At 69.6% G+C, this 115,343-nt stretch carries 74 protein-coding genes and 1 pseudogene (2 of these 75 running past the window's edge); 24 read left to right on the top strand and 51 right to left on the bottom strand.

Annotated features, from left to right (window positions below):
- The 7 genes from AB8M46_RS36255 to AB8M46_RS36225 all read right to left on the bottom strand — a co-directional run.
- Positions 1-637 carry the 5' portion of an NAD-dependent epimerase/dehydratase family protein gene (locus AB8M46_RS36255; RefSeq protein ID WP_394363100.1) on the bottom strand. It extends 332 nt beyond the left edge of the window, so the window shows 637 of its 969 coding nt (coding positions 1-637); the start codon lies at positions 635-637; its stop codon lies off the left edge, out of view.
- A 1-nt stretch (position 638) separates the two neighbouring features.
- On the bottom strand, positions 639-2,048 hold the full coding sequence (locus AB8M46_RS36250; protein ID WP_394363099.1) for an NDP-hexose 2,3-dehydratase family protein: 1,410 nt from the start codon (positions 2,046-2,048) through the stop codon (positions 639-641).
- A gap of 71 nt (positions 2,049-2,119) precedes the next feature.
- The gene (locus AB8M46_RS36245; protein ID WP_394363098.1) at positions 2,120-3,193 is read right to left on the bottom strand and encodes an alpha-hydroxy acid oxidase; all 1,074 of its coding nucleotides are present in this window, start codon (positions 3,191-3,193) and stop codon (positions 2,120-2,122) included.
- Positions 3,190-4,242 (bottom strand): 4-hydroxyphenylpyruvate dioxygenase, encoded by a 1,053-nt coding sequence (hppD, locus tag AB8M46_RS36240; protein ID WP_378429291.1) that lies wholly within the window; start codon positions 4,240-4,242, stop codon positions 3,190-3,192. Before hppD ends, AB8M46_RS36245 begins: the two co-directional genes overlap by 4 nt.
- Positions 4,243-4,352: 110 nt before the next feature.
- Positions 4,353-5,543: a cytochrome P450 gene (locus tag AB8M46_RS36235; protein WP_394363097.1), complete on the bottom strand. Its 1,191-nt coding sequence runs from the start codon at positions 5,541-5,543 to the stop codon at positions 4,353-4,355.
- Positions 5,544-5,557: 14 nt separating this feature from the next.
- Positions 5,558-7,291 carry an amino acid adenylation domain-containing protein gene (locus AB8M46_RS36230; protein ID WP_037346419.1) on the bottom strand — a complete coding sequence of 578 codons (1,734 nt, stop codon included), beginning with the start codon at positions 7,289-7,291 and terminating at the stop codon, positions 5,558-5,560.
- Positions 7,288-8,118 (bottom strand): alpha/beta fold hydrolase, encoded by an 831-nt coding sequence (locus AB8M46_RS36225; protein ID WP_037346418.1) that lies wholly within the window; start codon positions 8,116-8,118, stop codon positions 7,288-7,290. The genes AB8M46_RS36230 and AB8M46_RS36225 overlap by 4 nt, the downstream gene beginning before the upstream one ends.
- Before the next feature lie 166 nt (positions 8,119-8,284).
- Here AB8M46_RS36225 and AB8M46_RS36220 point away from each other — a divergent pair, with 166 nt between their 5' ends.
- Positions 8,285-9,571, top strand: a complete 1,287-nt coding sequence (locus AB8M46_RS36220) for a PLP-dependent aminotransferase family protein (protein WP_394363096.1) — start codon at positions 8,285-8,287, stop codon at positions 9,569-9,571.
- A 299-nt stretch (positions 9,572-9,870) separates the two neighbouring features.
- On the opposite strand, the gene AB8M46_RS36215 is transcribed toward AB8M46_RS36220, so the two are convergent.
- The 24 genes from AB8M46_RS36215 to AB8M46_RS36100 all read right to left on the bottom strand — a co-directional run bounded on the left by AB8M46_RS36215 (position 9,871) and on the right by AB8M46_RS36100 (position 61,071).
- Complete coding sequence (locus AB8M46_RS36215) at positions 9,871-10,911, bottom strand: methyltransferase (protein ID WP_037346414.1); 1,041 nt, start codon at positions 10,909-10,911, stop codon at positions 9,871-9,873.
- Between the two features lie 63 nt (positions 10,912-10,974).
- The gene (locus tag AB8M46_RS36210) at positions 10,975-12,801 is read right to left on the bottom strand and encodes an ArnT family glycosyltransferase (protein WP_394363095.1); all 1,827 of its coding nucleotides are present in this window, start codon (positions 12,799-12,801) and stop codon (positions 10,975-10,977) included.
- Between the two features lie 13 nt (positions 12,802-12,814).
- Positions 12,815-13,624 carry a PIG-L deacetylase family protein gene (locus AB8M46_RS36205; protein ID WP_394363094.1) on the bottom strand — a complete coding sequence of 270 codons (810 nt, stop codon included), beginning with the start codon at positions 13,622-13,624 and terminating at the stop codon, positions 12,815-12,817.
- Between the two features lie 32 nt (positions 13,625-13,656).
- Entirely contained in the window at positions 13,657-14,781 is a 1,125-nt protein-coding gene (locus AB8M46_RS36200) for a glycosyltransferase (protein ID WP_394363093.1), read from the bottom strand.
- Between the two features lie 19 nt (positions 14,782-14,800).
- Positions 14,801-15,613 carry a class I SAM-dependent methyltransferase gene (locus AB8M46_RS36195; RefSeq protein ID WP_360082561.1) on the bottom strand — a complete coding sequence of 271 codons (813 nt, stop codon included), beginning with the start codon at positions 15,611-15,613 and terminating at the stop codon, positions 14,801-14,803.
- Between the two features lie 25 nt (positions 15,614-15,638).
- On the bottom strand, positions 15,639-16,853 hold the full coding sequence (locus AB8M46_RS36190; protein WP_394363092.1) for a glycosyltransferase: 1,215 nt from the start codon (positions 16,851-16,853) through the stop codon (positions 15,639-15,641).
- A 16-nt stretch (positions 16,854-16,869) separates the two neighbouring features.
- Positions 16,870-18,087: a glycosyltransferase gene (locus AB8M46_RS36185; protein ID WP_394363091.1), complete on the bottom strand. Its 1,218-nt coding sequence runs from the start codon at positions 18,085-18,087 to the stop codon at positions 16,870-16,872.
- Between the two features lie 22 nt (positions 18,088-18,109).
- A complete protein-coding gene (locus tag AB8M46_RS36180; protein ID WP_394363090.1) occupies positions 18,110-19,267 on the bottom strand; it encodes a glycosyltransferase in 1,158 nt (385 codons plus the stop codon).
- A gap of 12 nt (positions 19,268-19,279) precedes the next feature.
- Entirely contained in the window at positions 19,280-20,521 is a 1,242-nt protein-coding gene (locus AB8M46_RS36175; RefSeq protein WP_037346397.1) for a cytochrome P450, read from the bottom strand.
- A 206-nt stretch (positions 20,522-20,727) separates the two neighbouring features.
- Positions 20,728-21,924 (bottom strand): cytochrome P450, encoded by a 1,197-nt coding sequence (locus tag AB8M46_RS36170; RefSeq protein WP_394363089.1) that lies wholly within the window; start codon positions 21,922-21,924, stop codon positions 20,728-20,730.
- On the bottom strand, positions 21,914-23,071 hold the full coding sequence (locus tag AB8M46_RS36165; RefSeq protein WP_037346393.1) for a cytochrome P450: 1,158 nt from the start codon (positions 23,069-23,071) through the stop codon (positions 21,914-21,916). Before AB8M46_RS36165 ends, AB8M46_RS36170 begins: the two co-directional genes overlap by 11 nt.
- Before the next feature lie 22 nt (positions 23,072-23,093).
- Complete coding sequence (locus AB8M46_RS36160; protein WP_037346391.1) at positions 23,094-24,269, bottom strand: cytochrome P450; 1,176 nt, start codon at positions 24,267-24,269, stop codon at positions 23,094-23,096.
- Between the two features lie 118 nt (positions 24,270-24,387).
- A complete protein-coding gene (locus AB8M46_RS36155; RefSeq protein ID WP_037346390.1) occupies positions 24,388-24,597 on the bottom strand; it encodes an MbtH family protein in 210 nt (69 codons plus the stop codon).
- 11 nt (positions 24,598-24,608) lie between these two features.
- A complete protein-coding gene (locus AB8M46_RS36150) occupies positions 24,609-30,170 on the bottom strand; it encodes an amino acid adenylation domain-containing protein (protein ID WP_394363088.1) in 5,562 nt (1,853 codons plus the stop codon).
- A gap of 468 nt (positions 30,171-30,638) precedes the next feature.
- Positions 30,639-42,623, bottom strand: a complete 11,985-nt coding sequence (locus AB8M46_RS36145) for an amino acid adenylation domain-containing protein (RefSeq protein WP_394363087.1) — start codon at positions 42,621-42,623, stop codon at positions 30,639-30,641.
- 554 nt (positions 42,624-43,177) lie between these two features.
- Positions 43,178-46,330, bottom strand: a complete 3,153-nt coding sequence (locus AB8M46_RS36140; RefSeq protein ID WP_394363086.1) for an amino acid adenylation domain-containing protein — start codon at positions 46,328-46,330, stop codon at positions 43,178-43,180.
- Complete coding sequence (locus AB8M46_RS36135; RefSeq protein ID WP_394363085.1) at positions 46,327-52,506, bottom strand: amino acid adenylation domain-containing protein; 6,180 nt, start codon at positions 52,504-52,506, stop codon at positions 46,327-46,329. Before AB8M46_RS36135 ends, AB8M46_RS36140 begins: the two co-directional genes overlap by 4 nt.
- Before the next feature lie 2 nt (positions 52,507-52,508).
- The gene (locus tag AB8M46_RS36130) at positions 52,509-54,461 is read right to left on the bottom strand and encodes an ABC transporter ATP-binding protein (RefSeq protein WP_037346384.1); all 1,953 of its coding nucleotides are present in this window, start codon (positions 54,459-54,461) and stop codon (positions 52,509-52,511) included.
- A gap of 181 nt (positions 54,462-54,642) precedes the next feature.
- On the bottom strand, positions 54,643-55,473 hold the full coding sequence (locus AB8M46_RS36125; RefSeq protein WP_394363084.1) for a prephenate dehydrogenase: 831 nt from the start codon (positions 55,471-55,473) through the stop codon (positions 54,643-54,645).
- Between the two features lie 137 nt (positions 55,474-55,610).
- The gene (locus tag AB8M46_RS36120; RefSeq protein WP_037346381.1) at positions 55,611-56,408 is read right to left on the bottom strand and encodes a winged helix-turn-helix transcriptional regulator; all 798 of its coding nucleotides are present in this window, start codon (positions 56,406-56,408) and stop codon (positions 55,611-55,613) included.
- 1,138 nt (positions 56,409-57,546) lie between these two features.
- Positions 57,547-58,155 (bottom strand): D-Ala-D-Ala dipeptidase VanX, encoded by a 609-nt coding sequence (gene vanX, locus AB8M46_RS36115; RefSeq protein ID WP_378428454.1) that lies wholly within the window; start codon positions 58,153-58,155, stop codon positions 57,547-57,549.
- Positions 58,145-59,191, bottom strand: a complete 1,047-nt coding sequence (gene vanA-Ao2, locus AB8M46_RS36110; protein WP_037346376.1) for a D-alanine--(R)-lactate ligase VanA-Ao2 — start codon at positions 59,189-59,191, stop codon at positions 58,145-58,147. The genes vanX and vanA-Ao2 overlap by 11 nt, the downstream gene beginning before the upstream one ends.
- Before the next feature lies 1 nt (position 59,192).
- The gene (gene vanH, locus AB8M46_RS36105; protein WP_081976009.1) at positions 59,193-60,224 is read right to left on the bottom strand and encodes a VanH-AOV family D-lactate dehydrogenase; all 1,032 of its coding nucleotides are present in this window, start codon (positions 60,222-60,224) and stop codon (positions 59,193-59,195) included.
- Between the two features lie 121 nt (positions 60,225-60,345).
- Positions 60,346-61,071: an alpha/beta fold hydrolase gene (locus tag AB8M46_RS36100; RefSeq protein WP_394363083.1), complete on the bottom strand. Its 726-nt coding sequence runs from the start codon at positions 61,069-61,071 to the stop codon at positions 60,346-60,348.
- Between the two features lie 68 nt (positions 61,072-61,139).
- Here AB8M46_RS36100 and AB8M46_RS36095 point away from each other — a divergent pair, with 68 nt between their 5' ends.
- A complete protein-coding gene (locus AB8M46_RS36095) occupies positions 61,140-61,805 on the top strand; it encodes a TetR/AcrR family transcriptional regulator (protein WP_394363082.1) in 666 nt (221 codons plus the stop codon).
- Here AB8M46_RS36095 and AB8M46_RS36090 read toward each other — a convergent pair.
- A complete protein-coding gene (locus tag AB8M46_RS36090; RefSeq protein ID WP_350593662.1) occupies positions 61,726-62,190 on the bottom strand; it encodes a hypothetical protein in 465 nt (154 codons plus the stop codon). The genes AB8M46_RS36095 and AB8M46_RS36090 overlap by 80 nt on opposite strands.
- A gap of 273 nt (positions 62,191-62,463) precedes the next feature.
- Complete coding sequence (locus AB8M46_RS36085; RefSeq protein WP_125735627.1) at positions 62,464-63,816, bottom strand: hypothetical protein; 1,353 nt, start codon at positions 63,814-63,816, stop codon at positions 62,464-62,466.
- Positions 63,817-64,023: 207 nt separating this feature from the next.
- Here AB8M46_RS36085 and AB8M46_RS36080 point away from each other — a divergent pair, with 207 nt between their 5' ends.
- Positions 64,024-65,187: an AI-2E family transporter gene (locus AB8M46_RS36080; protein WP_394363081.1), complete on the top strand. Its 1,164-nt coding sequence runs from the start codon at positions 64,024-64,026 to the stop codon at positions 65,185-65,187.
- Positions 65,188-65,195: 8 nt separating this feature from the next.
- On the opposite strand, the gene AB8M46_RS36075 is transcribed toward AB8M46_RS36080, so the two are convergent.
- Both AB8M46_RS36075 and AB8M46_RS36070 read right to left on the bottom strand, forming a co-directional pair.
- Positions 65,196-67,676, bottom strand: a complete 2,481-nt coding sequence (locus AB8M46_RS36075) for a LuxR C-terminal-related transcriptional regulator (protein ID WP_394363080.1) — start codon at positions 67,674-67,676, stop codon at positions 65,196-65,198.
- Between the two features lie 113 nt (positions 67,677-67,789).
- Complete coding sequence (locus AB8M46_RS36070) at positions 67,790-68,251, bottom strand: hypothetical protein (RefSeq protein ID WP_037346360.1); 462 nt, start codon at positions 68,249-68,251, stop codon at positions 67,790-67,792.
- A gap of 199 nt (positions 68,252-68,450) precedes the next feature.
- On the opposite strand from AB8M46_RS36070, the gene AB8M46_RS36065 reads away from it, so the two are divergent.
- Positions 68,451-68,957: a DUF1269 domain-containing protein gene (locus tag AB8M46_RS36065; RefSeq protein ID WP_038518308.1), complete on the top strand. Its 507-nt coding sequence runs from the start codon at positions 68,451-68,453 to the stop codon at positions 68,955-68,957.
- A 23-nt stretch (positions 68,958-68,980) separates the two neighbouring features.
- Here AB8M46_RS36065 and AB8M46_RS36060 read toward each other — a convergent pair whose 3' ends face one another.
- On the bottom strand, positions 68,981-69,235 hold the full coding sequence (locus AB8M46_RS36060) for a hypothetical protein (RefSeq protein ID WP_233629808.1): 255 nt from the start codon (positions 69,233-69,235) through the stop codon (positions 68,981-68,983).
- The gene (locus tag AB8M46_RS36055) at positions 69,232-69,576 is read right to left on the bottom strand and encodes a hypothetical protein (protein ID WP_394363119.1); all 345 of its coding nucleotides are present in this window, start codon (positions 69,574-69,576) and stop codon (positions 69,232-69,234) included. The genes AB8M46_RS36060 and AB8M46_RS36055 overlap by 4 nt, the downstream gene beginning before the upstream one ends.
- 124 nt (positions 69,577-69,700) lie before the next feature.
- Here AB8M46_RS36055 and AB8M46_RS36050 point away from each other — a divergent pair, with 124 nt between their 5' ends.
- A complete protein-coding gene (locus tag AB8M46_RS36050; RefSeq protein WP_394363118.1) occupies positions 69,701-72,343 on the top strand; it encodes a LuxR C-terminal-related transcriptional regulator in 2,643 nt (880 codons plus the stop codon).
- Positions 72,344-72,352: 9 nt separating this feature from the next.
- Positions 72,353-72,769: pseudogene (locus AB8M46_RS36045) on the top strand (potassium channel family protein); the annotation flags it as partial.
- A gap of 87 nt (positions 72,770-72,856) precedes the next feature.
- Here AB8M46_RS36045 and AB8M46_RS36040 read toward each other — a convergent pair.
- Positions 72,857-74,164, bottom strand: coding sequence for an MFS transporter (locus AB8M46_RS36040; RefSeq protein WP_394363079.1), 1,308 nt, complete (start codon positions 74,162-74,164; stop codon positions 72,857-72,859).
- Positions 74,165-74,302: 138 nt separating this feature from the next.
- Between AB8M46_RS36040 and AB8M46_RS36035 the strand changes: the two genes are divergently transcribed.
- The 4 genes from AB8M46_RS36035 to AB8M46_RS36020 all read left to right on the top strand — a co-directional run bounded on the left by AB8M46_RS36035 (position 74,303) and on the right by AB8M46_RS36020 (position 80,176).
- Complete coding sequence (locus tag AB8M46_RS36035; protein ID WP_378427369.1) at positions 74,303-76,117, top strand: glycoside hydrolase family 15 protein; 1,815 nt, start codon at positions 74,303-74,305, stop codon at positions 76,115-76,117.
- 18 nt (positions 76,118-76,135) lie between these two features.
- Positions 76,136-77,014: an AraC family transcriptional regulator gene (locus AB8M46_RS36030; protein WP_073847858.1), complete on the top strand. Its 879-nt coding sequence runs from the start codon at positions 76,136-76,138 to the stop codon at positions 77,012-77,014.
- 160 nt (positions 77,015-77,174) lie between these two features.
- Positions 77,175-79,355 carry an RICIN domain-containing protein gene (locus AB8M46_RS36025; protein WP_394363078.1) on the top strand — a complete coding sequence of 727 codons (2,181 nt, stop codon included), beginning with the start codon at positions 77,175-77,177 and terminating at the stop codon, positions 79,353-79,355.
- A 152-nt stretch (positions 79,356-79,507) separates the two neighbouring features.
- Positions 79,508-80,176: a VCBS repeat-containing protein gene (locus AB8M46_RS36020; RefSeq protein ID WP_394363077.1), complete on the top strand. Its 669-nt coding sequence runs from the start codon at positions 79,508-79,510 to the stop codon at positions 80,174-80,176.
- 81 nt (positions 80,177-80,257) lie between these two features.
- Here the strand turns inward: AB8M46_RS36020 and AB8M46_RS36015 are convergent, their stop codons facing one another.
- Both AB8M46_RS36015 and AB8M46_RS36010 read right to left on the bottom strand, forming a co-directional pair.
- Positions 80,258-80,554, bottom strand: a complete 297-nt coding sequence (locus AB8M46_RS36015; protein WP_016331847.1) for a DUF1540 domain-containing protein — start codon at positions 80,552-80,554, stop codon at positions 80,258-80,260.
- Between the two features lie 87 nt (positions 80,555-80,641).
- The gene (locus AB8M46_RS36010) at positions 80,642-81,598 is read right to left on the bottom strand and encodes an alpha/beta hydrolase (protein ID WP_394363076.1); all 957 of its coding nucleotides are present in this window, start codon (positions 81,596-81,598) and stop codon (positions 80,642-80,644) included.
- Positions 81,599-81,678: 80 nt separating this feature from the next.
- Here AB8M46_RS36010 and AB8M46_RS36005 point away from each other — a divergent pair, with 80 nt between their 5' ends.
- Positions 81,679-82,824 carry a hypothetical protein gene (locus AB8M46_RS36005; RefSeq protein ID WP_394363075.1) on the top strand — a complete coding sequence of 382 codons (1,146 nt, stop codon included), beginning with the start codon at positions 81,679-81,681 and terminating at the stop codon, positions 82,822-82,824.
- Positions 82,825-82,837: 13 nt separating this feature from the next.
- Here the strand turns inward: AB8M46_RS36005 and AB8M46_RS36000 are convergent, their stop codons facing one another.
- Together AB8M46_RS36000 and AB8M46_RS35995 are read right to left on the bottom strand one after the other, a co-directional pair.
- Positions 82,838-83,734: a PDR/VanB family oxidoreductase gene (locus tag AB8M46_RS36000; protein ID WP_394363117.1), complete on the bottom strand. Its 897-nt coding sequence runs from the start codon at positions 83,732-83,734 to the stop codon at positions 82,838-82,840.
- Between the two features lie 4 nt (positions 83,735-83,738).
- Positions 83,739-84,368 carry an MSMEG_1061 family FMN-dependent PPOX-type flavoprotein gene (locus AB8M46_RS35995; RefSeq protein WP_394363074.1) on the bottom strand — a complete coding sequence of 210 codons (630 nt, stop codon included), beginning with the start codon at positions 84,366-84,368 and terminating at the stop codon, positions 83,739-83,741.
- Between the two features lie 67 nt (positions 84,369-84,435).
- Here AB8M46_RS35995 and AB8M46_RS35990 point away from each other — a divergent pair, with 67 nt between their 5' ends.
- A complete protein-coding gene (locus AB8M46_RS35990; RefSeq protein ID WP_394363073.1) occupies positions 84,436-85,053 on the top strand; it encodes a TetR/AcrR family transcriptional regulator in 618 nt (205 codons plus the stop codon).
- Positions 85,054-85,094: 41 nt separating this feature from the next.
- Complete coding sequence (locus AB8M46_RS35985) at positions 85,095-85,337, top strand: hypothetical protein (protein ID WP_394363072.1); 243 nt, start codon at positions 85,095-85,097, stop codon at positions 85,335-85,337.
- Between the two features lies 1 nt (position 85,338).
- Here the strand turns inward: AB8M46_RS35985 and AB8M46_RS35980 are convergent, their stop codons facing one another.
- Positions 85,339-86,154, bottom strand: a complete 816-nt coding sequence (locus tag AB8M46_RS35980; RefSeq protein ID WP_394363071.1) for an oxidoreductase — start codon at positions 86,152-86,154, stop codon at positions 85,339-85,341.
- A gap of 121 nt (positions 86,155-86,275) precedes the next feature.
- Here AB8M46_RS35980 and AB8M46_RS35975 point away from each other — a divergent pair, with 121 nt between their 5' ends.
- The gene (locus AB8M46_RS35975; protein WP_394363070.1) at positions 86,276-86,950 is read left to right on the top strand and encodes a helix-turn-helix domain-containing protein; all 675 of its coding nucleotides are present in this window, start codon (positions 86,276-86,278) and stop codon (positions 86,948-86,950) included.
- 47 nt (positions 86,951-86,997) lie between these two features.
- On the opposite strand, the gene AB8M46_RS35970 is transcribed toward AB8M46_RS35975, so the two are convergent.
- A complete protein-coding gene (locus AB8M46_RS35970; RefSeq protein ID WP_037346325.1) occupies positions 86,998-87,816 on the bottom strand; it encodes a peptidoglycan-binding protein in 819 nt (272 codons plus the stop codon).
- Between the two features lie 231 nt (positions 87,817-88,047).
- Here AB8M46_RS35970 and AB8M46_RS35965 point away from each other — a divergent pair, with 231 nt between their 5' ends.
- The 3 genes from AB8M46_RS35965 (at position 88,048) to AB8M46_RS35955 (ending at position 92,671) form a co-directional block, all read left to right on the top strand.
- Positions 88,048-88,833 carry an NBR1-Ig-like domain-containing protein gene (locus AB8M46_RS35965; RefSeq protein ID WP_394363069.1) on the top strand — a complete coding sequence of 262 codons (786 nt, stop codon included), beginning with the start codon at positions 88,048-88,050 and terminating at the stop codon, positions 88,831-88,833.
- 128 nt (positions 88,834-88,961) lie between these two features.
- Positions 88,962-89,513 carry a YbhB/YbcL family Raf kinase inhibitor-like protein gene (locus AB8M46_RS35960; RefSeq protein ID WP_394363116.1) on the top strand — a complete coding sequence of 184 codons (552 nt, stop codon included), beginning with the start codon at positions 88,962-88,964 and terminating at the stop codon, positions 89,511-89,513.
- Positions 89,514-89,545: 32 nt separating this feature from the next.
- Positions 89,546-92,671, top strand: coding sequence for a BTAD domain-containing putative transcriptional regulator (locus AB8M46_RS35955; protein ID WP_394363068.1), 3,126 nt, complete (start codon positions 89,546-89,548; stop codon positions 92,669-92,671).
- On the opposite strand, the gene AB8M46_RS35950 is transcribed toward AB8M46_RS35955, so the two are convergent.
- The gene (locus tag AB8M46_RS35950; protein WP_038518361.1) at positions 92,655-93,398 is read right to left on the bottom strand and encodes an ABC transporter permease; all 744 of its coding nucleotides are present in this window, start codon (positions 93,396-93,398) and stop codon (positions 92,655-92,657) included. The genes AB8M46_RS35955 and AB8M46_RS35950 overlap by 17 nt on opposite strands.
- The gene (locus tag AB8M46_RS35945) at positions 93,395-94,327 is read right to left on the bottom strand and encodes an ATP-binding cassette domain-containing protein (protein WP_394363067.1); all 933 of its coding nucleotides are present in this window, start codon (positions 94,325-94,327) and stop codon (positions 93,395-93,397) included. Before AB8M46_RS35945 ends, AB8M46_RS35950 begins: the two co-directional genes overlap by 4 nt.
- A gap of 133 nt (positions 94,328-94,460) precedes the next feature.
- Between AB8M46_RS35945 and AB8M46_RS35940 the strand changes: the two genes are divergently transcribed.
- From AB8M46_RS35940 to AB8M46_RS35930, 3 genes are all read left to right on the top strand, one after another.
- Entirely contained in the window at positions 94,461-95,675 is a 1,215-nt protein-coding gene (locus AB8M46_RS35940; RefSeq protein ID WP_394363066.1) for a cytochrome P450, read from the top strand.
- Positions 95,676-95,918: 243 nt separating this feature from the next.
- Positions 95,919-96,758, top strand: a complete 840-nt coding sequence (locus tag AB8M46_RS35935; protein ID WP_394363065.1) for an acetylxylan esterase — start codon at positions 95,919-95,921, stop codon at positions 96,756-96,758.
- 82 nt (positions 96,759-96,840) lie between these two features.
- Complete coding sequence (locus AB8M46_RS35930; RefSeq protein WP_394363064.1) at positions 96,841-103,134, top strand: SDR family NAD(P)-dependent oxidoreductase; 6,294 nt, start codon at positions 96,841-96,843, stop codon at positions 103,132-103,134.
- On the opposite strand, the gene AB8M46_RS35925 is transcribed toward AB8M46_RS35930, so the two are convergent.
- Positions 103,091-104,008, bottom strand: a complete 918-nt coding sequence (locus AB8M46_RS35925; protein WP_378429058.1) for an EamA family transporter — start codon at positions 104,006-104,008, stop codon at positions 103,091-103,093. The two genes, AB8M46_RS35930 and AB8M46_RS35925, sit on opposite strands and share 44 nt — an antisense overlap.
- A 93-nt stretch (positions 104,009-104,101) precedes the next feature.
- Between AB8M46_RS35925 and AB8M46_RS35920 the strand changes: the two genes are divergently transcribed.
- Positions 104,102-104,608, top strand: a complete 507-nt coding sequence (locus tag AB8M46_RS35920) for a MarR family winged helix-turn-helix transcriptional regulator (RefSeq protein WP_037346304.1) — start codon at positions 104,102-104,104, stop codon at positions 104,606-104,608.
- 10 nt (positions 104,609-104,618) lie between these two features.
- Here the strand turns inward: AB8M46_RS35920 and AB8M46_RS35915 are convergent, their stop codons facing one another.
- Both AB8M46_RS35915 and AB8M46_RS35910 read right to left on the bottom strand, forming a co-directional pair.
- Positions 104,619-107,150: a phosphocholine-specific phospholipase C gene (locus tag AB8M46_RS35915; protein WP_394363063.1), complete on the bottom strand. Its 2,532-nt coding sequence runs from the start codon at positions 107,148-107,150 to the stop codon at positions 104,619-104,621.
- Between the two features lie 306 nt (positions 107,151-107,456).
- On the bottom strand, positions 107,457-107,849 hold the full coding sequence (locus tag AB8M46_RS35910; protein WP_394363062.1) for a hypothetical protein: 393 nt from the start codon (positions 107,847-107,849) through the stop codon (positions 107,457-107,459).
- Between the two features lie 206 nt (positions 107,850-108,055).
- On the opposite strand from AB8M46_RS35910, the gene AB8M46_RS35905 reads away from it, so the two are divergent.
- The 3 genes from AB8M46_RS35905 to AB8M46_RS35895 are packed head-to-tail and all read left to right on the top strand — an operon-like array spanning position 108,056 to position 110,845.
- Positions 108,056-108,769 carry a Crp/Fnr family transcriptional regulator gene (locus AB8M46_RS35905; protein WP_037346295.1) on the top strand — a complete coding sequence of 238 codons (714 nt, stop codon included), beginning with the start codon at positions 108,056-108,058 and terminating at the stop codon, positions 108,767-108,769.
- A gap of 58 nt (positions 108,770-108,827) precedes the next feature.
- Entirely contained in the window at positions 108,828-109,043 is a 216-nt protein-coding gene (locus AB8M46_RS35900; RefSeq protein ID WP_378424554.1) for a hypothetical protein, read from the top strand.
- On the top strand, positions 109,043-110,845 hold the full coding sequence (locus AB8M46_RS35895) for an aKG-HExxH-type peptide beta-hydroxylase (protein WP_394363061.1): 1,803 nt from the start codon (positions 109,043-109,045) through the stop codon (positions 110,843-110,845). Before AB8M46_RS35900 ends, AB8M46_RS35895 begins: the two co-directional genes overlap by 1 nt.
- A 1-nt stretch (position 110,846) precedes the next feature.
- On the opposite strand, the gene fxsT is transcribed toward AB8M46_RS35895, so the two are convergent.
- Positions 110,847-115,223: an FxSxx-COOH system tetratricopeptide repeat protein gene (gene fxsT / locus AB8M46_RS35890; protein ID WP_394363060.1), complete on the bottom strand. Its 4,377-nt coding sequence runs from the start codon at positions 115,221-115,223 to the stop codon at positions 110,847-110,849.
- A gap of 1 nt (position 115,224) precedes the next feature.
- A protein-coding gene (locus tag AB8M46_RS35885) for a MoxR family ATPase (protein ID WP_037346290.1) crosses the window boundary here: on the bottom strand, positions 115,225-115,343 show its final stretch. 964 nt of this gene lie beyond the right edge of the window; 119 of the gene's 1,083 nt are visible here — the last part of the coding sequence; its start codon lies off the right edge, out of view; the stop codon is at positions 115,225-115,227.

Genomic DNA, 115,343 nt, shown 5'->3' with positions numbered 1-115,343 from the left:
CCTCGACGTGGACGAGGTCGCGGCGCACGGTGCCGTCGCCCCAGATGGTGAGGTCCTGGCCGTCGAGCGCCCGCCGCGCCATCGCGGACACGACACCGCGGTCGAGGTTCGCGCCCTCGGCCGGGTTCTCGCCGAACACCGTGGGCAGCCGCAGGCTGATCCCGCGCACGAGGCCGTCGGCCGTGGCCTTCTTGAGGACCTGTTCCGCCGCCAGTTTCTGCTTGTCGTACGGGGTTCCCGGCTCGTCGGGCTCGCTGCCGTCGATCGGTTCCCTGGGCGGCACACCGACCTGCGACGCGGCCCCGCCGTAGATCACCAGCGGAGGTTTTCCGCTCACGACCTCGACGAGATCGCGCATCACGCCCAGGTTCACGCGTTCGGCTTCCTCGGTCTCGGCAACCCGCCAGCCGCCGTCCGCCAGCAGCAGGTACACGATCGCATCCGAGCCCGCGACCGCTTCGGCCAAAGCGGCGCGGTCGGTGAGATCGGCGGTGACGACGGTCGTTTCGGCCGGGCCGGGCGGCGGCGTGACCGGTCTGCGCGCCACCGCTCGCAACCGGATCGGTTGCCGCGCCAGCGCGCGGGTGACGGCCGAGCCGACGAAACCCGACGCCCCGAGGACGGTGATCAGCTTCATGTCATGCCTTTCCTCGCGGCTGCGCCGCCGCGGCGTTGATACAGGCGAGCAGGGTGCGGGCTTCGACGTTGACGTAATGCCCGTGCCGGGTGAGCGCGGTGAGCTGGGCGGGCGTGACCCAGGCGTAACCGGGCGGGGCCACGATCGTGTCGTCCGCCTCGATCGCGAGATAGCGGGCCCTGACGTTGAGGAAACGACCACCCTCCTCGGAATGTACCGCCTCGTACCGGATCCGCGAGCGCGGCGCGTCGAGGACGAAGTCGAGGAAGGGCGGGCGGCTCTCCGGCGGCAGGTGCGCGTAGTTGTGGGGCGTGCACTGGACGGTCGGGGCGAGCTCGACGGTGTCCAGGAAACCGCCGTCGGCGCGGGCGTGCACCAGGACGTGCGGCACGCCGTCGATCTCGCGTACGAGGAACGCGACGACCCCGGTGCCGACGGATTCCAGCAGCGGCTGGGTCCAGCTGATCTTCTCTCGGTTGCTGCCCTTGACCGCGACCGCGAGGACCTTGAAGTACCGGCCGTCCTCGTGCTCGATCGCTTCGACGCCCTGTTTCCAGCCGTCGACGTCCGTGAGCGGGATGCGCCGCGCACGGACGTCATGGCGCGAACGCTCGTTCGTGAACCAGGACAGGAGCTGGACGTCGGAAAGCAGCGCGCCGGAAGCCGTGTCGTGGTAAGGAAGACACGACAACACGCTCCTGGCGTTCATGTTGATCGTCTCGTCCTCGTGCATCAGCTCCGCGATCTGGCCGAGGGTGAGCCAGCAGAAGTCGTCCCACATCGGCACGTCGTCGACGGTCTCGACGATCATGTTGCGATTGGACTTGCGGAAGAACCAAGAGCCTTGTTCGGCCTGGAGGACGTCGACGATGATCCCCTCCGGATCGGGCGGGGCGAAGTACTCGATCAGTTTGACGTTCGTGCCGCCGTGCGCCTTGGTGTAGTTGCTGCGGGTGGCCTGCACGGTCGGCGAGAGCTGCACGAGGTTCGGGTTCCCCGGCTCCATCTTGGCCTGCATGAGGAAATGCAGGACACCGTCGAACTCCTTGGCCAGGATGCCGAGGATGCCCACCTCGGGCTGTTTGATGACCGGCTGCCGCCATTCGCGGTACGGCCCGTCGCCGTGGGGGCCGTCGGCCTCGACCACGTGCAGGCCCTCGATGGCGAAGAACCGTCCGCTGCTGTGCACGAGATTCCCGGTCACGTCCTCGAACCACCACTGGTCGAGATCGGCGAAGGGGATGCGTTCGACGTGGAAGACGTTGGCCTCACGGCGTTCGGTGATCCAGGCGCGGACGTCCTCGGTCCGCATGTGCACGCCGTCGGTCGTCGCCGCCGACCGGGCGATGCGGTCGGCGTGATCGCGATCGGCACGAGGACGCACCGTCGCGGGTGGAAAAGGGGCCAGCATCTGGGACCTCACCTTTCGCGTGGGTCGGGTGGGTCGTGAGTGGCGATTCGGGTTCTAACCCGAATCGCCACTCACGACCCGCTGTACCGAGTGCTCAACCGCCGGGCCGCGCTCACCGAGTCGCAGCCCGCCAGGCCCAGTGCGTTCCGGAGTTCGACGGCGAGCAGGTCGAGGACCTGACGGGCGCCCGCCTGGCCGTCCACGGCCAGCCCCCACATGAAGGGCCGCCCGATCAGTACCCCCGACGCGCCGAGGGCGAGCGCCTTGAGCACGTCACCGCCGGTCCGGATCCCGCCGTCCAGCAACACCTCGCAGCCGCCGGAGACGGCGTCCGCGATCTCCTCCAGCATCGCGATCCCCGGAACGGCACCGTCCAACTGACGGCCTCCGTGGTTGGACACCACGATCCCGGTGGCCCCCGCGTCGACGGCGCGCACCGCGTCCTCGACCGCGAGGATCCCCTTGAGCACCACCGGAAGGTTCGTATGCGCACGGACCGCCTCGACGGATTCCCAAGTGGCCGGGGCGAATTCGCGCGCGGTGTGATCGGCGACGGCGGAAAGCCCTTCGGTACGGCGATGCGCGGCCGCACCGGCGTCGAAGTTGGCCGCCGTCACCGATTCCGGCAACGCGAAACCGTTCCGCATGTCCCGCAACCGCCGTCCCATCCACGGCACGTCGACGGTGAACACGATCGCCTCGCAGCCGGCGTCCTCCGCCCGGCGCACGAGCTCCAGTGACCGTTTTTCGTCGCGCAGCCAGTAAAGCTGGAACCACGTCCGTCCGCCGACGGCCGCGATCTCCTCCAGGCCGACACTGCTCAGGGTGCAGATGGTGTACGGCACCCCGGCGTCACGCGCCGCCCGAGCCGCCGCGAGCTCGCCTTCGGGATGGAACAACCGCTGGTACGCGACCGGCGCGACCGCCACAGGGAGCGAAGCGCGCCGGCCGAGCACCTCGGCCTCGATGGTGCCACCGGTCAGGTCGCGCAGCATCCGGGGGATCACGAAGATCCGCTCCAGCGCGGTGCGATTGGCCGCCAGCGACGCCTCGGCGCCGCTGCCCCCGGCGAGGAAGTCCCAGATCTCGCCGGGCAGCGCGGTCCGTGCGGCACGTTCGAGGTCGTCCAGGCAGAGGTGGGTCATCGCCGGGCGGGGCCGAGCTTGCTCTGCCCGGTGCGCTCCAGCTCCACGGCTTCGTACAGGGCCTTGATGTTGGAGCTGCCGAAGGTTCCGGCGCCCTGCCGCTCGATGATCTCGAAGAAGATCGTCTTACGCGGGTGCGTGGAGGCGGTGAAGATCTGGAACAGCTGGCCGCCGTGGTCCTCGTCGGCGAGCAGCTTCGTCTCGCGCAGGTCGTCCAGCGAGTGCGTCTCCAGCTCGATCCGCTCGCCGAGCAGGTCGTAGTAGGCGTCCGGGGTCTTCAGGAATTCCACGCCGCGCGCGGAAAGCTCCTTGACCGCGCGGACCGCGTCCGGGCTGGTGAAGGCGATGTGCTGGACACCGGATCCGTGGTGCTCCTTGATGAAGTCGTCGATCTGGCCGGGGTCGGCGGTCTTGTCCGGCTCGATCAGGGTGAGCGTGACCGCGCCCGACGTGCTCTGCACGACGGTCGAGTTCATCGCCTGCGCGCCGACCACGATGTGCTCTTCGAAGATCTGCTTGAACCCGAGCGCGCGCTCGTAGAACGCCACCGTGGGGCCGAGGTCACCGGCGTTCAGGCAGACCGCGAAGTGGTCGATCACGCCCAGCTCCACGCCGCCCTTGCCGCGCGGGGCCTCCTCGGCGCCGTCGCTCTGGATCAGGGTGTGCACGACATCGCCGAAACCGCTGACGGTGGCCGTGAGGACCGAGTCCGCGCCCTTCTCCGGCTCGCGGAGGGGTTGCGCGCCCGCCTTCACCGCGGCCTCGAAGGCGGCGGCCACGTCGGGGGTGCGCAGTGCGATGTCGGCCACCCCGTCACCGTGGGTCTGCAGGTAGGTGGCCCCGGGGTGGCGGTCCGACAGCGGCTCGGTCAGCACCAGCGCGATCGAGCTGTGCCGCAGCGTCACGCTCCGGTGGTCGGCCGACCGGTCGGTGGCCGTGACGGAGAAGTCGTACTTGTCCAGCCAGCCGGACGCGGCCACCTCGAGGTTGGCCACATACATTTCCACATAGTCGATCTCGAAATTCTGCGTGTTTTCGTGAGAAGACAAGACATTCCTCCGTGGAATAGATGTAATCCTCGATCACAGGATGGCGCGAAGCCATTTCCGCATCAATGGTGTCCGCTTGACACTTCCGTCCACATCGGACGGACGTCGGGTCAGCGACCGGTGAACCGCACCGGGAGTTCCCGGTATCCCTGCACGACGACCGCCCGCAACCAGGACGGGTCCTTCACCAGCTCCACCCGCGACACTCGTTCGGCCACCTCCCGCAGCACCACCGCCAGCTCGATCCGCGCGAGCGCGGACCCGAGGCAGTGATGCATGCCGTGCCCGAAAGCGATGTGCCGGTTGGGTTTCCGCCCCGGCCGGAACGTGTCCGGATCGTCGAACACGGCGGGATCCCGGTTCGCCGCGGGAAGCCACGCGACCACCGGCGTGCCGGCTTCGAGGTCGCGGCCGTTGATCGTGACGTCGCCGGTCGTCACCCGCAACACGTGCATCGCGGGCGAAGTCCAGCGCAAGACCTCGTCCGCGACGGTGTCGACGTCGGCGTCCCCGTCCCGCACCTGGGCCAGAAGTCCCGGCACGGTGGCGAAAGCGTGCACCGCGCCGGTGATCGCGTGCCGCGTGGTCTCGTTGCCGCCGATCAGCACGTTGTCGCAGTTGAGCAGGACGTCGTCGATCGAGAGCTCGTCGTCGGAAAGCAGGGTGCTGACGAGATCCTCACCGGGACTCGCCCGGCGAGCGGTGATCAGCTCGTCGAAGTAGACGAGGATTTCGGTGTGCGCCTGACGCGGGGTCATCCCGTCGAACAGTTCGTCCTCGCCGCCGAACGCGTGGTTCGTCAGGTCGATGAGCATGTCCTGGTCTTCGGCGGGCACACCGAGGATTTCGCAGACGACGGCGGCGGGGATCCGCGGGCCGATCGCCGCGGCCACGTCGCACACCTCGGCGTCGAGCACCCGGTCGAGGACGCCGGTCACCTCGGTCCGCACCCGTTCCGACAGTTTCCGCGCCGCCGCCCGCGAAAGCAGCGGCCCCACCAGTTTGCGCAGTTTCCGGTGCTGGTCCTGTTCGGAGACCACCATCATCTGCCCACCCGAGTTGTCGGGATGATCGCGGTCGAAGCCGATCATCATCCCGTACTCGGAGGTGAACGGCGCCGACGGCGCGAGCACCGCCGCACACGCCTGATGCGAGAACACGGACCAGAAACCACTGGGCGAGCTGCCCGGCCCGCTCCACACCATCGCGTCTTCCGCCGCGTACTCGCGCCACCGCTCGTGCCGGGCCAAGGTCGTGTACAGGTCGGGATCGCCGAGGTCGACGGCTGTCGTCGTCTGCATGAATGGTCTCCAGGTCAGGTGTGTGCGCCGTCGAGCACCTTGGCGAGCTGAGCGACTGTCGGGGCGTCGAAGAACGCCTGCACCCTCAGCCGGATCTTCAAGCGTTCGCGGACGCGGCTCACGAGCCGGGTCGCGAGCAGCGAATGGCCGCCGATCTCGAAGAAGCTGTCCTCCACCCCGACGGTGCTGACGCCGAGCACTTCGGCGAACAGCTCGGCCAGGATGATCTCCGTGGGGGTGAGCGGCGCCCGTCCGGCCGCGCGTCCGGCGTGCTCCTCTTCGGGAGTGGGCAGGGCGACCCGGTCGATCTTGCCGTTGGGCGAGACCGGCAGGCTGGGCAGACCGACGACCACGTCGGGCACCAGATATCCAGGCAGCTGTTCTCGAAGCGGTGTCAGGAGTTTTTCGGTGGGCACGCGTTCGCCTCCGGCACCGACCACATAGGCGACGAGCCTGTTCTCGTGCTCGGTCACCACCGCCTGGGCCACGCCGTCCACCGCCAGCAGGGCGGCTTCGACCTCGCCCGGTTCGATCCGGTGGCCGCGCACCTTCAGCTGGTCGTCGACCCGGCCGACGAAGACGTACTGACCGTCCGGACGCGTCCGCACCCGGTCTCCGGTGCGGTACATGCGCCCGCCCGGGCCGCCGAAGGGATCCGGCAGGAACCGTTCCGCGGTCGCGGCCGCTCTTCGGAGGTAGCCGCGGGCGAGACCGGGGCCGACCGCGTACAGCTCGCCGACGTCGCCGTCCTCGACGGGACGCAGCCGGTCGTCCAGGACATAGGTACGGACACCGGTGATCGGCCTGCCGATCGGCGGCGTCTCCTCCCCGGTCAGCGGCTCGCTCGCGGTGACCGCCACCGTGGTCTCGGTCGGACCGTAGGCGTTGATCATCACGCGGTCCACGGCCCAGCGTTTCGCGACCGGGGCCGGGCACGCCTCGCCGGCGACCAGGAGGGTCAGCCCGGCGGGCAGGCCGCCCGCCTCCTCCAGCGGCGCCAGCGCCGACGGCGGCAACGTGACGTGGGTGATCCGCTGGTCGCGCACCAGCCGGGAGAGCGGCTCACCGGGCACCAGATCCGGCGCGGAAGCCAGGACGAGACAGCCGCCCGCCTGCCAGATCGGCCAGAATTCGGCGACCGCGGCGTCGAAGCTGGGTGAGGCGAAGGCCAGCAACCTGCTGCCGGGCCCCAGTTCCTGACGGCGCACGTAGTCGTCGGCCAGGTTCGGGATCCCGCGGTGCGTGACCAGCACGCCCTTCGGACGGCCCGTCGAACCCGAGGTGTAGATGACGTACGCGGGGTGGTCGGGACGCAACGGGCCGATCCGGTCCTCGTCGCCCAGGTTCGGCTCTTCCCGGCCAGGCTCCCGCGCCACGCTCAGGATGACGGGAGCGCCGGTCACGTCCTGCCCCGGCAGGCACAGGAGGCAGTGTGCCGCCGCGTCGTCCAGCATCTGCCGCTTGCGTTCCTCCGGATAGTCCGGATCGACCGGCACGTATGCCGCGCCCGCCTTGTGCACGGCCAGAATCGCGATGACGAACTCGATCGACCTCGGCATCGCCAGCGCGACGAGCCGCTCCGGGCCGACGCCGTGCGCGACGAGCCGCCGGGCGAGCCGGTTGGCCTCGCCGTTCAGCTCGGCGTAGGTGAGGGTGGTGCTGTCCATCGCCACCGCGGGCCGATCCGGCAGCACCGCTGCGGTCGCCTCGAACAGGGCGGGGGTCGTGGCCGCCGAAAGGACGGTCATACGGTCTCTCCCAGTGTCTCGCGCGATTCGGTGCGGAGGAACCGGATCAGCTCGCGGTTCACCGCTTCCGGGTTCTCCAGGTAGCCGAAATGCCCGCACTCGGGAATCGTGCGGTAGGTCGCGCCGGGGATCGCGGAAGCCAGCTCCAGCCCGGCCGCCGGTGGCGCCACGAGGTCGTGCTCGAAGGAGACGACGTGACAGGGCACCTTGATCTCCTGGTAGAAAGCGAGGCGATCCGGCAACGCGCTCAGCAGCAACTGCGACCGGACACCCGGCCCCCAGGAGCCCGCCGCCGCGAACAGATCGAGCCAGTCTCCGGTGAGATCGTCGTCGGCGAGCGTCGCGGGCCCCAGGTTGTGCATGGCGCGGACCGCGGCGAGGAAACCCGGCGGCAGCTCGATGCCCTGCTCGATCAGCTTCGCCTCACCCTCGGCGAGCTCGCGCTGGACGAGACTGCTCTTGCCGCAGGCGGCCATCAGCACGACCGATTCCAGCAGTTCCGGATGGGCGAGCGCGACCTCTTGCGCGATATAGGAACCCATCGACGTACCGACGATCCGGCACGGCACCGCGTCCAGATAGTCGATCAGTGCGGCCACGTCCGCGACGAGGTCTTCGATGGTGAATCCGTCCGCGCCGTCGTCGCTCGGCGGGATCCCGCGATTGTCCATCGTGATCACCCGGAAACCGGCGGCGCGGAGCGCGGGCACCTGATGCAGGTCCCACACCGAACTCGGCGCACCGGTGCCGGTCAGCAGAAGGACCGGCGGACCGTCGCCACAATCGTTGTAGGACAACCGGATCCCGTTCTCGGTTGTCATCAGCATGATGCTCCTTGAGGGAAAAGGGCTGCTGCGCCGAGACGTGGCGCGAAGCCGACCGTACCTTCGGAGATCCGGTGTCCGAGAGCACCGGTGATGGACAATTCCCGGGAAATGGGGCGTCCACCGCCTCTTCTTGACACTCCGGCGGCCGGTGGAAATCCTAGTATTCATGGATTCAAACGGTCTGTCCACTCACTTGAACGTGGAAACGCTGCACGGATCGCTCACCGATCCGGCCATCTCGTCGATGAACCTGCTGAACGAACTGATCGACGAATACCCTGTGGCCATTTCCATGGCGGCAGGCCGGCCGTATGAAGAGTTCTTCGACATACGACTCATTCACACCTACCTCGACGCCTATTGCGACCATCTCCGGCGCGACCGGAAAATGGACGAGGCCGTGGTGACGCGCACGCTCTTCCAATACGGCACCACCAAGGGCGTCATCGCCGATCTCATCGCCAGGAACCTCGCCGAAGACGAGAACATCGACGCCGCCCCGGAATCCGTCGTCGTCACGGTGGGCGCGCAGGAGGCGATGTTCCTGGTCCTGCGCACGCTGCGGGCGGGCGAGCGCGACGTGCTGCTCGCCCCCGCCCCCACCTACGTCGGCCTGACCGGAGCGGCGCTGCTCACCGACACTCCCGTGTGGCCGGTGCGGTCGAACGAGAACGGCATCGATCCGGACGACCTCGTGCTCCAGTTGAAGCGCGCCGACGAGCAGGGCAAGCGGGTGCGCGCCTGCTACGTGACCCCCAACTTCGCCAATCCCACCGGCACCAGCATGGACGTGGCATCGCGCCACCGGCTCCTCGATGTCGCCGAGTCCCACGGAATCCTGCTCCTGGAGGACAACGCGTACGGCCTCTTCGGCTCCGAGCGGCTGCCCTCGCTGAAATCCCTCGACCGGTCGGGATCCGTGGTCTACCTCGGTTCCTTCGCCAAGACCGGGATGCCCGGCGCCCGGGTCGGTTTCGCGGTGGCCGACCAGCGGATGACCGACGGCGGCCTGTTCGCCGACCAGCTTTCGAAGCTCAAGGGCATGCTCACGGTGAACACCTCGCCCATCGCCCAAGCCGTGATCGCCGGGAAACTCCTGCTCAACGACTTCAGCCTCACCAAGGCCAACGCGCGGGAAATCGCTATCTACCAACGGAACCTGCGGCTGACGCTCGATGCGCTGGAGCGCGGGCTCGGCTCGTGCGAGGGCGTCAGCTGGAACACGCCGACGGGTGGTTTCTTCGTCACCGTCACGGTTCCGTTCGTCGTCGACGACGAACTGCTCGAAACCGCCGCCCGCGAACACGGCGTGCTGTTCACCCCGATGCACCACTTCTACGGCGGCAAGGGCGGATTCCACCAGCTCCGGCTGTCGATCAGCCTGCTCACGCCGGAACTGATCGAAGAGGGCGTCGCGCGGCTCGCGGCGTTGATCAAGCCGCGGCTTGCCTGAGCTCGGCTACGCGTGAAGGCCCCCATCCGTTGGTGAGGATGGGGGCCTTTTCGTGCGCCGGGTGCGGGTGGGTGACGCGAAAGCCACTTTCACAACGTTGAAGGTTGCGAAAGTGGCTTTCGCAACCCTTCCCGCACCCGCGACCGGCCTCTCGGAAGTACGTGAAGGCCCCCTTCACTGCGTCTAGCGCAATGAAGGGGGCCTTCACGTACCTCCAGCGAAATGAGGCATGTCGCGAAAGCCACTTTCGGGACGTCAGACGTCCCGAAAGTGGCTTTCGCGACACCAACCGCTGTCGGTCAGGGCTTCGTACCGGTCACCAGCGCGTGCTCGAACGGCAGCTCGACCGAGCGCACGTCGACGCAGCCGACCGACTTGAGCCACGCCGAAGCCTCGGCCTGCGGCCAGGCCATCCCCCGCCCGGTGGCGAGAATGTTGAGGTACAACGAAAGCCGCGCCGAAAGCGGGCCGCCGGTCTCGTCGTCCGCGGCCGCGAAGCCGTAGATCGAGATCTTCCCGCCGGACGGCAGCACCTCGTACGCCTTGGCCAGCAACATCACGCACTGCTCGGCCGTGAAGGTGTCGAGGACGTGACTGAACAAGGCGTGGTCGGTGCCGCCGGGGAACGGGTCCGTCAGCAGGTCGGCCGGGTGCAGGGTGAGCCGGTCGGTGACCTCGGCGGGCACCCGCTGTTCGGCGAGCGCCACGCTGCTGGCCAGGTCGAGCAGGGTGGCCTTGAGGCCGGGGTTGGCCTTCAGCAGGGCCGCCGCCGTCGTGCCGTCACCGCCGCCGACGTCGAGCAGATGCCGCGACGACTTCACGTCGATGTGCTCCAGCAGCCCCGGCATCGTCTGCAGCGAGAACGCCGACATCGCCGTGTAGAAGATCCGCGCCTTCTCCGGGTCGTTGCCGAGCCGCGCGTACAGCGTGTCGCCCGGGCCTTCGAGGGCGTCGAGGGCCTCGTTGGTGCCGGCGCGCAGCGCGGAGGTCATCCGCGCGAACGCCGGGTAGTAGATGGTCTTCCAGCTGAGCAGGATGTGCTGCCAGCTCTCCGGCCCGGTCGTGGCGAGCAGTTCGGTCGCGACCGGGTGGTTCACATAGTCGACGCCCCGCTTCTCGATCAGGCCCGAGGTGGTCAGCGCGAGCATCAGCACGCGGACCTTGTGCGGCTCCAGGCCGGTGAACTCACCGAGCGCCGCGGCGTCGGCACCGCCGCGCTCTTCCAGGAAGTCGAAGATGTCCAACTCGATGCCGGACACCACCGCGTTGAACAGCGCGGGGCCGTTGGCGATCAGCTGGAAACGACGGTGGACCTCGGTGGAGTCGAGCGATTCCTGCATCTGCAGATTTCCTTTCCGGCCGGCGGAGACTTCCGCAGACGTTGAGAACGACACCGGCCCGCCTCAGAAGGAGCCGGACGCCGGTCCGGCATTGGCGTCGAAAGAGCTGCCGGAGTAATCGGGATGGAGTACGGAGAAGGCATAGGTGGCGGGCGCGGCGATCATCGCCACGACCCCGAGTACGAGCGCCGCCGTGACCAGGGATTTCGACGCGCTTTCCCGCACTCGCGCCAGGATCAGCACGACGAGGGCGGCGACACCGAGCACGAGCGTGCCCCATTTCGCCCACGGCAGGAAGTTCGGGTAATGGGACCACAGCCAGGCGCCCCAGGCCAGTTCCGCGGCGATCGCGACCGGCAGGATCCAGCCCTGCCTGCCGCCGTTGCGGTACGCCCGCCAGAAGGTCACGATGCCGAGCCCGGAAAGGGCCGCGATCGCGGGAGCGAGTGAGGCGACGTACGCGGTGTGCGCGACGTCGCTCGCGCTGAAGACGAAGAGGAAGGTCACCAGCCAGACGCCCCACATCACCAGTCCGCCGCGCACCGGGTCGGTGCGTTCGGCGCGGCGCCACCACCAGAGCCCGCACAGCAGCGACAGCAGGGCGAGCGGGAACAGCCAGGCGATCGCGACACCGAGGTGACCGTCGAGGAGTTTGGTCGCCCCCATCGGATCCGCTCGTGTTTCCACTTTGGACTGATCCGGCTGCGGACCACCCGGACCGAGCGGCTGGTCGCCGTCGGCCTTCGGGCCGACGTTCCCGTTCTGCTCGTCTTGGTGCTTGGTCCCGAAGTTCCCGTTCTCGTCGAGACCCTGACCACCACCGGGACCTTGCGGATCCCCGGGGCCGCCTTCCGGCCCGCCGGGGCCGCCACCGGGGCCGTCACCAGGACCGCCCTCGGGGCCACCAGGACCACCAGGACCGCCAGGGCCACCGGGGAAGTCGCCTGGACCGCCGCCGGGGCCGCCCGGGCCGAGCGACGGCAGGCCGCCGCGGCCGTTGGGGTCTTCGGCGCCGGGCAGGTGGACGCCGATGCGGCCGAGACCGTTGTAGCCGAACACCATGGCGAACGCGCTGTTGTTCGTGGTGCCGCTGACATGCGGCCGCGCGCTGTCCGGGGTGAAGGTGTAAAGCGCGATCCACGACAGCGACACCGCCAGCGTCACCACACCGGCGATCCCCAGATGCGTCACCCGGCGGCGCAGCTCGACCGGGGCGGTGAGCAGATAGCCGATGGCCAGCGCGGGCAGGATCATCCACGCCTGCACCATCTTCGCCTGGAAGCCGATCCCGACCCAGACACCCGCCAGCACCAGCCACTTCAGCCGCGCCTCGAGCACGGCGCGCTGGTAGGCGTCGACGGCGAGGACCAGGCACATCGTGAGCAGGCCGTCCTGCATGCTGTGCCCGAACATCGACGCGAGGACCGGGGTGAGGGTGAAGACGCCGGCGGCGAGCAGGCCGGGCACCACTCCCGCCCAGCGCCGCACGACCCGGTACATCACCAGCACCGAGATCACGCCCTCGATCACCTGCGGCAGCGCCAGCGACCATTCGTGATAACCGAAGATCTTGGCCGAGATGGCCTGCGGCGCGAACGATCCGGCGAGTTTGTCGAGCGTGTACGTGGCCCCCGGGTCGACGGTTCCGTAGAAGAACGCCTTCCAGCTCTCGGACATGCTCTTGGCCGTGTCCGAGTACAGCGGCGCGAAGTCGACCCTCGGCAGGTTCCAGGCGTAGAGGACCAACGCCACGAACGCGATGCCCAGCAGTGCCGGACGCGCCCACGGCGGCTGATCGGCGGGCGAACGCCAGAACGCCCAGCGGCCGCGCCCGCCCTCGGGGGCGGCGTCCGATGATGGTGACGGCAGATGAGTGAGCGTTGCGGACACTCCGGTACCTCGCTTAACCGTTGTCTTCGTCGACGAGAACGGGCCAGATGGTTTCGCCGAATCCGCCCCGCGGTGAGTTCTTCCGCGCGTGCTCGTCCAGCCTCGCGAAGAGATTCTTGTTCCGGCCGTTGAGCATCGTCAGCTGGGAAGAATAGCACTCGACGGCTTCGTTCTTCCGTTTCCAATTCTCCGCTGTCGCGGGAAGGAATTCGGAATCACCGAGGCGGAAACCGGGTGGCAATTCGATCTTTCCCGGAGTGAACATCGAATACGGGAGGTCTTCCCACAGCCGTATCGGAACGTTCATCGCACGCGCGGCGGACAACGCGGCGTCACGGGTGGCCAGGTTGTCGGGATGGTCGACGACGGCCGCGCACGTGACGATCAGCGTCGGCTCGAATTCGGCGACGATCGCCTCGATGTCGTCCTCGATCTCGGCGACGAGACCGTCATCGCCCGGTGAATCCTGGGCCACCGCGAGCTTTTGCCCGCCCTCCACGTGATCCGTGAGCCATCGGCCGTCCGGCAGCCTCCGGTAGATGGAGTCGAGGAACCGGCCGTGCCGGTACGCCAGCCCGAGACGGGCGAGCGCGGCGATGTCCTCGGTCCGGCGATGGAGGGGCGCGTCGTCCTCCGGGGAAAGACCCCAGACCGCGTGCATGCGTTCCGCCGCCGCGGAATACGGAGGGGGCGCCGTTCCGGCGAAGACCGTGTTGACGAGCACCTCCGCGCCGTCCCCCGCCGCTCGGGCGAGACTCGCGCCGAGGGAAAGGACCGCGTCGTCCAAATGCGGGGAAATCGCCAGCAGCCGGCGTGGGGACATGGTGCTGATTTTGGTCACCGCCTTGTCGCGCTTCAACCGACGAGCCTGGACAGCGCCTGTGCGGCCACCGTCGTGCCGTCGGTGCGGATCGTGCCGGCGACGGCCTTCGCGCGGGCGCGGGTTTCCGGCGCCAGCGCGGTGACGAGCGCGGCGGACAACGAATCGACCGTCGGGTTCGGGCCGTCGTGCGCCACGCCGATACCCAATTCGGCCACCTTGGCGGCGAACTGCGGATGATCCGCGATCTGCGGGACCACGATCTGCGGAACGCCGGCCAGCGCGGCCACATGCGTCGTCCCGGTGCCGCCGTGATGGACGGCCGCGGCGACCCTGCCGAACAGCGCCTGCAGGTTCTCCTCACCGACGGCCAGGCAGTCGGCGCCGTCGTCGGGCAGCGTCAAACCGGCCCAGCCGGTGGAAAGCACGACCCGGCGGCCCTGCGCGCGGATCGCCTCGACGGCCACCTTGGCGATGTCGGCGGGGGCGGGCGAGCAGCCGAAGCCGACGTACACCGGCGCCTCGCCCGCGGCGAGAAATGCTTCCAGTTCCGCCGAAAGCGGCCGATCGTCGGGATGGATCCACGCACCGGTCCGGACACCGCCGCCGGCCGGGGCCAGGACGGGATCCGCCGCCAGGAAGGGATTGTCGGTGCTGCTGAAGTCGTACAGGTTCTTCACCGGCGGGAGGCCGATCGTGGCGCGCAGTTCGTTCAGCGCGCCGCCGAACATGCCGTCGGCGCCGTTGTTGTACATCCCCCGGTGTTCGGGCGACGGCACGAGCACCGGCGAAGGCACGACGTAGAAGTACGGGATGCCCAGTTTCTCGGCCACCGAACGGACACCGATCGCGCCCGACAGCAGCCCGGTCGCCACCACCGCGTCACAGCCCTCGGCGGCCGCCGGGATCTTCTCGAACTGCTCGGCGATCCCCGCGATCGCGGCCTCGGGCGATTCGGGCGGTCCGCCCAGCGCGCCCGCCTCTTCGAGCACCGGCTTGCCGACGACGACGTGCGGCACGCCGGCCTCGGCCAGCCGCGCGGTGTAGTCCGGCGGGGCGCACATCCGCACCTCGTCGCCCCGCTCGCGCAACCGGAGTGCCAGTGCCACCAGCGGTTCGATCTCGCCGCGGGTTCCGTACGACCAAAACAGCACGCGCATTTCGTATCCCCTGGATGCTTCAGCGCCGGACCGCGGCGATGCCGACCGTGGCGTAGTTGATGGTGAACGAGCCGCCGATCTCGTCGATCGCCGAGCCGAGGTACGCCAGGAACCGGGCACGCGCGTCTTCCGCGAGGTGGTTGAGCCCGCCCTGGGTCGGGATCTGGTCGAGCCATTCGTCCCGGGTGCAGACGCGCGACCACTCGAAGCGCAGTTCCTCCGGCTGAGTGAACGCGCCGGTCCGGAGGATGCCTTCGGCCGCCTTCACGTACTGCTTGGCGTAGATCTGCTCGACGTACTCTTCGACGTCTTCGTCCTTTTTGGACGGTGGCTCGAACTTCACGTCCGGCATCGCGTGCCGGTACGCCTCCCCCTGCGCGGTCATGACGGCTTCCGGGAGTTCGAACCCGTTGTCGAACAACGCGATCAGCCCCTGGGGAACGAGTACGTCCGCCACCTTGGCCGCGCCCGCGAACGGGTCGACCCAGTGCCACGCGGTCCCCGAGGTGACCGCGTCGAAGGTGCGGCCCGCCGGGTCCCAGTCCTCGAACTTGGCGACCTCGACGTCGAGCCCACGCCTGCGGGCGACCTCCGCCATCCGCGCGTCCGGTTCGACGCCGAGCACCGTGCAGCCCGCCGCCTGGAACGGGCGCGACGAGAGGCCGGTCCCGCAGCCGACGTCCACGAAGTTCTTGCCGGGGCTCAACGAGACGATCCGGTCGACCAGTGCCTCGGGATAGGTGGGCCGGGCGCGGTCGTACCGTTCGGCGTCGGCGCCGAACCACTGCGCCATCTGCCGGTTCTCGTGCGGTGCTGCAGCCAGATCGGACATGTTCCTCACCCTGGTCGGTTGATGGTCAAACGGAAACGTGGCCGACGGCGGCGCGCAGGCGCTCCGCGGCCACGGTCGTCCCGTCGCCGCGGAGCGTGGCCGCGACGGCCTTCGCCCGGGCCCGGGTCTCCGGGGAGAGCGCGGTGGCGAGCGCGGCGGACAGCGAGTCGAAGGTCGGGGCCGGGCCGAACTCCTCGAACGCCACACCGATGCCCAGCGCGGCCACCTGCTCGGCGAAGTACGGCTGATCGGTGATCTGCGGCAGCACGACCTGGGGGACGCCCGCCCGCGCGGCCACGGTCGTCGTACCCCCGCCGGCGTGGTGGACGACGGCGGCGACACGGCGGAAAAGCGCCTGCAGATTCACCTCACCGACGGCGAAGCAGTCGGCTCCGTCGTCGGGAAGCGCCATGTCCGCCCAACCGCGGGAGAGCACCACCCGGTGCCCCTGCGCGCGGATCGCCTCGACGGCCAGCTTCACCGTGTCCGCGATCTCGGGCGTACTGCCGAAACCGACGTAGACCGGCGGCGCTCCGGCGGCGAGGAACGTTTCCAGGTCCGCGGGAAGCGGCCGCTCGTCCGGCAGGATCCAGGCGCCGGTCTGGACGGCGCCGAGTTCCGGCCGAGGCGGGGCCAGGACCGGATCCGCCGCCATCCAGGGCCGCTCGGTGAAACCGTATTCGACGAGGTTCCCCACCGGTGCCAGGCCGAGCGCCGCGCGACGGCCGTTGAGCGCGTCCGCGTAGCGCTGGGAGAAGACGTCGGTGTAGAAGTCCCACAGCGCCCGGTTGTCGTCCATCGCCTCCGCGGGCGGCCGTCCGTCGCCCCGCGACAGCGGCGGCGGGTAGTACGGCGACGGCAGGTAGATCGGGCAGTAGGCGGCGTAGAAGTACGGGATGCCCAGGCTTTCCGCCACCGACCGCACGGCGATGGCGGCGGAGAGGACGCCGGTCGCCAGCACCACGTCACAGCCCTCGGCGGCCGCCGGGACCGCGTCGAACTGCTCGGCGAGCTCGTCGGCGGGACGCCTCGGTTCCGGGCCTTCCGCCATCCCCCGCATCATGGCGCGCAACGACTGCCCGACCGGGACGACCTCGATACCGAACTCGGCCAGCCGCTCCACGGTGTCCGGCGGCGCGCACACCCGCACCTCGGTGCCGAGTTCCCGCAACCGCACCGCCAGCGCGACCACCGGCTCGACGTCGCCGCGGAGTCCGGTCGTCGACAACAACACACGCATTTCGTATCCCCTGAGTTCAGACGGAAACGCGGTCGACCGCGTCGAGGAGGAATTTCGCGGCCACGGCGGCCCCGTCGGTGCGGATCGTGCCCGCCACGGCCGCCGCCCGCTCACGGACCTCCGGGGCGAGCGCCGTCTCGAGCGCGGCGGACAGGGACTCGAAGGTCGGCGTCGGGCCGTCGTGCGCTACGCCGATGCCCAGTTCGGCCACCCGGCCGGCGAAGTACGGCTGGTCCGCGATCTGCGGGACCACGACCTGGGGAACACCCGCCCGGGTGGCCGTGGTCGTCGTCCCGGCGCCACCGTGATGGACGGCCGCGGCGACCCGGCCGAACAGCAGCTGCTGGTTGCCCTCCCCCGCGGCGAAGCAGTCGCTCCGGTCGTCGATCAGCGCCAGATCGGCCCAGCCACGGGAAAGGATCACGCGGTGTCCGTGGGCGCGCACCGCCTCGACGGCGACCTTGGCGGCCTCTTCGGGGGCGCGCATGCTGCCGAAACCGACATAAACCGGCGGCGGACCCGCGGCGAGGAACTCCTCCAGCTCCGCGGAAAGCGGCCGCACGTCGGGCAGTGTCCAAGCGCCGGTCTGGACGACGTCGAGATCCGTGGGCTGCAGCGGGGCCAGCGACGCGTCGGCCGCGAGCAAGGGGTGATCGGTGAAGCCGTAGCCGAAGACGTCCTCGACCGGCGGCAGGCCGATCGCGGCCCGCTGGGCGTTGAGCGGCTCGCCGAACCGCCTGAGGGCGCTGCGGCTGTTGCGCTCCCACAACGCGCGGTTGTCGGCCCCCTCCGGCGCGGGCGGCTCGCCCAGCGGAGGCGGCGGCGCGTAGTGCGGCGACGGGATGAAGCGCGGGCAGTAGAACCCGTAGTAGTAAGGGATGCCCAACTTCTCGGCCACCGACCGGACGGCGACCGCGGTGGCCAGCATCCCGGTCGTCACCACGACGTCACAGCCCTCGGCGGCGGCCGGGACCTCGGCGAACTGGACGGCCATCGCCTCGGCCGAAAGCCGCGGCCCGTCCTCGGGCGACGGCGGTTTCGCGTCCTTGATCGCCGTGCGGGTCGACTGCCCGACCGGCACCAGCGGGACACCGACCTCGGCCAGCCGCTCGGAGGAGTCCGGCGGCGCGGCCATCCGCACCTCGGCCCCCGCCTCCCGCAGCCGTACCGCCAACGCCACCAGCGGTTCGACGTCTCCGCGGCTTCCGGACGTCGCCAGCAACACGCGCTTCACGTAATTCCCCGATCTCTTCGTTTCAGGCGGGAACCGACGGCTTTTCGCGGCTGACCGCGTCGCGCAGCAGGTCCACGGCCACCGTGGTCCCATCGGCGCGGATGGTGCCGGCGACCTCGGTCGCTTTGGCCCTGGTCTCGGGATCCAGCGCCGTGGTGAGCGCGACGGACATGGCCTCGAAGCTCGGCGCCGGTCCCTCCAGGGCGACCCCGATCCCCAGCTCGGCGACCCGGTCGGAGTAGTACTGCTGGCCGACGATCGACCGCACGATGATCTGCGGGGAGCCCGCCCGGGTGGCGATATGGGTCGTGCCGGTGCCGTCGTGATGGATGGAGACGGCGACCCGGCGGAACAGCTCCTGCAGGTTCACCTCGTCGACGGCGAAGCAGTCGGCCTCGTCCTCGGGCAGGTCCAAACCGGCCCAGCCGCGGGAAAGGATCACGCGGTGGCCCTTCGCGCGGATGGCCTCGATGGCCACCTTCGCCGCGTCGGCGGTGCCGGACGAACTGCCGAAACCGACGTACACCGGCGGCGCTCCGGCGGCGAGGAACGCCTCCAGATCCGCGGGAAGCGGCCGCTCGTCGGGCAGGATCCACGCGCCGGTCTGCACGGCTTCGTGCCGCGGCTCCAGCGGCGCGAGGATCGGATCCGCCGCCAGCAAAGGCTTTTCGGTGGAGCAGTAGTCGAAGAGGTTCTTCACCGGCGCCAGGCCGATCTCGGCACGTTTGGCGTTGAGCGCGTCGCCGAACAGGCCGTCGGCGCCCTGGTTGTACATCTCCCGCTGCGGTGCTTCGAGGTGGCTCGGGAGGTGGATCGGGCACAAAGCGACGTAGTGGTAAGGGATTCCGAGCTTCTCGGCCACCGACCGCACCGCGACGGCGCCGGACAGCAGACCGGTCGCCACCACGACGTCGCAGCCTTCGGCGACGGCGGGCATCTGGTCGAACTGATCGGCGATCCCGGCGGCCGCGAGCTCGGGGTCCCGTCCCTCGCCGTCGTTCATCCCGCGGTCCGGCCGGGCGACCGGCACCAGCGGCACGTCGAGCTCGGCCAGCCGTTCGGCGCTGTCCGGCGGCGCGCACACCCGCACTTCCGCGCCGGATTCCTTCAGTCGCGCCGCCAACGCGACCAGCGGTTCGACGTCGCCGCGTGATCCACACGCCCACAACAACACGCGCATTGCGCTTCCCCTCTACCAGGTGACCGGCAACTGATCCGGGCAGTCGATGAACGCGTTCCGGAGCTTGACCTCGTCGTTGGACACCGCCAGGCGCAGCCCGGGGAATCGCTGCCACAGCGACTGATACGCCATCCGCAGCACCGACCTCGCGATCGCGGCGCCGATGCAGTAATGGATGCCGTGCCCGAATCCGACGTCCGAAACCGGCGGGCGCCGCGCGTCGAGAACGTTCGGGTTCGGCGTCAGCGCTTCGTCGCGGTTGGCCATCAGGATCGAGCAGAGGACGTAATCCCCCGCCTTGATCAGCTGTCCGCCGACGACGACGTCCCGGAGCGCCATCCGCGGATTCGGCTGTTGCACCGGCGAGAGATAGCGCAGCAGTTCGTTGACGACCCGGTCCGCCTGCTCGCGGCCTTCGAAGAGCAACTGCTTTTGTTCAGGGTTGTCCAGGAGCGCGAGCACCCCGAAGCCCAGCATTCCCGCGACGGTCTCGACACCGCCGAGGAGCAGCGCCGTGCACAGGCCCTTCAGCTCGTCGTCGGTGACGTTGTCCCCGTGTTCGCGCACCAGCATGCCGAGGAAACCGTCGTCGGGATCCTTGCGCTGGCGGGTGATGAGACCGAGCAGATACTGGTTGAACGCCGCGCTGTCGGCCGCCCTCGCCTTGAAGCCGCGGCTGAGGTCGACGTTGCGCCGGATGCGGCGGATGAACTCGTTGCGGTCGTCGCGCGGGATGCCGAGCAGTTCACAAAGGACACCGCCGCCCACCGGATCGGCGAAAAGTCCTTGTACGTCAGCGGGTTTGCCTTCGGCCTCGACCTCGTCGAGACGTTCGTCGATGAGTTCCTGGATCGCCGGTTCCAGCCGCCGGATCCGCCGGACGGTGAACTCCGGCGTCAGCATCCGGCGCAGCCGCGTGTGCTCGGGCGGGTCGTAGGTCGAGATCTGCCCGACGAACTGCGGCGCCATCGGGACGTCTTCGCCGTTGGTCGTCCGTTCGGCCTCGGCCTCGGTCAGCCGGGGGCGCGTCGTGAAGTTCTCGTGGTCGCCGAGGATCTTGCGCACGACGTCGTACCCGAGTGCCTGCCAGACATAGCCCTTGCCGAGCTGCGTGGACGCGTCACCGAGAATCCGGACCAAGGGGCCCTTCTCCCGCAACGTGAACATGTCCTCATGCGGGTCGCAGTGCGTCCTCATCATGTAGTTCGCGGTCGGCTCCACGGCCGGCGCGACCTCGTCGATTGCGTGCTCCATACCGAGTGGAAGCTCCTTCATAGACCAGGAATCGCGGTCCGGCCCGGGGCCGCGCCGCAATCTTCATCCGCGATCGGGCGGGACGTCCAGCGCCGTCATGGACGACGGGTGCGTACTAGGTCCGGCGGGTCGTGAGTGGCGATTCGGGTTAGAACCCGAATCGCCACTCACGACCACCTGTACCGACGCCTCACCTGTACCTTCACTCACCACTCGACCATCAGGCTCGTGAGCCCGTAAGCCGGTGTGGTGAGGCGGAACATGGTGTCCTTCTCGGGATCCGCGAGCCTCAGGCCGGGAAAACGCCGCCACAGCGACGTGAAGACCGTGCGCAGTTCGAGCCGCGCCAGCGAAGCGCCGAGACAGTGGTGGATCCCGTGCCCGAACGCCACATGCGGCACGGGCTCGCGGGTCAGATCGAGCCGGTCCGGATCCGGCACCAGCGCGGGATCGCGGTTCGCCATCGGAAGCGAGCACAGCACGGTCTCGCCCTCCTTGATCACCTCGTCCCCGATGGCGACGTCCTCCATCGCCGTCCGGGGGGTCGGGGCGTACGGCACGGTGAGATACCGGATCAGCTCGTCGACCGCCCGGTCCGCCGCCTGCCCGTCGCCCCGCACCGCGGCGAGCTGTTCGGGATGCCGCAGCAACGCCAGCACGCCGAGGCCGATCATGCCGGAGATGTTGTCGTCACCGGCCAGCATCACCTGCACGCAGAAGCCTCTCAGCTCCTCGTCGGTGGCCTCGTCACCGTGTTCGGCGACGACGGCCCCGATCAGTCCCTCGCCGGGTTCCTCGCGGTTCCTGGCGATCATCGCCAGCAGGTAGCGGGAGAACGCCTCGCCCGCGGCCGCTCGTCTCCGCTGGCTCAGTGAGGCGTCGAGATGTCCGTGGCACAGCTTGAGGAACATGGCGCGGTCGTCACGGGGCACCCCGATCAGTTCGCACAGCACGGCTCCCGGAACCTCGTCGGCGACGATTTCGATCACGTCGGCGGGCGAACCCTCGTCCTCCATGGCATCGAGCCGTTCCGACACGATCTGCTCGATGTACGGCTCCATGCGCCGCATCTTGCGCAGCGTGAACCCCGGCGTCAGCTTCTGCCGCATCCGGGTGTGCTCGGGCGGGTCGTAGTCCATCAGGTTGCCGACCAGCTCCTGCGGCCGGAAGATGCCTTCCCCGCCGACCTCGTCCTGCGCGTGCCACCGGCGCCGGGTGCTGAAGCGCTTGTGGTCGCCCAAAACCTGGCGCACGACGGAATGTCCCGCGGCCATCCAGATGGTCTCGGCGTCCGCGCCGGTGCCCACCGTGACCTTCGACAGCGGTCCGGCGGCACGCAGTTCGTCGGCCGGATCGAGGTCCTGTCTGCGAATGTGCAGCGGACGCGTGTCCTCACCACTCAACGGGGAGCTCCTCGATGTTGAACGGCGCGGGTTTGCCCGCCACGAACCGCAGCTCCTCCTCCGGCACCGCCAGCCGCAGGCCGGGGAACCGCCGGGCCAGGATCGGCAGCGCGACCCGCAGTTCGAGCCTGGCCAGCGGAGCGCCGACACAGTGGTGGATGCCGTGCCCGAAGGCCAGATGCCCGGGGCTGTTCTCCCGCGTGATGTCGAACTTGTCGCCGAGCGTGCGGTTGACCGCCAGCATCGAGCAGGTCAGCACGTCACCGGCGTGGATCTCGTATCCCGCGATGTTCAGGTCGACCAGCGCCGTCCGCGGCGAAGGGGCCTCGACGATCGTCGGGAAGCGCAAGACCTCCTCGGTCGCGCTGTCCACGAGTTCCGGCCGTTCGCGCAGCAGCGACAGCTGGGCCGGGTTCGTCGCGAACAGGAGCACCGCCATCGCCAGCTGGGCGGCCATCTGCTCGACGGCCACGATCAGGATCGCTTCGGCGAGCCCCGACAGTTCCTCGTCGCTGACCTTGTCGCCGTGCTCCCGCGCGATGAACCCGATCAGCTCGTCACCGGGATCACGGCGTTCGCGGGCCGCGAGCTTTTCGCAGTAGTTGACGACACCGAGGCTCGACTGGGCCCGCTGCTTGGGGATGCGGCTTTCCCGGCTGTCACGGATCATCCGCGACAGATCGGCCTGGTCGTCGCGCGGGACACCGAGGAACTCGCACGCGATGAGCGCCGGCATGGGCCAGCCCGCGTATCGGACGAAGTCGATCGGCGAGCCCATGCTCTCCAAATCGTCCAGGCCCTCTTCGATGATCTCCTCGACCCGGGGCCGCAACCGCTCGATCCGGCGGACGCTGAACGCCCCGGCCACCGTGCCACGCAGGCGGGTGTGGTCGGGCGGGTCGTAGGCCTGCAGGATGCCCGGCAGATGGGCCCGGTCCGCCTCGTCGTCGACCGGCCGCATCGAGCTGAACCGGGTGGCGTCGGCGAGGATCTCGCGGACCTCGTCGTATCCGGTGACCAACCATTGCCTGCGGCCGTTCAGCCCCGTTTCCGTGTCGTACCGGTGCAGGGGGCCTTCTTTTTGCAACGCGGAGAGCTCCGGCGCCGGATCGAGCCGGATCCGCTGATGCGGCAAGGGAACTACCATGATTCTCCTCAGGTTTCCGGCGCTACCAGTCGAGCAGCAGGGCTTCCACGTCGAACGGGGGTGGGCCGAATTTGAGCTTGCGCTCGGGCTCGGCGAGCCTGAGCTTGGGGAAACGCCTCGCCAGCGCGGGGATCGCCTCCCGGAACACCATCTCCGCCAGCGGCCTGCCGAGGCAGTGGTGGATCCCGTGGCCGAACGAGACGTGCGGCGACTTCTCCCGCGTGATGTCGAATTCGTCTTCCGGTGCCGGGAAGTTCGCGCGGTTGGCGCCCAGCAGGGAGCACGTGACGGTGTCGCCCGCCTTGACGAGACGGCCGCCGATCGTGACGTCCTCCTTCGCGATGCGCGGGTGGAGCTTCTCGTCGGTCGTCAGGTACCGGTTCAGCTCCTCCAGCCAGTCCGGGATGGTGTCCGGCCGTTCCCGCAGGATGTCGAACTGCTCCGGGAAATCGACCATCAGCAACGCGCCCGCCGCGAGGAACCGGGCCACCTGGTCGCCGCCCGCGCCCATGATGAACGCGGCCACCCCGGCCAGTTCCGCGTCGGTGATCTCGTCACCGTGTTCGCGCACCACGACACCGAACAGGTCGTCGCCGGGATCACGGCGGACCCGGGCGACGGCCTTGTTCATGTACTGCATGTACTTGTTGCCCGCCGCGTTGCGCCGTTTGTCCGTCCGCTCGGTCCGGCTGGCGTGCAGGGTGCGCGACAGATCGGCCTGATCGTCGCGCGGGATGCCGAGGAAATCGCAGGTCGCCGTCGTGGCGATGGCCCAGCCGAAATGCGGGACGAAGTCAGCCGGCCCGCCCATGTCCTCGATGGTGTCCAAGGTGTCTTCGACGATCTGCCGGACTTCCGGCCGGAACCCCTGCATCCGCCGGATGGCGAACGGCGGGGTGACCAGGCGGCGCAGGCGCGTGTGGTCCGGCGGGTCGTAGTGGGTGAGGAAACCGGGCCAGGCGATCCCGGCCGCGGTCCCGCCGTAGATGAGCCGCGCGCTGAACTTGTCCGAGCTGAGGACCTGGCGGACCTCGTCGTATCCGGTGGCGAGCCACGCCGTCCGCCGTTCACCGTCTTCCTCGGTGCCCAAGGCGGAGATGGGGCCTTCGGCCATCAGGGAAAGGAGTTCGGCCCCCGGGTCGAATCGGTTCCTCCGGTGGATTTCCAAGCCCTTGACGACGTTGAGCTCCTCGAACACGGCAGTTCCTTTCCGTCGTGAGTGGCGTTTCGGGTCAGAAGCCGAAACGCCACTCACGAGCACGAGCGGGTGGCGAGGCTCGTCCAACCGTCCGCATTGAGCGGCTGGACACCCCCGCTCAGCCGTTGACTTCGGCGATCAGGCTCTTCGGCCGCAGGTCCGTCCAGTGCTCCTCGACGTAGGCGAGGCATTCCTGGCGCGGGGCCTCGCCGTGGACGCGGGTCCAGCCCGCGGGCACCTCGGCGAACGTCGGCCAGAGGGAGTGCTGGCCCTCGTCGTTCACCAGCACGAAAAAGGAACCGTCTTCGTTGTCAAAGGGATTGCTCATCGGTTTTCCTTTCAGGCGCCCGGCCGAGGCCGGAGCTTCTCGGCGACGATGGACCCAATCTGGACCAACGCCGCGGGTTGCACCATGTCGTAATGGTTGGTCGGGATCTCGTGGTGTTCGATCGTGCCGCCGGTGAAGTCCTTCCAGCCCGCGACGGCCTCCGACACGGGCAGGTGCGCCGGCCGGTCCTCCGAGGCGACGAAGAGCAGGATGTCGCCGTTGAACGGCGAGGCCGTGTGCTGCGGCCCGACCTTCCAGAGGTTCTTCATGACCGCTTCCAGCCGCTCCCGGGCACCGGGGCCCTGGACCATGCCGCCCGCCAGCTCCAGATCCTGCTGTTTCCGTTTCTGGAGGCCGTCTTCGTCGCGCGCGGCCTCCTCGGTCACCGTGCCGGTCGCGTTCCGTCCCATGTAGACGGGATACGCGTCGAGCAGGGCGAGCAGGCCGAGTTCTTCCCCGTCGGCTTCGAGCATCGCGGCCATCGCCTGCGCGATCCGGCCGCCGAGCGACCAGCCGAGCAGGTGGTACGGCCCGGTCGGCTGCACGGCACGGATATGCGCGAGGTAGTCGGCCGCCATTTCCTCGACGCTCTCGGGCAGGCGTTCGGTCCGCGCGAGACCTCGCGCCTGCACGCCGTAGACCGGCTGGTTCGCGGGCAGATGCCGCAGCAGCGGCCCGTAGTTCCAGCTCAGCCCGCCGCTCGCGTGGACGCAGAACAGCGGCGGCCGGTCGCCGTTCGGCTGCAGCGGCAACAGGATCTCGTAGTCACCCGTCTTCACCGCGGTACTCGTGCGGCGCCGCTCCCCCACCACGATCAGGGTTTTGGCCGGGGTCTTGCGGGCGAGCAGGCCGGTGTTCAGCATCCGGTGCCCCGGCTCGCCGAACGGGCAGGGCTCACCGGACTTGCCCTCGTCGACCGCCGGACCGGTGACGTAGAGATCACCGACGACGCCTGGGGCGACCGGACGCCGCTGCTCGTCGAGCACGAGCGCGCCGACCGGGCCCAGTCCCGCGACCACCGCCGGCACCTCGCCCGCCCACCGCGCGGGTGCGATCGCCGGACGGCCGCGTTCGGTCTCGTCGAGGAAGAGGTCGAGCTCGCTGATCCGCCGCTGGGGATCCTCCGCGACCTGCTCCAGGACGCGGACCAGCCGCCGCGCCACCGATTTCGCCGTCGCCTCGTCGAACAGGTCGGTGGCGTACCGAAGAGTGCCTTCGAGACCGTCCTCGTCGTCGTCCTCGTCGAGCCGCTCGGTGAGCTTGAACGCCAGATCCAGTTCCGTGGCCTCGGTTCCACCCGGTTCGACGCTGGTGCGCAGGGCGGGCAGTTCCGCCGCGTCCCACGCGCCGATGTCCTCCTCGTCGACCTCCAGCCCCACCTGGAAGACGGGGTGGCGGGACAGCGAGGCGGGCAGGTCCAGCAGATCGACGATCCGCTCGAACGGCACGTCGAGCTGCTGACGCGCACCCCGGACGGCCTCCTGCACCCGTGTGACGACCTCGAGGAACGTCGGGTCACCGGAGAGATCCGTGCGCAGGGCGAGCGGCCGGGCGAACGGGCCGATCATCGGTTCGAGGTCGATGAGGTCCTCGTCCCGCGCCAGTTTCGTCCCGATCACCAGATCCTGGCCCGCACCGAATTTGCTCAGCAGCATCGCGAGACCGGCGTGCACGACGTGGATGGTGTCCGCGCCGAGCCGTTCCACCGCCTTGGTCAGCCGTTCGTACGGTTCGGCGCCGAGCCGCAACTCGACCGTGCCCGCCTTGCGCGACGGGACGGCCGGACGCGGCCGGTCGAACGGGAGCACCGTCTCGCCTTCGATCCCGGTGAGGGTGTCCCGCCAGAAGACGACCTGCTCGTTGATCAGGCTGCCCGGTTCGTCCTCGTCCGCGAGCAGCCGCTGCTCCCAGATCGCGTAGTCGGCGAACTGCAGCGCCAGCGGCGCGCGTTCCGGGACCCGGCCCGAACGCCGTGCGCCGTACGCGGCCGCCAGGTCGCGGAAGAACACGTCGAGCGAGTCGTCGTCGGCGAGGATCCGGTGCAGCCGCAGATGCAGCACGTGTTCCTTCTCCGCGAGCGCGAAAACGTCGCAGCGCCAAGGAACCTCACTGGTGAGGTCGAAGACCGACGCACGCAGCCCGGCGAGCAGACCGGGAAGCTCCTCCTCGGTGGCGGGCACCGGGGTCAGCTCGATGGCCGCGGGCTCGTGGACCAGCTGCCGGACGTTCTGCGCGTCTCCGGGGAAGGTCGTGCGCAGCACCTCGTGCCGGGCGGCGATGTCGCCGAGTGCCGCCCCCAGCGCGGCCACGTCGAGCCTGCCGCGCAGGCGCAGCGCGACCGAGATCTGCAGCCCGGCGGTCTCCTCGCCGGGGCTGGCCAGCAGCCACGCACGCAGCTGCCGCGCGGTCAGCGGAACCCGCTCGGGCCGCTCGGCCGGCTCCAGCGCGGGCCGCGACTTCGCGGCGAGTGCCCTGGCGACACCGGCGGGCGTCGGCGAGGAGAACAGCTGCCGGATGGGCAGATCCACGCCGATCACCTCGCGGATCCGCGCGATGAGCCGCATCGCCAGCGCCGAACTGCCGCCGAGGTCGTGGAAGGCGTCGTCGACCCCCACGTTGTCGACGCCGAGGATCTCCGAGAACAGATCGCAGAGCACCTTCTCGGATTCGCTCTCGGGCGCCTTCTCCGACGCGCGGCCGGCGAGATCCGGGGCGGGCAGCGCCCGGCGGTCGACCTTCCCGTTGGGCGTGACCGGAAGGCCGGGCAGCGCGACGACCGCCATGGGGACCATGTACGCGGGCAGCACCAAGCCCATCTGCCGCTTGATCTCCTCCGGACCGGCGTCGCCGCCGTCGGAGACGAAGTAGCCGACCAGCCGCTTCTCCCCCGGCTGGTCCTCGCGCGCCATGACGACGGCCTCGACCACGCCAGGCTGCGCGGCCAGCACGGATTCGACCTCGCCCAGTTCGACGCGGTAGCCGCGGATCTTCACCTGGTCGTCGGCGCGTTCGAGGAACACCACCTCGCCGCCGCGGGTCCAGCGGGCCATGTCGCCGGTGCGGTACATACGTTCGCCCGGCAGGAACGGGCACGCCACGAACCGTTCCGACGTCAGGCCCGGGCTGTCGAGATATCCCCGCGCCAGTCCCGTTCCCGCGATGTACAGCTCGCCAGCCACACCCGGCGCGACCGGCCGCAGGAAGGCGTCGAGGATGTAGATCCTGCGGTTGGTCATGGGGTGACCGATCGGCAGTTCCCGGTCGACGACGTCACCGGGTTCGATCGGAAGCCACGTCGCGCACAACGTGGTCTCGGTCGGCCCGTAGGTGTTGCGCACCCGAAGGTTCGGCTGGGCCCGCCGCAGGTTTTCCACGGACTGCGCGGGAACGATGTCGCCGCCCGTGCCGATCTCGACCAGACCGTCGAAGCATTCCGGCGACGTCTCCGCCAGCGCGCGGAAGGTCCCGGCGGTGAGGTGGACGTAGTTCGCGCCGCGCGCGACGGCCTGCCGCACCCCCGCCGCGTCGAGGACACCCGGCTCGGTGAGCAGGACACGCGCGCCGGTCGAGAGCGGCACCCACATCGCGTACAGCGACGGGTCGAAGACGTGCGTCGCGTGCATCAGCACGCCGTCGCCGGGGCCGATCTGCCAGCCTCGGTCGCCCGCCAGTCCCGCCACGCCGCCGTGCGGGATGCCGACGCCCTTGGGCAGGCCGGTGGATCCGGAGGTGTACATGACGTACGCCAGGTCGTCCGCGCTCGGCCGGAATTCCGTTGCCGTGCCGGCGAAAGCGTCGATGGCGGCGCGTGTCTCCGGCGCGTCAAGGACGATCGCGTCCTCCGGCGCGACCCCGCTGGTGGCCTGCGTGCACACGACGACCGAGACCCCGGAGTCTTCGAGGATGAACGCGATCCGCTCGGCCGGGTACTCGACGTCCACCGGGACGTACGCGGCGCCCGCCTTCCAGATCGCCAGGAACGCGATCAGCAGCTCCGGCGACCTTTCCATGGCGACACCCACGCGGTCGCCGCGGCCGACGCCACGGGCGGCGAGGTGCGCGGCCAGCCGGTTCGATGCCTGATCGAGGGCGGCGTAGGTCAGATCCGCGCCGTCGGCGTCGGTGATCGCCACCGCCTCGGGCGCCTCGGTCACCCGCCGGGCGAACAGTTCGACGACGGATTCCCCGGGGACCGGGCCTTCGGTCGCGTTGAATTCGTCCACCACCAGGGCGCGTTCGGCCTCGCTCAGCAGGGTCAACCGGCCGACGAGGACGTCGGGTTCGGCGACCAGCCGCTCCAGCACGCGGGCCAGCGCGCCGACGACCGATCCGGCGACCTTCTCGTCGAACAGGCCGCGGTCGTAGTCGAGGATCAGCGGCATCTGCTCACCCGGGCCGGTGACCAGCGTGAACGGGTAGTGCGAGGAGTTGCGCCCGCGTTTGACCGGACGCAGGGTCAGGCCGTCGTGGGCCTGACCGAGCCCCTTGCGGGGGAAGTTCTCGTAGATGACCAGCGTGTCGAAGACCGCGCCGGGCCCGACCACGGCCTGGACGTCCTGCAGGCCGAGATGCTGGTGGGCCATGAGCGCCGACTGGTCGCGCTGCAGTTCGGCGAACAGGTCGACCGCGCGGCGGGCGCCGTCGAGCCGCACACGCACCGGCAGGGTGTTGAGCAGCTGGCCGACCATCGACTCGACGCCGGCGAGTTCGGCGGGACGGCCCGAAGCGGTCGCGCCGAACACGACCTCGGTGCGACCGGCGAGCTGCGAAAGCACGACGGCCCACGCACCCTGCACCACGGTGTTCAGCGTGAGGTCGTGGCCGCGCGCCAGATTCGCCAGCCCCTCGGTGAGTTCCGTCGACAGCTCGACGATCTCGGTGTCGATCTCCGGCACCCGGCCGGGATCGGCGGGCGCGACCGCGGTGGGCGTGTCGATCCCGGCGAACTCCTCGCGCCAGGCGGCGCGGGCGATTTCCTTGTCCTGCTTGCCGAGCCAGGCGAGATAGTCCCGATAGGACACTGTGGGCGGCAGGCCGGAAGCGTCCCCGCCCGCGGCGTAGATCGCGGCGAGTTCGCGGTGGATGATCGGCATCGACCAGCCGTCGGTCAGCACGTGGTGCAGCGTGTGCACGAGCCGGTGGCGGTCCGGGCCGAGCCGGATCAGGTGCAGCTTCATCAGCGGCGCCACCTCGATACGGAGCCGCTCGGCCAGCTCGTCGGCGGCCAGCCGGTCCACTTCGCTTTCGAGGATCTCCTCGGGCAGCCCGGTCAGATCCGTTTCACGCCAAGGGATCTGCGCGTCGCGGGTGATGACCTGCACCATCTGCGCGCCGCTGACGTACCGGAAACAGGCCCGCAGCGCGGCGTGCCGGTCGACCAGCGCCTGCCATGTCGCGCGCAGCAGCGCGGCGTCCAGCGGGCCGTCGATACCGTAGACGGTCTGCACGGTGTACGTGTCCGGCCCGTCGTCGTCGAGCGCGGTGTGGTAGAGCATTCCCTCCTGCAGCGGGGAAAGAGGCCAGACGTCCTCCACGCTGGAACGCGGTTTCGCGCGAGTGTCGTCAACGGTCACGATCTGCTCCTTGGTGGGTGGGTGAACTCGCGTTCGCGATGGGGCTCGTGAGTGGCAATGGTCGTTCTATCGAGCTGCAGATGAGCGCCTCCGCGCCGTTGCCGCGGAGGCCTTCTTCGCCTGCTTCAGGCGGGCAGGAAGGCCTATTCGGCGTGAGTCCGGACGGCGATGCAGGCGGACCGGCCCTGAGTGTCCACAAGGGACATCTCGTGCCGATCCGGTGTCCGATTGATGCATATCTATACGTTTCCGCGCGGGGTCGTGAGTGGCAAAGAGGGTTAGAACGACCATCGCCACTCACGACCCCCGGGCAATACGACGCAAAGTGCTCAAAGCGGACATCAAAACCCGACCTGGCGTCCCTTGTGGACAGTCAAGGGTGCGCGCGAGGTCTCCGTGGCGAGCAAGCTCTCGCCGCCATCTCCACGCCGCATTTGACTTACCTCTCACTAGAACCGTCCTTGCCACTCACGAGAATCCGGCCTCGAGTTGGTCCAGCTGGTCAGGAGAAAGGGCGAGGAGCGAGCCCCCGGCGGGCTCCGGTTCCGGGGTGCTTTCGCCTTCGGCCGGGATCTCCTTGACGAGCGTCGCCAGCCGTTCCGGTGTCTTCTCTTCGAACACCTGCCACGGGCTCAGTTCCAGCCCTTCGCGGCGGGCACGGGCCGACAGCTGCATCGAGATGATCGAGTCGCCGCCGAGTTCGAAGAAACTGTCGTCGGGCCCGACCTGCTCCAGGCCGAGCACCTCCGCGAACAGGTCGCACAGCCTCGCCTCCATGGCCGTGCGCGGGTCGCGTCCGGAGGACATGCCGGAGAAGTCGGGTGCCTGCAGCGCCCGGTGGTCGAGTTTGCCGTTCGGGGTGAGCGGCATCTTCTCCAGCGCCACGAACGCCGCGGGCATCATGTACTCCGGCAGGCGTTCCGCCGCCATCTCGCGCAGCACCGACGTCAGCGAGCCGTCGGCGCCGTCCGACGGCACGACGTAGGCCACGAGCCGTTTGTCACCCGGCCCATCCCGGTGCACCGCGACCGCCGCCTGCGCGACGCCCGGATGTTCGGCGAGCACGTTCTCGATCTCCGCGGGCTCGACCCGGTAGCCGCGCACCTTGACCTGCGCGTCGACCCGGCCGACGAAGATCAGCTCGCCGTCGGGGTCCCAGCGGAACCGGTCGCCGGAGCGGTACATGCGCTCGCCAGGGGTGAACGGGTCCGCGACGAACCGTTCCGCCGTCAGGCCCGGCCGCCCCAGGTACCCGCGAGCGAGCCCGGCCCCGGCGATGTACAGCTCGCCGGTGACACCCGGCGGCACCGGCTGCAGGTACGCGTCGAGGATGTAGTGCTTCACGTTCCGGATCGGGCCACCGAGCGGGACCACCTCGTGTCCCGGCGACAACGGGGCGCTCATGGTCGAGCAGATCGTCGTCTCGGTCGGGCCGTAGGCGTTGATGAACCGGCGGCCCGGCGACCAGCGGTCGACCAGCGCGGGCGTGCACACCTCGCCGCCGGTCAGCACGCCCCGCAGCGTGTCCGGCAGATCCTCCTCCACCGCCAGCACACTCGGCGACACCGTGAGATGCGTGATCCCCCAGCGCCGCAGCGCGTCTCCGAGCGTCACCCGCGGCGGCATGGTCTCCGCGTCGGCCAGCACCAGGGTCGCGCCGGCCAGCAGCGACATGTACAGCTCGGAGACGATCGCGTCGAAGCCGATCGCGGACAGCTGCAGAACCCGCGAAGACGACGTCACGCCGAGGCGTTCGATATGCGCCGTCGCCAGGTTCCCGAGCCCGGAATGGGTGACCATGACACCCTTCGGCACCCCCGTCGACCCCGACGTGTAGATCACGTACGCCGCGTCGGTCGGCTTCACCGGCGGCAGGACGACAGCCGGATCCGCGGCCGGGAGTTCGTCCAGCATCAGGATTTCGCCGTCGAACGTCGACGGCACCACCGCCCGCGTGGCCGCCGTGCACACCAGCACCTGCGGCGCCGAGCTCATCAGCATCAGCTCGATACGCTCGGCCGGATAGTCCGGGTCGACCGGCACGAAAGCCCCGCCGGAGAACGACACGCCCATCATCGTCACCACGAGTTCGGCCGACCGCTCCACCAGGACACCGACCCGGGTCTCCCGCCGGACACCCAGCCCGACGAGCAACCGCGCCAGCGTCTCGACCTCGCCGAGCAGCCCGCCGAAGGTCAGGGTCCGCTTCGCGTCCTCGATCGCCACGGCGTCGCGAGACCTCTCCACCTGGCGGCGGAACAGCACCGGCAGGGCTTCGGCCTCGAACGGCACCTCGGTCCGGTTCCACTCGTCGATCACCAGACGGCGCTGCTCCGGCCCGATCAGGGCGACCCGCCCGACCGGCACCCGCGGTTCGGTCACGACCTGGTCGAGTGCCCGGACGATCGAGGCGACGATCTCCTCGATCCGCGTCCGGTCGAACACGTCCGGCCGGTAGATCACCTCACCGTGGACGCCGCCGCCTTCGGAAGCGCGGATGGACAACGGATAGTGCCCGGTGTCGTCCGGGATCCCCGCCGGGCGCAACGCGAGGACGTCGGGATCGTCGGACGGCGGGGGCGGCGGCGGGTAGTTCTCGAACACCACGATCGTGTCGAAGGCCGCGCCCGGACCGGCGAGCTGGTTGATCTCGGTCAGCCCGACATGCTGATGCGGCATGAGGGCGACCTGGCGTTCCTGCAGATCCGTCAGCATCTCCAGGAACGGCTGGGCGCCGGTGAGCCGGGCACGGACCGGCAGCATGTTCATGAACAGGCCGACCGCGGATTCGACACCCGGGATCTCGATCGGCCGTCCGGCCACCGTGGTCCCGAAGACGACGTCGTCGCGTCCGGTCAGCCTGGCCAGCAGAAGTGCCCAGACACCTTGGAAAAGCGTGTTCGTCGTGACGCCGTGGCGCCGCGTGAACTCCATCAGCCGGGTACCGAGTTCGGCGTCGAGTTCGAAGCGGACGCGGTCCGGCTCGATGGGCACGGCGATCGTGTCCGGCGGCACCACGTGGGTCGCCTCGTCGAGCCCGGCGAGTTCGGTCCGCCACGCCTGTTTCGCGGCCGCCTTGTCCTGACGGGAAAGCCAGGCGAGGTACTCCCGGTACGACGTCGGGGTGGGAAGCGTCCGCTCGCCTTCGTACGCCGCCATCACCTCGCCGAGGAAGACCGGAAGCGACCAGCCGTCGGCCGAGATGTGGTGCGACCGGAGCACCAGCCGGTGCCTGCGGTCGCCGAACCGCACCAGGTGCAGGTGCAGCAGCGGCGCCTTCGCCAGGTCGAACCGCTCGGCATGGGACTCCGCCGCGAGCCGCTCGAATTCCGCCAGCGCCTCGGCTTCAGGCAGGTGGGACAGGTCGGTTTCCTGCCACGGCACCGGAACATCGCGGACGACCGCCTGGACGGCCTTGCCGGAGCCGAGCCGGTGGAAACCCGCCCGCAGCGCGGGATGCCGGTCGAGCAGGGTCTGCCACGACGCGCGGAACCGGGCGACGTCGAGCGGTCCGTCGAGGATGATGTCGCGGATGCCGGCGTAGACGTCCGGGCCGCGCTCGTCGACCGCGTGGAACAGCAACCCTTCCTGCAGCGGGGAAAGCGGCCAGATGTCGTGCAGGTTCGGGACGAGCGCCTCGACGTCCGACACTTCCCGCTGCGTCAGCTCGATGAGCGGGAAGTCGGACGGCGTGTGTCCTCCCGCGCCGGCTTCAGCGTGAGTCGCGAGCTCCGTCAGCGAGTCCAGCCATGCCTTGCCGAGCGATTCCGCGTCGGCTTCGGTGAGCAGCCGTTCCGCCCAGGTCATGGTCAGGGTGAACTCGGGTCCGGCGTCGCCGTCGAGCACCACCGCGTCGATTTCGACGGCGTGCCGCAGCGGCAGGTCGTCCTCCGCCGTGCCGCCGATGGTTCCGGCGAGCTGCCAGGGTTCCGCGTCGCCGTCGGGCCGGGGCGAGAACCGGCCGAGGTAGTTGAACCCGATCTCCGGCGACGGCAGTGCCGCCAGCACCTTTCCGGTTTCGTCGTCGAGATATCGCAGCATCCCGTAACCGAGCCCGCCGTCGGGGACCGCACGCACGTTTTCCTTGACCTGCTTTAACAACTGGCCAGGTGTGTCCGCCCCGGCGGTGTCCAACCTCAGCGGATGGACATCGGTGAACCAGCCGAGCGTCCGCGAAAGGTCCATGTCTTCGAGGGGCTCACGCCCGTGACCTTCGACGTCCACCACGACGGCGGTGCCGCCGCGCCATCGGGTGACCGCGCCGGCGAGGGTGGCCAGCAGCACCTCGTGGATGCCGCAATGGAACGCCGCCGTCGCCTTCTCCGCCAGGACGCTCGCCCGTTCCCGCGGCAACGTCCACGAGCGGCGGCCGGAGGTCGCGATGGTGTCGCGTTTCGGGTCGAGTACGCCGACCCGCGCCCGCGCGCCGTCGAGGATTTCCTTCCAGGTCTCCAGTTCCCCGGTCCGCCGCGCGGCCTGTTCGGCCAGCGTCCGCGCCCAGCGCCGGAAGGAGACGGGCGGCGGGTCGAGCACCGGTTCCTCGCACGCCGCCTGCAGATCGGCGAGCAGGACACGCCACGACACGACGTCGACCGCGAGGTGGTGGGCGGCCAGCACGAGCCGCCCCTTGGCGCCCGCGTCCACCCACACGGCCTGGAACAGCACACCCGCGACGGGATCGAGCCGTCCGGCCGCCTCGTGCGCGTGGCGCTCCGCGATCTCGTCGAGGTCACCGTCGCCCGCCTCGACCCGCTGAAGCACTGTGGCGACGTCCACGGTTCCCCGCTCCGCCACGACCAGACTGGAGTCGACGACCCGGCTGCGCAGCAGGTCATGCGTATCGATCACGGTACGCAGACCGGCCGTCAGCGCCGTCTCGGCCAGGTCGCCTGGCACTCCCGCGATCACCCATTGCGCCAGCGCGCCCCGGGACATCGCGCCGGGGTCGCGTTCGAGCAGCGCCCGCACGACCGGCGTCCACGGCACCTCGCCGACGCCGTCGGCGACCTCGGCCTGCCGCACACCGCGTCCGGCGACGGCAGCGATCCCCGCGGGGGTCTTCTGCTCGAAGACCTGCTTGGCACCGAAGACGTAGTCCTCGCGCCGGGCGCGGGCGGCCAGCCGCATCGAGAGGATCGAGTCGCCGCCCAGTTCGAAGAAGCTGTCGTCCGCGCCGACCCGGTCCACGCCGAGGATCTCGGCGAACAGATCGGTCAGCACGCGTTCGGCCTCGGTGCGCGGTTCACGGCCGGCGGCTTTCCCGGCGAATTCGGGAGCGGGCAGGGCGGCGCGGTCGATCTTCCCGTTGAGGGTCAACGGGAAGGTGTCGAGTACGAGCACCACCGCGGGCACCATGAACTCCGGCAGCCGCTGCGCGAGCCGCGTCCGGACCGTCTCGGCGTCCAGTTCCGATTCCGCGGTGACGTAGGCGATCAGCCGCTTCTCGCCGGGGCGTTCCTCCCGGGCGACCACGACGGCCTGGGCGACGTCGGGCAGTGCGGTCAGCGCGGCCTCGATCTCGCCCGGCTCGACACGGTAGCCCCGGATCTTCACCTGGGAGTCGGCGCGGCCGCCGAACAGCAGTTCGCCGTCTTCGGTCCAGCGCGCGAGGTCGCCGGTGCGGTACAGGCGCTCACCGGCCGCGAACGGATTCGCGACGAAACGCTGCGCCGTCGCGTCCGGAGCACCCAGATAACCGTGCGCCAGACCGGCACCGGCGAGATACAGCTCTCCGGTCACCCCCGGCGCCACCGGCTGCAGGAACCCGTCGAGCACGTACGCCTGCCGTCCGGCCAGCGGTCCGCCGATCGGCAGGACGTCGCCCGTTTCGGCACCCGGTTCGAGGACGAGCCAGGTGGCACACAGGGTGATCTCGGTGGGGCCATACAACTGGCGGAACCGGACGTCCGGGCAGGCACGGCGCATCCGCTCCACGGACGCGAGAGGCACCGCGTCGCCGCCGGTCAGGATCTCCCGCAGCCCGATGAACGACTCCGGCGCTTCCTCGGCCACCACACGGAAAGTCCCGGCGGTCAGGTGGATGGTGGTGACGCCGCGCTCGATCGCCTCCCGCACCCGCTGCGCGTCGACCGCACCCGGTTCCGCGACCACGACGGTGGCCCCGCTCACCAGCGGCACCCAGATCTCGACCAGTGACGCGTCGAAGGCGTGGGAAGCGTGCAGCAGCACACGATCCCCGGGTCCTTGCGACCAGCCCGGGTCACCCGCCAACGCCGCGACACTGCCGTGCGGCACCGCGACCCCCTTGGGCACGCCGGTCGAACCCGACGTGTACATCACGTACGCCGTGTCGTGCACGCCGACGATGACGGGCGGCGCCGCGTACTCCCTCGCGCCCATGACGACCGGCTCGATCCCGTGCGGCACCGCGTCGAGGCTCGCCGTCACGCAGATCGCCAGCGCCGCACCGGAATCGGCCAGCATCCGCTCGATCCGCTCCGCGGGGTAATCGACGTTCACCGGAACCTGGGCCGCGCCGGCCTTCCAGACCGCGAGCAGGGCGACGAGCAGATCCGCGCCACGTTCCATCACGACACCGACGCGGTCACCGCGCCGCACCCCTCGCGAGGCCAGATATCCGGCCAGCCCCCCGGATTCCCGGTCGAGTTCGGCGTAGGACAGCGTGCGATCCCCGTCGACGACCGCGACCGCGTCCGGCGATTCCGCAACCCACCGCCGGAACAGCTCCGGCACCGTGGTCCCGGACGTCGCCTCGCCCGTCGCGTTCCAGTGCTCCACCACGGAAGCACGCGCCGGTTCGCTCGTCACGCCGAGGCGGCCCACAGGAAGCGAGGCCTCCGCCGACACCCGCTCCAGCACCCGCACGACCTGCCTGGCGACCTCGGCCGCCGTTCCTGACTCGATCCGGTCGGGCCGGTACGCCACGCGGATCTGCAGGGTCTTGCCGGGCGAAACGCTCATGGTCAGCGGATAGCCGGTGCCGGTCCTGGTCACGACCGAGCTGATCGACACCCCGCCGTCGTCGCCGAGACCGTCGGCGTCGTGCGGATAGTTCTCGATCATCACGATGGTGTCGAAGACCGCGCCCGCCCCCGCCGCGCGCTGCACCTGCGACAGCCCCAAGTACTGGTGCTCGCTCAACGCGGACTGACGGCTCTGCAGGTCCTGGAGCAGTTCCAGCACCGGCAGGTCACCGTCGAGCCGCACGCGGACCGGGACGGTGTTGATGAACATCCCCACCATCCGCTCCACGTCCGGCACGTCCGCCGGACGGCCGGAGACGACCGTCCCGAACACGACGTCGGTGCGGCCCGCGAGCCGCGACAGCACCAGCGCCCACGCGCCCTGCACGATCGTGCTCAGCGTCAGGCCGTGTCCGCGGGCGAATCCGGTGAGCGCCCGTGTCGCCGCTTCGGGCAGCAATTCGGCGTGCTCGCCCGGGACGACCATCGCCTTGTCCGCGTCGGCGTCCACCACGGTCGGCTCGTCGGAACCGGCGAGTTCGGCGCGCCACGCCTCCTGCGTCGCCTGCTCGTCCTGGCGGCTCAGCCAGCTCAGATAGTCCTTATAGGACGGTGACTTCGACGGTCCTCGTCCGCCCGCGTACGCGATCGACACCTCGCCCAGGACGAGCGGCGTCGACCAACCGTCCAGGAGAACATGGTGCGACGTCAGCACGAACCGGTGCCGCACCGGGCTCAGCTTGATCAGCATCAGCCGGAGCAGCGGCGCCTTGGTCACGTCGAACCGCTCGGCCTGGTCCTCGGCGAGCAGTCGCTCGATCTCCGCGGCCGCGTCCTCCTCGCCGACGTGCGACAGATCGACCGTGCGCCAAGGGATTTCGGCCTCGGCGGCGACGACCTGCACCGTCGCGCCGGAACCCAGCTGGTGGAAGCCCGTCCGAAGCGAGTCGTGCCGGGCGACCACCTGGTTCCACGCGGCCCGAAGCCGGTCCGCGTCGAGCGGTCCGTCGAGGTCCAGGATCCGCTGGCTCTGATAGACGTCGACGCCGTCGTCGGCGACGGCCCGCTCGAAGAGCATGCCTTCCTGGAGCGGTGAAAGCGGCCAGATGTCGGTCAGGCCCGGCGTCGCGGCTTCCAGCTCCGCGACGTCCTGCTGCGCCAGCTCGACGAGAGCGAAGTCGGACGGCGTGTGCCCGCCCGCGGCGCGATCGTCGGCGAGCGCGTTCAGCGTCGCCAGCCATGCCTCACCGAGACGCTCGACCGTGGCGGGATCGACATCCCGGCCGTCGATGGCGAGCCCGAGCCGCGGCCCCTCCGGCGTGTCCTGTACCTCGGCGCCGACCTCGACGGGATGGGCCAGGATCATGTCCGGCCCACCGCCGAGCGGCCCTTCGCCCGCCGGCTGCCACGCACGGTCCTTGGCGGAAAGGCTGGTGCGGCCGAGATAGTTGAACCCGATCTGCGCGGACGGCGACTCCGCCAGCCTGGCGCCGGTCTCGGGGTTGAGGTACCGCAGCAGCCCGTAGCCGAGTCCGTCTCCGGGGACCGCGCGGATCTGTTCCTTGGCGGTCTTCAGCAGGTTCCCCGACGAGACGTCGAAGCGGACGGGGTGCACGCTGGTGAACCAGCCCACCGTGCGCAACAGGTCTTCGCCGTCGGCGGCCTCGCGACCGTGTCCTTCGACGTCCACGAGCAGCGCGCCGGTCCCGCGCAGTCGCGTCACCGCACCCGCGAGACCCGCCAGCAGGACGTCCTGGATTCCGCAGTGGAAGGCGTTCGGCAGCCGGGTCAGCAGGTCGTCCGCCACGGCGCCGGACAGCGTCGCGGACCACGAGTGCGTCTTGCCCGCGCTCAGGTCCACGGCCGGTTCCGCCCCGTCGAGGAGGGCGAGCCAGCGGCCGGTTTCGGCCACGGCACGCTCGTCGCGCGCCTGCGCGGCCAGGCGCCGCGCCCAGTGTCGGTACGACGTCGTCACTGGTTCGAGCGCCGCGCCTTCGTAGGCCGACCGCAGATCGGGCAGCAGGATTCCCCACGAGACCGCGTCGACGGCCAGGTGATGCGCCACGAGCGCGAGCCGTCCCTGCCCGGATTCCGGATCGTCGATCCACACCGCGCGCAGCATGGTCCCGGTCGCCGGATCCAGCGTGGCCGTCGCCTTCCGGACCTCGCGTCCGGCGGCCTCGTCCAGGTCTCGGGCCTCGACGCGCGTCACCAGACCGGCCGCGTCCACCGCACCCGGCTCGGGCACGATCAGCCGGCCCGCGGTCACGCGCGCCCGCAGCAGATCGTGCGTGTCCAGTACGGCCTGCACGGCCTTGACCAGCGCTTCCTGGCTGAATTCTTCCGGAGTGACGAGGACTCTGGCCTGTGCGAAGCCCGGCCGCACGGCGTTCTCGCCGAGGGCGAGCATCACCGGCGTCATCGGGATCTCGCCCACCCCGGACTCCACTGTGGACGGTGCCACGGCGTCCTTGGCCAGCGCCGCCAGCCGTTCGGGCGTCCGGTGCTCGAAGACCAGCCGCGGGGTCAGGGAGATGCCCTCGCGCCGGGCGCGGGCGGCCACCTGCATCGACGAGATCGAGTCGCCGCCCAGCTCGAAGAAGCTGTCCTCGACGCCGACCCGCTCCAGCCCGAGGACGTCGGCGAACACTCCACAAAGGACTCGTTCGTCCTCGGTCGCGGGCTCGCGGCCCGCCGCCTTCGCCGAGAAGTCCGGTTCGGGCAGCGCCTGCCGGTCCACCTTCCCGTTGACGGTCAGCGGCAAGTCGTCCAGCACCAGCATCGCGGCCGGGATCATGAACTCGGGCAGCGTCTCGGCGAGCTGTCCGCTCAGAAGCGCCGGGTCCAGGGCCTGCCCCGCTTCGGGGACGGCGTAGCCGATCAGGTGCTCGCCCCGGGCGACGACCACGGCCTGCGCGACGCCGGGCAGCCGGGCGAGCGCCACCTCGATCTCGCCGGGCTCCACACGGTAACCGCGGATCTTCACCTGGTCGTCGGCGCGGCCGGCGAACGCCAGCGTGCCGTTCTCCGTCCAGTACGCCAGGTCGCCGGTCCGGTACATGCGGCCGCCCGCGACGAACGGATCCGCGACGAACCGCTCGGCCGTCAGCATCGACCGGCCCAGATAGCCTTGCGCCACACCGGCTCCGGCGACGTACAGCTCGCCAGGCAGGCCCTGCGGAACAGGCCGCAGGAACGCGTCGAGCACGTAGACCCGGCGTCCCGCGAGCGGACGGCCGATCGGCAGCACCGCGCCCATCCCGTCGCCGGGTTCGAGCAGCCACCATGTCGCGCACAGCGTGGCCTCGGTGGGCCCGTACAGATGCCGCACCCGCACGTCCGGGCACGTCCGCCGGACACGCTCGACCGCGGCAGGCGGTACCGCGTCGCCGCCGGTCAGCACCTCGCGCAGTCCGGCGACCGACTCCGGAGCTTCCTCGGCCAGCACCCGGAAACTGCCGGCGGTCAGGTGAGCGGCCGTGACCCCGGAGGCCACGTAACCGGCCAGCGCCTCGCCGTCCACCACCCCCGAGCCGGCGAGCACCAGCCGCGCGCCCGTCAGCAGCGGCACCCACATCTCGAACAGGGAGATGTCGAAGGCGTGCGAGGCGTGCATCAACACGGCGTCTCCGGGACCGACGTCCCAGCCGGGCTCGCCGACCAGTGCCGCGACGTTGCCGTGCGACACCGCGACACCCTTGGGCGTGCCCGTCGAGCCCGACGTGTACATCACGTACGCGACGTCGTCGGCCGTGACGCCGATCGACCGCCGCGCGGACTCCGCGACCGCTCGCCGGGTCTCCGGATCGTCGAGGACGATCGGGGCGAGACCGCCGTCCAGCACCGCGTTCCGGTGCGCTTCCGTGCACACCACCGCCGCCGGTTCGGCGTCCGCCAGCATGAACTTCACGCGTTCCGCCGGATACGCGGGGTCCAGCGGGATGTACGCGGCACCCGCCTTCCACACGGCGAGCAGGGTCGCGATCAGGTCGGGTGAGCGGTCCATCACGACGGCGACCCGGTCTCTGCGCCGGACGCCCTTGCCGCTCAGGTACCCGGCGAGCCGCTCGGCGCGCTCGGCCAGCTCTCCGTACGACAGCGTCTCGTCACCGTCGACGACGGCCACCGCGCTTTCGTCCTGACGCGAGAACAGATCCGGCGCCAGGACGTCCGGGGTCGGCTCGGACGACACGCCCCACCGACCGACCGTTTCGCGCTCGGCCTCGCTGATGACCTCGATGTCGGCGACGGTGAGACCGCGCGTCAGCTGACGCAGCACGCCGGTGAACCGCTCGACGATGGCGAGCGCGGCCGCCTCGTCGAAGAGGTCCGTGAGGTAGTCGAGTTTGACGAGCATCGACTCGCCGGGAACGGCGACCAGCGTCAGCGGATAGTGAGCCGCTTCCTGGCCCTGGTTCACGCGAATGCCGAAGGGGGCGGTGGACTCCGGGCCGCCGAGCTCGCGCGGGAAGTTCTCGAAGACGATCATCGTGTCGAAGCTCGCGCCGGGACCGGCCGCCTGCTGGATGTCCGCCAGCCCGACGAACTGGTCGGGGATGAGCGCCGACTGCCGCTTCTGCAGCTCCGCCAGCATCTCGACGACCGGCGCCGAGCCACGCAACCGCGCGCGCACCGGGACGGTGTTGAGGAACAGCCCCACCATTCCTTCCACGCCGGGCAGATCCGGCGGGCGCGCCGAGACCACCGCGCCGAACACGACGTCGGTGCGGCCGGACAGCTGGGCGAGCACCAGCGCCCACGCACCCTGCACCACCGTGTTCAGCGTGAGCCCGTTGCCGCGGGCCAGCTCCTCCAGCGAGCGGGTGAGCTCCGAGGGAAGTTCGACCGTGACGCTCTCGGGAATCCCGGGCGCCCGTCCCGGATCGGCGGGCGCGACCAGCGTCTGCGACTCGAGATCGCCCAGTTCCTTCGTCCAGGCCGAAAGCGCCTTCGTCTTGTCCTGGCGGCTCAGCCACGCGAGATATTCGCGGTACGGCGTCACTTCCGGCAGCTCCGCCGCCGCGTACAGCGCCGACAGCTCGTCGAACACGATCGGCAGCGACCAGGCGTCCATGATCGCGTGATGGCAGGTCACCACGAGGCGATGGCGGTCGTCGCCGAGCCGGATCAAGGTCAGCCGCAGCAACGGCGCCGTCGCGAGGTCGAACCGCTTCGTCCGGTCCTCTTCGGCCAGCTCGTGCACGGCGGCTTCGGGGTTTTCGAGGTGGGACAGGTCGATCTCGCGCCACGGCAGTTCGACCTGCCTGGCGATGATCTGCACGGTCTCACCGGTCTTGCGCTGCCGGAAGCAAGCCCGCAGTGAAGCGTGCCGGGCCAGCAGCGCCTCCCACGCCGCGCGCAACCTCGCCGCGTCCACGGGCCCGTCCAGCTCCAGGACCCAATGTCCGATGTAGACGTCGAGCCCCTCACCGTCGTAGACCGCGTGGAAGACCAGCCCTGCCTGCAACGGCGACAGCGGCCAGATGTCCTCGATCCGCGACTGAGCCATCAATTTCTCCCTCGATCAGCGAAGTCCTTCGGCGAATCCCGTCCTGCGCGAAGTCGAAGAGCCGACGTCGAACGCGGCATGTCCCCCCGCAGAATCGTCGCCCGAAGGGTCGGCACGGACAACATGTCCAACGGCCGCTTTTCCTGTGGTGAAAGGGACTGCGGTGCGGGGTGTGTGGAAATAGGGACGTTGAGTGTCCCTATTTCCACACACCCCTTACCCAAGGTCACCAGGCCACGGTTCGGCGCGGGGGCGTCCAGCCGACGGTGTTGCGAAAGCCACTTTCGCAACCTTGAAGGTTGGGAAAGTGGCTTTCGCAACGCTTCACGTGGCCAAAACCGTGTCGCGAAAGCCACTTTCGCGACGTCTGATGTCCCGAAAGTGGCTTTCGCGACAAGCCCACCGGTGCCGGATGTGCCGAAGGGGACTTTCACCGCATCCCATGCGGCGAAAGTCCCCTTCGTCCAGACATCGTTGGCCTCACCGGGGTCGTGAGTGGCGTTTCGGGTTCTAACCCGAAACGCCACTCACGACCCCAAGGCGAAAAGCGAGCCTCACACGGTGTCGAACTCCGACTCCAATTCTTCGATCTCGTCCTTGCCCATGTCGACCAGTTCGAAGTCGGCGGCGGGTTTCCGCGCCGCGGGGACCTCGTCCGGCTCCTCGCCCAGCTCGACGAACGACGCGAGCCCCGCCGGGGTCCGGTACTCGAACACCTCCCGCGCGCCGAAGGTCATCCCCTCGCGCCGCGCCCGCGCCGCCAGCTGCATCGAGACGATCGAATCGCCGCCCAGCTCGAAGAAACTGTCGTCCGCGCCGACCCGCGCCAGCCCGAGCATCTCGGCGAACAGCTCGCACAGCAGCCGTTCGATCTCCGTGACCGGTTCCCGGCCGGCGATGTGCCCGCTGAAATCGGGTTCCGGCAACGCCTTCCGGTCGACCTTGCCGTTCGCGTTCACCGGCAGCGCGGCCAGCGCCATCACCACCGACGGCACCATGTACTCCGGCAGCAGCCCGGCGATCCGCTCCCGCAGCCGCACCGGATCCACCCCGGCGCCGGACACGACGTACCCGATCAGCCGTCCGTCGCGGACCGCCACCACCGCCTGGTCGACACCCGGCTGGTCTGCCAGCACCGCCTCGACCTCGCCCGGTTCCACGCGATAGCCGCGGATCTTGACCTGTGTGTCCGCCCGTCCGGCGAAGACCAGCTCACCTTCGTCGTTCCAGTAGGCCAGGTCCCCGGTCCGGTACATGCGCTCGCCGGACGCGAACGGGTCGGCGACGAACCGTTCGGCCGTCAGCGCGGTCCGGCCCAGGTAGCCGTGCGCCACCCCGGCGCCCGCGATGTACAGGTCGCCCGCGACGCCCGGCGGCAGCGGCCGCAGGAAGACGTCCAGCACGTACAGCCGCCGTCCCGGATGCGGTTTGCCGATCGGCAGCGTCGTCCCCAGTTCGTCACCGGGCTCGATCACCTTCCACGACGCGCAGAACGTCGTTTCCGTCGGACCGTAAGTATGGAGCACCCGCAGGTCCGGGCACGCCTGCCGCACCCGCTCCACGGCACCGAGCGGCACCACGTCCCCGCCGGTCTGGAAGTACCTCAGCCCCGCGAAGCAATCCGGCTTCTCCTGCACCAGCGCCCGGAACTGGCCGGCGGTGAAGTTCACCGAGGTGAGACCTTCCGCCGCGTGGGCGGCGAGCCGGTCCGCGTCGATCACGCCGGGGCCGGCGAGGATCACCCGCGCCCCCGCCACGAGCGGCACCAGGACCTCGTACAACGCCGGGTCGAACGTATGCGGCGCGTGCATCAGCACCGCGTCGCCGGGGTGCAGGTCCCACACCTTGTACCCCAGCAACGCCGCGACGCCGCCGTGCGAGACGGCCACGCCCTTCGGTGTCCCGGTCGACCCGGACGTGTACATCACGTACGCCAAGTCGTTCGCGCCGACCGGCACCAGCGAAGCCTCACCGGAAACGCGATCGTCCACGAGGATCCGCTGATATCCGGCCGGCGTCGCGGTCCCGACCCGGCACACCACCGCGGCCGCCGAGGAATCCTCCAGCATGAACGCGACCCGCTCGGCCGGATAGTCCGGATCGATCGGCACGTACACCGCCCCGGCCTTCCAGACCGCGAGCCAGGCCGCCAGCAGCTCCGCCGACCTTTCGACCACCACGCCGACACGATCGCCGCGCCGCACGCCCCGGGCGGTCAGCACCGTGGCGAGTTTCCCGGACCATTCGTCGAGTTCCGCGAACGACCATTCCCGGTCCGCGGCCACGATCGCCGTCGCGTGCGGGGTCCGGTCCACCTGACGGCCGAACATCTCCACCGCCGACGCCGCGCCGACGATGTCGTCCGTCTCGTTCCAGCGCTCGACCACCAGCGCCCGCCCGGCGGCGTCCAGTACGTCCAGCCTGCCGACCGGCGTTCCCGGCTCCGCGATGATCTGCTCCAGCACCAGGGTGAGCCCGTCCAGCGCCGCCTTGGCGACGGAGTCTCCGACGACGTCCGCGTGATACTGCAGTTCGATTTCGAGGCTTTCTCCTGGCATGACACCCAGCGTGATCGCGTACGGCGTCGCCTGGTTGAAGTCCCGCAACGTCAGGCTGAGCGCGGACGGCGAGTCGCTCGCCGGGTCGGCGTAGTTCTCGAAGACGACGATCGTGTCGAAACCCGCCTCGCCCAGCTTTTGGATCTCCGGCAGGCCGAGATGGTGGTGCGCCATCATCTCCGACTGCCGCCCCTGCAGCTCCGTGAGCATCCGCAAGACCGGCTGAGCCGCGTCCAACCGCACCCGCACCGGCACGGTGTTGATGAACAGGCCCACGGTCTGCTCCGCACCGGGCAGTTCCGCGGGCCGTCCGGAGACCACCGCGCCGAACACCACGTCCTGACGGCGGGAAAGCCTCGCCAGCACCAGCGACCACGCGCCCTGAACGAGCGTGTTGAACGTCAAACCGTTGCCGCGAGCGAATTCGGCCAGCGCGGTGGTGAACTCCGGCGAATGACGGACCACTTCGCTCGACGGCAGCCCGTGCGCCTTCCCGGGGTTTTCCGGCAGCCCGAGCGCCGAACCGTCGGCGCCGTCCAGCTCCGCGCGCCAAGCCGCCTTGGCGGCCTCCTTGTCCTGCTTTCCCAGCCAGGCCAGGTAGTTCCCGTAGGAACCAGGGGCACGCGCGACGCCACCCGTCGCGTAGATCTCGAGGAGATCCGCCTCCATGATCGCCCGCGACCAGCCGTCGATGAGCAGATGATGGCTCGTGGTCACCAGACAGTGCTTGTCCGGGCCGAGCCGGATCAGCATCAACCGCAGCAACGGCGGCCGCGTGAGGTCGAAGCGCGTGGAACGTTCCTTCTCCGCGATCACGGTCGCCTCGGCCAGCGCGTCCTCTTCGGACAGATCGGACAGATCCCGTTCGGCCCACGGGAGTTTGACCTCCCGGGGGATGAGCTGGATCGTCTCGCCGTTCTTCCTCCGCTGGAAACTCGCCCGCAGCGCGGCATGCCTGGCGAGGACGAGCTCCCAGGACTTCCGGAACCGTTCCGTGTCCAGGGGGCCGTCGATGATCTGCGACTGCTGGATGAGATGGATGTCGGGTGCCTCGTCGTCCAACGAGGCGTGGTAGAGCATGCCCGCCTGCATCGGGGAGAGGGGCCAGACTTCGGCCAGTGCCGATCCAGTGTTCGTCGAAGTGTTCACGATGCCCGGCCTTCGCTGAGTTCCGCTGCCAATGCTTCGAAGCTCTCGATCTCGTCCTGGTCCAATTCGAGGAGACCGAAATCGGATGCGGTGTGCCCGCCCGCGGCGGGGTCTTCCGCTTGGGCGGCCAGCCCGGACAACACGGCCAGCAGTTCCTGGACGAGTCGTTCGATCCCGGCCTCGTCGAACACGCCGTCCGACCATTCGAGCATGAGGATCAGTTCCGGCCCGTCCGGCAGGTCCTGGACGATCGCGTTGACGTCCAACCCGTGCGGCAGCCGCATGTCCGCGTCGACGGAGCCGCCGATCTCGCCCGTCTGCTGCCAAGCCCGCACGTCGCCACCGTCACCGGCGGCGAACCGCCCGAGGTAGTTGAACCCGATCCGCGCCGACGGCAGCTCCGCCAGCGAGAGCGCGGTCTCGGCGTTGAGGTAGCGCAGCAAGCCGTACCCGAGCCCGTCGCCGGGCACCGCACGCGACTGTTCCTTCACGACCTTCAGCAACGTCCCCGCCGCCGCGTCCCCGGCGAGCACCCCGGCCAGGTCGATCCCGGAGACGTCGAGGCGGACCGGATGCGTGCTGGTGAACCAGCCCACCGTCCTGGACAGATCCATGCCCTCGGCGGGATGACGACCGTGGCCCTCGACGTCCACCAGCACCAAGTCCGTCTCGCTCCACCTCGCCACCGCTCCCGCGAGCCCGGCCAGCAGGACCTCGTGCACCCCGCAGTGGAACACCACCGGGGCCCGCCCGACCAGCACCGACGTCTCCGCCGAAGGCACCACCCACGACCGCGAGCGCACCTCGCCCACCGCAGCCTGCTGATTCCCGGTTCCGAGAATCGCCTGCCACGCGGGAAGTTCCGCGACCCGCTCGGCGGAGACGGCCCATTCCTCCAGCAGCCCCGCCCACCGCCGGAAGGACACCGCCACCGGCTCCAGTTCCGGTTTCCGCCCGGCGGCGGCGGCCTCGCACGCGGCCTGCAGATCCGCCGCCAGGACCCGCCACGAAACCCCGTCGACCACGAGGTGATGCGCCACCACGATGATCCGGCCCACCCGCTCCGGTCCGGCGTCCAACCACACGGTTTGGACGACCACCCCGGCGGCGGGATCCAGGCGTCCGACGGCCTCCCGAGCGGCGGCGGTCTCGTCCAGCTCGCCTTCGACCTTCACCCGCGTGAAAGTCCCTGCCACACCGCGTTCGCCGACCACCAGCCGTCCGTCGACGATCCGTGCCCGCAGCATGTCGTGCGTGTCCAACACCGCCGTCAGGCCCGCGGTCAACGTCTCTTCCGTCAGATCCGCGGGAGCACCCAGGACGATCCACTGCGCGAACCCTGGCGCCGCGACGCCGTCCCCGAACAGCCGCATCACCGGTGTCATCGCGACTTCACCGACACCATCGGCCGCCACGGCCGACTCCTGCTGGGGAACCAGCGTCACCAGTTGCGCGAGCCGTTCGGGAGTCCGGTGCTCGAACACCTGCTTCGGCGTGAGCGAGATACCGTCACGACGCGCGCGGGACGCGACCTGCATGGACGAGATCGAATCCCCGCCCAGTTCGAAGAAACTGTCCTCGACGCCGACCCGCGCCAGCCCGAGCACCTCGGCGAAGACCTCGCACAGGATCCGTTCGGCCTCGTTCGCCGGTTCCCGGCCGACCGTCTTCGACGAGAAATCCGGTTCGGGCAACGCCTTCCGGTCGATCTTCCCGTGCGGTGTCAGCGGCAGGACGTCCAGCGCCATCACCGCCGCGGGCACCATGTACGCCGGCATCCGCTCGGCGAGTTCGGTCCGCAGCGCCTCCGGGTCGACGTCGCCCGGCGACACGTAGGCCACCAGACGACCCTCGCGAACGGTCACCGTCGCTTGGGTGACGCGCGGGTTGTTGGACAGCGCGAACTCGATCTCGCGCGGCTCGACGCGGAACCCGCGGATCTTCAACTGGTCGTCGGCCCGGCCGGCGGACACCAGCTCGTCCTCGTCCGTCCAATAGGCGAGGTCGCCCGTCCGGTACATCCGCTCGCCGGGGACGAACGGATCGGCGACGAACCGCTCGGACGTCAGCGCCGCGCGGCCCAGATATCCCCGCGCCACCCCGATTCCGGCCAGATACAGCTCACCGACGACACCCCGCGGCAACGGGCGCAGGAACGCGTCCAGCAGATAGCCGCGGACACCGGCGATCGGCCCGCCGAACGGGATGACCTCGCCGTGCGGCGACAACGGCATGCTCACCGTCGCGCAGATCGTGGTCTCGGTCGGCCCGTAGGCGTTGAGCATCCGGCGGTCGGCGGAAAGCCGGTCCACCAGCCCGGGCGGACAGAGCTCGCCCGCCGCGGTCACCGTCCGCACCCCGGGCGGGAAGACGTCCACCGTGGCCAGCACGGACGGCGGCGCCTTCACATGCGTGACGTCCCAGCGCTCCAGTGTGTCGCTCAACGACGCCTGCGGCGGCAGATCCTCGTCCGGCGGCATCACCAGCGTCGCCCCGGAAAGCAACGCCATCATCACCTCGGACACGATGGTGTCGAAGCCGAGCGCCGCGAACTGCAGGACACGGGACGACGGCGTCACGGCGAGCCGTTCGATATGCGCCATCGCCAGGTTGCCCAGGCCCGAGTACGTGACGATGACGCCCTTCGGCGTCCCCGTCGAGCCCGACGTGTAGATCACGTACGCCGCGTCGCGCATCCCCACCTTCGGCAAACTCGCTTCCGGGGCCGCCGCCAGGTCGAGTTCGTCGAGCACGACGATCCGGTCGGCGAACTCCTCCGGCACCGCGTCGCGGGTCTTTCCCTGGCACACCACCAGCATCGGATCGGCGCTGCCGAAGATCAGCTTCACCCGCTCGGCCGGATACGCGGGATCAACCGGGACGAAGACGCCGCCCGCCAGCGAAACCCCGAGCATCCCGACGAGCCACCACGCGGACCGTCCGGCCACGAGCCCGACCCGTCGTTCGCGGTCGACCCCGCCCGCCCGCAGGACCGCGGCGAACCTCGTCGCCCGGTCCCACAGTTCCGCGTAGGTCAGGTCGCCTTCGCCGTCCGTGACCGCCACCGCGTCCGGCCGCTCGGCCGCCATCCGCCCGATCAGCTCCGGCAGCGGCACGCCGTCCAGCAACGCGGGTTCCCAGCGGGGCAACGGGATCTCGCCCATTCCGGTCCGCCCGACGAGGGCGGCCGGATCCTCGACGACGGCGCCGAGCGCGCCGGCGAACCAGTCCAGCAGGGAATCGGCGACGGCCCGGTCGATCTGCCCGCGCCAATAAGCGAGCTGGATCCGGAACTCGTCGCCCGGGATCACCCCGACGGTCACCGGGTAGTGCGTCCCTTCGACCGTGCCCAGATACGAGAACTGGTCGGCGAAGTCCCGCGGGTAGTTCTCGAACACCAGCAGCGTGTCGAACATCGCGCCGGGTCCGGCCGTCTTCTGGATCTCCGTCAATCCCAGGTGCTGGTGCGGCATCAGGGCGACCTGGCGCCGCTGCAGGCCGGTGAGCATGTCCACTATGGACTGTGTGCCGTCCAGTGAGACCCGCACCGGGATCGTGTTCATCATCAGCCCCGGCATCGCCTCCACACCGGGCAGTTCGGCGGGACGGCAGGCGACCGTGGTGCCGAACACCACGTCGGTCCGCCGCGCGAGCCGCGCCAGCACCAGCGCCCACGCGCCCTGCACCACCGTCGCCAGTGTCAGGCCGTGGTCGCGGGCGAAATCGGTGAGCCGCGTGCAGAGCTCCGGCGCGAGATGGGTGACGCGGTAGTCGTAGTCCGTCGCCGCGTCCGATTTGGCGACCAGCGCGGGCACGTCGATGTCGGACAGCTCCGCCCGCCACGCCGTGCGCGCCGCTTCCTTGTCCTGCCTGTCCAACCACGCCAGGTAGTCGCGGTACGAGGCGGCGGTCCGCTCCGGGAATCCCCCGGCGGTGTAAGCCGCCGACACCTCGTTGAGGATCACCGCCACCGACCAGCCGTCGGTCAGGATGTGGTGATTGACCACGAGCAGCCGATGCCGGTCTTCACCGACCTTGATCAGGACGAGCCGGAACAGCGGCGCCTTGGCGAGATCGAACCGGTCCCGCTGCTCCGCCGCGGACAACGCCTTGACGGCCTCCTCGACGTCCGTGCCGGAGAGATCGACCTCGCGCCACGGCAGGTCGACGTGGCCGGCGACGGCCTGCACCGCCTTGCCCGAAGCGAGCCGGTGGAAGGTCAGCCGGAGCTCGGGGTGCCGGGCGAAGACCGCCTCCCACACCGAACGCAGCCTGGCGACGTCCAGCTCGCCGGTCAGCTCCACGATCCACTGGGTCTGGTAGATGTCGGAACCCTGGTCGTCGAGGGTCGTCTGGAAGAGCAGGCCCGCCTGGAGCGGCGCCAGCGGCCAGACCTCCACGGCGTCCGGGACCGCGGCCGCGAGTTCCGCTTCGTCTTCCGCGGTCAGCTCGATCAGCGGGCCGGTGACCTGCCGGTCGGCCGCCACGGCACCCGCCACCGCGGCCAGCCGCGCGGGGGTCTGCTCCCGGAAGATCTGCGAAGGCGTCACCAGCAGACCGGCCTTCGCCGCCCGGGCCGCCACGCGCACCGCGAGGATCGAATCCCCGCCCAGTGCGAAGAAGCCGTCGTCGACGCCCGCACCGGCCGAACCGGTCACTTCGGCGAATAGTCCACAAAGGACACGCTCGGTCTCGGTGACGGGTTCGCGTCCGCCCGCCTTCGCCGTGAAGTCGGGGGCGGGCAGCGCCGCCCGGTCGACCTTGCCGTTGCCGGTGAGCGGCAACGCGTCCACCGTCATCACCACGGCGGGAACGAGGTGGTCCGGCAGTACAGCGCCGAGCCGCTCGCGGACGAGGGCGGGATCGACGTCCGCCACGACGTACCCGATCAGCCGTCCGTCGATCGGCACCACGACGGCCTCGTGGACGTCCGGCTGGGCGGTCATCGCGGCCTCGACCTCGCCGGGTTCGACGCGGAACCCGCGGATCTTCACCTGGTCGTCCACGCGGCCCGCGAAAAGCAGCTCACCGTCCGGCGTCCACTTCGCGAGGTCGCCGGTCCGGTACATCCTTTCGCCCGGCGCGAACGGATCCGCCACGAACCGCTCGGCCGTCAGCCCTGGCCGGGCGAGGTAACCGTCGGCGAGACCGGCGCCGGACAGGTACAGCTCGCCGACCACGTCCGGCGCCACCGGCCGCAGCGAGTCGTCCAGCACCCAGGCCTGACGGCCGGAAAGCGGATGGCCGATCGGCAGGACCGGAACCGGCTCGTCCTCCGGTTCGAGCACGAACCAGGTGGCGCACAGCGTCGTCTCGGTCGGCCCGTACAGATGCCGGATCCGCGCGCCCGGCGCGGCCTGCCGGACGCGGTCCACGGCGTGCGCGGGCACCAGGTCCCCACCGGTCAGGATCTCGCGCAAACCCGCGAACGATTCCGGCGCTTCCTCCGCCACCGCACGGAAACTGCCCGCGGTGAGATGTGCCCGCGTCACCCCGCCCGCGACCGCCTCCCGCAGGCGCCGGGCGTCCACCGGCCCCGGCTCGGCGATCACCACCCTGGCACCCGACACCAGCGGGACCCAGATCTCGCACAGGGACGCGTCGAAGGAATGCGGCGCGTGCATGAGGACCGCGTCGTCGGGTTCCATCGCCCAGCCGGGATCCCCCACCAGTTCCGCGACGCTGGAATGCGGGACCGCCACGCCCTTCGGCTTGCCCGTCGACCCGGACGTGTACATCACGTACGCCAGGTCTTCCGGGCTCGCCTGGACGACCGCGGCCTCGCCCGCCTCGTCCGTGACGAGCACGGACTCGATCCCCGCCGGGACGCCGTCGCGGGTCGCGGCGGAGCACAGCATCAGGGACGCGCCCGAATCCTCGACCATGAACGCCACCCGCGCCGCGGGATACGAGGCGTCCACCGGCACGTAGGCCGCGCCCGCCTTCCAGACGGCGAGCAGCGCCACCAGCAGCTCCGCCGAGCGGTCCAGCATGACCGCGACCCGGCGGGCGCCGCGGGCGATCAGCCGCCCGGCCAGCCTGCCCGCGAGCTCGTCGAGCTCCCGGTAGGTGAGGATCCGGTCCCCGTCGGCCACGGCCACCGCGTCCGGTGCCCGGTCCACCTGCCGGGCGAAGAGGGCCGGCACCGTCGACGCGGCCTGCGCTGCGGAACTCATCGTCATCCTCCGTAGACCACGGTGTCCAGCGGTTCAGGCTCTTCGTCGAACTCGTCTTCCTCGGGCTCCGGCTTGGCCGCGTTGTTCTCCGGCCTGGCGAACTGCGTGTGATAGAGCTCCGAGTACAGCCCGCCCCGCGCCAGCAACTCGTCGTGCGTGCCGCGTTCACGGACCGTTCCGCCGTCGATCACGAGGATCTGGTCGGCCTCGCGGATCGTGGACAACCGGTGCGCGATCACCAGCGACGTCCGGCTGCGCAGCGCGGTCTTGAGCGCCCGCTGGACGGCGGCCTCCGACTCGGAGTCCAGATGCGCGGTCGCCTCGTCGAGCACGACGACGGTGGGCGCCTTCAGCAGCAGCCGCGCGATGGCGAGCCGTTGCTTCTCCCCACCGGACATGCGGTAGCCGCGATCGCCGGTCACGGTGTCGAACCCGCGGGGCAGGGACTGGATCAGCTCCCAGATCTGCGCCCCCTTGCAGGCTTCGATCAGCTCGTCCTCGGTGGCCGTCGGGCGGGCGTAGAGCAGGTTCTCCCGGATCGTGTCGTGGAAGAGGTAGGCGTCCTGGCTGACCACCCCGACCGTCCCGCGGATCGAGTCGAAGGTGAGGTCGCGCAGATCGTGGCCGTCGAAGCGGACCGCTCCCGAATTCGGGTCGTACAGCCGCGACACCAGGTGCGTGATGGTGCTCTTGCCGGCGCCGGACGGGCCGACGAGTGCGGTGAGCGTTCCGGCGGGGGCCTCGAAGCTGATGCCGCGCAGGACGTCCGCCGTGACGTCGCCGTGTTCCCGTTTGGTCCGCAGGTGTTCGAGCGACGCCAGCGAGACCTCGTCCGCGGTGGGATAGCGGAACGCCACGTCGTCGAACTCGATACCCGGGGCGACGTCCTTTTCGAGTTCCTTCGCGTCCGGGCGTTCCTGGATCAGCGGCTTCAGGTCGAGCAGCTCGAAGATCCGGGAGAAGCTCACCACGACGGTCTGCGCGGTCTCCTGCATCCCCGACAGCTGCGTGATCGGCCCGAACAGGCGCCCGAGCAGGGTGGCGATGGCGATGAGCGTCCCGAGCTGGAACGCACCGTCGATCACGAGCCCGCCGCCGACGCCGTAGACGACCGCCGTGGCGATCGAGGCCATCAGCGCCATCATGGCGAAGGACATCCGGGCCCAGATGGAGATGCTCACGCCGATCTTGCGGATCTTCCCGGCGCGCGTGCGGTAGTCGGCCATCTCCTCGTCCGGGCGGCCGAAGAGCTTGGAGAGCATCGCGCCCTGGACGTTGAACCGCTCGTGCAGCAGGCCGCCGAGACCGGCATTCGTCTCCATCAACGTGCCCGTGCGCCGCTGGATGATCCGGCCCACCCAGATCCAGGGCACGACGAACAGCGGCACCAGCACCAGCGTGACGAGTGCGACGAGCCAGGACAGGTAGAACAGTTCGGCCAGCACCAACAGGACGGTGACCACACTGGTGGCCGCCATCAGCAGATGCCCGAACGCCTGCTGCGCCATGATGAGCTCGGTGTGCAGCCTGCCGACCAGCACCCCGGTCTGGGTGCGGGTGAAGAACGCGATGGGCAGCCGCCGGACGTGATCCAGCGCCTGCACCCGGAGGTCGTAGGTGACGCCTTCCCCGATCTTCGCGGAGACGTACGCCGACATCAGCGACAACAACGCGCCCGCGACGGCCAGCCCGGCGGTCAGGACCGCCATCAGGATCACGACACCGAAGTCGTTCTTGAGAATGCCGCCGTCGATGAGTTCCTTCATCAGCAACGGGGTCGCGATGACGACGAACGCCTCCATCGCGGCGATGAGGACGAAGAGCGCCACCTTGCCGACATGGGGACGGAAGTACGCGAGGACTCTGCGCACCGTCCCGGGGCGGACCCGGTTCGACCAGGGATCGGGGTCGTCATCGCTCTTGGGCGACGCCCCGAAGCGCAACATTACTTCCATTTGGGCATCCCTCTCACGCACGAAGTCGGCGAGCTCAATCGTGCTGAATCGTGTCGATGTCCACGAGTGGCCCCGGGAACACCACGGTCTGTTCGTCCACAAAGGACCTGCGTGTTCCGCCCCCGAGCACGCGAGTTCCGGTTCCAAACACGCTTGGGCGGTGCTGAATCACGATGACTTGCTACCCGATGGCCGGGATCCGGCCGTGGCCGTCCACGCCCCGGCGCAGCAGTTCCGTCAGATCGTCCAGGTCACCGGCGCGCAGCGCGGTGGCCGCCGCGGCGAGATCGGCCGCGATGCGGTCGAGCACCGCCGCCACCGGAACCGCGTTGCCGGAGAGAATCCTCCGCCACAGCAAAGGATTTCCGGCCGCGATCCGTGTGACGTCCCGTAACCCCTGCCCGGCGAGGCTCAGGGCGACGTCGTCGCCGGCGGCCAGGCTCGCCGCCACCGCCGAGGCGGCCACGTGCGGGGCGTGCGACACCAGCGCCACCGCCGAGTCGTGCTCGGCGGCACCGACGGTGACGACCTCGGCCCCGCACAACGCCACCAGTTCGCGGGTCAGCCGCAGCGCCTCGGCTCCCGTTCCGGGGCCAGGGCACAGCGCCCAAGGGCGGCCGGCGAACAACCCCACCCGGGCGGCCGCCGGGCCGGAGCGCTCCCGGCCGGCGAGCGGATGCCCTGGTACGTAAGAGGTCATGTCGCAGCCGAGGCGCTCCGCGTCGGCGATCGGATCGACCTTGACGCTGGCCACGTCGGTGTACGCCCGTGCCGCGCCCTGCTTCTGGAGTTCGGCCAGCCGCTCGCCCACGAGCTGCGGCGGAACGGCGATCACCGCCAGATCCACTTCCTCGCCGGTCCATTCGCGCCCGGCGCCGAGCTCCCGCGCCACCCGGACGGCTTGCGCGTCGATGTCGGAGAGATGAACCGCCACACCCTTTTCCCGAAGGGACAACGCGGCCGAAGTGCCGATCAGGCCGGTGCCGACGACAAGCGCCTTCTCGATGGTCACAGCTACTTCTTAGGCCGCCCACCCGGTGATGTCGAGCGACGGGGCCTGGGCACCGGGCGCGAGAAAAGGGGACTTTCACCGCGTGGAGCGGAAAAGTCCCCTTCGCCCTGCCCGTGCCTACCCGATGCCGCCGGCGCTCATCGTGCCGCCAGATCGGTCGCCCGGTTCTCCAGATGATCCGCGAACCCCGCCCAAACCCGGGCGTGATCCCTGGCGAAACCGGCGACCACGCCGTACAGATGCGGCGGGACACCATGCAGGATCCGTTCCCATTCCTGCCCGTCCATGGAGTGCATGGCGAGCATGCGCAACAGGATCCGGCCGACCTCGCTCAGCCGCAGCGCCGGATCGGCCTTGAGCCGCTCCAGCACGGTGAGCCGTTCCCGGTCCAGCGAATGACCGAGGTCGGTTTCGGTGAGGCTCAACGGATCCGGCTTGGTCCGCAGTCTCCTGCTCCCGTCCGGGGTCGGGCTCTCCCCACGCTCCAACCTGCCGCGCACGTCCCGCACCGTCTCCGGGGAGATGCCGACCTGCTTGGCGACCTGGCGGAGCGACAGACCGGGATCGTTGCGGATCAGGTCGGCGGCGAGCTTCCGCCGCTCCGAACTGTCCACTGGACGGATCCGCCCGTCCCGCCCGATCCTGGCGCCGCTGCCGCCTTCGCCGCCGCGTTTACGCAGGTCCGCCACCGTGCCGGCGGAAATGCCGGTCGCCGAGGCCACCCGCCGGTCGGACCACTGCGGATGCGTCCCGATGATCTGGACGGCCGCCCGTTTCCGATCCGCGAGCGAAAGCGGCAACCCGTGCCGGATGTTCGCTTCCACCGCGAGGACGAAGGCGTCGGACTCGGCGCCGTCGATGAACCTCGCGGAAATTTTCGTATCGCCCCTGACTCGTGCCGCCTTCAGCCGGTGCAGGCCATCGACCACCTGCATCGTCGGGCGGTGAACGAGAATGGGCGGAAGCTCCCACTCCGCCGACAACAGTGTCTCGACGTGCTCTGGATCCTCGCCCGAAGTCCGCGGCGAACAGGCAGAAGACAGTCTCGACAGCTCGATTTCGACGACAGGGAGAGCGGACAAGTCAACTCTCGTCGGATCCACCTAGCCCCCATTGAATCTGTTGATTCATCAACTATTTGGACACGCCACGAAAACCCCACCGTCCAACTGCCCGGCTTCGGCGGTTGGACACCATGAACCCGTCCGATGCCGGCCTCGGCCGTTGGACGGGATGTCCTCGACGGTGAGGATCCCTCAAGCGCCACGGGCGGAACCGCGTGCGAGCGGCCCGCCACAACGGTCTCCCAGTTGACCGTCCGGCGCGTATTCCGACGAACTACCGAAGCTGAACGGCATCCTCCCATCGCCCCGACGGCGATCTGCGAGACGAACACTGACGGAACCGCTGCCCGCTTCGTGCGAGGTCTCGGACATGTCCGATCTTACGGTTTCGGTTCAGAGGTTCGGCGAGTGAAGTCTTTGGTCTGCCTCGTGGTCGCGAGTCACCCGACGCGTCCCCCCTGTCCCCAGTAAAGCGCGCACACCATGTCAGCCCCAGCTGATGCGCACATGTGCAGCATGGCATGAACAATCCATGTCGGCAATTGACGAACAGTGTGATTTTCGTAGTGAAGGGAGCCGCCAAGATCAATATCCGAAACTCCGCATGCGGTATTGACTCGATTGGCGAACATAAGTAAAGCACCCGCGTAGACGCTTGTCCGGGCACTCCGGATTGGGCTGTTCGCAGGCTCCATTAGGCCGTTCGCGCGGCCCGACTTCTACTCGGAGGATCACCGCCCCCGTCGGTTCACGTTCCGTTCTTCGGCACTTGTTCACACGAACGGCCGAGCCCGCTTCCCACGGTCTGGTCGGCGTGGAACGCCGAGAGCAAAGTGAGGCCCGGCATGATGTAAAGCGGTCAGCCCCAGGCCATCCACGACGTCGTGGCGCCCCCGGCAATTCATGGGATGAAATGGTGTTCAAGACCGGTTGGGCGGATACACCCCGAAAAGCACGAAGACCCCCTTCCTCCGGCTGAGCCGGGGGAAGGGGGCCTTCACGCGCCCGTCTACTCGATGGGGAAATCGAAATAGGTGTCCGGGTAAGGCTCGTCCTTCAGGGTGTAGTGCCACCACTCGCACTCGTACGAGCTGAAGCCCGAGCCCTCCATGACCGCGCAGAGGTGCGCGCGGTTCTTCGCGGCCTCTTCCGGCACACCGTCGGCACCGTGGTGCGAGACGACGTCCATCAGGTCGTGGTCGCCGCCCATGTCGGCGAGCTCACCGGTGTCCAGGCGGTAGAGCGTCAGGTCCACCGTGCTGCCCCGGCTGTGCCCGGACTTGGTGGCCACGTAGCCCTGTTCGAACATCTGCGGCCGCTCGATGTTCGGGTAGTGCCTGGCCTTCTTCCGGCCGTCCTCGGGCTCTTCCGCCCAGCGCATGAAGCGGTCCACGGCGCGCTGCGGGCGGTACACGTCCCAAAGGAGCAGACCGAAGCCGAGCTCCCCGGCCTTGTCCCGCGCCTTTTCCAGCGCCGCGCAGAACGCACGCGTGCCGACGACGCGGTTCACCAGGTAGCCGTCCACCGGCTTGCCGGTGAAGTTGTCCCACGTGGCGTACTTCGCGTCCCACCGGATTCCGGAGACGACCTCGTCGACGAAGACGAAATCATCCCTCATTCGGCACGCCCGCCAGCGTCAGCTTCACCAGGCGGTCGATCACGTCGCCGAGCGAGAGGCCGGCGGCGTTCATCATCCGCGGGTAGCGGCTGTACGAGGTCAGGCCGGGCAGGGTGTTGACCTCGTTGAGCACGACACTGCCGTCCTCCTTGAGGAACAGGTCCACCCGCGCGAGCCCGCTGCAGCCCAGCGCGCGGTAGATGACCTTGGCCGTCTGCTGCACGAGGTCGCGCGATTCGTCCGGGATGTCCGCGGGGACGATGAAGGTCGAGTTCTCGGAACCGGTCTCGGGGCTCTCCTCCTGGTGGATCTTGAAGAAGCCGTGGGTCAGCGCGACCCGGTCGACCTCGCCCGCGAACAGGTCCTCGCCGTCGCCCAGGATCGAGCAGCCGATCTCGCTGCCGATGACGGCCTCTTCGATCAGGATCTTCGCGTCGTACTGGCGCGCCTCCGCCAGCGCGGCGGGCAGCTCTTCCTTCGAGGAGACCTTGCTGACGCCGAACGACGAGCCGGAGCGGGCCGGCTTCACGAAGACCGGGTAGTTCAGCTCGTCCGGGTCGACGTCCTTGTCCGGCGTGACGATGTGGAAGGTCGGCGTCGCGATACCTGCACCGTTGACGACGGAATAGGTGAGGGACTTGTCGATGCACATGACCGAGCTCGGCAGGTCGCAGCCGACGTAGGGGATGCCGGAGATCTCCAGCAGGCCCTGCATCGCGCCGTCTTCACCGAACTTGCCGTGCAGCACCGGCAGCACCACGTCGAGGGCGATCGTCTCGTACTTGCCCTCGTCCAGGACGAGCAGACCGTGCACCCCGCGGTCCGGCGACACGACGGCCGGGCGGACGTTCCCGTTCTCCCAATCCTCGGCGGGGCCGTCGCACAGCATCCAGGAGCCGCTCCGGGTGATCCCGATGTAGTACGGCTCGTACTTCTCGAGGTCGAGGTTCTTCTGGACCTCACGCGCAGATTTGATGGAGATAGGATGTTCTTCGGAAAGCCCGCCGAACAGAATTCCGATTTTCAGCCTACCCATACTACTTCCCGCTTTCGAATTGGAGACAATTGATGATGGAGTTTTCAACAGTGTCACTCAGTGCGTGGTCCGTGTAATAGGCGGTATGCGGACTGATGAGCACGTTCGGCAGCTTTTCCAGCCGCAGCAACGTTTCGCTCTCGAGCGGCTTGTTCCGGCAGTCGGCGTAGAAGATGCCTTCCTCTCCTTCGACGACGTCCAATGCCGCTCCGCCCAGTTTTCCGTCTTCCAGCGCCGAAATGAGGGCTTCGGTTTCGATGAGCGGGCCACGTCCGGTGTTGATGATGTACGCGCCGTCCTTCATCCGCTCGATGTTCTTCCGGTCGAGAAGATGATATGTGTCCGTATTGAGCGGCACATGGAGCGTCACGATGTCGCTCTGCTGGAGCAATTCGTCGAGCGGGACGTAATCGGCCGACGCGGTCAGCAGCGTGTCGTAGGCCAGCACCCGGCAGCCGAAACCACGCAGCCGGTCCAGCACCGCGACCCCGATCCGCCCTGTTCCGACCACGCCGACGGTCAGATCGCGCAGCTCTTTCCCGCGCACCTCGTTCAGCCGGTAGTCGTGCACCTCGGTCCGGCGGACGATGGACTTGGCGTCACGCACCGCCATCAGCATCAGCATCAGCGTGAAATCGGCAACGCTGTCGGGCGAGTAGGCGACATTGCCCACGGTGATACCGACGCTCGCCGCGTATTCCACATCGATGTGGTTGAAGCCGATGCTCCGGGTGGAGATGTATTCGACACCCGCTTTGCCGAGTTCGAGAAGAATGGAGTTCGTGACCTTGGTCTTGTGACCGATACTGATGCACCGATTTCCGGAGACCAGCCCGATATTGGCCTCGGATACCGGCTCGTCCACAATGGTCGGAATCACGCCGAAACGAGGAGCCATCTCCCGGAACAAGGCGGCCTCGTCCGATCCGCAACCATAAATCGTGATTCCCCTCGCCAAGACGGCCGAGGAGGAGGCGGACGCCGGCGATCCGGTGCGGGGGGCAGCTGATCGCGCTGGTTCGCTGTGGGTCATGCCCGACATTGTAGGCAGCGCGTTGTTGCCGCTTCTTATGGGGTTTTCGATGCCCCGACAATAAGTTACCAACTGGTAGCGCCGAGTGCACGTCGTTGTCGCTCACCTGCGCCGCACAGCTCTACCGCAGATCTTGCCCACCTCCCCCGGACGCCGGAACCGCCCCGTGACCGATGCCACAAAGCCATCCGGACACGAGGTCCGCGAGGTGTTCGGGGGCGTCCCTGGCCACCAGGTGACCCGCCGACGGGACGCGGACGACGGTGACCTGACGCCCCGCCGCGCGCAGACGGCCGACGTCGGCGTCGCGCAGCGGCGATCCCTGGCCGCCGTGCACCACCAGGATGGGCAGATCCACGGCCCCGGCCGTGGCGAGCAGGGCGGGACCCGAGCCGAGGACGTCGTCGACCAGGCGGGTGTAGCGGCCGGTGAGCCCGTGGAAATCCAGCCACGAACGCGCCCTGCCCGGCTCCAGGTCGGGTACGACGTCGACGAGCACGAGCCCCGACGCACACGCCGCGACGGCGGGATCCGCGAGCGCCGCGATGGCGGCCAGGCCGCCGACCGAGGCGCCCACCAGGACGACCGGCGCGGGCTGGCTCGCGATCATCCCGGCCACGTCGTCGGCCAGGGCCCGGAGCGTGGTCGCCCGGCCGGAGCTGTCGCCGTGTCCGCGCAGGTCGAAGGCCACGGATCGGAAGCCGTTCCGGGCCAGCACCGCGGCGACCGGCGTCCAGACCTCGCGGCGCTCCCCGCCCGCGTGGAGCAGCAGGACCGTCGGACCGGCGCCGGTCACCGTGCCCCGCAGGGTGACCTCGCCCAGGTCGAGGCTGATTTCGGTACGCATGGCATCCCCCTTACCTTGGACCGTCAAGGTAACGCAGATACCTTGGCCCATCAAGGTACGATCCGCTCGTGACGACTTCCCGCGCACGACGGGCGCCCGAAGAGGCCCGGCGGCTGATCCTCGACGCCGCCGCTTCCCTGCTCGGCGAGTCCGGCGTCGCCGCCGTCCAGATGCGCGCCGTGGCCGCGCGGGTCGGCATGACCGACGCCGGCGTCGCCCATCACTTCGGCAACCGCGAGAAGCTGCTCGCCGAACTGCTCCGGCACGGCGGCCGCCGTCTCCGGGACGCGCTTCAGGACCTGCTCACCAGTTGGCTGGACCACGACGCGGACCTGCTGGAATTCGTCGAAGCCCTGCACGCGCTGTACCGGGACGGCTACGGCGAGCTCGCGGTGGCGCTGCACGCGGCGGGCTGGCGCGACCCGGGCAGCGGGATGCTCGACCCGGTCGTCGACGCCCTCCACCGGCTCCGGGCGCCCGGCGGCTCACTCGACGACACACGGCTCGCCGTCGCCGCCCTGCACCAGGCGATGGCCACGGAGCCGCTGTACGGGAGCGATTTCCGGCGCAGCGCCGGGCTCACCGGTGCCGCGGCCGAGGACTCGTCCGCGCAAGTGCGCTGGTGGGCGCGTCAGCTCCATTCGGCGCTCGGGCTCAGGCCCGATACGGCCCCTGGTCCCCGAGATCCGGGCTCACCCGAGGCGTCCGGCCCTCCTGCCCCGGCACCGGGGTGACCGTCGGCTCCCGCACCGGTTCGACGTCGTCGTCCGCGCGCTTCCGCCGCCGCGTGCCGACCGCCACGTCATCCTCGCGCCGCCGGGCGAGCACGGACAGGGTGAGCACGTGGGCCACCGCCATGAGCAGCAGGAACACACCCAGCCTGCCGACGAACGCGGCCGTCGAACCGGACCAGTCCGGGGCCACGACCGCCAGCAGCGCGAGCATCCCGATCGCCGCCAGATGGAAGACCGTCACCACCATCCAGGCCACCGACCCGCTTCCCTCGCGGGCGTCCGGCGCGGTCAGGAAGCGGCGGGCACCGCGGTACAGGACCTGGCCGTCCGCGACGACGAAGATCAGGCCGATGATCAGGAAACCCGGAAGTTCGTTGTCGGGCATCGTTGCCTCCTCCGTTTCCCGGGGGATACCCGCGGAACGCCGGGAGACGGGCCTCATGCCTCGATCGTGTGACCGGCCGGGTCCGTGAAGGCCTCCTTGAGGGACGCGTTTTGGCGGGCGAATGTCCCCAATGTGGCATTGGGGACGCTGAGCGTCTCCGATGCCACATTGGGGACACACGCATAAGTCCGTGAAGGCCTCCTTCCCTCGGCTGAGCCGAGGGAAGGAGGCCTTCACGGACTTCTGCGAGCGAGCAACGGTAGCGGCGGCGCGTCAGCGAATGCCCTGCGCCAGCCGTTCCCCCAGGCCTTCGACGTCGTCGAGCGCTGCTCGCAGCTCGGCGGCGTACTCCTCGGCCCCGGCCCGCAGGCCCCGCTCGACGACGTCGACGGCGTCGAACGTCGAGACGTCCCCTCCGCTCAGCGCCGCGACGGATTCCTTGACGACGGCGCCGAGCAGCAGTTCTTCGGGAACCCCCGGTGCCCCCTCCAGCGGCCAGACGAGGTCGTCGAGCACGCTTTGCCCGCCGACTTCGCGGACTAGGCCCGCCGCGGTGCTCCCCGGCACCCGGAACCCCTCCGGCAGCACCGCGCGGACGCTCATGTTGTGCGAAAGCCAGTACAGCAGCTGCGCGTTCACTTCCAGCTTGACCGGCTTCGGCGCCAACCACAGCGTGAGGTTCACGTAGTACTCGGTGAGGCGGTCGAGCACTTCGCCGCCCTTTTCGAAACCCCACAGGTTGATGTCGAAATAGTGGTGCCAAGTCGCGTCGGCGACGATTCGCCCGACGCCGGCGGCCGCGCCGTCGTACACACAGGACACGCCGTAGACCTGGCCGTTGCGCTTGTCGGTGCCCTGCGCGACGATTTCGGGTTTCGGCTGCCCCGCACGGCCGGACGGCCAGACATCCGCCGGGAATTGCGCCGGGATGACCAGCTGCCCTTCGTGCATGTGGTCCGGGAAGATCGTGATCGGCCCCCGCCGTCCCTGGAACAGCGCATGCGGCCTGCCGAACCGCTTCCGCAGGATCAGCTCCTGCGGGTACGGGTCGAGATCGTTCGGAATCGGATTGTTGATGTCACTGCCCCACGGATCCGGCTGGTGCGTGTTGTGGCTGAACTCGACACTGGCGTCCGGCCGGTCGTTCCAGACCCGCAGCTCACCCGCGCGCGGGACCCGGTGCCCCAGCGCCCGCCCCAGGTTCAGGTAGTCGGGCAGCGACGGGTCCGCGCCCGGCGGACGCGGATTCGAGTGGTCGCCGCAGATGAGCACGCCGCCACCGGCGTCCATCCACGATCGCAGCGCGGCGACCTCCGCGTCGACGAGTTCGTTTTCCGGCTCCCCCGGCATGTTGGACTGCAGGATGCCGAAGAACCACACCTGCTCGTAGCGGCCGAGCACTTCGGAAGTGAGTTTGTTGGCGGCGTGCCCGCCCGCGTGCCGGTTGATCAAATCGATCTCGAACTCGGCGAAGAATGGCTGATTCCCCAAAAGGAGATCACGGATGATTCCCAAGGAGAAGCCGCCGTTACCCGAGAAGCCGACGACATCGGTGTAGAACAGGATTCTGATCTTCGGTTTGGCGAACGGGCTGACTTGATCAGCGACGAGACGCGCGTCGAACATCGGTATTCCCCCTTGCTTGAAGCGCCATGCCGTCCTCCCCGGCGGCGCCCTCCCTTCCACGTATACCGGAAATTCCGATGATCGTGCAGGCACCGGAGCGCGCCCGAAAGGGCGGCCGCGCGCCACTTTTCGCCCGCACCGGGTGATCTTCGGAAACCGGCGGCCTGCCACCGTGGAACGCCGATCCGTCCTCCCGGAAGGTGCCAGATGGTGCGAATATCGTTCGCCGCATTCCCCGCGTACCGGTTCCGCCGCCGGAAAACCAGCGGGCGACAGAAGACCCGGAGCCTCACGAAAAGGCCGCCCCCGATTCCGGCGCCACCTCCCGCCACCGGCACGCCGTTTCCCCGCGCGCTGGTGGTGCTCCTGGGAGCCGCCGCCGCGGTCGTCGTGCTGGCCGGGCTGAACGCCGTCGCCTGGCTGGCCGGGCCCGTGTTCCTCGCACTCGTCATCGTGATCACCCTCGACCCGGTGCGGACCTGGTTGCGCGGCAAGGGTTTTCCACGCTGGCTCACGGTCGCCGTCCTGGTCGTCACCGTCTACGCCGCGTTGCTCGCGCTCTTCCTGGTGGTCGTGGTCTCCCTCGCGCAGCTTTCCGCCCTGCTCCCCCGCTACGCCGGGCAGGCCGACGAACTGCTCCGTGACGGGACGGCGTTCCTCGGCCGGTTCGGGGTCGGCGAGCCGCAACTGCGCGAAATCCTGTCCACTATGGACACGGGAAAGCTGATCGGTTTCGCCGGATCCCTGCTCGCCGGGCTCGGCGGACTGGTCACGAACCTGGCCTTCCTGCTCGCCTTGATGCTCTTCCTGAGCACCGAATCGGCGTGGGCCGGGCAACGGCTCGGCCGGATCTCGCGCGATCGGCCGTGGGTGGGCGCGGCGTTGCGGCGGTTCGCCTTCGGCACCAGGCGGTACCTGGTCGTGACGACGGTGTTCGGCGGGGCGGTGGCGATACTCGACACGATCGCGCTCGCCCTGCTCGGCATCCCGGCGGCCGTGCTGTGGGGGCTGCTGTCCTTCGTCACCAATTACGTGCCCAACGTGGGTTTCGTGATCGGGGTGGCCCCGCCCGCGCTCATCGCACTCCTCGACGGCGGTTGGCGCGCCATGCTCGTGACCATCGCCGTGTACGTCCTGCTGAACTTCGTGGTGCAGTCGCTGATCCAGCCCCGGTTCGTCGCCGAGTCGGTCGGTCTGTCCACTTTGGTCACCGTACTCGCGCTGGTGTTCTGGACCTGGCTGCTCGGGCCGCTCGGCGCCGTCCTCGCCGTGCCGGCGACGCTGCTGGCCAAGGCGCTGCTCATCGACGTCGATCCGCGGGCGCGCTGGGCCGAGGCGCTGCTGTGCTCGCCGGATCGCCGGAAGGGCTGACCGCCCGCTCAGGTCAGGCCGTGGTGGCGCGCGACCACCACGGCCGACCGGCGGTTGTTCACCCCGAGCTTGCCGTAGATCGACCGGACGTGGGTCTTCACCGTGTTGACCGACACCGTCAGATCCGACGCGATCTCGTCGAGCGAACGCTGGGACGGCAGCCGTCGCAGCACCACCTGCTCGCGATCGGTCAGTTCACTGGGCGGGGTGTTCGGCACGAGACGCCCGCGGACCGTCTGCGCGAAGCGGTCCAGCGAGCCGAAACCACCGGAATGGTCGATCAGCAGGTTCCTGACGCGCGGTTCGGCGAGCGCGAACGGGCGGATCAGCCGTTGCGGCCGCGCGAGGGTGAGCGCGCGGTCGAGCGCCTGCAGCGCCAGGGTCCGCCGGTGGGAACGCAACGCGAGCGCGGTCTCGGCCAGGCGGGTGTCCACCGGCGTGGCCGGCAGCAACGCGGGAGCGGATTCGGTGGCGCGCAGGACCTTTTCGGCGAGATCGGTCTCCTCGACGGCGAGATGGGCCCGGATCTGGAGCAGGGCCAGTTCGGCGGTGCCGGACAAGCTCTCCTGTGCCCAGGCGAACACTTCGGCCGCGTGCAGGCCTTCGCCCACCACGAGCGCCGCGTGGTGCTCGACGACCGTGCACATCCCGGTGATCTCGCGGGGCAGTTCGAGATCCGCGAGCCGCCGCCGGGCCGCCCGCATGGCCTGCGAGCCCGCCGCCCGGTCACCGCCGTCGAAGCGGACCATACCTTCGAAGAAACCCCGCAGTGGCCCCAGAACCGGCGCGGAGACGGGCACTTCCGCCCGCGGGGCCCTGCTCAGCTCGCCCGCGGCCGCCACGGGTTCGAAGCGCATCAGATCGTCGTAAGCGAGCATGAGATGGCATTCGGCGACGCCCGGCGAGCGGCACCAGCCGTGCCGCCGGGCGACGGCGAGCGCGCCGATGCACGCGCGCCGCATCGCCGTGTGGTCACCGAGCAATCCCGTCGCGACGGCGAGCGCGAGTCTGCTGTGCAGGACGAGATGTTCGAGCCGTTCCCCGTGCGCGAGGCGCAGCGCGGCTTCGGCACGGGCGACGGCGTGCCGACGGGCGCCCCGGTGCAGCGCCCGCCAGACCAGGTCGACCTTGTCCCACGCGACCGACTCCGGCGACCGCGTCACCGGGCGTTCGGGCGGCCCGTTCCCGGTCACCAGCGCGAGATGGGGCGCGGCCAGCCGTCGCAGTCCGTCGTCACCCAGATCGGTGGCGGCGGCGGTGAACTCCCCGCGCTGGACGTGTTCCAGCGCGGACGCCAGCCGGAGCCGGGGGCTCGCGCTCAACGCCCCCTCGCCCAGATAGGCGAGCGCGCCCCGGACGAGTTTCCCGTCTCCTGCCAGCACTTGGCGCACTGCGTGGTCACGCGCCAGGCGTAAGGCGCCCTGCCGGTCCCGCCCCGCGACGGCGTGCGTCAGCGCCTCCCCGAACCGCCCTTCCCCGGCGTACCAGCGGGCGGCTATCCCCTGCAGCCGCCGTGCCCGCGCCGGGGACCGTCGCGTCAGCTCCGCCTGCAGGAAACCCCGCAGTGGCGCGGGAAGCCGGTAGGTGTCGGCCGGCGTGCGCACGACCAATCCGGTCTCGCGCTCCAGTTCGTCCAGGGTCACCCCGGCGTCCGGCGAACCGGTCAGCCGCGCCGCGAGCGCCGCGCTCACGTTGTCGCAGACACTGACGCACAACAGCAGATCCGACGTCGCGGTCGGCAACCGCGAGAGCACCTCGTCGGCGAAGAACCGGGCCACGGCGAGCTCGTCGCCCCCGACGGCCGCGACGAGCCCGTCCGCGTCCTCGGCCTCGCGCACCGAGACCGCGGCCCAGCCGAGCGCGGCGGCCCATCCCGCGGTGCGCTCGGTCAGTTCGCGGACCCGGTCCTCGCCCACCGTGGCCCCGGTGGACCGAAGCAGGTGCGCCGTTTCCTCCACGCTGAAGCGGAGTTCGGCGGCGCCGAGCCGGGAAAGCGCGCCTTCGACCGCCAGGCGGGCCAGCCGCAGTTTCGGCTCGACGCGGGTGGCCAGCACCAGCCGCAGCATCGGCGGCTGGTGCCGGGCCAGCGCGGCGAGCGCTTCCACCGGCTCCGGACGGGAGATCTCCTGGACGTCGTCCAGGACGAGCCACACCGGATCACGCAGCCCGGTGAACACGTCACCGAGATCGGCGAGGAACTCGGTGCGCCGTCCGGGTGACGGTGGCCCGAGCCGGAACTCCGGGAGGCCGAGGTTCCGGCGCAGCGAGAGGAGGACGGCCGACCACAGACGGCGCTCGTCGTTGTCGTCTTCGTCCAGCGACACCCAGGCCACGTCCCGCCGATCGCGGGCCCAGCAGGCCAATGCGGTGGTCTTGCCGGAACCGGCGGGCGCACGGAGCACGGTCACCGGCCGGGTTCCGGCACGGTCGACCAGGGCCGTGAGCCGGGCGCGCGGGACGAAGATCCCCGGCACGCGTGGCACCGTCACCTTGGCCGAAGGGATCCGCCAGGACCGCGATGTCGTTCGAGCGGGCAAGTCAACCTCTCGATCGTCCGAAGGATCGCGACCCCGGCGAGGCCACGACTGTACTGGTCAGCGGGTCACCAGAGCTCGTCCGAGGTCTCGTCCCCGTGCACGAGCACGGCCCAGATCACCAGGACGTCGAGGGCGATGACGACCACGCCCCAGATCGGGTACGCGGACAGGAACACCAGCTGCGCCAACGCGTTGAACCCGGCGAGCAGGACGGTGACGACGCGGGCCCACGGCGCCCCGGTGAACAACGCGCTCCCCGCGCACACGGCGAGGACCCCGACGATCAGGTGGATCCAGCCCCAGGCGCCGAGATCGAAGACGAGCAGCCCCGACGGGCCGAGCAGGTAGTAGTTCTGTTCGAACAGCGCGACCAGTCCCTCCACCGCGGTGAACAGGCCGGCCATGATGGTGATCGACGCGGCGAACCAGACCCAGCCCGATCGCCGCGACACCCTCGCGGCGTGTTCCGGCGGGGACGACGGGCCGGTGCCCGCCGTGGTGGTCCAGTGATGCGCTCTTTCGCTCATGGTCCCTCTTTTCGGAAGCGGGGCTGCGGACCCGGGCGATCATGGTCGGTCCACCGTGACGGCGGCCTCCCCCACGCCAGGTGAGATCAGGGCCTCGATCCCGCCGGTCCGCCTCATCCGGCCCGGGCGATGCGGGGATGCCGCCGCCCGGAGCACAGTGCGGCCTCCGAGCACCGATCCCGACCGAGGAGGACACACCATGAGTTCGCTGACCGTATGGGCCTTTCCCACCGCGGACGGCGCGGAGAACGCGCTCGCGCTGCTCGAACGGTTGCAGAAACAACAGCTCATCAAGATCGCCGACGCGGCTTATGTCACCTGGCCCGAGGGCAGGAAGAAGCCGAAGACCAAGGACCTCGGTTCGCTGACCGGCGCCGGCGCGCTCGGCGGCGGGTTCTGGGGACTGCTGTTCGGCCTGATCTTCCTGGTGCCGCTGCTGGGAATGGCCGTCGGCGCGGCGATCGGGGCGCTGACCGGCTCGCTTTCCCGCGTCGGCATCGACGACGACTTCATCGCCGCGGTCCGGGCCAAGGTCACACCCGGCACGTCCGCGTTGTTCGTGATGGCGGACGGTGCCGTGCTCGACCGGGTGGCCGAGCCGTTCAAGGAGACCGGGGCCGCCTTGGTCACCACGAATCTCACCGACGAGGAAGAGGCGCGGTTGCGTGCCGCGTTCGGCGAGTTCGCCCTCCCCGAACGGCTCTGATCCCGGCCGCGGGTTTTCCCGATTCACCGCGCGATCGGGAAAACCCGCGACGGCAGTTCACGGACCCGGTGCACGGAGTCCACGCGCATCCCGAGCGCTTCGAGTGCGCACAGAATGCGCGAAACGCTTCTTTGCTCGGTCACCGTGCCGAAGACGATCAGCTCGCGGCCGACCGGGACCACGAACATTCCCCGGAAATCGTCTACCGCCCGGTTCGCCTGTTCGGGGATTCGGCCACTGCCCCGGAAGACGTAATTCATTCCGGCCAACGGGCTCATCGGTTCCCCTTTCCCCGCCCGGCCAGCAACCAGGCCGCGGCGAGTACCGCCAGGTCGATCGCCGCCATGATCGAAGACCAGGTGTGCCACGGCAGGAAGAGCATTCGGGCGAGCAGGTCGAGACCGGCCCGCGCGGCGAGCCGGATCGAGGTCACCGAGGTCAGGGCGGCGAGCAGGACGGCGAGCGAGAAGAACCCCGTCTCGGGTCCGACCCGGCCGGTCCCCAGGAGGTCGAGTACCGCGAACTCGGCGGGACCGATCCAGAAGAACTGTGTCGCGACGAATACCGACGTCGGCCGTTTCCGGCCATTCCCTTTTCTCCGGCAATCTCCACGGGCCATCACGCGGCACACGATTCTGGGTGCGCTCGCCCTTTTCCTCGCCCAGCGCGGGTGAGACCGCCGAATTGCCTGGCAGTATCCGATCCGATGATGTGAAACTGACCGCGAAGGAGGCTGGCGCATGATGCAGGATCAGCATATTCCGCCGCGAAGACGGGTTCCGAGGACAAAGGTGACGATCCCCGATCCGCCCCCGGATCTCGTTTCCCGGCCGCGTTTGCTCGCCGCTCTCGACGAAGCGGGAGAACACGCGTTGGTGTTCGTCGGTGCACCCGCGGGTCTCGGTAAGACGGTGTTGCTCGCCGAATGGGCGGCCCGCCGTCGCGGTGTGGTGGCCTGGGTGTCCGCCGACGCGGAGGACGACGACGAGCGGCTCTTCTGGTCGGCGGTCCTCGAAGCACTGTGCGGCTGCGACCGAATCCCGGCGGGGAATCCCCTGCGCTCGCTGGCGGTCCCGGAGTCCCCCGGCACGGATCCCGCCTTCCTGGCCACGATCGCCGACGCGCTGGACACCGTGGACGAACCCGTCCTGCTCGTCCTCGACGACGCGCAGGAGATCACCCATCCCGGCACCTGGCGCGGGGTGCGTGCGCTCCTGCGGCATCAGCCGTCGGGGCTGCGGCTGGTGGTCTCGAGCCGTCTGGAGCCACCGCTGCCGCTGGTGCGCGCCCGTGTCGCGGGAGGGCTCGTCGAAGTGGGCGTGGACCGGTTGCGCTTCTCGCCGGAGGAGGCCGACGCCCTCATCGCGGCGATCGGGCCGGGCATCCCGCCCCATCAGGTGGGGCTGCTCGTGAGCAGGACGGGCGGCTGGCCCGCCGGACTGCGTCTCGCCGCCGCTTCGGCGGCACGTCAAGGAAATCTCGCCGACTTCTTCGCCGGACGGGACCGGGCGGTGCTCGACTACCTGACCGACGAGGTGCTCGCTCCCCTCTCCGCCATCCACCGGGATCTGTTGCGCGCGATCAGCATCTGCGACGAGGTCCCGGTGGGGCTGGCGGCCGCGTTGACGGACCGGCCGGACGCGGAGGCGCTGCTGCGCGAACTCGGCGAACCCGCGCGTGTGGTCCACACCGGCGGAACCCCGCCGCGCCACCGGGTCCCTCCCCTGCTGCGCACCTACCTCCGGGCCGAGTTGCTGCGCCGGGATCCGGACCGGACGAGATCCCTGCACGCGGCCGCGGCGCGCTGGTTCGCCGAACACGACCAGGCCGCCGCCGCGCTGCTGCACAGCGTCCGTTCGGGGAACACCACCCGCGTCGGCGAACTTTCGCGCCGCCACGCGGTGCCGCTGTATCTCGGCGGCGAGCACAACGTCCTGCGGCTCGCGCTCGCCGTCCTCGGCGAACGGCGGGCCGTGGCCTCTCCCCTGCTCGCGCTGGTCTCGGCCGCGCTGTATCTGGAACGGGGTGAACCGACGTCGGCCGAGTCGCAGCTGAGCTGCGCGGACGCGGCCTGGCCCGCCGAACCGGAGGCGGAGCTGACCGTGTTGCGGCAACTGGTGCGATCCCGGCTGGCCCAGGTCGACCGCGGCCCGGCGCAGGCCGTCCGCGCGGCGGAACAGGTCGACGAGCATCTGGCGGCGGACACCCGGCTCAGCGGGCTGGCGACCCTGCACCGGGTGGGTGTGCTGACCGCACGCCGCGATCGTGCCTCCGCACGGGCGGCACTGACCCGCGTCGCCGAGTCCGCCGGGAACGCGCGTCACCATTTCCTGGCCACACAATGCCTTGTCACGCTGAGCGGACTGGCCGGATCGGACGGCGATTACCGCGAAATGGAGGCGCTGGCCCGGCGGGTGCAGGCCCGGCATGCCGCGCACGACCCGCATCGTTCGCTCGAAGGCGCCCAGGTGTCCGCGCAACTCGCTTACGGCTCCTTGCTGCGCGGCGAGGCCGCCGAATGCGTCGAACACGCGAAACAGATCGGCCGGATGCTCGGTGACGCGCCTGCCCGCGCGGCCGCGAATCTGGGCCTGATCGCCGAAACCCTGCGTGGCGCGGCGGAATTCGAGCTAGGCGGCTGGCATTCGGGACTGCGCAGGATGCGCCGCGCCCGCACCCGGCTCGGCACCGGGCGGAGTTTCTCCGCCGAACACGCGGCGTGGTGCGCGGTGCTGGAACACCGGGCGGCGCTGCGGCTCGGCGCGGCCGATCAGGCACGGGAGACCTTTCGCTGGGCCCAGCCGATCATCGCCGGTTCCGGCGAACTGCTGCTGATGCGGGCCCGCACCCAGCTGCGGCTCGGCAGGCAGGGCGCGGCGAGTGCCGTGCTGCGCTCGCTGTCGGAGGACGGCGCGCCGATGCTGTTGCCGTGGTCGGGGATCGAGGCGTCGCTGATCGGCGTGCGGGCGGCGCTCGCGGCCGGTGCGCCGGAACGGGCCGTGCGGTCGCTGGACGACGCCCTGCGCGCCGCCGAACCCGGCGACGTCCGGTTCCCGTTCGTGTTCGCCCCTTCCGACGTCATCGCGTTCCTGACCGCGCGGCTGGGCAAACTCGGCAGCGGTGAGCGGTTCGCCTCCCAACTGCTCGCCCGGCGCCGCGAGTCGCGCACTCCGCCGATGCCGGCGCCGCTGACCGAACGGGAACGCAGTGTCCTGCGCCTGCTGCCGACCCAGCGCTCGATCGACGAGATCGCCCAGGATCTGACGGTATCGCCGAACACCGTCAAGACCCACGTCCGCGGCATCTACGCGAAACTCGACGTCCGCAGCAGACGTGACGCCGTGGCGATCGCGCTCCGGCGCGGCCTGCTGGACACCGAGTCGTGAGGAGAGATCATGGCGGCCGGATGGCGGTTCGTCCACCTCGCGGTGCTGCGGCCGCTGCTCACCGTCACCGCGTTGCTGTGCCTGTACTACCTGCTTCCCGTCGACCAAGGGCTGCGTCCCTGGACGGTGGCCGCCTTCGCCTGCGGTCTCGCGATCGTGGTGCTGGTCGTCGTCGGCGAGGTGCGGATGATCCTGCGCTCGCCGTTCCCCGCCCTGCAAGGGATCCAGGCGCTCGCCTTGGTCGTTCCGCTGTTCCTGCTCCTGTTCGCCGACGTCTACTACGTGCTCGGGCAGGACCGGCCCGGCTCGTTCGGCACGGAGCTGACGCGAACCGACGCCCTGTACTTCACCGTCACCATGTTCACGACGGTCGGTTTCGGCGACATCGCGCCGGTTTCGGCGACGGCGCGGATCCTCGTGATGATCCAGATGGTGGCGAACCTGCTGGTGCTGAGCATCGCCTTGCGGGTGATCGTGACCGCCGTGCGGCACCGGCGTTCGTCCACAGTGGACCTATCGCGTGGGCAGCAGCACCGCGGCGATCAGGCCGGTCACCCCGGCCGCGGTCATCGTCGCGAGTGCCCAGGCGAAGCCGTGGCCTGCCGCCCCGGCCAGCACGGAGCCCGCGAGCGCCGTCCCCACCGAAGAACCCAGGTTGGACACACCGCGCGAGACCCCCGAGATGTCGCCCTGGGCCGCGTCCGGGCTGCGCGACTGGACCAGGTTCACCGACGCCGTCAGCATGATCCCGACCCCGGCACCGAGCAGGAACAGCCCCGGAACGGCGCTCGCCACCCCTGAATCCGCCCGTACCAGCAGGAGCACGAGCAGCAGCCCGGCGATGGCGAGCACGAAACCACCGCGGATCAGCCGGCGTTGCGCGTGCCGCCGGGCCATCCGTCCCGCGGCCGCCGAAGCGGCGAGGATGCCGATCGTGGCGGGTGTCAGCGTCAGCCCGGTTTCGACGGCGTCGTACCCGCGGGCCTGTTGCAGGAAAACGGCGATCACGAAGAACGAGCCCTGCAGGATCAGCCATTGCACGTGCTGGGTGATCAGGCCGAGCCGGGTGACGCGGTCGCGGAAGAGCGCGGGGGACACCAGCGGTTCGCGGCCGCCCCGTTCCCGTGCGCGGATGTGGAGGTGGAAGGCGACCAGGATCGCGGCGCCGAGTCCGATGAGGAGCCAGGCCGGGCGCAGCACACCGGCCACGACGAAGAACAGGCCCGCCGCCGAAAGCACCGCACCGCCGACGTCGAACGGGGCGCGGGCGGGGGTTTCCATCGGTTCCGCGATCCGCAGCGCGAGCAGGACGATCACGCCGACGAGCAGCACCTGGAGGAGGAACGAGGCCCGCCAGCCCAGCCACGTCGTGATCAGCCCGCCGAGGAGCGGACCGGCGGCGGCGCCGAGCGCGCCCGCGCCGGAGATCACGCCGAACCGGCGGGCCCTCGTCTCGACGTCGGGACTGGCGACGGTCACCAGGATGTAGATCGGCGGGATCATCAGCGCCGACCCGATGCCCTGCAGCAGGGAATACCCCAGCACCAGAGCCACCGGCCCGTGCGCGACCGAGACGAGCAGCGCGCCCGCGCCGTAGACGCCGAGGCCGGCCACGAAACACCGCTTGCGCCCCAGGACGTCGGTCAGTTTGCCGCCGGGCACCATCAGCGCCGCCATGGTGAGGGTGAACAACGTGATCGCCGTCTGGACGCCGAGCACCGTGGTGCCGAGGTCCGCGGCGAGCACGCTCACGGCCACGGTCATCGTCGTCGCCGCGTAACTGGCGACGAACTGGGCGAGGGCCAAGGGCGGCACGAGCATCGGCGTGGCCTTCCGATCGGGGTGCCGACCACGGTGTCGTGGCCACCACCTGGCCACCTCACCCCGGGCGGATGAGGCGGCGCCCACCCGTCCGGACGACGGTGATCACCGACCGCACCCGATGCCCGAGGAGGCGCCATGCCCGAAACCGCGATCGCCGACCACGGCCTGATCGGCGATCTGCAGACCGCCGCGCTGGTCACCACCGACGGGTCGATCGACTGGTTCTGCAGTCCGCGTTTCGACGCGCCGTCGGTCTTCGGCGCGCTGCTCGACGACGAACGCGGCGGCCGGTTCCGGATCCGGCCGAGCGGGCCGCATACGAGCAGGCAGATGTACCACCCGGACACCGCGGTCCTGATCACCCGGTTCTCCGGCGCGGACGGGATCGGCGAGGTGGTCGACTTCATGCCCCCGCGTGACGGCGCCGCGACCGCCCGGCACCGGATCGCGCGCCTCGTCCGCTGCGTCCGGGGCAGCATCACCTTCGAGATGGAGGTCGCGCCGCGGTTCGACTACGGCCGTCGTCCGCACGAGGCGATCCCGTTCGGGCACGGCGTCGTCTTCGTGTCGAGCGAACTGTCGCTGACGTTGCACCCGGTCCGCGAACCCGGCGACGAGCACCTGGCCGAGACGCGGCTCGAAGGCGGCGACGCGCATCTGCGGCTGAGTCTCACGGCGGGACAGGTCCGCGGCGTCGTCCTCGAGACCGACACCGCGGAACCGCCGCGGGAGATCCGGCTCCGCGAGTTCACCGCCCTGTTCGACGGCACGGTGGGCTGGTGGCGTTCGTGGCTGGCCCGCTCCACCTACCGCGGCCGCTGGCGCGAGATCGTGACCCGCTCGGCGATCACCCTGAAACTGCTCACCTACCGGCCGACCGGCGGACTGGTCGCCGCGCCGACCCTCGGGCTGCCGGAGGAACTCGGCGGGGAACGGAACTGGGACTACCGCTACACCTGGGTGCGGGACGCGTCGTTCTCGGTCTCCGCGTTGCTGGCGCTCGGTTTCACCGAAGAGGCCGCACGCTTCGGCGGCTGGCTGGGCGACCGGATCCGCGAAGGCGGCACCGGGGACGGCGGGCCGCTGGCCGTGCTCTACCGCGTCGACGGCGCGACGGATCTCCGTGAGGAGGACCTCCCGCATTGGTCCGGCTATCGCGGGTCGAGCCCGGTCCGGATCGGCAACGACGCGGCCGGACAGCTGCAACTGGACATCTACGGCGAGGCGATGGACAGCGTCTACGCCGCCGACCGGGCAGGTTTCGAGCTGCCCCATCGCGGGTGGACCGCGGTCCGCGCGGCGCTCGACTGGCTCGGCGAACACTGGGACCAGCCGGAAGAGGGCATCTGGGAGACCAGGGGCGGCCGCCGGTCCTTCACCTACGGCCGGTTGATGAGCTGGGTCGCCTTCGACCGCGGCCTCCGGATGGCGAGCACCCACGGCCGTCCCGCCCCGATCGAGGACTGGACGTGGCAGCGCGACAGCATCTACGACCAGATCCTGAACCAGGGCTGGCACCGGACGAGACAGGCGTTCGTCCAGCACTACACCGGCGACGAACTGGACGCGTCGCTGCTGCGGATGCCCCGCACCGGTTTCCTCCCTTCGCGGGATCCGCTCTGGCTCTCGACGCTCGACGCGATCGGGAAGGACCTGGTCGTCGACAGCCTGGTGCACCGGTACGACCCGGCCGCGTCGCCGGACGGGCTGGCGGGCACGGAAGGCACTTTCTCCTTGTGCAGCTTCGCCTACGTCGACGCGCTGACCCGGGCGAGCAGGCTGGACGAGGCGCGGGCGGCGTTCGAGAAGATGCTGACCTACGCCAACCACGTCGGCCTCTACGCCGAGGAGATCGCGCCCAGCGGCGAACAGCTCGGCAACTTCCCGCAGGCCTTCACCCATCTCGCGCTGATCGACGCGGCGGTCACCCTCGACGCCGCTTTGGGCTGATTGCGCGAAGATGCGGGGATGGGTTACCGGACCTGGATGCGGTACTTCACACCGTCCGCCGTGCACCGACGGCTGGGCCTGGTGTGCCTCGGGGTCGGGCTGCAGCACGGCGTCCTGCCCGCCGTCGGGCCGCGGGTGCTCGACCATTACGTGGCCGTGGTGGTGTCGAAGGGGCGCGGGTGGTTCGCCGTGACGGGTGGCGAACGGCAGGAGGTCGTCGCGCCCGCGCTGCTGTGGCTCGTCCCCGGGGTCGGGCACCACTACGCGCCCGACCCCGCGCACGGCTGGGAAGAATGCTTCGTCGACTTCGACGGCAGTGCCGTGGACGCCTATGTCGAACTCGGGTACGTCACGCCCGGGACGCCGGTGGTGCCACTGGGCGACGTCGAGGCCGTGCGCGACATCGTGAGCCGGATCGTGCGCTGCGCGCGCGGCGGCAGCCCGCTCGCCCAGGTCGACGCCTCGGCGGCCGTACATCATCTGCTGGTGGCGTTGCGGCGGGCCGCCGACAGCACCCCCGACGACGGCCCCCTGCTGGAGGCGCTGGCGCAGGACGCCCTGCTGCCGCTCAGCGTCGCCGAGATCGCGGCCCGCCGCGGCATGACCCTTCCCGAACTCCGCACCGCCGTGCGCCGGAGCACCGAGACCGGGCTGAAGGATCACCTACTGACCCTCCGCCTCAACCGCGCCAAGGAACTCCTCGCCACCACACGGATGCCGGTGCAGGAGGTGGCGCAGGCGATCGGTTACGAGGACGCCGCCTACTTCAGCAGGCTCTTCACCCGCCGGGCCGGTGTCTCTCCAGCACGCTTCCGCGAGTCGCGTGTCCAGGCCGTCCCCGGCGGCTGGAGTTCGCGTGTTCCCCCGGCCGACGACCCGCCGTTGGTACCCGACTGACCGCCTTGGACTTCCACATCGGGCCGCTTGGACTTTCCGCGCAATAAGTGCATGACCGACGCTTGAAGTTGACTGAAAGCGTTGACTTACGCGCAATAACGTTCATAGCATCGGCGACCGCCCCGCCAACTGTGGTGCGGGTCACCCTTGGGAGAGAGTCATGCGGACCCTGCCTCTTCTCGGCGCCGCGGCCTTGGCCGTGGCGGCGACCACGGTGGTACCGGTGTCGTCCGACGCCGCGCCGCCGGACGCGACGTACACCATCACGGTCGACGCCAAGAAGTCGTTCAGCCCGACCACCGACACCCCGGCGAGTACCTATGTCGACAAGGACGGCACGTTCTACTTCCAGCAGGCGGCCGCGCTCTACGGCGCGGACCAGCCACGGGAATGGGACTTCTACAGCGGACGCGATTTCGACAGCTTCACCAAGAACCCGATCAGTTCGGCGGTGAACCCGGCGAATCCCGCCGACCGCAACGACGACACCACCTGGCGCTGCAACAACAGCCCCACCGGCAAGGAATCCACCGATCCGCCCGCCGGGTCGGGTTATTCGCAGCGCAATTTCTGCGACCTCGTCGGCACCTGGGTCGATCCGGACACCGGCGACTGGTACGGCCTGATCCACAACGAGTTCACCCCCGAGCCGTTCGGCGCGTACTCGTTCTCCCACTACGACGCGATCGACATGGCCGTCTCGAAGGACCAGGGCAAGACCTGGACCATCAAGGATCACGCGATCACTTCGCCGTACAGCACGAAACGCGGTGACACGGCGGCGTTCCCGCATCAGACGTTCGACTACGGCGACGGCGACCCGCGCCTGTTCGTCGACACCGCCTCCGGCTACTTCTACGTCTACTACGGCTCGCGCATCGTGCCGAAGGCCGGCGCGGGCGGCCCGATGACCGGGCTGGCGCACGTCGCGCGTTCGCCGATCTCGGCCAAGATGGCGTCCGGCTCGTGGCAGAAGTGGTTCGACGGCGGCTGGAGCCAGCCCGGCGTCGGCGGCCGCGAGAGCAACATGGTCCCCGTGTCCGCCGCGGGCGACACCGGCTACACCCCCGTCGCGGACGACTACGACCCGGCCAACACCGGCAACGTCACCCAGCAGATCGCCGCGGGACAGCTGCCGAAGAAGTCGGACCTGTTCATCATGAACATCGCCTACAACGCGCATCTCGGGCTCTACATCGGCGCTCCGGAGGCCGTGGACAGCGTCGTGCCCCAGCGTTATTACGTGACCGACGACCTGACGACGCAGAAATGGCGTCTCATCGGCGACACCGGGAGCTACACCAACCAGTCGTGGTACCGCTGGTTCGTCGACGCGGCGAACAAGACGAACTCGACCATCATCGGCAAGCAGTTCCGGTCGTACTGCGCGGTGGCCTGCTCGAACAACGCGGGCGGCGAGTACACCACGCAGACCATCACGTCGTCGGCGCCCGCACCGTCCCCTGTGGACACTTCGCGCAAGTACCGGATCGGTCTCGGCGACGGCCGGGTTCTCGCGCAGGGCACCGGAACCACGACGACGTCGGTCGCGGCCACGACCGGATCCGACCGCGAAGCATGGCAGTTCTCCTCCGACGGCGACGGCTCGTATCGCATCGCCAACGCCGCCACCGGCCAGCTCCTCGGCGTCGACGCCGTGCAGGCGGGCCGGGCGTGGGGCGCGAAACCGACCGTGACGTCGGCTTCGACGGTCGGGCAGCAGTGGTTCGTCATCCCGTCCACTGTGGACAAGGGGACCTTCCGGCTGGTGAACCGGTACAGCGGCCTCGCGCTCGGCCTGTCCGGCAAGACCTCACGCCTGGCGGAGACCACCCCGCTGCGGTCTTGGACCGACACCACCGGCAACACCGTCGGCGGCGGCCGGACCGCGGCCGAACAGACACTGAAGTTCACCGACGCCGGCGCGGGCACCCTCGACGGCGTCCACACCCTGGCCGCGTCCGGCAAGAACCTCGACGACCCGGACTCGTCGACGGCCGCCGGAACCCCGTTGGTCACCTGGACGCCGAACCAGGGCGCCAACCAGAAGTGGCTGTTCACCCGGCAGTCCGACGGTTCCTACACGCTGACCAACGCGCATTCGAAACTGTGCGCCGACGTCGAAGGCGGGGCCACCACCGCGGGCGCGCGCGTCATCCAATGGACGTGCACCGGCGGGGCCAACCAGCGCTGGAACGCGACCAAACAGCCCAACGGCACCTACAAGATCGCCAGTGTCCGCTCGGGTCTGCTGCTGACCACGGCGTCCACTTCGGACGGTGCGGCCGTGACGCAACGGGCCGACACGGGCTCCGCACTGCAAGCGTGGGCCATCGGCTGACCCCGCGTGGCCCGCTCCTTCGGGGGCGGGCCACCGGGTTGCGTTTGTGTGGCACATCACACTCTCACTGCACGTCCATGATCCGCAACCGTCTCCCTTCATGAGAGCACTTTCGGTGAAAAGTTCACCGGGAGCGTGGGAGGGAGAACACCATGAAGCACACCGGCATCATCCGCACCACCACCATCACCGGCGTCGTCGCGGCGCTGAGCCTGGCCGCCATCGTCCCGGCGCTGGCGAGCCCGGCTTCCGCCGACCCGGTCACCACCGTGGCCGACCTCGACGGCGACGGCGAGATCGAGACCGTCACCGCGCAGCTCACCGGACCCGACGACCAGGTCATCTCGGCCACCGTGCACGGCACCTTCACGTCGATCCACCTGGGCGCCGACAGCTCCGTGCCGCTGGCGGCCCCTCGCGTCACCGACCTCAACGGGGACGGCCGCGCGGAACTGATCGTCACCCAGTCCGTCGGCGCCAACACCACGTTCTTCACCGCGCTGCACTACGACGGCCGCAACCTCGCCCAGGTCGTCGGCGACGACGACAAGCCGCTGTCGGTCGCCGAAGGCGGTGGCATCGCCGCCCACCTGGGTTACCAGTGCACTTCGCTCGACGGCGGCGGCCGCACCTTCGAAACCGTCGCGGCCGAGGCCGACGACATCGGCGCCGACCCGCTCACCTATTCGGGCACGCGCACCGTCTACACCCTTCGCGACGGCGCGCTGACCACGCAGAAGACCATCCCGATCACGAGCCGTCCGGTGACCGACCCGGTGCTGGGCACCGACGCCGCCAGCTGCGACCAGCCCGGCGCCTGACGGCCCGTGCCGCCAAGCGCGTGAAGGCCTCCTTCCCTCGGCTGAGCCGAGGGAAGGAGGCCTTCACGCGCAAAATGGTGACTAAGGCGCGTAGGTCAGGCAGTTGGCGGCATGGTCACCCTCGCCCGGTCCCACCCGGACACTCGAAGCGGTGCATTCCAGTGCGGAATTGTGGCGGCAGTCGGACCGGGAGCAGGCGCCCACCTGCGCGGTCACTCGATCGAGTCCGCCCTTGGTATTGAGCGGGACGAACGTTCCGCAATCGGCCGAACCGTTGCCGCCGCCCACCGTGATGGCGAAAGCGTGACAGCCGTCGTGGTTGTACGAACATCCGCTGACCGTGCATTCGTGGACGGCGGGCATTTCGGTGGTGGTCATAACGACTCCTGTACTTCGTGGTGGTGGTGGTGTCGTTCGGTATGACCAGGGTTACACCGGCCCGGTGCGGCGGCAATTCGGGGAAATTCATTCACGTCCGGCGAGCAGCCGGTCCAGCCAGGAATCGCGGGCGGCGAGACACGATCGGGCGACGGCCGTTTCCGGTGCGAGATCGTAAAAGCCGTGGAACGCGCCGCCCCAGACGTGCAATTCCGCCTCTCCCCCGGCCGCCCAGATCGCGCTCGCGTACGCCACGGCCTCGTCGCGGAACACTTCGGCGGCGGCGACGTCGATGAACGTCGGCGGCAGTCCGCCGAGATCGGTCGCGCGGGCCGGGGCGGCATACGGCGAGACGTCGGGGCCGCCTCGCCGGTCGCCGAGGACCATCGTCCACGCCGTCAGGTTGCTGGTCCGGTCCCAGACGCCGACGCCGTCGTACCGGCGCGCGGACCCGGTGTCGTTCCGGTCGTCGATCATCGGGCACTGGAGCAGCTGGCCGCACAGCGCCGGCCCGCCGCGGTCGCGCGCCAGCAGCGTGACCCCGGCGGCGAGGCCACCTCCGCCGCTGCCGCCGAAGACGACCAGCTTGCCCGGGTCGAAGCCCAGCTCGCCCGCGTGCGCGGCCATCCACTCCAGGCCGGCGTAGCAGTCCTCCACCGGCACCGGATCCGGATGTTCGGGCGCGCGGCGGAATTCGACGGTGACCGCGACGGCGTCGTACTTCATCGCCCATTCGACGAGCGGTCCCACCGACGCGAACCGGTCGCCCATCACCATTCCGCCGCCGTGCACGTGGTAGACCCCCGGCCCGCCGCCGCGATGATCCCGGCGCGCGATGACCGAAACGACGATTTCCGCGCCGCCGTATCCAGGGATCGTGTGATCGGTCCAGGTGACCGGGCGATCGCCGATCTGTTCTTCGATCGTCGGGAACGGCAACGCCCGGTACCGCTCCAGCTGATCCGCCGTCATGCCGACCGGCACATTTCCCTTCAGCGCGGGCAGGACGGCGGCGAGTTCGGGATCGTATGCGGGTTCCACCATCCGCGTGAGCTTAGCCAGCGGGCGCCGACGATCCGTATACGTCGACTATGGCAGGCTTGCGATGACAAAAGGGGGCGGCCATGGCCGGTTGGTCGGCGATAGCGGGCACGCACAACTACGCGGTCTCCGACAGGGTGAGCGCCGAAGCCTTGACCGAAGCTCTGGCCGAGTACGGCTTCGCGACGGTCGTGGCACGCCCGGCGCAGGCCGAGGGCTGGATCGTGTGCGCGCTGGACGAGGGCCCGTATCCGGTCGACGTCCAGGGACATCGGACCATCGACGCCGTCGGCAAGGCCGCTGCCCGCCTGGCGCGGGGTTTCGGCGGATACCGGCAGGGTGGCAGCCGATGCGACCCCAGCATGCTCACGCATTTCCGGAACGCGCCGATCGTGCGCACCAATCCCGGTGCGCGGCCGCCTGTCCCCACCGTCGTGATCGCGCCCGCGCCTCCGTCGTACGCCCTGGAACTGACTCCTGATCCCGTCTCCGACGCGCGCGCCGATCTGAGCGGGCTGGACGAGGTTGAGTGGAGCGAGCTCGACCATGCCCACAGTCCGGCGGAGGACATTCCCAAGCTGATCCGGGCGCTCGCTCGAGACGACGACAACTGGGATGAACTCCTCGACGAACTCTTCGGCGACAACCTGCTTCACCAGGGGAGCTGCTATTCCGCGACGGCCCCGGCACTGCCGTTCGTGGGCCGGTTGATCACCACAGGTGGACTCCGCGCCTCCCGGCGGCTCGACCTTTACACGTGGCTGGTCGCCGCGGCGGATTGCCTTCCGGCCGGCGTCCTCGCCGATGCCGAACCCGCGTCCGCGTGGGGACGGGCCCCCGACGCGGCTCCGTGGACACCGGACGTGCACCTCGCCGTCGGCGGGCAACTTCCCGCGCTCCTGACCCGGTGGAAGGCCGAACCACCCGCGACCCGATACGTACTCGCCTGCCTTGCCGCCCTCTATCCCGATCAAGGGCAGCGGATGGTCGAGGACGTGGCCGCGATGGCGACGCGCTACGCCGGCCACCGGCCCGGGGAGTATCTGCGCATCGCCGAAGCGCTTTTGCGTGGCGAAGACACGCGGGCCCTGACGATCGCCGAGCAGATCTTCGGCTGGGACGAAGACCTGGACGCCGACTGGCTCGACGCCCCGAACGTCACCGACACGTTCAAGGCCGGACACGTCCTTGCCAACGGAACCCTGCGCATCGTGAGTAATACGGTGTAGCGCCTACGCCGGGTCAGAGGTCGACGTCCAACCGCGAAGACGCACGCGAGACACAGCAGTACATCCGCCCGGCCGGCGCGCCGATGTCGTCGCGGTGCTCCGGTTCCCCACCGACGACGCGGATCTCGCAACTCCCGCAAACGCCTTCACGACACCCGGACGGGATCCGGAACCCCGCGTGGTTCAAGGCGTCCAGCAAGGATTCCTCCGCGGCGACCGGCACCGTCCGGCCCGAACGAACACAGTGCGCCTCGAAAGGCACATCGGGCGCGAATTCCTTGGCCACCGGCCGGAACCGTTCGAGGTGCAGGCGGTGCGCGGGGAACGTCGCCTCGGCCGCGTCGAGCATCGACGCGGGGCCGCAGCAGTAGACGAGCGCGTCCGGGCCGAGTCCGGCCGCCAACGCGGCGAAATCGGGTCTGCCGTCGGTGTGCAGGCGCACCCTGTCGCCGTACGCCGCCTTGAGTTCGGCGGCGAACGGCATGGTCGCTTCGGACCTGCCGACGTACACCAACCTGGCCGAGTCACCCGCCGCCGCGAGCATCGGCATGATGGGCGTGATGCCGATCCCGCCCGCGATGAACAGGTACTCCGGGGCGGGCAGCAACGGGAAGTTGTTGCGGGGCAACGAGACATCGAGGGTCCGGCCCGCGCGCAGGAACAGGTGGACGTACTCCGAACCGCCCCGGCTCAGCCGGTCGTGGCGGACGGCGACGCGGTAATGGCCGCGATCCGCCGGGTCCCCGCACAGGGAATACTGCCGGGTCAGCCAATTCGGCAGGGACAGATCGACATGTGCGCCCGGCTCCCAGGGCGCCAACGGTCCTTCGGCGCCGCGCAGTACGAGCGAGACGACATCCTCGGCGACCGGTTCCACGCGGTCGAGAACGGTCTTCTGCGTCAACGGGATCACCTCAGTACAACTGCCGGTAGCCGGTCTCGAGCATGGTCTGCAGCACGGCGGGATCGACGTCGGGACCCATCTGCTCGGCGGCGACCTCGCCGACGGACGGCAATTCGTCGGCCAGCGCCTGACTCGCGGGATCCCAGAGCCGGGACCGGATCAGCGCGCGGCCGCAGTGGAAGAAGGTCTCCACCACGTCGACGACGATCGCCAGAACCGCCGGTTTGCCCTCGGTGCGCATCCTGGCGAGCACGTCCGGCTCGTCGGTGGGATAGGCGCGGCCGTTGACCCGGAACACCTCCCGCACGCCGGGGACCACGAACATCAGGCCGATGCCGTCGTTCTCCGCGAGATTGCGGAACGACTCGGCGAGTTTGTTGCCCGGCCGGTCGGGAATGGCCAGGGTGCGCTCGTCGAGCACCTTCACGAAGCCGGGGTAGTCGCCGCGCGGCGAGCAGTCGGGCAGGCCCGTCGCGTCCGACGTCGCCATCGCCACGAACGGGGCATGGGCGATGAACCGGTGGCCGTGCCGGTCGATCCGGTCGTGGACCTTGGCCCTGATCATGGCCTCCGGCTCCCCCAGCCGGGCACGGACCTGTTCGGGCGACAGCCTGCGCGGACGGGTATCAGTGCTGGTCATGGCATAATTATGAGCAATTGTTCAGCACGCTCGCTACTCGCTTTCGCGCCGCTTCACCGGGAGTGTCATGACGTCGGAGCAAAGACGGCTTCAGCCACGTAAACAGCCTCGCCAGGTCCGGGCCGAGCTCACCAGGCAGCGCATCCTCACCGCGGCTGCTCACGTTTTCGCCGAGTTCGGGTACGCCGCCGGGACGACGAACCGGATCGCCGAACGGGCCCGGATCTCGATCGGTTCGCTGTATCAGTACTACCCGAACAAGGACGCGATCCTGGCCGAGTTGCTGACCCGCCACCTCGACGGCGACCGGGCCACCGAGACGCTGCGCCGGTACAAGGAATCACCGGAGCCGCTCGAAACCGTCATCCGGGATTTCGTGCGCACGGTGATCGAGAACCATCTCGACGATCCGCGGCTGCTGCAGATCATGATCGAGCAGGCGCCCCGTTCCGGCGAACTGCTGGACCGCATCACCCGGCTGGAATGGGAGATGATCGCCGATCTGCGGGAACTGCTCCACGGCCACCCCGAAGTCCGCGTGCGGGACAAGGACACCGCCGCCCGGCTCGTCGCGTCGACCGTGGAGCTGACCGTGCACCAGCTCATCGCCTCGCCCGGCTCCATCGACGTCACGCGCCTCGAGAACGAGCTCGTGGCGATGATCACCGGTTACCTCCGGGCCTGATTTCCGGGGGTTGACCAGGCGATGAGCGGGTATCCACCGGTGTGAGCCGACTTGGGGACAGCGTGCGCGGCCTCACCGCCCGGTGGCGGCGGAGGGGCGGCGCACTCGCGCTGATCTGGACATTGATCACCTTCGGCCTGGTCGCGATGCTGTGGATGTCCGGCTTCCGCGCGTGGCCGGTGTACCTGACCGCGGCACCGGGCGCCGTCGTCACCGTCCTGCTGTGGATCGGTGTCGCGCGCACGCGCCACCGGAGGGTCGTCGAGAAACAGCCGAGCGGTTGAGCTACTTCGTCGCACGCATGGCCAGCTGGTCGAATTCGCGATCCGGCAGGGTCCTGTTGAGCTCCAGGAGCTGCTCGGCGAGGTGACCGACGGCGTACCGCGTCTCCGGTTTCCCGGCCTCGATGGCGCGGCGGATGGCGTCCACGACCACGGACGGGTCGGAGCCGTCGCTGAGCCCGGTTTCCCCGTGCCGCGCCATGGCTTCCGCCATCTCGCGATAAGCCCCGTGGCCGGAGTTCTCCCTCAGCTGTGCGGAAGTCTGGTCCTCGAACTCGGTTTTGATGATGCCCGGCTGGATGATGACGACGTCGATGCCGAAGGGCTCGACCTCCATCCGGAGCGTGTCGGAGAAGGCTTCGAGCGCGTGCTTGGACGCGTAGTACCAAGCGCCGAACGGCAAGGAGATCTCGCCGCCGATCGACGAGACGTTGACGATCGTGCCGGATCGCCTGCCCCGCATGGCGGGCAGGACGAGCTGAACGAGCCTGGCGGGCGCGAGGAGATTGACTTCGAGCTGGTCGCGCGCGCTGTCGAGCGGCACGTCCTCGACGGCGCCGTGCAGCACGGTCCCCGCGTTGTTGACCAGGACGTCGATTCGTTGCCGCTCGTCGAGAACGGTGCCGACCGCTCGGCGGAGATCGTCCTCGTTCCGAGCGTCCATCTTGAGCACCTGGCCGCCCGCCGCGCGGAGGTCGTCCATCTTCTCCACACGCCTCGCGGCGCCGTAGACGATGTGCCCGGCGCGCAGGAGCTCCAGCGCGGTGGCGTGGCCGATCCCCGACGAAGCTCCGGTGACCAGGCATACCTTGGCCGTCATTCCGTGTGCCCCTCCTGATTTCTTCGCTTACAAGGAAACCGTAGGCTCATTTTTCCTGTTGCTGCAACACAGAACCTAGAATCGATGCAATGACCATGCCACTGAATGCACCGGAGGACGGGTGCCGGGAAACCGTTTGACCCGCGACGAACGCGGGCAGATCGCGTCGGGACTTTCGGCGGGACTCGCCTACGCCGAGATCGCCCGCCGGATGGACCGCCCCAAATCGACCGTGATCCGTGAGGTGGCGCGCAACGGCGGCGCCCACGGTTACCGGGCGGATCAGGCGCAGCAGGCGACGCGATGGCGGGCGCGCCGCCGCAAACCCGGCCCGGCGCCGGAAAAACCACAGCCCCCGGAAACGCTGCGCGACTTCGAAACCGAATTCGCCGAGACGATGGCCGCGACCGGCGTCCCGGCGATGATGGCCAGGGTTCTGGCGTGCCTGTTCACCGCGGATTCCGGTGGCGCTACCGCCGCCGAACTGGTGGCCAGGCTGGAGGTCAGTCCCGCGTCGGTGTCCAAGGCCGTCGGCTGGCTCGAACAACGCGGCCTGATCACTCGCGAGCGTGAGGGCAGACGGCAGCGATACGTCATCGACGACGACTTCGGCTACCGCGCCTGGCAGACGAGTCTCGAAGCGATGACCCAATGGGCCGAAGTCACCCGGCGAGGTGCCGCCCTGCTCGACGGCCCGGCGTGCGCCCGGCTGGACGCCACCAGCCGGTTCTTCCGGCATCTGCGCGAGGACATGGGCGAGGCGGCCGAACACTGGCGCCGGACCGGCCCGCGCTGACGGGGCGGGCGACCGAAGCCGCCCGCCCCGTCCGGAACGCCGTGGCGTCACCCACGCTTGAATTCCTCCCAGGTCACCTTCTTCACCTTGGGGCCGTCGTCCTTGGCGTGGCTCGCCAGCCCGTTCAGGCCCTTGAAGTAGTCACCGGCCTGGGCCTGCGCCTGCGGCGACATGTCGGTGTCGCTGATCGCGATGCCGTGGATGTGCTCCACCCAGTCGCCCTGGCTCGGCGTGCGGTGCCACGCGGCGAACCCGACCTCGCGCAGCGCCTTCACCGCGGCGGTCTTGTTCGGGAGGTTGTTCACCGAGATGTCGACCGCGCCGCCGCCGTCGTGCGTACCGCCCGAAGCGCCCACCCCGCCGGCGTTGTACGAGCCCTGCGTGATGGTGAACTTCACCCCGGCCTTCTTCTCCGCGGCCGCGATCATGTCGGCCGTGCGCTTGTTGACCGTCTTGCCGTCCAGGCTGGTCTTCGAGCCGACGCCGATCGGCGCGGTCACCGTGTAGCGGCCCTTGCCCAGTTCGGTCAGCGAGCCCTTGCCCGGCAGACCGCTCGCGGCGAGGCCGCTGTGCCCGAGCGACTTCTGGTACTTCTGGTACGCGGTCACCGTCGAGGTGCCGAAGTGCCCGTCGACCTGCTTCTTGTCGAGCAGGTTCTTCGCGGCCAGCGCCTGCTCGACCACCTTGACGCTCTCCCCGGAGCCCGGCGTGATCGACTGGTCGGCCTTGTACGGATCCCACATGGCCGCCTTGACCACGGCCTCCATGTTGACCGAGGGTGCGGCCACCGCGGGCTGTGCCGCCGTCATCCCCAGCGTGGCCCCGGACAGAGCGGCGAACATCGCGGCGGTTGCCACCTTGCGCATGACTGCTCCTTCACTCGATGGCTGCTCCCCGTGAGCAGCTCGTGACCGACACTGGCCCGGAAGCGGTGTCACCCGGAACCGCCTGTACACAACGTCTGACGTCAAAAACCGCAGGTTGACAGCGTTTGACAGCGCCCGAGGCGGGCCGCTTCCGCTGGTCAGCGCGGCGATCCGGACACTCTTCGCGATATAGTCACCAAGCCGCGAAGAGTGACGAAAAACGTTGTCACGGTGGACACGATCGCGAGGGGGAGCGTGCCGGAACCGCGAACAGGAGAACGGGCGCCGGAGCTCGAAGCGTTCATGGAGGAACTGCGGAAGCTCCGGACGCGAGCCGGGGAGCCGTCCTTCCGGAAGATGGCCGCGAAGTCCGGCGCGGTGTCCCACGCGACCCTGCACCTCACCGTCACCGGCAAGCGGTTGCAGCCGTGGGAGACGGTCCGGGAGTTCGTCCGCGCCTGCGACGGTGACGAAGAGGAATGGCACGCCCGATGGCAGGGTGTCCAGCTCGTGCTCTCCGCGGATCGCGAACCGGATCCCGCGCCGCGGTCACGGTCCAAATTCCTCCTGGTGGCGCTCGCCCTCGTCGCCGTCGCCGCGATCGCCGCCGTCGTGGTCGTCCTCCTGCCGGACGCGCAGGAGCCGTCCGTGCCGCCCCATCCCGGTGACGCGAGCAAGTTCGTCGCCGACGTCACCATCCCCGACGACACCGTGGTCAAACCGGGCAGCCAGTTCGTGAAGGTGTGGGAGCTCAAGAACACCGGCACCGTCGAATGGCGGAAGCGGTATCTGCGCCGCACCGACCTCCCGGTCGCGCCCGGCGCCTGCCGCACCCCGGACCGGATCCCGGTCAACGACACCGCCCCGCAGGGGAACGTGCAGGTGACGGTCACCGTGAGCGCCCCGCCGACCGCGCCCGCCGACTGCAAGGTCTTCTGGAAGATGGTCGACGAGGAGAACCGGGAACTCTTCCCGGCCAGCAGGCCGATCTACTTCTCGGTGCTCGTGCGCGCCTGAGCCCGGGGAAAACACCTCGTTCGGCCGGAAAAGTGCGCTAGCCGCCGCTTTCCGGGCTCCCTACGCTGAATTCCGCGCACGAGAACCACAAACGGCCTCGGGAGACTCCAGTGAGAGCAACGAGAATCGTGTTCTGCGCCCTGTTCGCCCTCGGCGCCGTCTGCCTTTCCCCCGCGGCGTCGGCGGCGCAAAACGCGTTCACCCTGTCCAGCACCGCTTTCGCCAACGGCGGCCTCATACCCAAGGTGCACGAGTGCACCAGCGGCGGCGGGAACGATCCGGCCAAGAAGAACGAGTCGCCACCGCTGGCCTGGTCGGGCGCTCCCGCCGCGGCGAAGAGCTACGCGATCGTCATGCGCGACCTCGACAACGCCAACCTCATCCACTGGGTCATCTACGACATCCCGGCGTCCACGGCCTCGCTCCCCCAGAACGTCCAGCACGTCTACCGGCCGCCGGTGCCCGCCGGCTCCAGGCAGGTCTACTACCGCGGCAGCGCCAGCCTCTACGGCTACCAGGGCCCGTGCTCGCCCTCGACCGTGAACACCTACGAGTTCGTCGTGCACGCCCTCGACCGGGCGTCGCTCACCGGCCTGAACTCCGGTTCGTCGACACAGGCCGCCGCCAGGGCGATCACCGCGGCTTCGATCGGTTCGGCGAGGATCACCGGCGAGTCGTAAGTCCCCTGGTCACCCGTGGCAAAATCGGCCCAATGCGGATCGGGATGCTGGGGCCCTTCGAGGTGCACACGGACGACGGCGGGCTCGCCGACGTGCCGGGCGCGCGGCTGCGCGGGCTGTTGATCGCCCTCGCGCTCGAGCCGGGCCGGGTGGTCCCGAAAGCGTCGCTCGTGGACTGGATCTGGGGCGAGCAGCCCCCGGCCGACGCGACGAACGCCTTGCAGCGCTTGGTTTCCCGGCTGCGGAAGGTGCTCCCGGACGGCGTCGTCGAGGGACAGACCGACGGCTACCGGCTGAAGGTGGCGCCCGAAGACGTCGACGCCGTGCGCTTCGAGCGGCTCATCGAGCAGGCCCGCGGCGACGAGGAGCCGAGGCGGCTGCGCGAGGCGCTCGGGCTGTGGCGCGGGGCGGCCATGCAGGACGTCGGCCTGCAGGACAGCGGCGCGTTCGACGCCGCGGTCACCCGGCTCGAAGGGCTTCGCCTGACGGCGCTGGAGGACCGGTTCGACGCGGAACTCGACCTCGGGCACGGCGCGAACCTGGTCACCGAGCTGACCGATCTGGTGGCCGCGCACCCGCTGCGCGAGCGGCTCGTCGCCGCGTTGCTGCGGGCCCTCGCGGCGACCGGCCGCGACACCGAAGCGCTGCTCGTCTACCAGCGCACGAGGGAAGCACTGGCCGACGCGCTCGGCGTCGATCCCTCGCCGGAACTGTCCGCGGTGCACGTCCAGCTGCTGCGGGGCGAGCTGGGGCGGCGCGAGGAGAACCGCAAGACCAACGTGCGCGCCGAGCTGACCAGCTTCGTCGGCAAGGACGACGACGTCGCCAAGGTCCGCGAGCTCGTCGCCGAGCACCGGCTCACCACCCTGATCGGGCCCGGCGGTTCGGGGAAGACCAGGCTGGCCACGGAAACCGCGCGCACCGTGCTCGGCGACCTCCCGGACGGCGCGTGGCTGGTGGAGCTCGCGGCCATCGGCCCGGATGACGACGTCGCCCAGGCGACGCTCGCCGCGCTCGGCCTGCGGGACGCGCTGCTCGGCGACTCTTCCAACGCCGAACCCGCCGAGCGGGTCGTCGCCGCGATCCGCGACCGGGAAGTCCTGCTGATCCTGGACAACTGCGAGCACGTGATCGAGGCGGCCGCGGCCTTCGCCCATCGGGTGCTCGGGGAATGCCGTCGTCTCCGGATCCTGGCGACGAGCCGGGAGCCGCTCGGCATCACCGGCGAGACGTTGTGGCACGTCGTGCCGCTGGCCGTCCCGGACCGGCACGCCGCCCCCGGCGAGATCGAGTCCTCCCCCGCCGTCCGGTTGCTGCGGGACCGGGCGAGCGCGGTGCGCAAGGATTTCGTGGCCGACAAGAGCACTCTCGACACGATGGCGCGTGTGTGCCGGATCCTGGACGGGATGCCGCTGGCGATCGAACTGGCCGCGGCCCGGCTGCGCACGATGTCCGTCGAGCAGCTCGCGAACCGGCTCGACGACCGGTTCCGCCTGCTCACCGGCGGCAGCCGGACCGCGCTGCCCCGGCACCGGACGTTGCGCGCCATGGTCGACTGGAGCTGGGAGCTGCTGTCCGACGCCGAACGGACGGTCCTGTGCCGTCTCTCGGTGTTCTCGGGCGGGGCGAGCCTGGAAGCGGCCGAGCGGGTCTGCGTCAGCGAGGCCGTCGAGGAGTACGAGGTCCTCGAACTGCTCACCGCGCTGACCGAGAAATCGTTGCTGGTCTCCGCGGGCGACGAGGCCCCGCGCTACCGGATGCTCGGCACGATCAAGGAGTACGCCGCGCAACGGCTCGCCGAGGCGGACGGAACGCTGCTGGCACGCCACGCGCATCTCGCGTATTTCACCGGCCTCGCCGAGGCCGCCGAGCCGATGCTCCGCCAGGCCGAGCAGCTGGAATGGCTCGCCAAGCTCAACGCCGAGCACGACAACATCACCGCCGCGATGCGCGGCGCCCTCACGGCGGGCGAAGCGCCGGAAGCGATGCGGCTCGCGGCGGCCTGTGGCTGGTACTGGTGGCTCAGCGGGCATCGCACGGAAGGCATGGAGCTGGTCAGCACGGCCGTCAAAACGCCGGGCGAGGTGCCGGAAGAGATCGCGGCCGTCGTGTACGGGCTCGTCTCGCTCTTCGTGAGCTCCGGTTTCGCCGACGAGCACACCGCGGCGAAGTGGATCCACGAGTCGTACCGGCTGGGCATACGCACCGAGAAGAAGCATCCGCTGCTGGGCCTCGTCGTCCCGCTGGAACGCATGCTGGCCGGAGACGAGGCGCTGTCCGCGTGGGAACCGGTGCTGGCGGACGAAAACCCTTGGGTCCGCGCGCTGGGCAGGCTGCACCTCGGCAAGATGCGCGTCTCGCTCGGCCATCCCGGCCGGGAGGCGGACGAATATCTCGAGGGGGCGCTCAGCGAGTTCCGGGCCATCGGGGAACGGTTCGGGATCTCGTTCGCCCTGACCGAACTGGCGGACCGGCTCGCCACGCGCGGCGAGTTCGCCACCGCGTGCGAGTACTACGAACAGGCGGTCACGGTGGTGACCGAGGTCGGTTCTGTCGAGGACCTGATCCGGCTGCGGGCGCGGCAGGCACAGCTGTTCTGGCTGATGGGCGACGAAGAGGCCAGCGCGGCCGCCGCGGCCGATGCGGAGCGTCGTGCCGAGCGGGTCACCTGGCCGGGTGCCCTGGGCATGTTCGCCCTCTCGCAGGCGGAACTCCTCCACTGGCGTGGCGAAACCGAGGAAGCGGCGAAGCAGCTCGACTTCGCGACGACCGTGATGGGCGACGAAGCGGGATTGGGACACGTCCGCGCCATCACCCACGACCTTCGCGGCTACTTCACCGACGATCTCGGCCGGTCCCGTGAACACCGGGAATCGGCCTATCAGGCGGCACGTGAAGTGCAGTACCAGCCCTTGATCGCCCACGTGCTCGTCGGGATCGCGGATCTGGCCCTGCGCCAGGACGATCCCGAACAGGCAGGCAGGCTGCTCGGGGCGGCCGACGAACTGCGCGGGCTGCCGGACCGGTCCCGGCCGGACGTGACCCGCATCGAGGAGACAGCGCTGCGCCGCCTCGGCGAAGCGAAGTTCGCGGAGGCGGCGCGAGAAGGCGCTGCGGCGGACTGGAAACAGCTGGCCGAAGTCACGCTCGCTTCTTGAACGTCGAGGACGCCCACAGGTATCCGGCGAGCGCGATCCCGGCGCACCAGCCCAGGGCCGGGAGCACGTCGCCCGCGGCGGGAGCCCCGTTGAGAAGCCCGCGCAGGGTCTCGATGATCGGCGTGAAGGGCTGGTACTGGGCGAACTCCCGGAGCCCCGGTCCCATCTTCTCGGCGGGCACGATCGCGCTGCTGAAGAACGGCAGCATGACCAGCGGAACCGAGGCCATTCCCGCGGTTTCCGGGGATTTCGCCGCCAGTCCCAGCGCGACCGTGAGCCAGGCCGCCGCGAAACCGAGCAGGACGACGATGCCGACCACGCCGAGCCAGTCGAGGAAACCGGCCGCCGGCGAGAAGCCGAGCAGGAAGGCCACCCCGGTGAGCGCCGCGATGGCGACCAGGTTCGTCAGCACGCTGGCGATGACGTGCCCGGTCAGCACGGCGCCGCGGGAGACGTCCATGACCTTGAACCGGTTGATGATGCCCTTGGTCATGTCGGAGTTCACCGCGGTCGCGGTGGCGCCGAGGCCGTAGCAGACGGCCAGCAGCATCAACCCCGGTGTCGCGTAGTCGATGTAGTCGACGCCGACGCTGAACGCGTCCCCGAAGACGTAGACGAACATCAGCATCATCACCACCGGCATCAGGATCGCGTTGAACACCGAGGTCGGATTGCGGACGAGGTGCTTGAAGTTACGGCGCAACATCACCGTCGAGGGGGAGTTCATCGGGCTGCCTCCGTGTCGTGGCCGGTCAGGGCGAGGAAAACGTCATCGAGATCAGGGGTGTGGACGGAGAACTCTTCGGCGGCGATCGAGTACTCGTCGAGCCGGTCGAGCAGCGAGCGCAGGGATTTCGTCCCGGCGTCGCTGGGGATCCGCAGGTCGAGTTCCTCGTCGTCGCGGGTGGCTCCGGGGAAGATCCGCGCCGCCGCGTCGAGTTCGGCGACGGTGGTGAAGTGGAGCCGGACGTGCGTGCCGGGCATCCGGCGCTTGAGCTCGGCGGGCGTGCCCTGTGCGACCAGGCGGCCCTGGTCGAGGACTGCGATCCGGTCGGCGAGCTGGTCGGCTTCCTCGAGGTACTGGGTGGTGAGGAAGACGGTCACGCCGCCCGCCACCAGCTCGCGGATGATCGACCACATCGTGCGACGGCTGCGCGGGTCCAGGCCCGTGGTGGGCTCGTCGAGGAAGATGATCCGCGGATCGCCGACGAGCGTCATCGCCAGATCCAGCTTCCGGCGCATACCGCCGGAGTAGGTCGACGCCGGCTTGCGCGCCGATTCCACCAGGTCGAAGCGTTCCAGCAGCTCGGACACGACGTTCTTGCCGGCTTTCCCGCGGCTCAGATCCACCATCAGCTGGAGGTTCTCCTGGCCGGTCAGCAGTTCGTCGACCGCCGCGAACTGGCCGGTGACGCCGATCGCGGCACGCACCGCCTTGGCCTCGGTCACCAGGTCGTGGCCCGCGACCTTCGCGGTGCCGCCGTCGGCCTTCATCAGGGTGGTCAGCAGGTTCACCGTCGTGGTCTTCCCCGCCCCGTTCGGACCGAGCAGGGAGAAGATGGTGCCCGCCTTGACTTCGAGGTCTATGCCTTCGAGCACGACCTTGTCGCCGAAGGTCTTGCGCAGTCCGGAGACCGCGATCGCTGTGTCGTTCATGGGCACCACTTTGGAAGGCCGCGCTGACACGGCCCCGCCACGGCGCTGACACGGGTGGTGTCAGCGCCGTGTCAGCCGGATGTCAGGCCTCGCGGGGAGAGTGGCCGTCACAACCACCACGAAAGGCGAAGCGATGACTCAGACGGTTCCCGTCCCGCAGGGCCTCCCGATGGAGCGCGACGCGGGGCCCTTCGACCCGCCCCGCGAGATCACCCGGCTGCGTGAGGCCCGCCCGGTGAGTCCCATGATCTTCCCCGACGGTCACGAGGGCTGGCTCGTCACCGGCTACGACGAGGTGCGGCAGATGATGGCCGACACCCGCTTCAGCTCGCGCCAGGACATCGGCATCCTGCACGTGCCGTACGAGACGGGGATGCCCGCCCCCACCGAACCGTCGCCGCCGATGCCGGGCATGTTCGTCGCGATGGATCCGCCGGACCACGGCCGGCTGCGGAAGCGGCTGACCGGCGCCTTCACCGTGAAGCGGATGAAGCAGCTCGAAGAGCACATCGTCGAGATCACCGAACGGCGGCTGGACGCGATGGCGAACCTGACTCCGCCGATCGACCTGGTCAAGGAGTTCGCGCTGCCGGTACCGTCGCTGGTGATCTGCGAACTGCTCGGCGTCCCCTACGAGGACCGCGAGAGCTTCCAGGCCAACTCCGCGCAGCTCATGGTCAGGGACCAGACGCTGGAGGAGAAGATGGCCGCGTTCATCGGGATGAACACGTTCCTCACCGAACTGGTCACCCGCAAACGCGAGACGCCCGAGGACGACATCCTGTCCGACCTCGGCCGCCACGAAGACCTCACCATCGAGGAGCTGGCGGGCGCCGCGTTCCTGCTGCTGCTCGCGGGACACGAGACCACCGCGAACATGCTCGCGCTGGGCACCTTCGCGCTCCTGGAGCACCCTGAGCAGCTCGCCGAACTGCGGGCCGACGCGGAGTTGCTCCCCGGCGCCGTCGAAGAACTGCTTCGCTACCTGTCCGTCGCCGACATCTTCTTCCGGTACGCCACGGAGGATCTGGAGCTCGGCGGTGAAACGATCCCCGCGGGGTCGACGGTCATCATATCGCTGCTGGCCGCCAACCGTGATCCGCGGCGGTTCGAAAACCCCGACGCCTTGGACCTGCACCGCAACGCCCGCGGTCTGTTGTCGTTCGGGCACGGCATCCATCAGTGCCTCGGCCAGCAGCTGGCGCGGATCGAGATGCGCGCGGGTTTCGAGGGACTGCTGCGCCGTTTCCCGACGCTCGCGCTGGCCGTGCCCGCCGAGGAGGTCAAGCTGAAGACCGACATGAACATCTACGGCGTGCACGAGCTTCCGGTCACCTGGACTGCGTAGGCCTACACGCTCGCTCGCCCCTGAAGTCCGTGAAGGCCTCCTTCCCTACCCTGAAGGTAGGCAAGGAGGCCTTCACGGACCTGCGATCAACCGCGGTTGAATAAGTACCCGTATTCATTCCGTTCCACCGATTGTCACCGTTCACAATCCGCCCGCCCGCGATTCTGGGGAACTTCCAGGAAACAACAAGCGCTCCGCTTGGAATGATCACGACATCACTCCTCGAAACCGTTCGGAGACACCATGCGTTCCTTGAGCCGCAGGGCATTGCTGACCGTGCTGGCACTGGCCGTGTCGGCGACGGTGGTCCCGCAGACCGCCGTCGCCGCATCGGCCGTCGCCCCGACCAGTCCGCGCGTGTACGAGAAAGCGGGGCCGCACCAGGCGGTCAAGGCGGCGGGCGGTCCGGCGCACACGCTCTACTACCCGGCGGACATCGCCTCGGACGGCACCGAGCATCCGGTGCTGATCTGGGGCAACGGCACGAACGCCACCGTCGACCAGTACGAGCAGCTGTTCACCCATCTCGCGAGCTGGGGTTACGTCGTCGCGGCCGCGAACACCGGCCAGTCGGGGTCCGGCGAGGAGATGCTGGCGGGCGCCCGGTATCTGATCGCGGAGAATTCCCGTGCGGGCAGCGTCTTCCAGGGCCGCATCGCCACCGGGAAGATCGCCGCCGCCGGGCATTCGCAAGGCGGGGGCGGCGCGATCGCGGCCGGGGCGGACCCGCTCGTCAAGACCACGCTGCCGATCATGCCCGGACCGCAGGGCAACGTGAACAAGCTGCACGGACCCGCTTTCTTCGTGTCCGGGCAGGCGGACGTCGTCGTGCCCGCCTTCTACGTGCGCAGCCGATTCCTTGCCTGCGACCAGGTTCCCGCCGTGTACGGCCAGCTGAAGGGCGCCACGCATTTCCTCCAGGGCGAGACCCGCGACCGGGTCATCGGCGCCATCACCGCGTGGCTGCGGTTCCACCTCTCCGGTGACCGGAACGCCGAGAGTGTCTTCTACGGCACCGTTTCCGGCCTCGACCAGGACGACGACGGCTGGTCCGCGACCGAGCGGAACAAAAAGGCCGCCTGATGCGCGATCCGTCGGCGAAAAGTGCCCGTTCGGGAAGGAAAGCACGTCGCCGTGCGGACCCGCGCGCCTATACCTTCGAAGGATGACCGAGATCCGCCCGCTGGTGACCTTGTTACGCGAACGGCAGTCCGCTCGGCCGGCGTTCACCGACGAGTACCGGACCCTGACCTTCGGGGAATTGCTGGAATCGAGCGGCCGGTTGGCGGCGGGGCTCGGGATCGCCCGCGGCGAACGGGTGCTCATCCACGTCGGCGGTCGCGTCGAATTCGCCGAGTACGGCCTGGCGGTGCTGCGGGCGGGCGGGGTCGGCGTTCCGGTGAGCGCGCGGTCGACGGCGGCCGAACTCGCCCGCGTCGCCGACGATTCCGGCGCCGTTCTGCTGATCACGGAAGCCAGGCACGCGGAGCTCGCGCGAAAGCTCCGGCTACGAGTGGTCTTCGTCGAGGACGAGCCGTCGCCCCCGCGGGGTGGACCGCGAGACGATCTCGGCCTCGACGAACCCGCTTGGCTGCTCTACACCTCCGGCACGACCGGCCGCCCCAAAGGCGTGCTGACGACCCAGCGCGCGACGCTCTGGTCGTCGGCCGCCTGCTACGGCCCGATGTACGGGATCTCCGGCGAAGACACCGTTCTGTGGCCGCTTCCGTTGCACCACGCGTACGCGTTGTCGCTGGCCTTCGCCGGGACGATCGCGCTGGGCACGCACACGAGGATCGTCGACCGCGATCTGCGCGGGGCGCTCACCGCGTTCCCCGGCAGTGTCCTCGCCGGCGTCCCGGCGACGTTTCTGAATCTGCGTCAGGAGGTTCGCGGCGTTCTCCCCGCGCCACGACTGTGCCTCTCCGGGGGATCGCCGTGCACCGCGCCGACTCGCGCCGCCGTCCGGGAACTGTTCGGCATGGAAGTCCTCGACGGTTACGGCAGCACGGAGACCAGTGGCAAGATCGCCGTCCAGCTCCCCGGCGAGGATCATCTGACACCGGTGCCGGGCATGGAGATCCGCGTCGTCGACGAGCAGATCGAGGTGCGCGGTCCCGGCGTGGCGCCGAGCGCAGCGGGGCCGGACGGCTGGTACCGGACCGGTGACGTGGGCGCTCTCGCCGAGGGACGGCTCATCCTCGAAGGCCGCGCCGACGACGTCATCGTCTGCGGCGGCCAGAACGTGCACCCGACGGAGATCGAGGCGGTCATCGCCGAAGTCCCTGGTGTCGAAGACGTTCTGGTGACGGGAAGACCCGACGAGGTCCTCGGCGCGGTCCCGGTGGCGTTCCTCGTCTCCGGCGAACCGGATCTCGACGCGGTACGCCGCCTGTGCCGCCACCGGCTCTCCGCGTACAAGGTTCCGGTCGCCTTCCACCTCGTCGAGCGCCTTCCCCGGACGCCGTCGGGGAAAGCGCTGCGGAAGGATTTGCGCGTTCCGCCGCCCGAGGCGGAAACGCTGGTGCGCGAGGCGATCGCCGAACTGTGCGACGTCGGCGAGCGGTGGCGCGACCGGCCGTTCGCCGAACTGGGCCTGACGTCGGTGAGCGGCGTGCAGTTGCGGCACCGGCTGGCCGAGGCGACCGGATTGGCCCTCCCCCAAGCGCTCGTCTACGACTTCCCGACCCCGGCCGCGGTCATCGCCGAGCTCGAACGGCTCCTGTCCGGGGAAAGCAGACCCGCCACGAGAAGAACCGTTCCCGTTCGCGACGACGAACCGATCGCCGTCGTCGCGACCGCGTGCCGGTTCCCCGGCGGCGTGACCTCGCCCGAAGACCTGTGGAACCTGGTGGCCGGCGGCGTCGACGCGACCGGCGACTTCCCCACCGACCGGGGCTGGGAGCACTCCGTCCGCTACGACCCGGACCCCGGCAGGCTCGGCGGCTCCACCACCCGCCGCGGCGGATTCGTGTACGACGCCCTGGATTTCGACCCCGCCCTGTTCGGGATGTCACCGCGAGAGGCCCTGACGACCGACCCTCAGCAACGGTTGCTGCTGGAGACGTCGTGGGAGCTGTTCGAACGCGCCGGTCTCGACACCGCCACACTGCGCGGAAGCGACACCGGGGTGTTCGTCGGCGTGATGAACGAGGACTACGCCAGCCGCTTCGAAGGGCATCGGATGGAGGGGCGGCTGGGCATCGGGTCCTCGCACGCGCTCGCGTCCGGCCGGATCTCCTACACCTTCGGGCTGAACGGCCCGGCGGTCACGGTCGACACCGCCTGCTCCTCGTCGCTGGTGGCACTGCACTGGGCCGTGCGCGCGCTGCGTGCCGGGGAGTGTTCGCTCGCCGTGGCCGGCGGCGCGACGGTGATGTCCTCCCCGCGCACGTTCCTGGAATTCAGCCGCCAGCGCGGCCTTTCGCCGGACGGCCGATGCCGCTCCTACGCGGCGGGCGCCGACGGCACGGCGTGGTCCGAGGGGGCGGGCGTCGTCCTCCTGGAGCGGCTGTCGGACGCCCGCCGGAACGGGCATCCGGTGCTGGCGCTGCTCAGCGGTTCGGCCGTCAACTCCGACGGGGCGTCGAACGGGCTGACCGCGCCGAGCGGGCGGGCCCAGCGCGCGGTCGTCGCGTCCGCGCTCGCCGACGCCGGTCTGTCCCCGGCCGACGTCGACGCGGTGGAGGGTCACGGAACGGCCACCCCGATCGGCGATCCGATCGAGGCGGAGGCCCTCATCGCCGCCTACGGTGGCGGACGTGACCGGCCGCTGTGGCTCGGCTCGGTGAAGGCCAACATCGGGCACACCCAGGCCGCGGCGGGCGTCGCCGGGGTGATCAAGATGGTGGAAGCCTTACGGCACGGGCATTTGCCGCCGTCGCTGTACGCCGACGAGCCGAGCCCCCGCGTCGACTGGTCCGCGGGCGATGTGCGCCTGCTCGCCGAAGGCCGGGAATGGCGTGCCGGACCGAGAACCCGGCACGCCGGGGTCTCCGCGTTCGGGATCGGCGGCACCAACGCGCACGTTCTCGTCTCGGAAGCGCCGCCCTCGCCCGAAAATGGAGCTTCTGCGTCTCTAGGAGCGCCGTGGCTGTTGAGCGCCGCCGGGGACGGCGCCCTGCGAGCCGCCGCCTCCCGGTTGCTGGCGACCGTGGGCGGCCGGGACGAGGACGACGTCGCGTTCACCCTCGCCACCCGCTCCGCGCTGGAGCATCGCGCGCTGGTCCCGTCCGGCGATCTCGCCGCGTTGCGCGCCCTCGCCACGGGCGAACGCCGGGGCCGGACCGTGCGCGGACCGGCGGCCGCGGCGTTCCTGTTCAGCGGGCAGGGCGCGCAGCGCGCGGGAATGGGCAGGGAACTGTCGGAGCGGTTCCCGGTGTTCCGCAAGGCGTTCGACGCGGCGTGCGAGGCACTCGGCGGCGGAGTCCGTGAAGTCGCGTTCGAGGGCGGGGAACTGCTCGACCGGACGGATCACGCGCAAGCCGCCTTGTTCGCCCACGAAGTCGCCCTGTACCGGCTGCTGGAATCCTGGGGTCTCCGGCCCGGCGCGGTCGCCGGGCACTCGATCGGCGAGATCGCCGCCGCACACGTCGCCGGTGTCCTGTCCCTCGAGGACGCCGGAGTCCTCGTGGCCGCGCGCGGCCGTCTGATGGCCGCGTTGCCGCCGGGCGGCGTCATGATCGCCGTCCGGGCGGCCGAGGCCGAAGTCGCCCCGCTGGTCGGGGAGTTCGCCGACCAGGTGGCGATCGCCGCCGTCAACGGCCCTCGATCCCTTGTGCTGTCCGGAGCCGCGAGCGTGACCGAAGCGATCGCGGCCCAGTGGCCGGGTTCCACACGCCTGCGCGTCAGCCACGCGTTCCATTCGCCGCTCATCGAGCCGATGCTCGCCGAATTCCACGAGGTCGCCGCCGGGCTGACCTACCGCGCACCGGAGACGACCCTGATCTCCGGCCTGACCGGCCGCGCGATCACCGGCGTCGACCCGGAGTACTGGGTGCGGCACGCGAGGGAAACGGTCCGGTTCGCCGACGCGCTGGACACCGTCGTCGCGACGGAAACCGCCATCTGCCTGGAGATCGGTCCGTCCGCCGTGCTGAGCAGGGCGGCGGGCGCAGTCCTACCCACAGTGTCCACTATGGACACGAGTCGGAGCCTCCTGGAAGCGGCGGGCGAGTTGCACACCGCCGGCGTGCCTGTGTCGTGGCGATCCGTCTTCGACGGCAGCGGCGCCCGCCGGGTCACGCTGCCGACGTATCCCTTCCAGCGCGAGCGGTTCTGGCTCGATCCGCGACCGCGCCGGAGCCACGACGGCCATGCGATGCTGGGCCCGGCGCTCGTCGCCCCCGACTCGCCCAGGGTCGTGCACGGCGGCTCGGCGGGCGTCCGCACGCACGGCTGGCTCGCCGACCACGTCGTCGGCGGCGCGACACTGTTCCCGGCCAGTGCCTTCGTCGAACTCGCCGTCCACGCGGGCGGAACGAACGTGGCCGAGCTGACGATCGAGGCACCGCTGCGGCTCGGCCGCTCCGAAGACGTCGCGCTCCAAGTGGTCGTGGACGGACCCCGGATCGACATCTACGCCAAGGATTCCGGCACCTGGACGCGGCACGCCACCGGCCGTCTGGGGAGCTCCGAGGTCTTCGCGCAACCGTGGAAGGGCGAGTGGCCGCCTCCCGCCACCGAACCGGTCGACCTGGACCGGGCTTACGCGGCCCTCGACTACGGTCCCGCCTTCCGCGCGGTGACCGGACTGTGGCAGGACGGCGACGAACTGTTCGCCGACATCGCGCTCGCCGAAGACGTCGACGGCCGGTTCGCCCTGCATCCCGTGCTGCTCGACGCGGCGGTGCACACCCTCGCGCTGGCCGGAGCGCCCGGAGACGAAGCACGCGTGCCGTTCTTCTGGAGCGGCGTCCACGTGTTCGCCCCCGTCGCACGCCGGGCGCGAGTCCACTGTGTACGGTCCGGCCCCGGCGAGGTCCGCGTCGAACTCTTCGACCCGGCCGGAACACCCGTCGCGATCGTGGAATCGCTGCTCACCCGGCCGCTGCCCGCCGGGAACACGATGCTCTACGCGCCGCGCTGGATCCCCGTCACGGCCGCGCGCGCCGACGACGTCCGGATCGTCGAGACCGAAGACGTCCGGAGCGCGCTCACCGCGCTGCAGGACACCCTTCCGCGCGGGGAACGCACCGTCGTCGTGACCCGCGACGCGGCCGATCCGGCGTCGGCCGCCCTCTTCGGGCTCGGGGCCGCCGCGTCGAGCGAGTACCGCGGCCTGGTCACCGTGGTCGACACCGCGCTCCCGGTCGAGAAGGTGCGCGAACTCGTCGGCGGCAACCCCGAACCCCAGCTGTCGATCCGGGACGGCGTACCGCACGCGCTGCGGATCGCCCGCACCGCGCCCGCGTCCGGCCGTCCGATCGACCCGGCCGGGACCGTGCTGATCACCGGCGGCACCGGCGCGCTCGGTGGGGCGCTGGCCCGGCATCTCGTGGCCGCGCACGGGGTCCGGCATCTGCTGCTGGTCAGCCGCCGCGGCCCGGCCGCGCCCGGTGCGGACGAGCTCCGCGGACTGCCCGCCGACGTGCGGATCGTCGACGGCGACATCGCCGATCCGGCCTTCGTCCGGCGACTGGTCGACTCCTGTGATCCGCCGCTCACCGCCGTGGTGCACTCCGCCGCCGTCGTCGCCGATGCCGCCTTCACCGCGCAGACGACCGCCGGTATCGACACCGTCTTCCGCCCGAAGGCCGACGCCGCGATGATCCTGCACGAGGCCACCCGGCACCTCCCCCTGTCGGCTTTCGTGCTCTTTTCCTCACTGGCCGGCACTTTCGGCAACGCGGGACAGGCGAACTACGCGGCGGCGAACCGCTTCCTCGACGCGTTGGCCGTGCGACGGCGGGCGGAGGGGCTTCCCGCGACGTCGATCGCTTGGGGTCTCTGGGATCTGGAGATCGGCCTCGGCTCGAAGATCCCCGAAGCGGCGCGGCATCGCATCCAGACCTCCGGGGTGGCCGCGCTGACCCTCGAGCAGGGAATGGCGCTGTTCGACGCCGCGCTCGGACACGCCGAACCGGTCCTGATCGCCGCCCGGCTCGACCCCACCGCCGCCGGTCTGCCCCCGATCGCCGACGGTCTCGGCCGCCCCGCCGCGAGACCCGCGCCGCCGTCACCCGGCCGGCACTGGCCGGATCAGCCCACGGAGCGGGAACTGCGCGAGCTGCTGCGGGTGGAACTCGCCGAGGTCCTCGGTCACCACGATCCGGGCACGATCCCCGTGGACAAGCCGTTCACCGAACTCGGGCTCGATTCCCTGGCCGTCATCGATCTGCGGACGCGGCTCCGGGAGCTGACCGGCGTCGAACTCCCCGCCCGTGTCCTGTTCGACCATCCGACCGTCACGGAGCTCACCGGGCACCTGCGCGACCGGGCCGGGCGAGGGTCTGGCTGAGCGTCAACGCGGTGAGCGCGACGGCGAATCCGGTGAGCTGCCAGCCGGTGAGGGTCTGATCGAGCACCAGGAATCCCGCGGCCGTGGCGACCAAGGGGTTCGTCAGCGTCAGCAGGGAGACCGACGCCGGGGCGAGCCGGTCGATGCCACGGAACCACAGCGGGTACGCCAGCGCGGTGGTGACGATGCCGATGTAGCCGTAGCCGATCAGGTTCGCCGTCGTCAGCGAGCTCGGGAGTCCTTCGAACAGCAGCGTCGCCGGGGCGAGGACGATGCCGCCGAGGGTCAGCTGCCAGCCGGTCATCGCCAGCGGATGCTCGGGGCGGCCCCATTTCTTGGTCAGGATCAGGGAAACGGCCATGAGCGCGACGGCGGTGAGCATGGCGGCCAGGCCGAGCGGGTCGAGCCGGGCTTCCGACGAAAGGGTCAGCAGCGCGACCCCGCCGGCGCCGGCGATCGCGGCGAGCAGGATCGGCGCCGGGGTCCGGACGCGGAGCATCGGGAGCGCGAGCAGCGCCACCAGTAGGGGTTGCAGGGCGCCGAGGGTCGCGGCGACCCCGCCGGGGAGGCGGTACGCGGCGAAGAAGATCAACGGCAGGAAGGCGCCGAAGTTGAGCATTCCGAGCACCGTCGTCTTCCACCACCACGACCCGTGCGGGAGCCGCCGGGTCAGTGCCAGCAGGAGCAGCCCGGCCGGGAGCGCCCGTAGCGCGGCGGCCAGCAACGGCCGGTCCGGGGGCAACAGGGTCGCGGTGACGACGTAGACGGTGCCCCAGCTGGCCGGGGCCAGCGCGGCGAGCCCGGCGTCACGCAGCGTCGGTTTCGCGGCCGCCGGTTCCGCCGGGACGACGGGCCGCTCGGCGATGATCGCCATGATGTCTCCTCACTGATAATCTCAACATTGAGATAACACCAGCGAGTTCTGTCAATGTCAAGTCTCTTAATGTTGAGACGTTTGGAGGACGTCATGGCCGACGCGGTGGACGCGGTGATCGCGCTTTGGCGACACGAGCGGCCGGACCTCGAAGACAAGCTCTGGCCCGCCGAGGTGATCGGGCGCGTTCAGCGGCTTTCGCGGATCCTCGACCGGAAGCTCAAGGAGTTCAACGCCAAGCACGACCTGGAGTCGTGGGAGTTCGACGTGCTCACCACGCTCCGCCGCTCCGGGGAAGCCGACGGCCTGACGCCCGGCGCGCTGCTCAAGGCCGCGATGGTCACGTCCGGGGCGATCACGAACCGCATCGACCGCATGGAGGCCAAGGGCCTGGTCGAGCGGGTGCGCGACAGCGACGACCGCCGCTCGGTCAAGATCCGGCTGACCGCCAAGGGACGTCAGGTCGTGGACGAGGTCTTCGTCCTCCACCTGGAGAACGAAGCCGACCTCCTGCCCGACCTGAAACCCGCGCAGTGGGCCGAACTGATCGGCGGCCTGCGGCTGCTGCTCGAACACTTCGGCGACACGTCACTGGAGTGACCCCGGCGCGTCAGCTCCAGCCGAGCGGGGTGACCTCCGCCGCCGACGTCCACGGCCCGCGTCCACCCGCCTCGGTGAGGGCGCGGAACCGCACATAGCGCGCCCGGGTGGGCCAGAACCGCAGCGTCTTACGGGCGGCGTCGTCCGCGAAAGTACCTGTGGCGACAGGACTTCCCCAGGCCGAGCCGTCCGTGCTCAAGTGGACTTCGTAGCCGCCGACGCGTCCGTGGTCGGAGCCGTCCTGACGCGGCAAGTAGGCCAAGCCCGTGACCGTGCGGGCGGCACCCAGATCGAGGTGCAGTTCGTGCGGCAGCGGGTCTTCCCCGCCGGACCACTTGGTGTGCCAATGGGTGGCGGGATTCCCGTCGACGGCGTTCGCGGCGGCACCGTTCTCCCCCACCATCTCCTGACTGTCGGCCGAACGGACGGTGGCGGTGAGCGGTCCTGAGCCCATCACGGGGTCGCTGATGGTTTCCACGCCCGTCTCGACATGCCCTGCGAAGCGGCGAAGGAAGCCGTCCGGCCCCTGAACGGTCAGGTCGTACCAGCCACCCATGCCGCCTTCGGTGCTGAACCAGTCCTCGACCGTCGCGCCCTGGGCGACCGTGTACGTCCACGGTCCGCCGCCCCGGTTGCCGGTCCGCACGGTCAGCTCGCAAGCGGCGCCGGCGTTGGTCATCTTCAGGTACACGACGCCGGAACCGGGCCGCAGCACGACTTCCGGATTCGGCTTGCCGCCGGTCGTCGCGGTGATCCGGTTGCCCGCGAAGCGCCGCACGAAACCGTTGGGGCCGTGCGCGGTGAGGTCGTACGCGCCGTCCGGGGAACCGGCCTGCCAATAGTCGGAAAGCGTCGCGTTCCCGCCGAGGGTGTAGCGCCACGGCCCGTCGGTCCGGTGTGCGTTGGCGTAGACGTAGAAGTGCGCGCCCGCCGTCCCGGTGTTGGCGAAGTCGATCCAGAATCGTTCTGCGGTCACCCGTCCCGAAGCCGTCAGCCGATACGGCAAGGGGCGCGCGGTCCGCACCCCGGTCTCCGCGACCGGCAGCTTCTGCACGGACGGCGGCTGTGGCTGGGTGTTCCACGGTCCGCTCGTCGGCACCGGTTTCGTCAGCGCCGGATAGATCGCGCTCGGCGACGTCGTGTCCAGCGCCGAAGTCAGGTCACCGCAGACGGTGCGCCGCCAAGGTGAGATGTTCGGCTCGGCGACACCACTCCACTGTTCGAGGAAGCGCAACACGGAAGTGTGGTCGAAGACCTCCGAACACACCTTCCCGCCCCGGCTCCACGGTGAGATCACGAACATGGGCACCCGTATGCCCAGCCCGATCGGCTCACCGGAGACGAATTCGTCGGTCGTGGCGACGGAACTCTTGCCCTCGTCGTCGGAAGCCGGCGGCGCGGGCGGTGGCATGTGGTCGAAGAAGCCGCCGTCCTCGTCGTAGGTCAGCAGGAACAAGGTCTTGTTCCACACCTCGGGTTTGGACGCGATCGTGTCGAGGATCGACTTCACCAGATCGGCCCCGGTGTTCGGGCCCCACGCGGGATGTTCGGTCTGGGATTCCGGCGCGACGATCCACGACACCGACGGCAGCCTGCCCGAGTCGACGTCGCTCTTGAAGGCGCTCAACAATTGCTTCGGCGCGACCCGCGCCAGCCCGCGGTCGTACAACGCGCGTTCGGACGCGGTCAGGGTCGCCACACCGGCCGCCAGTCCGTCGAGCAGCCGGGTGCGCTCGGCGGCCGAAGCCGAATCGAGGGCGTAGTAGAAGTACTCCAGCTTCGGAAAGGCCTTGCCCGCGGAGTCCTTCACCTTCGACAGCGCCTTGGTGCCGACGGCGAGGAAACTGCTGAAATAGTCCAGCGAGTTGTCGCCGTAATTGTCCCATTCCTGATAGACGCGCCAGCTACGGCCGGCGGCCTGCAGACGCTCGGCGTAGGTCTTCCAGGTGTAGCCGGTGTGCCCGGGGTTCTGCCAGGCGGCGTTGCCGATCGCCCGGGTCGTCCCGTCCGGCTCGTAACCGAGTTTGCCGGTGAACAGGTACATCCGATTCGGGTTCGTGGGCCCCATTTCCGAGCAGTGGTAGGCATCGCAGACGGTGAACGCGTCGGCCAGTTCGTGATAGAACCGCAGCGCCGAACGGGTGTGATAGGTCAGCGACCGGACCCCCTTGGCCGCGCGCCACGCGTCGTGACGGCCCTTGTTCCACGCCCGGTGCCCGCCGGACCAGCTGTGGTCGACGTCGGCCATGAACTGATCGTCGATCGCGTACGGGAGCAGGGTGCCCGTGCCGTCGGGTTGCTGGAAGACCGACGCTCCCGACGGGAGTTTGATCGCGGCCGGATCGTTGAAACCCCGGACGCCGCGCAACGTCCCGAGATAGTGGTCGAACGACCGGTTCTCCTGCATGAACACCACGACGTGCTCGATGACGCCGAGCCCGCCCGTCGGCGCTTCGGCGGCGAGTGCCTGCCGGACGCTCGCCGGGAGCAAGGTGAAGGCGGAAGCCGCACCAGCGGCCTTCAGCAGGGTACGACGGCGCACGGAGCCCTCCAGGAATTGCGTTGAACCCGTTCGATCGTGTTCGAAACTGCACCTTTGACGCGGCTATCGAGCAGATGGAAACACAGGTGCCTGATCGGTTCAAGGGTTCGGCCCAGGGGCTGCATGATCGGAGCAAGAGGACGCGACTTTCGGATGGTCGCGAGGGCGGCCGATCGGTACAGGTGGTCGTGAGTGGCGATTCGGGTTAGAACCCGAATCGCCACTCACGAGGGGGGAACCGTGGTGGGGGCCGCCCCCCTTGAGCGTCCCCCACCACGGTTCATCCGGCCGGAGACCGGCCGGATGTCATCTCCTGTCGTCGTCCGGCCGCCCGGACAAGGCCGCCAGCGACAGCACCACGACGACCGGCCAGATCACGGCCACCAGCGCGGCGCCGCCGAAGGTGATCGCCGTGATCGAGACCGCCGTCGCGATCAGCCCGCCGACGGGTGACACGTAACAAAGACCCAACGGCCCCAAAAAGAGCGCCCACAGCAACGCGGCCTTCGCCGATTTGGCGGGCGGCCGGGGCACCGGATACCGCCCCGGCCCGACGACCTCGTGGTCCTCACCCTGATACCACCCACCCGACATCAGCGGCGGATGCGGCGCGAAGAACGCCGGTCTTCGGCCGAACGCCTTGGGCGTCCGCGGGTTCTGCCCCACCGGCAGGCGGCGGTGATCCTTCGGCCGTCCCATGACACTTTCCGCACTGTGCATGACACCCTCCCCCGTCGCCGGCCCGAGGCCTGGTGAAGTCACCCCGTGCCTGGCACAATTACCGGTCGCGGTTCGAAACTTCCGGGTCGTTCTGCCCACTGACCATGCTGACGAGTCGGGGGAGTGGCTGATGCGTCAAATGGAACACAGCACCGATCCGGTTCCCGGGGAACCGGAGGGCCAGGATGACCGGTTCCTCCGCGGCTGAAAACGGGAGTCTGGGCACCTGGCGGCGGCTGACACCGGCGGAGCAGTCCGCCCTCCGGCGCGCCGGCCACCTGAAAGTGTGGCGACCCGGCCAGATCCTCGCCCTCCAGGGCAGTCCGCCCACCAGCATGTTCGTCGTCCTGCACGGCTGGGTGAAGATCAGCGCCACCAACTATCGCGGCGAGGACGCCCCGCTCGCCGCCCGCGGCCCGGCGGAAATCGTCGGCGAACTGGCCCCGATCAGCGGACTCCCCCGTTCCGCGACGATGTCGGCGATCGACGAGGTGCACACCCTCGTCGTACCGAGGGACAAATTCCTCGGCGTATTACGCGAGCAACCGCGTATCGCCGAGGAGATCTTCCGGACCGCGGCGATCCGGCTGCAACAATCCGACCGGCTGCGTCTCGAATCCGGCGGCCCGGATTTCCCGCAACGCCTCGCCGCAGTTCTCCTGGAACTCGCGTTGCAGCACGCCGTCGACTGGACGGCCGGGAAACAGGTCGATCTCCGCTTCAACCAAGGGGAATTGGCGGGCTTCGCGCGGGTCTCGCGCAGCACCCTGATCCGTGGCCTCGACGAACTCCGGCGGCTGGGCGTGGTGCGCACCGCACGTCAGCGCGTCACCATCACCAGCCCTCGCGCACTACGGGAATTGGCGGCCGGACGGCCTCCACCGGCCGCCGAGGCCTGATCCGGCACGAAATCTCGGCTATCCTGAGCGAGGTTCAACTCTCGCAACCGTTTCACGGGTGGAGGGAATCGGCACGATGAGTTCTTTCTCGGCAGACACGGAACCGGACATCGAATCCGCGTTGCTCGATCTCGACGCGGTCTCCTTCACCGCGTTACGAGAGCTGGACAGTGAGGCCCTCCGCCGATCGGCGCACCATGTCGTCGAACGCACCACCCTCGTCCGCGCACGCTACAGAAGCGCAGGCGGCGGAAATGGCGAACGGATCGACTGATGCCGGCAGCAGCCGGGTCTCGTCCCGCGTTCCACCGGTTGTCGTGGCGAGACTTCGACGCGCTCGCCCGGCTCGACGGCGACGAGGACATGACACGGCGACTGCGACGGGCCGAACGAAGCCGCCGGAAACTGTTGATCCACGCCTTGCTGACCGAAGCCGCGAAGGCACCGGATCATTCAGGCCCGTTACCGCCGCTGGATTCAGCTTGGGAACTCCTCGCCCGTGCCGAAGCACGAGCACCCCGTTCGGTGAACAGGATGCTCACCAATCCGTATACCGGAAGCTGGGCCGGCTACACGACTCGCCTGCTCCGCAACGGAATCGACGGCGTCGGTCCTTTGTGGATGCACCTGGGGCACGCGCACGCGATCGCGGCGGCCGCGGCGATCCGGGCGGAGCTGGACTTCGAGACCGTCATCCCGGCGTGGCACGGCAACGCAATACTCCCGTCACTCGGGATGGCCCGCTTTCCGGACACCGAAACGTTTTCTTCGGTCGTCGTGCGAGGCGCGAACGGCCGGTACTTCGTGTCGAACGCCGACGCGACGATTCATCTGCCGGACGCACTCGACTCCGACGCCCCGGGTTGGTGGGGAATCCGACGGGTACGAAGTCAGGTCGGCGCGCACCGGTTCTCGTTGTGGCTCGACGACGTCGATCCCTATCGCGGGCTTTACGAACCGATCCCACCGGAACGGTTACCGGGCAAGGATCTGGCGGATTGGCAACGGCTGATCGACGAGGCCTGCCGTCTGGTCGCCACCCATTTGCCCGGGTTGGCCCGCATCATGCCGGTGGGATTGGCTTCCTTGGTTCCGAAACCCCAGGTGCTCTTCCGCAATCCGAGCGCGTCGACCGGGGAGGCGTTCGGCAGCGCGGTCGTCGGACTGCCCACCGACGGGGCCTCCCTCGCCGAAACCCTGATCCACGAGTTCCAGCACATCGTGCTCGGCGGTCTGCTGCACCTCGTCGAGTTGTACGAGCCGGATCCCCGAGAGCGGATCTACGTGGCTTGGCGGGATGATCCACGCCCCCTCAGTGGTGCTCTGCAAGGGGTCTACGCCTTCTTCGGCGTCACCGCCTTCTGGCGCGCCTTGGCCAGGGCCGGGACGAATGCCCGGCGCTCCGGCTTCGAATTCGCCTACTGGCGTGAGCAAACGTGGCACACCCTGCGAGTCCTGCACGCGGACTCGACGCTGACCGACGCCGGCCGACGCTTTCTCGACGCCATCGCCGAACGCCTCGGGCCCTGGCAGAGCGAGCCCGTCTCGGCGGAAGCGAGCGAACTGGCCACCGCCGCCCGCCGCGATCACAGCGCGGGATGGCGGGCCCGGCACCTGCGTCCGGACCCGTCCGTCGTCGCCGAACTCGCGAGGGCGTGGCTCAGCGGAAGATCGAGGCCACCCGCGAATCTCGACGCGACAAGCCTTCCTCCGACGCCGATACCGGACGGAGGCTGGTCCCCGGCCAGAACGGACCTCATCCGGCTCTCCCTCGGCGGCGCGGGGCGACCACTGACGGTACCCGGCGCCACCGAAGCTGATTTCGCTTACACCGCAGGCGATCACCTCGAAGCGGTCGAGGGTTACCGGCGGGAGCTCGCCGCGGATCCGGACCGGCCGAACTCCTTGGTCGGGCTGGGCCTCGCGCTCTCCGCCCGAGGCCTCCACCCTGCCGCCCGCGCCTTGCTGCACTGTCCTGAGCTGGTCCGCGCGGTCCATCGGCGCTTGCGGTCCGGCACGCGGCCACCGACCGTGGAGGATGTCGCCTCCTGGATCGGGCAACTCGTACCGGGCTGACTCACATCAGGATCTGGTCCACGTCGCAGTTGGCACGGATACCGCGACCGGCCGCCTGTGTTCCGGGGTGGGCCTCACCCAGGATCCGGCGGTACCGCGCCAGGATCGGGTCGCGGAACGGCGCGGCCTCCTCCGTCCGGCCGAGCGCGGCCAGGTCCAGTCCCAGGTTGAACGACGCCGCCAGGACCACGGGATGATCCTCGCCGAGTACCTGCGTGCCACGCTCGATCGCGTCTCGCCCCAGCTCGACCACCCGGTCGAGCTCGCCCACCGCCGCCAGGTCACTCGCCAGGTTGATCGCGGCGATGATGGCATAGGGATGGTCCGGGCCGATGCTGGCTCGGAACTGCTCGAGGGCCCGCTCGTCGAGGACGCGCGCGGCCGCGGGGTCTCCCATCAACCGCAGAGTCACCGCCAGGTTGACGTTGGCGACGAGGGTATGCGGGTGATGCTCGCCGAGACCACGCCGGTACCGCTCGAACGTCTCCTCACCGAGCTTCCTCGCCGCGGCCAGATCACCCGAGTGGCGAAGATCGATCGAATGAGCCAGCGCCGAGGCCATCGTCGTGCCGTGGTCATCGCCATAAGCGAGCCGGAACCGTTTGAGGACCTCCGTGGACAGGCTGAGCGCCCCCGGGTGGTCGCCGTCCTTCCTTCTGGCCATCGCGAGCAGGAGTGAGTTACCCGCCGAGTCCAGCTGATCCGGACCGAAACGGGCGATGAAGCTCTCCGTGAGCCGCTCTTGCTGAATCCGGGCCTGGCCGTACTCACCCGCCTCGCGTAAATCAACGTTCCTTCCGCTGTTGACGCTGAAGGTACGGACGTGATCGCGGCCGAGGACCTCGATCCGCCTCCGGAGGGTGTCCTGATCCAGCTCCAGTGCCTCCCGGTAGGCACCGGCCAACCGGAGGCTGATCCCATGCTGGAACGCGGCGTAGAGCGTCTCAGGGTCGTCGTCGCCGAACATCCGCCTGGCCTTGTGAAGGATCTCTTCACTCAGTTTGGTCGCTCCCGCGAAATCACCCTGCGCCCGGAGATCGATCGTGATGTTCCGCTGAAGCGCGAAGGTCTCCTCGTTCTCTTCACTGGACATCTGCATGCGCAGGGAGAGAGTGCGCTGGTTGAGCTCCGCGGCTTCGGAGTACCGGCCGATCGCCCACAGGTAGAGCCCGAGCCTCGACGAGACTTCGAGGGTCTGCGGATGGGTGGGGCCGAGGGCATCGGTGAACCGCTTACGCGCTTCGAGACCGAGCCGCGCCGCCTCCTCGTGATCGCCGTACTCGAACAGGTAGCGCATCAGGTTGATGTAGAGCTGACGCGGCCAGTCGTTGTCGCAGTCCAGGACATTCGCCGCGTAGGCGTGCGGCAGCAGTTCGCGGTAGCGCGACCAGTGCCTGCTGGACTCCGGGTCGTTGGGGTCCAGCGCGGCGAGCAGCTGGTGGGCGCCGTGCTGCATGCGCGCGTGCACCTGCCGGGCCATCACCCGGTTGCGCAGCACCAGCTGCACCAGCCGGTGCAGCTGAAGCGTGTTGTTCCCGTGGTCGATCTTGGCGAGGCCATAGCGGTTGATGTCCCGGATGGCGCGCGCCAGCTTGATCGGGTCACGGAGCGCGGCGTCGAGCTCGGGCGAGATCGACACCCGGTTGACCCCGGTGAGCAGGTCACGCGAGATCGGTTCCGGGGAGAAGAAGGCGCAGATGTGCAGGATCTGATGGGCCGCCGGGTTGCGGGTCTTCAGTTCCTCGAACGAAACGTTCCACGCGGCGGCGACGGATACCTCGTTGTCGGGCGCCGAAGCGGTGTCGAGGATTTCCTCGACCGACTCGTCGAACAGACGCAGATACTCCTGCACCGGCATCCCGGTCACCGCGCGCCAGGCAGCAGCCTGCTCCACGGCCAGTGGCAGATCGCCGAGCTTCTCGGCGAGTTCGTCGGCGTCGGCCGGGTCGATCTCCGGACCGCGGCGGCCGAGCAGCTCGACGCTTTCCTCTCTTTTGAACACCGCGAGTTCCAGCGGGCGCGCGATCCCCGCCCAGTCGGAGTTGCGCGAGGTGATCAGGATTTCGCCGGGACCGTTCCGCGGGAAGAACGGCAGCACGGTCTCCGGGCTCTCCGCGGCGTCGAACACCAGCAGCCAGCGGCGGAAGGGACGTCCGGTCCGGAGTGCCTCGATGACCGCGGGGACCGCGACATTGGTCTCCGACGCGCCCTGAAGTCCGAGGACACCGGCGAGTTCGGTGAGACCGGCGCGGATCTGGGTGGTGTGCGCGGCGTCGATCCACCAGACGAGGTCGTAATCCTGGAGATGCCGGTAGATGTATTCGGCGGCCATCTGGGTCTTGCCGATACCACCGAGACCGTGCAGCGCCGAGGGAAGCACGGCGGTGGTACCACTGCTCAACCGCTTCGTGAGCTGGTCGAGCAATTCGTCGCGGCCGGTGAAGTTGGGGTTCCGCGGGGGGACGTTGCCGAAGACCAATGGCGGGTCGTCGGCCTGACGGTCCGGGAAGTTCCGGGAGGTTTCCGCCGCCGAAGGGTGCACGATCCGGGTCGTCGGCTCGTTCGCTTCGGGCTCATTGAGATAAGACGAGCGTCCCTGTGTCACAGGCGTCGAGGCAGGTGGACGTTCGGCCGTCTCGGGCATCGTTGAGCTCGCAGTCTTTGATTCAGATACGTGTATGGGGAGGACTTGGCTTGCCGCGGCGTTGCGCAGCCGATCCGCACGGGACAGGTACGGCCCGGAAAGGGCGCGCATGAGCGCGGTTTCCAGCTCCACATCGGCCGGGGACTCGTGGGTGAGGTCTGGGTCCGGTGTGTTGTTCGGGTCGGCGATGGCGTCTCGGAGGTGGGAGATCAACCGGATCCGGTCACCGAAATGGGTGGCGGCCACTCGGACGACCTTGGCCGTCTCCGACCGCCGCGCGCCGCTGAGCAGCAGTTCCCGGACTGCCTCGGGAAAAGCGAAGACCCCGTCTGTGTCCCAAGTGGACTTGCCCTCCCTGAGTGCGGGAGCGTACATCATCCCCGAAAGCAAAAGTTCGAGGAGGTGTTCCGGGCCCGCTTCCGGAACGAATTCCTGTCCCACCAGCTTCGCCACGTCGAGACGGACCGGTACCGCCGCGAGTAACTGCGCCAAGCGTAGCGCCGGCGGCGACGCAACACTGCGAAATCGTTGCACTCTTTCGGCGGGTGACAAAGTTACCGGCGGGTCATCGAAATCGGACTGGGAAATCCGTTCCGTGGCGAGTACGACGGTTCCTTCCACGGTGTCGTCGTTTCCGCCGGTCATCAGTCCGGCCCACCAGCCCAGCGACGTCGGCCGCAGTTCGAGGACCGGCACCGGGACGAGATGATCGGGCACTTTCGAGCCCGGTTCGAGCCAGGCGTCCGCGAGGTCGCATTTCCAGCTGCCGTTGGGCGCCACCGCGTTCGGCACGCGCAACCGGGCCTTGTGCGGGCTCATCCCGCACCGGCCCCACAGCCAGTGCGGGAGCAGGTGCACGATGCTCACCGGCATCTTCCTGCCCCACCGGGCCAACATCGGGTAGAGCGCGTCCTTCTTCTGCCAGGCGTCACCCACTCCATCGGTCACCAGCAACACCACGCGCCGTCCCGACGAATCGAGGATCTCGTCCGGATCGCGGGCGGGCGCGCCGGGCGTGCCACCACGCAGAACGAGGTTTTCTTCGGTGTCCTTAGCGGTTTCCAACAGGCGGACCTGGATGGTCCGGAAAGCACCCACTTGCCGGAGTAATTCGACGAAAGCCGACACCCTGGGGCGCCACAAGGCCATCGACGGACCGTTGTCGAGGACGAGCGTCAGGTCCAGCCAGCGCTCTTTTCTCGATCGGGTGACCGGCCACCACCGGCCGGTCTCCGCGACCCGGACGGCGGTCGCCACTTCGTCCAGGACCACATTGTTGTGTCGCCGCGAGGCCATCTCTCGTTTCAGTGTTCTCAGTGCGCGGAAGTACTCCAGCGATTCGAGGAGTACCGCTCCCCCTGGCCCGGCGCCGTCCACCGCGGGTTCCGGCAGCTCACCGGGTACGGCTTCGATCGCGACGACCTGATCGTCCTCTTCCGGCTCCGGCGGGACGTCCACGAGGCGGGACGGCCCCGGCTCGGGAAGTTCCGGGATTTCCCCCCGGTCGGCGGGTGCGTTACGGATCCGTACTTCCTCGGGCGGCTCCTCGGCAGGCGCGGACCTTTCCTCGGCCTGCCGCGGCGAGATGGCCGCGGCCAGCCACACGATGTCGGCGACGTCGGTCCAGTTCAGGTCCTCGAATCCGAACCGCTTGCCCCCACGCGGAAAACCGGTGTCCCGCCGGTCCGCCACCGGGGCGGAACGCGAGTCGGACACACCGCCCGGCCCGTCCATGTCACCGCACCGTCAGTCGTTGCCACAGGGCGTCCACCAGCCGCGGCCATGCCTCCTGATCCGGCTGGTACGCGCCCGACGTCGCGAGATAGACGGCGTCGAGCAGCCGGTCGGTGGGGA

This window comes from Amycolatopsis sp. SB7-3 (genome assembly GCF_041021335.1).
GTDB classification, from domain to species: domain Bacteria; phylum Actinomycetota; class Actinomycetes; order Mycobacteriales; family Pseudonocardiaceae; genus Amycolatopsis; species Amycolatopsis japonica.
The sequence above is the reverse complement of the archived record's forward strand: the minus strand, read 5'-3'. Positions and strand labels throughout refer to the sequence as shown.

What these genes read in the sequence shown, in the direction of transcription:
- AB8M46_RS36195 (WP_360082561.1), bottom strand. Translation starts at nt 15,613, where the DNA reads ATGTCCGATCTGGCTGCAGCACCGCACGAGAACCGGCAGATGGCGCAG.
- AB8M46_RS36180 (WP_394363090.1), bottom strand. Translation starts at nt 19,267, where the DNA reads ATGCGCGTGTTGTTGTGGGCGTGTGGATCACGCGGCGACGTCGAACCG.
- AB8M46_RS36130 (WP_037346384.1), bottom strand. Translation starts at nt 54,461, where the DNA reads ATGGAAGTAATGTTGCGCTTCGGGGCGTCGCCCAAGAGCGATGACGAC.
- AB8M46_RS36030 (WP_073847858.1), top strand. Translation starts at nt 76,136, where the DNA reads ATGGGTTACCGGACCTGGATGCGGTACTTCACACCGTCCGCCGTGCAC.
- vanX (WP_378428454.1), bottom strand. Translation starts at nt 58,155, where the DNA reads ATGAGGGATGATTTCGTCTTCGTCGACGAGGTCGTCTCCGGAATCCGG.
- AB8M46_RS36070 (WP_037346360.1), bottom strand. Translation starts at nt 68,251, where the DNA reads ATGAGCGAAAGAGCGCATCACTGGACCACCACGGCGGGCACCGGCCCG.
- AB8M46_RS35990 (WP_394363073.1), top strand. Translation starts at nt 84,436, where the DNA reads ATGACGTCGGAGCAAAGACGGCTTCAGCCACGTAAACAGCCTCGCCAG.
- AB8M46_RS36225 (WP_037346418.1), bottom strand. Translation starts at nt 8,118, where the DNA reads ATGCTGATGACAACCGAGAACGGGATCCGGTTGTCCTACAACGATTGT.
- AB8M46_RS36245 (WP_394363098.1), bottom strand. Translation starts at nt 3,193, where the DNA reads ATGACCCACCTCTGCCTGGACGACCTCGAACGTGCCGCACGGACCGCG.
- AB8M46_RS36250 (WP_394363099.1), bottom strand. Translation starts at nt 2,048, where the DNA reads ATGCTGGCCCCTTTTCCACCCGCGACGGTGCGTCCTCGTGCCGATCGC.
- AB8M46_RS36205 (WP_394363094.1), bottom strand. Translation starts at nt 13,624, where the DNA reads ATGTCCCCACGCCGGCTGCTGGCGATTTCCCCGCATTTGGACGACGCG.
- AB8M46_RS36015 (WP_016331847.1), bottom strand. Translation starts at nt 80,554, where the DNA reads ATGACCACCACCGAAATGCCCGCCGTCCACGAATGCACGGTCAGCGGA.
- AB8M46_RS36175 (WP_037346397.1), bottom strand. Translation starts at nt 20,521, where the DNA reads ATGGAGCACGCAATCGACGAGGTCGCGCCGGCCGTGGAGCCGACCGCG.
- AB8M46_RS36230 (WP_037346419.1), bottom strand. Translation starts at nt 7,291, where the DNA reads ATGACCGTCCTTTCGGCGGCCACGACCCCCGCCCTGTTCGAGGCGACC.
- AB8M46_RS35905 (WP_037346295.1), top strand. Translation starts at nt 108,056, where the DNA reads ATGACCGGTTCCTCCGCGGCTGAAAACGGGAGTCTGGGCACCTGGCGG.
- AB8M46_RS36005 (WP_394363075.1), top strand. Translation starts at nt 81,679, where the DNA reads ATGGCCGGTTGGTCGGCGATAGCGGGCACGCACAACTACGCGGTCTCC.
- AB8M46_RS35895 (WP_394363061.1), top strand. Translation starts at nt 109,043, where the DNA reads ATGCCGGCAGCAGCCGGGTCTCGTCCCGCGTTCCACCGGTTGTCGTGG.
- AB8M46_RS35925 (WP_378429058.1), bottom strand. Translation starts at nt 104,008, where the DNA reads ATGGCGATCATCGCCGAGCGGCCCGTCGTCCCGGCGGAACCGGCGGCC.
- AB8M46_RS36135 (WP_394363085.1), bottom strand. Translation starts at nt 52,506, where the DNA reads ATGAGTTCCGCAGCGCAGGCCGCGTCGACGGTGCCGGCCCTCTTCGCC.
- AB8M46_RS36055 (WP_394363119.1), bottom strand. Translation starts at nt 69,576, where the DNA reads ATGGCCCGTGGAGATTGCCGGAGAAAAGGGAATGGCCGGAAACGGCCG.
- AB8M46_RS36235 (WP_394363097.1), bottom strand. Translation starts at nt 5,543, where the DNA reads ATGCAGACGACGACAGCCGTCGACCTCGGCGATCCCGACCTGTACACG.
- AB8M46_RS36035 (WP_378427369.1), top strand. Translation starts at nt 74,303, where the DNA reads ATGCCCGAAACCGCGATCGCCGACCACGGCCTGATCGGCGATCTGCAG.
- AB8M46_RS36085 (WP_125735627.1), bottom strand. Translation starts at nt 63,816, where the DNA reads ATGTTCGACGCGCGTCTCGTCGCTGATCAAGTCAGCCCGTTCGCCAAA.
- fxsT (WP_394363060.1), bottom strand. Translation starts at nt 115,223, where the DNA reads ATGGACGGGCCGGGCGGTGTGTCCGACTCGCGTTCCGCCCCGGTGGCG.
- AB8M46_RS35935 (WP_394363065.1), top strand. Translation starts at nt 95,919, where the DNA reads ATGCGTTCCTTGAGCCGCAGGGCATTGCTGACCGTGCTGGCACTGGCC.
- AB8M46_RS36145 (WP_394363087.1), bottom strand. Translation starts at nt 42,623, where the DNA reads ATGGCTCAGTCGCGGATCGAGGACATCTGGCCGCTGTCGCCGTTGCAG.
- AB8M46_RS36190 (WP_394363092.1), bottom strand. Translation starts at nt 16,853, where the DNA reads ATGCGTGTGTTGTTGTCGACGACCGGACTCCGCGGCGACGTCGAGCCG.
- vanA-Ao2 (WP_037346376.1), bottom strand. Translation starts at nt 59,191, where the DNA reads ATGGGTAGGCTGAAAATCGGAATTCTGTTCGGCGGGCTTTCCGAAGAA.
- AB8M46_RS36050 (WP_394363118.1), top strand. Translation starts at nt 69,701, where the DNA reads ATGCAGGATCAGCATATTCCGCCGCGAAGACGGGTTCCGAGGACAAAG.
- AB8M46_RS36165 (WP_037346393.1), bottom strand. Translation starts at nt 23,071, where the DNA reads ATGGTAGTTCCCTTGCCGCATCAGCGGATCCGGCTCGATCCGGCGCCG.
- vanH (WP_081976009.1), bottom strand. Translation starts at nt 60,224, where the DNA reads ATGACCCACAGCGAACCAGCGCGATCAGCTGCCCCCCGCACCGGATCG.
- AB8M46_RS35950 (WP_038518361.1), bottom strand. Translation starts at nt 93,398, where the DNA reads ATGAACTCCCCCTCGACGGTGATGTTGCGCCGTAACTTCAAGCACCTC.
- AB8M46_RS36100 (WP_394363083.1), bottom strand. Translation starts at nt 61,071, where the DNA reads ATGCGTACCGAAATCAGCCTCGACCTGGGCGAGGTCACCCTGCGGGGC.
- AB8M46_RS36065 (WP_038518308.1), top strand. Translation starts at nt 68,451, where the DNA reads ATGAGTTCGCTGACCGTATGGGCCTTTCCCACCGCGGACGGCGCGGAG.
- AB8M46_RS35955 (WP_394363068.1), top strand. Translation starts at nt 89,546, where the DNA reads ATGCGGATCGGGATGCTGGGGCCCTTCGAGGTGCACACGGACGACGGC.
- AB8M46_RS36080 (WP_394363081.1), top strand. Translation starts at nt 64,024, where the DNA reads ATGGTGCGAATATCGTTCGCCGCATTCCCCGCGTACCGGTTCCGCCGC.
- AB8M46_RS36155 (WP_037346390.1), bottom strand. Translation starts at nt 24,597, where the DNA reads ATGAGCAATCCCTTTGACAACGAAGACGGTTCCTTTTTCGTGCTGGTG.
- AB8M46_RS36020 (WP_394363077.1), top strand. Translation starts at nt 79,508, where the DNA reads ATGAAGCACACCGGCATCATCCGCACCACCACCATCACCGGCGTCGTC.
- AB8M46_RS36025 (WP_394363078.1), top strand. Translation starts at nt 77,175, where the DNA reads ATGCGGACCCTGCCTCTTCTCGGCGCCGCGGCCTTGGCCGTGGCGGCG.
- AB8M46_RS36010 (WP_394363076.1), bottom strand. Translation starts at nt 81,598, where the DNA reads ATGGTGGAACCCGCATACGATCCCGAACTCGCCGCCGTCCTGCCCGCG.
- AB8M46_RS35995 (WP_394363074.1), bottom strand. Translation starts at nt 84,368, where the DNA reads ATGACCAGCACTGATACCCGTCCGCGCAGGCTGTCGCCCGAACAGGTC.
- AB8M46_RS36120 (WP_037346381.1), bottom strand. Translation starts at nt 56,408, where the DNA reads ATGCAGGTGGTCGATGGCCTGCACCGGCTGAAGGCGGCACGAGTCAGG.
- AB8M46_RS36090 (WP_350593662.1), bottom strand. Translation starts at nt 62,190, where the DNA reads ATGCCCGACAACGAACTTCCGGGTTTCCTGATCATCGGCCTGATCTTC.
- AB8M46_RS36220 (WP_394363096.1), top strand. Translation starts at nt 8,285, where the DNA reads ATGGATTCAAACGGTCTGTCCACTCACTTGAACGTGGAAACGCTGCAC.
- AB8M46_RS35910 (WP_394363062.1), bottom strand. Translation starts at nt 107,849, where the DNA reads ATGGGACGGCCGAAGGATCACCGCCGCCTGCCGGTGGGGCAGAACCCG.
- AB8M46_RS36215 (WP_037346414.1), bottom strand. Translation starts at nt 10,911, where the DNA reads ATGCAGGAATCGCTCGACTCCACCGAGGTCCACCGTCGTTTCCAGCTG.
- AB8M46_RS35920 (WP_037346304.1), top strand. Translation starts at nt 104,102, where the DNA reads ATGGCCGACGCGGTGGACGCGGTGATCGCGCTTTGGCGACACGAGCGG.
- AB8M46_RS35930 (WP_394363064.1), top strand. Translation starts at nt 96,841, where the DNA reads ATGACCGAGATCCGCCCGCTGGTGACCTTGTTACGCGAACGGCAGTCC.
- AB8M46_RS36060 (WP_233629808.1), bottom strand. Translation starts at nt 69,235, where the DNA reads ATGAGCCCGTTGGCCGGAATGAATTACGTCTTCCGGGGCAGTGGCCGA.
- AB8M46_RS36200 (WP_394363093.1), bottom strand. Translation starts at nt 14,781, where the DNA reads ATGCGCGTGCTGTTTTGGTCGTACGGAACCCGCGGCGAGATCGAACCG.
- AB8M46_RS36040 (WP_394363079.1), bottom strand. Translation starts at nt 74,164, where the DNA reads ATGCTCGTGCCGCCCTTGGCCCTCGCCCAGTTCGTCGCCAGTTACGCG.
- AB8M46_RS35980 (WP_394363071.1), bottom strand. Translation starts at nt 86,154, where the DNA reads ATGACGGCCAAGGTATGCCTGGTCACCGGAGCTTCGTCGGGGATCGGC.
- AB8M46_RS35940 (WP_394363066.1), top strand. Translation starts at nt 94,461, where the DNA reads ATGACTCAGACGGTTCCCGTCCCGCAGGGCCTCCCGATGGAGCGCGAC.
- AB8M46_RS35945 (WP_394363067.1), bottom strand. Translation starts at nt 94,327, where the DNA reads ATGAACGACACAGCGATCGCGGTCTCCGGACTGCGCAAGACCTTCGGC.
- AB8M46_RS35970 (WP_037346325.1), bottom strand. Translation starts at nt 87,816, where the DNA reads ATGCGCAAGGTGGCAACCGCCGCGATGTTCGCCGCTCTGTCCGGGGCC.